The sequence below is a fragment of the Thermodesulfobacteriota bacterium genome (assembly GCA_035559815.1).
Classification (GTDB): Bacteria; Desulfobacterota_D; UBA1144; order Nemesobacterales; family CSP1-2; genus DATMAT01.
Genome location: DATMAT010000052.1, coordinates 1 through 84587, shown reverse-complemented (window position 1 = coordinate 84587; position 84587 = coordinate 1). Strand labels below are relative to the sequence as shown.

At 46.2% G+C, this 84587-nt stretch carries 61 protein-coding genes; 17 read left to right on the top strand and 44 right to left on the bottom strand.

Annotated features, from left to right (window positions below):
- The 24 genes from VNN20_13510 to VNN20_13395 form a co-directional block, all read right to left on the bottom strand.
- Positions 1 to 597: cobalamin-dependent protein (locus VNN20_13510; GenBank protein HWP93205.1), on the bottom strand; the 597-nt coding region annotated here is incomplete at its 3' end.
- 157 nt (positions 598 to 754) lie between these two features.
- Complete coding sequence (locus VNN20_13505; protein ID HWP93204.1) at positions 755 to 1705, bottom strand: LeuA family protein; 951 nt, start codon at positions 1703 to 1705, stop codon at positions 755 to 757.
- Positions 1692 to 2909: a hypothetical protein gene (locus VNN20_13500; GenBank protein HWP93203.1), complete on the bottom strand. Its 1218-nt coding sequence runs from the start codon at positions 2907 to 2909 to the stop codon at positions 1692 to 1694. The genes VNN20_13505 and VNN20_13500 overlap by 14 nt, the downstream gene beginning before the upstream one ends.
- Entirely contained in the window at positions 2896 to 3438 is a 543-nt protein-coding gene (locus VNN20_13495) for a nitroreductase family protein (GenBank protein ID HWP93202.1), read from the bottom strand. The genes VNN20_13500 and VNN20_13495 overlap by 14 nt, the downstream gene beginning before the upstream one ends.
- A gap of 49 nt (positions 3439 to 3487) precedes the next feature.
- Positions 3488 to 4285 (bottom strand): class I SAM-dependent methyltransferase, encoded by a 798-nt coding sequence (locus VNN20_13490; protein HWP93201.1) that lies wholly within the window; start codon positions 4283 to 4285, stop codon positions 3488 to 3490.
- Positions 4286 to 4355: 70 nt separating this feature from the next.
- Entirely contained in the window at positions 4356 to 4682 is a 327-nt protein-coding gene (locus tag VNN20_13485; GenBank protein HWP93200.1) for a hypothetical protein, read from the bottom strand.
- A gap of 156 nt (positions 4683 to 4838) precedes the next feature.
- Entirely contained in the window at positions 4839 to 6710 is a 1872-nt protein-coding gene (locus VNN20_13480) for an FAD-dependent oxidoreductase (protein HWP93199.1), read from the bottom strand.
- 347 nt (positions 6711 to 7057) lie between these two features.
- On the bottom strand, positions 7058 to 8251 hold the full coding sequence (locus tag VNN20_13475; GenBank protein HWP93198.1) for a glycosyltransferase family 4 protein: 1194 nt from the start codon (positions 8249 to 8251) through the stop codon (positions 7058 to 7060).
- A 310-nt stretch (positions 8252 to 8561) separates the two neighbouring features.
- The gene (locus tag VNN20_13470) at positions 8562 to 9563 is read right to left on the bottom strand and encodes a glycosyltransferase family 4 protein (GenBank protein ID HWP93197.1); all 1002 of its coding nucleotides are present in this window, start codon (positions 9561 to 9563) and stop codon (positions 8562 to 8564) included.
- 25 nt (positions 9564 to 9588) lie between these two features.
- A complete protein-coding gene (locus VNN20_13465; protein HWP93196.1) occupies positions 9589 to 10614 on the bottom strand; it encodes a glycosyltransferase family 2 protein in 1026 nt (341 codons plus the stop codon).
- 97 nt (positions 10615 to 10711) lie between these two features.
- Complete coding sequence (locus VNN20_13460) at positions 10712 to 11650, bottom strand: glycosyltransferase (GenBank protein ID HWP93195.1); 939 nt, start codon at positions 11648 to 11650, stop codon at positions 10712 to 10714.
- Positions 11631 to 12665 carry a polysaccharide deacetylase family protein gene (locus tag VNN20_13455; protein ID HWP93194.1) on the bottom strand — a complete coding sequence of 345 codons (1035 nt, stop codon included), beginning with the start codon at positions 12663 to 12665 and terminating at the stop codon, positions 11631 to 11633. The genes VNN20_13460 and VNN20_13455 overlap by 20 nt, the downstream gene beginning before the upstream one ends.
- Positions 12666 to 12895: 230 nt before the next feature.
- Positions 12896 to 13831, bottom strand: coding sequence for a glycosyltransferase family A protein (locus VNN20_13450; protein HWP93193.1), 936 nt, complete (start codon positions 13829 to 13831; stop codon positions 12896 to 12898).
- A 26-nt stretch (positions 13832 to 13857) separates the two neighbouring features.
- Positions 13858 to 14952 carry a hypothetical protein gene (locus tag VNN20_13445; GenBank protein HWP93192.1) on the bottom strand — a complete coding sequence of 365 codons (1095 nt, stop codon included), beginning with the start codon at positions 14950 to 14952 and terminating at the stop codon, positions 13858 to 13860.
- 220 nt (positions 14953 to 15172) lie between these two features.
- Positions 15173 to 17869: a trifunctional glycosyltransferase/class I SAM-dependent methyltransferase/polysaccharide deacetylase gene (locus VNN20_13440; GenBank protein ID HWP93191.1), complete on the bottom strand. Its 2697-nt coding sequence runs from the start codon at positions 17867 to 17869 to the stop codon at positions 15173 to 15175.
- Between the two features lie 209 nt (positions 17870 to 18078).
- The gene (locus VNN20_13435; protein HWP93190.1) at positions 18079 to 19350 is read right to left on the bottom strand and encodes a glycosyltransferase family 4 protein; all 1272 of its coding nucleotides are present in this window, start codon (positions 19348 to 19350) and stop codon (positions 18079 to 18081) included.
- Positions 19351 to 19404: 54 nt separating this feature from the next.
- Entirely contained in the window at positions 19405 to 20406 is a 1002-nt protein-coding gene (locus VNN20_13430; GenBank protein HWP93189.1) for a glycosyltransferase family A protein, read from the bottom strand.
- Positions 20407 to 20437: 31 nt separating this feature from the next.
- On the bottom strand, positions 20438 to 21760 hold the full coding sequence (locus VNN20_13425; GenBank protein HWP93188.1) for an ABC transporter ATP-binding protein: 1323 nt from the start codon (positions 21758 to 21760) through the stop codon (positions 20438 to 20440).
- 3 nt (positions 21761 to 21763) lie between these two features.
- Positions 21764 to 22642, bottom strand: a complete 879-nt coding sequence (locus VNN20_13420) for an ABC transporter permease (GenBank protein HWP93187.1) — start codon at positions 22640 to 22642, stop codon at positions 21764 to 21766.
- A gap of 404 nt (positions 22643 to 23046) precedes the next feature.
- The gene (locus tag VNN20_13415) at positions 23047 to 24873 is read right to left on the bottom strand and encodes a carboxyl transferase domain-containing protein (GenBank protein ID HWP93186.1); all 1827 of its coding nucleotides are present in this window, start codon (positions 24871 to 24873) and stop codon (positions 23047 to 23049) included.
- Positions 24874 to 25099: 226 nt separating this feature from the next.
- Positions 25100 to 26020 carry an aldo/keto reductase gene (locus VNN20_13410; protein ID HWP93185.1) on the bottom strand — a complete coding sequence of 307 codons (921 nt, stop codon included), beginning with the start codon at positions 26018 to 26020 and terminating at the stop codon, positions 25100 to 25102.
- Positions 26021 to 26209: 189 nt separating this feature from the next.
- A complete protein-coding gene (locus tag VNN20_13405) occupies positions 26210 to 27238 on the bottom strand; it encodes an LLM class flavin-dependent oxidoreductase (GenBank protein HWP93184.1) in 1029 nt (342 codons plus the stop codon).
- A gap of 218 nt (positions 27239 to 27456) precedes the next feature.
- The gene (erpA, locus tag VNN20_13400; protein HWP93183.1) at positions 27457 to 27780 is read right to left on the bottom strand and encodes an iron-sulfur cluster insertion protein ErpA; all 324 of its coding nucleotides are present in this window, start codon (positions 27778 to 27780) and stop codon (positions 27457 to 27459) included.
- A 34-nt stretch (positions 27781 to 27814) separates the two neighbouring features.
- A complete protein-coding gene (locus tag VNN20_13395; GenBank protein HWP93182.1) occupies positions 27815 to 28294 on the bottom strand; it encodes a DUF4149 domain-containing protein in 480 nt (159 codons plus the stop codon).
- A 210-nt stretch (positions 28295 to 28504) separates the two neighbouring features.
- Between VNN20_13395 and VNN20_13390 the strand changes: the two genes are divergently transcribed.
- Both VNN20_13390 and VNN20_13385 read left to right on the top strand, forming a co-directional pair.
- Entirely contained in the window at positions 28505 to 29101 is a 597-nt protein-coding gene (locus VNN20_13390) for a DUF1326 domain-containing protein (GenBank protein HWP93181.1), read from the top strand.
- 210 nt (positions 29102 to 29311) lie between these two features.
- Entirely contained in the window at positions 29312 to 30082 is a 771-nt protein-coding gene (locus tag VNN20_13385; protein HWP93180.1) for a DUF2182 domain-containing protein, read from the top strand.
- Positions 30083 to 30135: 53 nt separating this feature from the next.
- Here VNN20_13385 and VNN20_13380 read toward each other — a convergent pair whose 3' ends face one another.
- From VNN20_13380 to VNN20_13355, 6 genes are all read right to left on the bottom strand, one after another.
- Entirely contained in the window at positions 30136 to 30921 is a 786-nt protein-coding gene (locus VNN20_13380; protein HWP93179.1) for a methyltransferase domain-containing protein, read from the bottom strand.
- 93 nt (positions 30922 to 31014) lie between these two features.
- Positions 31015 to 31602 (bottom strand): OsmC family protein, encoded by a 588-nt coding sequence (locus tag VNN20_13375; protein ID HWP93178.1) that lies wholly within the window; start codon positions 31600 to 31602, stop codon positions 31015 to 31017.
- Between the two features lie 605 nt (positions 31603 to 32207).
- Entirely contained in the window at positions 32208 to 32594 is a 387-nt protein-coding gene (locus VNN20_13370; protein ID HWP93177.1) for a hypothetical protein, read from the bottom strand.
- Positions 32595 to 33026: 432 nt separating this feature from the next.
- Positions 33027 to 34967: a sigma 54-interacting transcriptional regulator gene (locus VNN20_13365; GenBank protein ID HWP93176.1), complete on the bottom strand. Its 1941-nt coding sequence runs from the start codon at positions 34965 to 34967 to the stop codon at positions 33027 to 33029.
- Positions 34968 to 35260: 293 nt separating this feature from the next.
- Positions 35261 to 36370, bottom strand: a complete 1110-nt coding sequence (locus VNN20_13360) for a class I SAM-dependent methyltransferase (protein HWP93175.1) — start codon at positions 36368 to 36370, stop codon at positions 35261 to 35263.
- Positions 36371 to 36547: 177 nt separating this feature from the next.
- Positions 36548 to 37606, bottom strand: coding sequence for a class I SAM-dependent methyltransferase (locus VNN20_13355; GenBank protein ID HWP93174.1), 1059 nt, complete (start codon positions 37604 to 37606; stop codon positions 36548 to 36550).
- Between the two features lie 725 nt (positions 37607 to 38331).
- Here VNN20_13355 and VNN20_13350 point away from each other — a divergent pair.
- Entirely contained in the window at positions 38332 to 39273 is a 942-nt protein-coding gene (locus VNN20_13350; GenBank protein ID HWP93173.1) for a sigma 54-interacting transcriptional regulator, read from the top strand.
- Between the two features lie 6 nt (positions 39274 to 39279).
- Here VNN20_13350 and VNN20_13345 read toward each other — a convergent pair whose 3' ends face one another.
- Entirely contained in the window at positions 39280 to 43305 is a 4026-nt protein-coding gene (locus tag VNN20_13345) for a diguanylate cyclase (GenBank protein ID HWP93172.1), read from the bottom strand.
- Between the two features lie 2 nt (positions 43306 to 43307).
- On the bottom strand, positions 43308 to 44069 hold the full coding sequence (locus tag VNN20_13340; GenBank protein ID HWP93171.1) for a hypothetical protein: 762 nt from the start codon (positions 44067 to 44069) through the stop codon (positions 43308 to 43310).
- 683 nt (positions 44070 to 44752) lie between these two features.
- Between VNN20_13340 and VNN20_13335 the strand changes: the two genes are divergently transcribed.
- Positions 44753 to 45472: a carbonic anhydrase gene (locus VNN20_13335; protein HWP93170.1), complete on the top strand. Its 720-nt coding sequence runs from the start codon at positions 44753 to 44755 to the stop codon at positions 45470 to 45472.
- Between the two features lie 26 nt (positions 45473 to 45498).
- Here the strand turns inward: VNN20_13335 and VNN20_13330 are convergent, their stop codons facing one another.
- From VNN20_13330 to VNN20_13300, 7 genes are all read right to left on the bottom strand, one after another.
- On the bottom strand, positions 45499 to 46536 hold the full coding sequence (locus tag VNN20_13330; protein ID HWP93169.1) for a radical SAM protein: 1038 nt from the start codon (positions 46534 to 46536) through the stop codon (positions 45499 to 45501).
- A 147-nt stretch (positions 46537 to 46683) separates the two neighbouring features.
- Entirely contained in the window at positions 46684 to 47658 is a 975-nt protein-coding gene (locus tag VNN20_13325; GenBank protein HWP93168.1) for a hypothetical protein, read from the bottom strand.
- A gap of 13 nt (positions 47659 to 47671) precedes the next feature.
- Positions 47672 to 47875: a hypothetical protein gene (locus VNN20_13320; protein ID HWP93167.1), complete on the bottom strand. Its 204-nt coding sequence runs from the start codon at positions 47873 to 47875 to the stop codon at positions 47672 to 47674.
- Between the two features lie 83 nt (positions 47876 to 47958).
- Positions 47959 to 50079, bottom strand: a complete 2121-nt coding sequence (locus VNN20_13315; GenBank protein HWP93166.1) for a right-handed parallel beta-helix repeat-containing protein — start codon at positions 50077 to 50079, stop codon at positions 47959 to 47961.
- 89 nt (positions 50080 to 50168) lie between these two features.
- Positions 50169 to 52502 carry a hypothetical protein gene (locus VNN20_13310; protein HWP93165.1) on the bottom strand — a complete coding sequence of 778 codons (2334 nt, stop codon included), beginning with the start codon at positions 52500 to 52502 and terminating at the stop codon, positions 50169 to 50171.
- A gap of 98 nt (positions 52503 to 52600) precedes the next feature.
- Entirely contained in the window at positions 52601 to 55885 is a 3285-nt protein-coding gene (locus VNN20_13305) for an Ig-like domain-containing protein (protein HWP93164.1), read from the bottom strand.
- A gap of 93 nt (positions 55886 to 55978) precedes the next feature.
- Entirely contained in the window at positions 55979 to 56368 is a 390-nt protein-coding gene (locus VNN20_13300) for a hypothetical protein (protein ID HWP93163.1), read from the bottom strand.
- Between the two features lie 706 nt (positions 56369 to 57074).
- Here VNN20_13300 and VNN20_13295 point away from each other — a divergent pair.
- The 3 genes from VNN20_13295 (at position 57075) to mazG (ending at position 60143) form a co-directional block, all read left to right on the top strand.
- Positions 57075 to 58220, top strand: a complete 1146-nt coding sequence (locus VNN20_13295) for a Xaa-Pro peptidase family protein (GenBank protein HWP93162.1) — start codon at positions 57075 to 57077, stop codon at positions 58218 to 58220.
- A 159-nt stretch (positions 58221 to 58379) separates the two neighbouring features.
- On the top strand, positions 58380 to 59333 hold the full coding sequence (locus VNN20_13290; GenBank protein HWP93161.1) for a metal-dependent hydrolase: 954 nt from the start codon (positions 58380 to 58382) through the stop codon (positions 59331 to 59333).
- A 39-nt stretch (positions 59334 to 59372) separates the two neighbouring features.
- Positions 59373 to 60143 (top strand): nucleoside triphosphate pyrophosphohydrolase, encoded by a 771-nt coding sequence (gene mazG / locus VNN20_13285; GenBank protein HWP93160.1) that lies wholly within the window; start codon positions 59373 to 59375, stop codon positions 60141 to 60143.
- Positions 60144 to 60275: 132 nt separating this feature from the next.
- Here the strand turns inward: mazG and VNN20_13280 are convergent, their stop codons facing one another.
- Entirely contained in the window at positions 60276 to 61490 is a 1215-nt protein-coding gene (locus tag VNN20_13280) for a cofactor-independent phosphoglycerate mutase (GenBank protein ID HWP93159.1), read from the bottom strand.
- A 678-nt stretch (positions 61491 to 62168) separates the two neighbouring features.
- On the opposite strand from VNN20_13280, the gene VNN20_13275 reads away from it, so the two are divergent.
- The 10 genes from VNN20_13275 to VNN20_13230 all read left to right on the top strand — a co-directional run bounded on the left by VNN20_13275 (position 62169) and on the right by VNN20_13230 (position 79670).
- On the top strand, positions 62169 to 63572 hold the full coding sequence (locus tag VNN20_13275; GenBank protein HWP93158.1) for a TolC family protein: 1404 nt from the start codon (positions 62169 to 62171) through the stop codon (positions 63570 to 63572).
- Positions 63559 to 64743 carry an efflux RND transporter periplasmic adaptor subunit gene (locus VNN20_13270; GenBank protein ID HWP93157.1) on the top strand — a complete coding sequence of 395 codons (1185 nt, stop codon included), beginning with the start codon at positions 63559 to 63561 and terminating at the stop codon, positions 64741 to 64743. Before VNN20_13275 ends, VNN20_13270 begins: the two co-directional genes overlap by 14 nt.
- Before the next feature lie 37 nt (positions 64744 to 64780).
- Positions 64781 to 67915: an efflux RND transporter permease subunit gene (locus VNN20_13265; protein ID HWP93156.1), complete on the top strand. Its 3135-nt coding sequence runs from the start codon at positions 64781 to 64783 to the stop codon at positions 67913 to 67915.
- 892 nt (positions 67916 to 68807) lie between these two features.
- Entirely contained in the window at positions 68808 to 70637 is a 1830-nt protein-coding gene (locus VNN20_13260) for a carbon starvation CstA family protein (protein HWP93155.1), read from the top strand.
- Between the two features lie 75 nt (positions 70638 to 70712).
- Entirely contained in the window at positions 70713 to 71114 is a 402-nt protein-coding gene (locus VNN20_13255; GenBank protein ID HWP93154.1) for a hypothetical protein, read from the top strand.
- A 40-nt stretch (positions 71115 to 71154) separates the two neighbouring features.
- Entirely contained in the window at positions 71155 to 71895 is a 741-nt protein-coding gene (locus VNN20_13250; GenBank protein ID HWP93153.1) for a TIGR04255 family protein, read from the top strand.
- Positions 71896 to 72477, top strand: a complete 582-nt coding sequence (locus VNN20_13245) for a hypothetical protein (GenBank protein ID HWP93152.1) — start codon at positions 71896 to 71898, stop codon at positions 72475 to 72477.
- A gap of 5 nt (positions 72478 to 72482) precedes the next feature.
- On the top strand, positions 72483 to 72845 hold the full coding sequence (locus VNN20_13240) for a DNA-binding protein (GenBank protein ID HWP93151.1): 363 nt from the start codon (positions 72483 to 72485) through the stop codon (positions 72843 to 72845).
- Between the two features lie 466 nt (positions 72846 to 73311).
- Entirely contained in the window at positions 73312 to 76839 is a 3528-nt protein-coding gene (locus VNN20_13235; GenBank protein HWP93150.1) for a PAS domain S-box protein, read from the top strand.
- 5 nt (positions 76840 to 76844) lie between these two features.
- Positions 76845 to 79670: a response regulator gene (locus tag VNN20_13230; GenBank protein ID HWP93149.1), complete on the top strand. Its 2826-nt coding sequence runs from the start codon at positions 76845 to 76847 to the stop codon at positions 79668 to 79670.
- 386 nt (positions 79671 to 80056) lie between these two features.
- Here the strand turns inward: VNN20_13230 and VNN20_13225 are convergent, their stop codons facing one another.
- From VNN20_13225 to VNN20_13210, 4 genes are all read right to left on the bottom strand, one after another.
- The gene (locus VNN20_13225) at positions 80057 to 81082 is read right to left on the bottom strand and encodes an LLM class flavin-dependent oxidoreductase (GenBank protein HWP93148.1); all 1026 of its coding nucleotides are present in this window, start codon (positions 81080 to 81082) and stop codon (positions 80057 to 80059) included.
- 290 nt (positions 81083 to 81372) lie between these two features.
- Positions 81373 to 81882 carry a DUF1648 domain-containing protein gene (locus tag VNN20_13220; protein ID HWP93147.1) on the bottom strand — a complete coding sequence of 170 codons (510 nt, stop codon included), beginning with the start codon at positions 81880 to 81882 and terminating at the stop codon, positions 81373 to 81375.
- 636 nt (positions 81883 to 82518) lie between these two features.
- Positions 82519 to 83829 (bottom strand): nucleoside transporter C-terminal domain-containing protein, encoded by a 1311-nt coding sequence (locus VNN20_13215; GenBank protein ID HWP93146.1) that lies wholly within the window; start codon positions 83827 to 83829, stop codon positions 82519 to 82521.
- Positions 83830 to 83878: 49 nt separating this feature from the next.
- A partial coding sequence (locus VNN20_13210; GenBank protein HWP93145.1) for an MFS transporter occupies positions 83879 to 84587 on the bottom strand: 709 nt, incomplete at its 5' end.

The window sequence follows — 84587 nt, the reverse complement described above, 5'->3', positions numbered from 1 at the left end:
ACCGGTCCAGCGGACTTTATAACCGCCCCTGGAATTTATGGTAACCGGTTCGTTTTTCTCATGAGTTCCCAGAACCCTCAGGTCGGAGGACTGATTATGGGTAAGCGTTTGGCTCTCCTCCGATTTACCGTTGTTCCCGTTTTTATATTCTTTGAAACATATACCTTTTACAAGGTTAAGAGGCGCACCTGACTCCAGGGCCTTGACTAGTTCCTTAAATGTCTCTTCGCCCTCGCCTACCACTACTATATCCACATAAGGATTCTCTAGGGTCTGTTGAGGCAAAAGGCTGGCATGAATTCCACCCCAAACTATGGGGACATCAGGATGGCGTTCCCTGAACTGCTCGCATGCTTCCAATGCACGTAGAATCTGTGGGCCGGTCATGCAGGTCACACCGAAGCAGATCGGTTTTTCTTTAAGTGCATCGGTGAATTCCCTCTTCCAATTGGGGTTTGCGAATTGGTCTATGATCTTGATGCGGTATCCTTGCCTGGCCAGAGGGGTAGCCGTGCAGAGTAAGCTCAGCGGGACTTCTACCCGTCTTTGCGCCTGCCATCCGCTTCTGGGTGCGGGATTAAACAATAAGACGTCCATTATATCCTCTTTTTCTGATTGTACTATTTGCTAGAGACAAAGTCCATGCCCTATTTCATAAAGGTAAAAAAGTATGCGCGGGATTACACATCAGATGCCAGTTTGAAGTATCTTTCACTTAGATTTGAACAGAGCTTAAATTACTTTGCATTAATTTTTACGATTTACTTAATTTCCTGTAAGAATTAACGATTTCCGGGTCGAAGGCTTCGAATAAACCGGGATTTTCCAAATGGCTCGGTGACTTATGACTAAAGATATATTCTCCGACAATAGGGGTGAGCTTGGACAAAGAGACACCGCTTTCCTCTTCAACTGACCTGGATAATAGTCTCAAATCTCCAATTTCTACCCTGGTATTGAAGCCCTTAAGATGAAGGCTCAGGACAACTTGCTCCAGGGAGGCATTTCCTGCTCTATCCCCGAGACCGTTCACTGTTACGTCTAGACCGTCGGCTCCGGCAAAGACGGCGGCCAGAGAATTTGCAGTTGCCAAGCCCAGGTCATTGTGCCCATGAAAAAATATGGAAACCTCCAGCACCTTTTTTAGCTGTTTGATCAATTCATAGACGGTAAATGGGTCAGAGCCGCCGTTAGTGTCATATATCGTGATTCTATTAGCTCCGACGTTAGCCGCTTCTTTGCTTATTTCGAGTAAAAATTCAAATTCCGTTTGCATGGAGTGAGGAAAACCTGCTCCGACCTCCGAATTATAGTTTAAAGAATAAGCGAGCGAATCCAGTAAAAGTTTCATTTTGGCATCCCTATCGTGGGGTTTTCTTCTGAAGGAAACGGGCATTAAGAGGTCGAACCGGTTTAGGTATCTGCTTGCTTCCTCTATTTCTTCTCGGCAACCGGGGTCGTAGGAATATATCAAACCAGATGTTCTTAATTTTAATCCTTCTTCTCTTAAGCTTTTAACAAATTCTAAATCCTCGAGGACTCTGCTCGGAGCTACAACCTCAATTTCAGGCACATTAGCTTTATCCAGCAATTTTGCAATTTTTAGTTTTTGTTCCGGTGAAAAGCTGACATTAGGAACATCCAACCCTTCCCTCAAGGTCGAATCCTTTATTATTATTTCCTTAGAAGAATCAACCATTTCCATCTTGGCCAAATACCATCCTGCCATAGTCATTTATCATAATCTCTAAGCTCGGGATTCTGTATTCAGGTTTAGCCCTGCCGTCGGCTTTGCTTATGCCACTGGTTAAACAGCATAGCACCTTACTTCCTCTCTCTATATTGCCGTTATCTATCTCTTTTACTGTCCCGGCCAACGCCATCAAACCGGTTTTTTCCACCACTTCTCCATCAGTTACCGTAATTTCCACCCCATTATCCTTGAGTAAATCTAAAATATTTCTTCCATCGAAATTTCTTTCCAAAAAATCGGCAAATTCGGAATGGTTAATAGTGGTCAAATCTCCTTTCGTGTTAATTAGTATGTCGGTTAAATCTTTATATGTTCCGTAGGTGTGTGGTTTGACATCATACATGACTTTGCTCAGCAACGGCGCTGTGGAATTTATCTCCGGCGGTTCTATCATTGTCTTTTTCGATTTCCATGCGTTATACATAGGACAGTTGGCCTCTTGCTGAACACCTAAGAACTTGGGCAGGCATCCGATTTCCTCTACAAAATCCATTAATACCAGATAAATCCCAATAGGACCGAAGGCTGCGCTTATGGCTTGAGCTATCCAATCGAACTTTTTTCCCTCAAGCAGGTATTCTAGGATGAAAAAACCCCTAAATTTGGAAGCCTCATACCGCCAAGCGGTCTGAGGAATATGCTTAAGACCATTGGATAGTTCAAATAAATGAGCAGCTCTTTTGACGAGTTTGGGTTCGACAACCGAAATCAGATGCGCTCTTTTAGGTGCAAACACTCTGCTGTCTAGTAAATAGAGGTTCTCCTCTGGAATAAAAAAGAATGTTTCCAGGCCCGCTTTTTGGCCATATTCGGTTAGAGCAGTTCCGGTATTTCCGCCAGACTCGAAAACCACCCGACCATAGCCCTTTAGTTTACATTTGGCAATGGTAATGCATCCGTCGATAGACTTTATAGTTTTAGTATGCATCAAAGAGGTTTCATCTAGGATGTGGATTTCAACCCCTTTGTATACGAGATGAGGAAATATTCTTGCTCCTTCCTTTATACTCGTTTCTTTGAGCAGTTCTTTGTAAAGGAAATCTTCCTCATCAGACCTTTCAAACCGGAGTGCGTTTCTATATCTACACACCATACTAGTTTGGGAATCATATCTTGTATCGATGCATTTATCGAAATTCGGTTTAGAATGTTTCATAGTGGATTATTTCCTCAAGCGGTCGGAGTTCTTTGGTCTCCGGTGTTTCATCCGGATAGCCTAACGGAATGATGGCAATGGGGTCAACGTGTTGAGGTATAGCCAGAATCCGCTTAATTTCTTCGGACATCCTTGGCTCTTCAGTGTTATATGCGGTCATATATACAGACCCTAAGCCTCTGCTGCCTGCTGCCATGAGTATATTAGCTGCGGCTAGAACGCCATTTTCTACTTCCCGGCCATACGATCTTTGCCTATCAACACAGACTACTATGAGTACGGGTGCATTCTGTAGGAAATCTGCTTTGTAAGCCCTTTTTTCCGGCGGGCAGTATTTGTTCTTTAACTCTGACATTCGTTTTTTGGTCTCATCTTTTTTAACGACGATAAAGTGCCACGGCTGGCCGTTAAGAGAAGAGGGCGCATACCTAGCCAAGTCCAGCAACTCTATCACAACCGAATCGGGGATTCCCTTTACCTTGTATTTCCTGATTGCTCGCCTTTCTTTGATGGTTTTGTCTAGTTCCATTTTTTATTATCTTCGGATCGGTCTCAATATAATCTGGTGGCTACGGTACTTAATGGCCCGAAGCAGGTTTTTTGGCCAAGACAACAATCGTTTGTCCGAATGAAGATGTCACAAAAGGCCTAGAAATAAACCACGCTTCACCCTTCGTTACCCAGTACAAAAGGGTATTTAGCCATTGCAGATATGGTGGGTGTCGGTGCGGTAAACTATAACCATAGTGCTCGTAATCTTTCCTTCCGTGCCTCAAGTAACGTCTGACGGTGAGAATGATGGCCCCTAATATGTTAAAGTGACTCAATTTAAGAATATGAAAACCTGCCTCCACAACCTTATCCCGCACTTCATCAAGACTATACCTTCTATAAATCGCGGGCTTATCTTCTTCCCCGGTTTTTTGGCTCGACCTAGTTATTAATAGCAGACACCCACCTGGATTCAATACCCTATAAAATTCTTTTAGTGCTACTTTATCAGATCCCTCTCCCGGAAGGTGTTGAATAACGGCTTTACATACGACTAGGTCGAACAAATCGTCCTTGAACGGCAATTCTAACACAGAGGCCTGGGAAAGGATGCGCTGTCCTCTACTTCGACAGAACTGAAAAGCATCCCATGATATATCTATTCCTACGCCTCTTATGGGAGAGCCGTGCCGTTCCAACCAAGTAAGGGTAAACCCGGTTCCGCATCCAGCATCGAGAATATGCAGTCCCTTAGCTTTTCTGTAATATGTGTTTAGAACCCGACGAGCCGCTTCGTATATACCCCTATACCACCAGTGGACTTCTTCGACCTCATAGAGACGTTCATAATAGTCAGAGGCTCCTATCAGAAGATCTTTGCCCATTTAACTAAATTAAAGCAGGACCTGATATCGGACTGTTCTTCAGGACTTTATTTTTGGCTCAGAAGGTTTCTCAATTCCTCAAGTCAACGATCTTATTATAGACCCAGCCTATTAACGTGCCACTGAACGTGCCTATAGCGAAACCATATAGAAATCCAACGATGCTTCCCAAGAATGAAACCTTATATCCAATAAAGAACTGGTCGAGGAGCTGTAAATGCGGTCCTATTACCTGCTTGCCGTTTGGGTCTATATACGCCCCCTTAATCAAGAGCCAATTAGTGGCGATGAAAATAGCCAGGCCAAAGAGAATTCCCAGAATTAAGCCCAGCATCTTTGAATTTAGTCGAACAACTGCCCTTAAAAGCTTCTCATCGTCCGGCAGGCCGTTGGCCATTTGTGTCTCCAGGATTCATGGTTTATTTTGTTGCCAAGAAAGCAGAAAAGGTCTCTTGCCTCAGGTCTTGTACTTGCTTAAATCCTTATCACAATCACTTCGGCCTAAGCCTTTTGAAACCCAATCAAGTGGACAGATTCTGCGATGAACCTTAGGTCAGATGTAATCTAATAAGTCCTTCAGTGACAAGGATTCCGCTTTTTTTCTGGTTCTAAAGACGAAGAAGCCGAGTAAAAGGTTTCTAAGATAAGCAAACAGCCATCCGAAGATAAATCCCCAAAGGAAGCTATAGCCCATCCCGATGAAAGCTCCCTGAAAGCTTACGGTGTAACCTATAAAATACTGCCCCAGAAGCCTAAGACCGGGGTCTACGACCTCATTTCCTCTGACGATCAAGTAAAAAGTGGCTAAGAAAATGACTAATGCGCAGGCTGTCCCTACGGCAATGGCAAAGGCAAGCTTGTCCATTTTTGCAAATGTTCTAAGTATAACTTCATCAAAGAGAGGCTCTTTTGGCTGAATAGCCGTTTTTACAGGCACTTTGGGCTGGGTGGAAGAGAGGAGGGTGAATTGGCTGTATTGTTCCTCCTTATCGTTATACCTGATCTCTTCATGATATTCCTGGTCTACATTTACCTGCCAGAGGTCGTAATTAGCTCCTAAAATATTCTTGACCGCCAGCATCGCCGTCAGCATGGAGTGGTCTTGGTTATTGTATTTATGCATACCGTTTCTACCCACTAATTGCAAATTCTCTATAGAATCAAGAAAACTACGAATAACTCGGAGTGATTCCTGATAGGTGGAGTCGTAAACCGGATAGGCCTTGGGCATTCTGACCACGGTTCCATCCTCGACTTCTGACGCCCGAACCAATCCCAGGATATCTAATTCGCGTTTCCCAAGCTCAATTAGCTTCTCGTCGGCCATGGACCACATCCCGTCTCCTTTGAAGCAGAAATACTCAAGGCCAAGACAGGTTTTATTGTGGTCTGGGACCATATAGGGACTCCAGTTCTTGAAGTTCTGAATCCGGCCTACTTTTACGTCGGGGTCGTGAATGTAAATCCAGTTATCCGGGAATACGTCGGGCTTATTGATGATTAGCACTACGGTGAGAAAGTCCCTGTAGTTAAGGTTGGTTGCTGCCTTGAGCACATGCTCAGGAACCGCGGGCTCGAATTTCTCGAACAACTCCCTTACGGGCATACTGCTGATGAAATGGCTTCCGGTTATCAGCTCTTTTTGTCCGTTTCTTCTCGCCTCTATTGCGACCACCCTATTCTTTTCCCAGAGAATTTTAGCTACTTCGGTCCCTAATTGAACTTTCCCTCCTTGCTGATTTATCATATCGGATACCCTCTGCCACATCATGCCCGGCCCCAGCTTAGGGTAATGAAAAGAGTCAATCAAGGTTTTAATAACTTCTCCGTTATTGGAGTTCAAAAGTGCATTCCGGAGAGCGGTCAATAGGGAGAGTCCTTTAATCCTCTGGGCCGCCCACTCTGCCCTTATTTCCCTGCAGGGTATTCCCCAGACCTTCTCCGTATAGGTTTTAAAGAATATCTGGTAAAGCCGCCTTCCAAAGCGGTTAGAGACCCACTGTTCGAGCGTTTCCTCGGGTTTGTCTGGAAATAATTGGGCCTTGATGTAGCTAAGAACTATGAGAAAGCTGTTCCACATTCCGAGACCAAATAGGGCGTTAGACGCCCTTAGAGGGTAATAGAAGAACTTCTTGTCGTAATAAATTCGGGAGAGACGATTGCATACTAGAAAGTCTTCTCCCAAGACTTCGTGCCACATGTTCTCGACTGCCTTGACCTTGGTAAAAAAGCGATGCCCGCCGATATCAAAATGGTAGCCCTTGTAGTTGACGGTTCTGGCGATTCCTCCAACGATGTCGTCCTTTTCCAGTACGACGGATTCCATACCGGCTTTACATAGCTCATAAGCGGCAGTGAGGCCAGCCGGGCCAGCGCCTATGATCACCGTTTTTTTAGCTTTTGTTGATTCAAAGGATTCTATCATATCCGTATCTTCTGGCAGGTGCGGTGTAGAAGGAAATTCTCTTAATTTACGTCACAAAATACAGCTCCGCTATGTGAGTTACAGACTTAACATGATTGGGCTAAAAAATCAATTGGACTGTGATAGTTTTTTCGAGGACCTACTGGTATTAACTAGAATAAGATGCATTAAAACTATGGTTTTAGGTGTTTGGAGGTGAAAGACTAAGCAGAACCTTCTTTTGGTGAAGTAATCGCGGCAGGCCTTGCTTTGCCTCTGTCTCTAAAGAAGCTAGGTGTTCAGGGGATGGATAAGGTATTGGTTAACAATATCTTGAGGTTAGTTCATAACTTAGTAAAATACGGGGATCATTTCTTAGTTTCTCTAACATAAAGATAAGCTCGCAGCAATTGGCTAATAGAGTTGCGCCATGAGTAGTTATCGATGTTTATTTCCTTTAATTTCCCAACTATGTTGAGCCTTAATTCTTGGTCATCAAGCAGTTTGCATATACAGCTCTCGAACGAAACTGGGTCTTTTGGCCGGGCATATAATCCCAGGTCGCCGAGGATCTCTCTATTTACTATGTAGTCAAAGGCAACGCTGGGCAAACCTGCAGCCATGTAATTGTAGAGCTTGATGTTAGCCTCTCCGCCCAAATCCAGGAGTTTAGGGGATACGGCTATTGTCCCCAGGGCTAGGTAGTCATATATTTCCCAATAGGGAACTCTCCCGGTAAAGGTTATATATTCTGAAATTTTCAAATCCTGCGCAATTTTTTGGTATTTTTCTTCGGAGGGAAAACCCATTATGAGGAAATGTACGTCGTCTCTCTTTTCGGTCATAGATTTAATAACCTGAAGTAAAAGATCTACTCCTTGATATTCGGTCAGCAATCCCAGATAAACAACTATTTTTTTATTGGTCGGTATCCTTAGTTTGTCGGCTAGATATTGGGTTTTGTTCGAGGAATTTTCGTTTGGTAAGCCTGCGGCATCCAGGACAACAAAAATTTTATCTTTACTGATACCGTTGTCCTTTTTAAGACGATTGGCCATAAAACTGGAGTTCACCAACAACGCATTTGCCACTTTATAAGATCCCCATTCTACGATCAATAAAATCTTGTACATAACTTTTTGTAGAAAAGGATACCGGTGCAAAAACTTATGCGCTCTTATTTCGCTGGTGAATTCTCCTTGTACATCAAACACTAGAGGAATACGGAAAATCAGGCTGCAAATTTTGCCAATCAAAACGCCTTCGTGTAAATGCGCATGTATGATATCGGGTTTTGTTTGATGGATTGCTAATACGGATTTGAGTAAAAGTAAAAGGTCCAAATAAATTTTGTGGATAGAAGGGCCGGCTGAGGTCTTGTTGTACCAAGGAATATTTATAATCCGTCTAATATCCAAACCGGGGATATCATTTCCAATATGATACGTGCAAATAGTGACATTATTCCCCATCGATGCCAGGTGTTTTGCCTCTTCATATATTCTTACGTGGCATCCTCTATCGGAGAAAAAAGGGGTTGGGGCGATCATTAAGATTTTCATTGAACGCTTGCTAATGTTTAATAAATTGTTGTTACCTGTGATCTTTGGTTTTTCTCTCAGAACTGATTGCCTATCATCGAACTTCAATTTTTGGTTTAGAGCGAGACTCAATCCTATTCATCTGTGAAAATTATCTGGATAAAACTGAAGAGAGAATATTGGACTTTTGTCAGTTTTTTAAGGAGAAATGGGTTTATGTTAACGACAAGATAAGCCTTTTGACCTATATATACTATCATAAATCGGATATTCAAACCGGCTTTAGACTCAAAGGACTACCAGAACGGATCGTATTCTGTTACCGGGTGAGTTAGTGCTTATTTTTTACAGCGTTTAGACTCTCCCTGATTTGTTGATAAACCGATTCTATAGATTCCACCATCTTGGCAGGATTAAACATGTCTTCCCAGTTTGGGTGGTTTCTCTGGTCCCGGATTATCTTATTTCGGAGGACTTCGATTATACTCCTGGCAAGTTGTCGATTATCTCCTCTCTCCACCAGTATGCCATTTATACCGTCCTGGATAATCTCCGGAATACCCCCGACTCTGGTGGCGACGATGGGTAGTCCTGCGGCCATAGCCTCAAGCAGCACTATACCGGAGGCTTCGATCTCGGAAGGGAGGACAAGTAAGTTGGCTTGATAAAAATATTTTTTAATCTCCTCCGGAGGAAGACCGTTGATAAACTTTACGGGTAGATTTCCGGTGATGAATTTAGCCGCTAATCTCGAATGAAGATATTCCGGGCCGATTACTACCACTCTGACGTCCGGAATCTCTTTTAGCACCAAGGGCAAAGCCTTTATTAAGGTGGGTAGGCCTTTTCTAAAATAGTCCCGTCCGACGAATAAAATTAAGTTCTTATCCTGCTGATTAGAAGGTCTGGTATAGTTGTTCGGGTCAATGGCTAGTCTGACCACGAATATGTTTGGATGGCAAATTGTGTTCTTCACGTATTCGGAATGAACAATGATTGCCTGAGCCCTGCTTAGAATTTTGGTATAGCGCCACTTTCTTATTTTTTGAAGCACAAATCTGAGCGGAAGATCGGGGCAGGGAAAGTAATGAAACTTAGTCCAATAGTAATCATGTATATCCACAAGAACCGGAAAGCTTACATCTTGCCAGCATTTCGGGTTTGCGTGCTTCAGGTCCAATACGTGGCCAATGTCCCATTCCTCCTTTAAATCCTCAGGTGTTGAATAAATCCCAATGTCATGTCTCTTACCCATCTCATGCAGCAGGATGTCACGGTATGTTCCAGAGCCCGTCAGCAACTGGCCTCTATGGGTAAAATAGAGAATTTTCATGCTTTTTGGTGAATGATATGAGCAATCAGCTATTTTTCCCCTGCAAAATGCGGTTCAATCGGCGGCGGCGCTGATATATAAACCAAGGGGAATAGTAAGGCCCCCAGAGTTTATCCATCTCCACGGAAGAAATCTTCCTGCTACTCTGGATTTTGTCCCGCTCCTTTAAGACCCGCGGCAGTTGTTTTAATGCGCTGACCTTGGCTTTTAGCCTGGATAGGTCGTTCTTTTTTAATATATAGTAGCCATCTGCCAGTAAGTCATAAGTAACGATTAGAGGAGCATAATAAATCATCTGCTTTAGGGGCCAATTCTTTAATATGGTTAGAATTTTGTTCCTTTCAAGAAGAAAGATCTTGCCGCTCGATTCATGGCCTAACGACCAGCCATGTTGGTGAAATAGAATTGCTTTTGGAACGTATAAACATCTCCAGCCGGCCAGTCGCGCCCGAAATGCCAAGTCGACTTCCTCGTAATAGATAAAGAAATCCTCATCGAATAACCCTACTTCTTCGAAGATCTCCCTTTTATAAAAGGCGGCACCGCCAGAAGGACAGAAGACCTCTTCAAATTGCTCAGAATCCCCAGCATCTCTGGTCATGCCCTTTCTGCCGTACACGTTACCATCCTTGCTAATTTCTACCCCCGCGCAATCTATGATGTCTGGGTCAGAGCTGAATAATACTTTGGAAGCCAGCATCCCTATTTTTCCGTCTACCAATACACATCTCATGAGTTCTTCTAGCCAATGCCTATCCGGAACCATGTCATCGTCGAGCGTAACTATGTAATCACCCATAGATTCCTTGATTCCTTGGTTTCTCCCACCGGCACAACCGTTGTTTTTTTCATTTTCTATTATCTTCACCTTCGGGTGTTTGTTCCTAATTTCACTTGTCTGGCTCTTTTTTAGACCGTTGCATACCAAAATAATTTCGAATTCTCTGAAGGTCTGGCCATATAGCCCTTCAAGACATCGGTCTAACACATTTTCTTTTTCTTCCCATCTAGATGTCAAGATGATGACAGATATAAGAGGTTGAGTGGCCAAGTCAATACCCTTTTGCGGAAGTATTATGTTTGGTATTAGAAAATGGATAGAGTTATCATTAAAATTACCTCAGTTCAGACCGATGCTCTACCCGGATTCACAAACTAAACCAATTCTTGGGCAATAATCTTAACGAGTAGTTCAGCAATCTGAATAGATTTGGATAACGATATCTCAGAAATTTTTTTCTCAGCAGAATCGCGATTTCTCGGTCATCTATTCCTTGCTCCGATAGATATTCTTTAAACCAGTTCAGGAAATTTAAATGAGCGACATTGGGCATATCCGGGTGATATAGTCCCGAATTCAATGCCACGGAACAAGAGGAATCAGAATGCTGGCGATACCTGTCCCAACATTCACTGGCCACGAACACAGGGGTCTTAAGAAAAACCTTGAAAAAAAAGGCCTGGTCTTCGTACATGCTATGGAAGCTATCCTCGAAGCCTCCGGTAATATCGAAGAGACGGCGACGTGCCAGGATGGCGCAGGTGGCTGGTGTTCTAGCTTTAGTCCTGAGTAGGAGCTTAAGAAATGCCGGTGGTTTGAATAATACGTTATACTGGGGGCTAATTCCCCTTTTATAATCAAGCTTGGCATCCTGGGGGTCTCCGGTCCAGCTGTACCACCATTCCGTAGGCCCGCAGACCATCTCGGCTTCGGGATGTGAGATGAGGATCTCTAACTGTCGCTCCAGTTTCTGTGGCAGGAATATGTCGTCGGCGTCAAGGAAAGCAATATAATCACCATGAGACTTGCTGACGCCGAGATTGCGGGAAGTGCTCATGCCCTTGTTCTGACGGTCTTGATGCTCCAAGCAATGTACCTTTTCTGGGTAGCTCTCTGCATAGCTCTTGGCAATTTCACTGCTGCTGTCGGACGAGCCGTCGTCTACCAGCAAGAGCTCCCAGTTATCATAGGTCTGGAAAAAAACGCTTTTAATTGCCTGATCGATGAATTTTTCTGCGTTGTAAAATATGGTGATGACAGAAACTAATGGCTTGGTATTCATCATTTCAGCCGTTGAACCATTCATAGAGCTTATTTTCAAATTCTTCGCCGTCGCAGTCCTCTACTTGAACACGAGGCAATTGAAAACGGTCTGTATGCCACCATACCACATCGGCGATTGTGGAACAGGCACAGGCAAACCCGGCCTGACGAACAAGAGCGATTGCCTCTTCCGTGTAATCTCCGTGTGGATATGCAAAACTGGTTACCGGGCGGCCCAATATGTGTTCCAGTTTATCCTTGCCCTTCTTTATTTCATTTTGCTGAGAAGCTAAAGTGTGCAAGGACAGAAACGGGTGGGTTACGGTATGTGAGCCGATTTCGATAAGCTCTCCCTGCGATAAATCAAAAACTTCCTCTAGATTGAGAGGACGATGGGTTGGGCGAACTGTTGGTTCGATAGAAGCCCAATTCAGTATTTCATCCATTGTCCTTCTTTGCTCGTCATGTGGTAAAGACCTTAATAGTTGCCAAATTGAGTAATAGAGATGGTGTCGGGAGCCAGGGTTTCCATCCCAGGGTTTTAGGTTTCGGCTGTTATGATACTCTTCCTCACTGTAGTAGCCTCCGTTGTTTAATTTCCACTCATAGCTTTTTCCATCAATATTTAAACAAAGTACCTCTGGCAATTTGCCGGGTTGCAAAAATAACCCATCTAGTTCGTCCCACCAGAATTCGTATTCGCTTCCAATATAGCCGGTAGTGAGAAAGACCGTTGCGGGGATATTATAGAGCTCCAGCAACGGTTTGGCATTGATTAGGTTATCGGCATAACCGTCGTCAAAGGTTATAACGATAACGTTTCGAGGAGCAATTCCAAATCTATACTTTCGTATAAATTGCCTAAGTTGCATCGGGCGGCCGTACTTTTGTAAAACTTCAAGATGTTCGGCAAAGTGATCAGGGGTCACGGATAGCGACCATGGGTCTGAGCCCCACTCGTTTATACTGTGGTACATCAAAATAAGCCCTTTTACCGTAAACCTATCACTGAACCACTCGATAGCTCGCTGCACCCGTCTGGTTTCAGTCTTTTTCATCCTATCTCCTCTGATTTGTGGCCAGCATGATAATTTTTATCACCTGATGCAAATATTTTCGATTAAGTGGTGTGCAATTGCGGGTTTTAGTGCCTTAACTCGATCTTACAATAATACGGGCGGAAAAGAAAAAACTTACTACTTATTAACTGGACTCTTGTGTGCAATACACAATCTGGACATATTAATTTACTATTTTTTTAAGTGGCAAAAACTTCCAAAATAGAAAACTATAATTTTATGGGTAAGATGTCTTGCCCTCTTAGTTTCAAGTAACGGACTTTCATCTGTCTTATCAGGTTCCTGAGGAGGCCCAGCATTCGATAGAAATGGGGATAGCGATAAGGCCTTTGAACTCTCCGAAGAGCATTCCAGACTCTGATGTCTTTTATTTCTTGTTCTAATAAATACCCTTCTAACCAATTCAATAGAGTCAATCTTGACGGATTTGGCAGAAAAGGGTGCCATTGTCCAGCCTTTATTGCCCGGTAGTAGCTGGAAGAAAAGCGCTCGGATGAGTGCAATCGATACCTACTCCAGCATGCGTCTGCAACAAACACTGGTGCTTTCAGGAAAACCTTGACGAAAAAAACTACGTCATCATATAAATCTCGGAAGGTTTCTTCAAATCCTCCCACATCTTTGAACACATCTTTTCTTATCAAAACGCTACAGGTGCATGGATACTTATGAGGGTCTTCCAAATAACGAATGAGAAGAGTCGGCGGCATAGCTAATGTGTCGGGAGGAACAGCGAGTTTCTGGAGGTAATCAAGCCTTGCATCTCCCGGGTTGTCTGTCCAGCTATACCAATGATGGGTACGCCCATATAGCATAGCCGCTTCGGGCATGGATTCCAATATTTCGACCTGTTGCTCCAGTTTTTGTGGTAAGAATACATCGTCAGCGTCCAGGAGAGCGATATAATCACCCCTGGAATTGCTAATGCCTAGGTTGCGAGATATGCTCTTGCCCCTGTTTTGATGCCCGTCATGTTCCAGATAGCGCACCTTTTTCGGATATTTTTCTGAATACCGCTGAGCAATGGCAGAGCTGCCGTCGGTTGACCCGTCGTCTACTAGCAGCAGCTCCCAGTTGTCATAGGTCTGAGCGAATACGCTTTTTATAGCCTCCTCCATAAACTTCTCGGCGTTTAAAAAAATCATAATAACAGACACAAGCGGTTTATCTTTCATGACCAGGTAGACTTTGGTAAATCTATAGATTCAAGTGGTTTACCTTTAGAAAGTATTTCTAAAGAATATAGTAGAAAACAGACACTGATGGAAAGTTCTTTGTATTCACCTATCCTCCAGGCATTCACGCCAAGTTGAAACGCGAAATTGGAGAATACAAAAGGAGCTAGTAAATAGTATATAACGAGGATAGGCAGCAAAAAAGTCATGTCTACAGAGCGCAGACGCCATGTGTAATAAATAAGAATAAACAGTGTAACTAGGTATGTGAATTGTGGTAACGGATTGGAAAAATAAGCATCGAAATCATAAGCCATGAATAGAGTACCTGTAAATATCAAGAATCGACTGGGTAAAAAGAATGAAAATATCTTTTTTCCTAGTAATGATGTCTCAGCTTTCAAAAAAGGCAGGAAAATAAAAAGGCAGAATGCACCAAAAAAATAGGCCTTATGAGAAAAGCCAGTCGCAAAATTGTGGATATTTAATTCTCCCTGCACATTACCGGAGAATTCTTGAGGGGTTTTAATATTGAAAACCCGTTGAAACCAAGAAACTTCCTCCATTCCATCCAAAAATAGAATTAGTGCCAAAACCAATGTGGTGATGACGAAAATGTTACTAGGTTTATAAAAATGCATCAGCTTGGCCATTATCCGTATAAAAATCCCACAGCTAATGAATAAAAGGGTAGCTGTAACCGTTTCTACGATATAATCCTCTCTACTTAATAGGTCGTAGCGGCGTGGGTAGAAAACAAGAAGGAACAGAGAAAAAAAAGAAGCTAAGAGAAGAAGCCACAGAATTAATTCCTTAACGGTTAAAGATAATATGGTTCGTTTATTGGTCTCTTCAACTGATAAGTCAATTATGCCCCAGTCTGTTGATGTTGTGAATCTGGTGTTTGGCTCTTGTTCTCGGTTTTGTGAGTTGAGTCTTAGTATGGCAATTAAGAATAAAAGGCTACCCAATGCCAAGAAAAGGTTTCGCAAAAAAATCGGATCTGAATATAATGAGCCCAATATTGACGCCAATGCCAATCCAAACAGAGAGTAGCTTGATAATAAGGATTTTTGGAGTAACTTTTCCATTTATTCAAGAAACTGACACGAAAATTTAATTAAATTCTAAAGATACGGTGCATCTTAAAAATTGACAGCGATCTCCATGAATAAATCTTGCTTTTAGCAATGTTTTACAGTGTGTTCCCCATTATAAAAATAAACGGTGAATATTTTGAAATAAGATCACGATATTTGTTCGAAATGACTTTTAGACTTGAATCAACTAAATCTGCTGGTGCTAAAATATCTAAGCTTTTTTATCTGGAGAAATATCCCAGAGCTTTGCCGCAAAATCCTCTATACTATCCGAGCCCTTAACCTCGATGCGGGGTAATGCCAGCAAGGAATGACTCATCGTGCATAGACCTGGTTCCGAGGATAGGCCAAAATCGTAGCCGCTGATTCCGACTAAGTATTCAATCAACCGGTTGAATTTGCCATAGGGATAAGCGAAGTAGGATATATATGTGCCTAATTCCCTCTCAAGTGTGGCTCGGGATCTCCTAATTTCCCAGAGTGCCTTTTTCAGGGATATTGAGGTAAGATCAGGATGGCTGACGGAATAGGAGCCAAAAGTGATACCCTCGGACTGGAGTTGACGGATTTCTTTCCAAGAAAGTGGCGTAACTTCTTTTTGGTGATTTTGATGTTGGCTATTAGATCTTACAATTTGGCCTGTGATGAGGAAGACAACAGCCGAGAAACCATATCTTTTCAACAAAGGCCAGGCATAGGTTAGGAAATCTTGACAACCTTCGTCAAAAGTTATCACTACCTTTCGACCTGTTAGCGGGGTTTTGCTATGCACGGCATAAAGCCATTCATATAAACTGATACTCTCGTGGTCAGTGTCACGTAAGTAACACAGTTGTTCCTCAAACGCCTCGGGCGTGACTGTGGAGTAATTCTGAGTATCTGACTTAATCGGTCCCACGCGTCGATATATGAGAATCGGGAGTTTATCCGTGTTCCACAAAACCTGCGTGGCTACCTTAGACGGCAGTGGTCCGTGCTGGGCGAGTTCAATGGCCTTTGGGGCACAGTTGCGTGAAAAAAAGTTAATGTGGTCCTTACGCTGAAAGAGTTGGATACGATAGAGGGGCGTACGCAGTTCTTTTCTAAATTCCAGATTATGGTGACGGGCGAATGTCTCGCCGATAACCTTTCCTCCGAATGCATGGTCCCAATTAAATCCGGGTTGATTGGGCTCATCCACGATTAGATTTGCATGGGCCATCAGTAGGTATCCTCCAGGATTTAAGCAGTTTGCCAGCTTCTCTGCTGTGGTCCTTAGTTTCTTTTGATCACCGACGAAATATAGGACTTCACTGCAAACTATCAGGTCAAATTGTCCGGGAATTGGGTCCTTTGTGATATCAAGACACTGGAAAGCCACGTTTTTAAGGTTATTACAACGATCGGCGGCACGGCGAAGAGCGATTTGTGATATGTCAGCGGCCAGCAGATGTTTGACGCGGGGTGCAAGCTGTACGGTGAAGTGCCCCTCTGCGCAGGCTAGCTCTAGGGCTTTTTCGATCGGCTCATCCGGGATCAAACTCAATGTTTGTTCATACTTGGTTTGCTCATAAGGATTTGTATAATTCCAGGGGTCGGGACTTTTTGAAAAGAGTTCCTCAAAGTGAGCTTTGGGGTTGCTCTTTTCCCTGGATAGAGCTGGGTTTTCCTTTTTCCTTGGTTTGAGGAGGCCCCTCATATTCTTGGAAATGTGTTTCAGTTCAGGAATCATCAGCAGAGCCACCCGGGAGGAGCGTTTCAAAATTTGTTTGGCTTTATGGAGTCTCCGAGCTGTTTCTTTGATCGAACTTGATATACACAGAATCAAATGTGCTTGTAAGGATCCGAGGCGCCGCCCGAGCCCAGGGTCTTTTGCATATCTCATCACCAGATTTTTGCTAAACCAGAGTGCATGACCAGCCAGCCCCGGAGTACCGGTATGAGCTTCTAACGCGTCTAGAAAATCTTTTACTTTATCTTCAAAGCCCGTCCAAAGCTTGTACCACTCGCTTCTAGGCCTGGATGCAGATACCATGGCATGTCGGAAGATGCAGTTAGCTGCTTCATTGGGGTTAAGCGTTAAACATTTCTCACCTTTTAGCTCTTCGAGTAATGGCCTTGCATCATACCCGCTTCCAATTGCATATCCAGCACAGGCGGAGAGTAAGTCAAACTTGTTTTTTATCAGTTGTTCCTTGGGTAAACCCTCAGGGTAAGGAATATGGAGCTGGGCGAGGCGAGGGTCCGGTGCGTGCCCCTGATTCAAGACCCGTATACCATCTTTGAGTAATTGTAGACTGTTACATGTAGCAGATCCGGGCCGCATTCGGTAAGCTGCTAGGGTTTCTCCAATTCCCCCAAAACGTGCTCCAGTTCGGGCAATTCGCTGGAAGAGATCCCAATCCTCACAAGTGCGGTAAGTGGGGTCAAAGCCTCCAACGGCTATGACTAGAGAGCGTCTAACGATGTAGGTGTGTAATACGGAGACGCAAGAGGCGGTGTAGTCAGCAAACAAGTCTCCGGTTTTACCATAAAACTCTTCAAATACTCGCTCACCATCGGGTGTGAAATAGGCCCAGCCGCAATAGGCAACGTCCAGGGTCGGGTCAGCCTCGATTAGCCCGGTCAAGCGTTCTAAATGACTGGGGAAAATCCAGTCATCGGAATCTAAGAAAACTAGCCAGTCAGAACGGGCCAGTTTGATACCGTTATTTCTGGCTATGCTCACCCCCATCTGCTGTTGTTTTAAAAGCCGAAAGCGAGCATCTCGCTCCACAAAGCCTTTCACAACATTTTCGGTGCCATCACTCGACCCGTCGTCGACCACTATTGCCTCCCAGTGCGGAAAGCTCTGGTTGAGTAGAGACTGAAGGGTCTCTGCTATAGTGTCCTCAGCGTTGTGGGCGGCGATGATAACTGATACGTTCATTCTTGAAACTTCGATTATATGCTGAAACGGAAATTTATAATCAGCGAATTAATTATGGTGTGCAAAGTAAACTCAACAAAGACGGAACAAAAATTTAGAACATAACCCAAGTGGTAAGGTGTAGGCACCAGAGACGATTATTTAATATGATTTTGTTCATTTAATGTGCTTTCTATTTAGTTTCACGATAACCGAACTACAAACCCTCATTAGGAGACTTTCCTAAAGCGGGTTCCCATGCTTCGTCTTCGGATAATAGCACGCGTGTAACTGGCTTCCTGAAGTGTACTTATACGATTAATATTGTACTCGGAAAGCAGGCGTTCACGAGCGGCCTGTCCCAGTGCCATACGCAAGCTCGGGTCTTCTAATAACTCTATTACCGCTTCCGCAATTCTTTCGGGGCTGAGAGGGGGAATAAGTTTGCCTACCCGGCCAGCGTCTAACATATCAACCATACCTCCCGCCTGACTTCCAACAATTCCACGGGCCGCGGCCATTGCTTCTAAGCACACGCAGGGGAAGTTCTCCCAAATGCTGGGAAAAACGCATATATCTGTGTCGGCTAAGATGTCAAGAACACTTTCAGGCGGTACAAAGCCGGTAAACTCGACCGATTTATTGTAACGCTGTAACGCATGTTCCAAGTATTGTTGCATAGGTACATTTGGTTTAGGTGAAGGCTCGGATGAGCCAACAAAACGAAACTTGACCCGAGGGTAACGTTGTAAAATGATTGGAATAGCCTTTGCCAAGTCAAGTACTCCTTTACGTATTTCAAGCCTACCTAAGAAAGTAACAACATTTGTATTTGTATCCACTGGTATATTAAGCAACTTGTCTGTAGGAATATAAGGATAAGGGACGTGGGAGACTTTTGTCTCATCGATACCCCATTCTTTAATCATTATGTTTCCCAATGCTCTGGAGGGCGTAGCAATCTCATCCGCATCAAGCGCATGCGAGCGCTCTATCTCATCAGCCTTCAAGGTGTATAAACGGTAAGCCTCAATGTCTGGATCATACCCCCAAGAATGTTTTACACCTTTAAGTATTGATTTTACGTAGAGCCGAGACTTTCTCAGAAAAGAGGATTCTGGTTTGTAGAAGTTGAGCCTGAATAGCACAATGGAGGGAGTGTGCAGCTTAATCACTAACGGTATCTCAGGAACGAGCCGAACGGCTTCTCTGGCATCGGCAGCGTAGTCCGGCCCTTCAAGCACGTCAAATTGCACAGCGGCGTTACGGTTTGCGAAGATTTGACCGATCGGTGTAGAGAAGTTTTGTTGTTCCTTTTCCAAGACTCGGTGAACTATTACACCATCCTCAGTCTCGCTTCCGGAGCGGTACGGGCTGCTGGTAAATACCTCTACATGATGGCCTCGCTCCTTCAACATTCTGGCTGCTTGGTACACATAAGTTCCAATACCGCCATAGGCGGCGTCTGGAGGATATTCATAGCTAATAAAGGCGATTTTCATCGTGGGAAATAACCTTATGATTAGTAAATCTTAAAGATGTCTACGTAAAGTTTGTTAGTTTTTTATGGTATCTGGCAAAATGATCCCCCGTTTCATCTGAATCCAGCGGTAGGCAGGAGCGGGCAATGTCCATTTAGCTACTCCCAGGGCTATCCATATCAGCTTTCTTTCTGTGTGCCATTTAAGATTCTGAAAGAGGCCTAAAATGCCGTGAGAAGCCTGGTATGGGACCGGCCGCCACGCCTTCTTTAAAGCACTCCATACTCTTCTGTCGGTCACGCCCTGCTCGATTAAGTGGCCTCTTATCCAGTCTAAAAAATTCAACCAGGCGGAATCAGATTCTCCATTTTTCTCGGCAATGGCACAACAGCTATCCGGGTGCTGTCTGTACTTAGCCCAGCATTCATTTGCTACAAATGCAGGAAGCTTCAGGCCAAGTTTTACAAAAAAGACCTGGTCCTCATGCATGCCCCGAAAGTCCTCTATGAATCCCCCTATCTCCTCGAATACTTCTCGTCTTATCATGGCGTTGCAGGTGGTTGGTGTTTGATATTTACCTTGCAGCAAAAGAAGGACCAGTATAGGTGGCTTGACTAAAGTATTTGGCTGCAGCCCTAGGTCAAACATGAAATCACGTTGTTTGTTTGCGGGGTCTTTCATCCAGGTACGCCAAATCAGGGTGCGCCCATAAACCATTGCCGCCCTTCGGTTAGAGTTGAGGATGGCTACTTGCTCTTCTAGTTTTTCAGGGAACCATACATCATCTGCATCCAGGAAAGCTATATACTCACCTCTGGCGTGTCTTATTCCTAGATTGCGGGAAGTACTCATTCCTCGGTTTTGATGCCCTTCATGTTCAAGATAGAACACCTTATCGGGGTGTTGCTCGGCATAATTTAAGGCGATTCTGCTGCTTCCGTCGGTCGAACCGTCATCCACGAGTAACAATTCCCAGTTGTCATAGGTCTGGGCAAAAATGCTCTCTATGGCTTCCTCTAGGAATTTCTCGGCATTGAAAAAGATAATGATGGCAGATACCAGGGGCTGGCTACGCATTTTCTTTTACGGGATCCAGCAATGGCGTTAATTATGATTTTGAGCGCTGTTTAGTATAGGATTCGTCGCCATTGAATTGTGTACTCCACTTAAGCATTGGTCTAAGAACACCGCCCATGTCCCCGGTGAAATCACCCCGAGCGGTGTCTCCTTCAAGATTGTCTATCACATGGAATGCTACTACGTCGTATTCATAAAACTGGAAGATAATAGGGTCAATCGTATCAATCCCTGCTCCTACCGAAAAAGTACCATCTGCTAGGAGATTGCCAGGAATCCATGCCGTGCTTACATATGAGCCAACCGGACGGGGGCGCTTCCGCCAGGCCGGATCGAGGTCATGGGCTGAAAAAGCCAAAACGCCTTCCTCGTTGTAAAAGGCAAAATGGGGCATGATTATATGGTCTGGTTTGAGAACCTCGTATTCCATCTCCACCCTTAAAGGTTGTCTGATGTCGATTTTATCAATCAGATGGCCCTCTACTGACCTTACCCGTACAGCACGGAGGCGAGTGATATCACCCTGGGGAGCCTTTTCCGGGTCAGTCCATATTCTCTCGGCGGTTGTACCAGTTCCTGGTGTTAAGTAAGCACTGATAACTTGATGAGATGGCCCGTCCGCTGAAATTCGTCCTTCTTCGAAGAGAATAGTTCTTTGACAAAGACGGGTAATAGCGCCTAAATTATGTGAGACAAAAAGTATTGTACGACCTTCGTGTCTTATTTCTTCCATTTTAGCAAAGCACTTTTTCTGGAAGGAAGCGTCACCTACGGACAAGACCTCATCGATTAATAAAATCTCCGGTTCAAGATGAGCAGCTACGGAAAATGCCAGGCGCATATACATGCCACTGGAATAGCGCTTCACCGGAGTGTCCAGAAACCTCTCGATCTCCGAAAATGCAACAATCTCGTCAAATTTTCGGTCGATCTCTGTTTTCTTCATGCCCAGGATAGCTCCGTTCAGATATATGTTCTCTCGTCCGGTCAATTCTGAATGGAATCCAGTACCGATCTCCAGTAGTGAGCCCACTCGACCGTAGATGTCGGCATAGCCCTCCGTCGGCTCGGTGATCCGAGTGAGAATCTTTAGTAGCGTGCTCTTACCGGCACCGTTGGGACCAGTGATGCCAACAGCCTCGCCTCGTTTCACCTGGAGAGAGACATCTTTTAGAGCCCAAATAATGTTATCTTCTTTATAAGCTGCCGGTTGTCCATTCACAAATCGCGAAAGGCGGCGGAGACTTGTGTACATAGCGTCGGTGATTTTGTCACGAAGGGCATTATGGCGCTGGCGCTGCCCAATATGGTACTTCTTGCTAAGGTTTTTAACACTGATAGCGACTTCACTCATAATTTACACTACATCGGCGAATGTTCTTTCCATACGCCTAAAATACACCAGACCTCCAAAAAGGAGTATAGCAACCACTAACGCGGAAACGAATATTAGCGATCCTATTCCGTTGGTTTTACCCAGGAGTGCCCAGCGAAACCCTTCTACCACTCCGGCCATTGGATTCAGGCCGTACAATATACGCCATTTCTCTGGTACCAGGCTACTTGGGTAGGCAATGGGAGTTAGGAAGAGCCAAAATTGCATCAAGAAAGGTATTGTATATTGCACATCACGATATTGGACGTTTAGGGCTGATAACCATAATCCTACCGCTAGGGCACTGGCTATAGCTAACATGATTAGCAGGGGCAAGGTTAAAACTGCTACAGTTGGGACAACGCCGAAATAGAACATCATTCCAATCAGTACCAGGAAGGAAACTCCGAAATCGATTAGCCCGGCCAGCACCGCTGACATGGGGATGACCAGGCGTGGAAAATAGACCTTTGTTAAAAGTTGTTGGTTTGCCACCAGGCTGTTACCGGAGGCCGTCAGGGCGTTTGCAAATAGCTGCCAAGGTACTAGTGCGCTATAGGCAAACAGCGGATAAGGTATTCCGTCAGACGGCACTTTAGCCAGTCGTCCAAAGAAGATACTGAATACCACCATAGTCAAAATAGGTTGTAATATGGCCCATGCTACGCCTAGTACGGTTTGCTTATAACGTACTTTGATATCTCGCCAGACTAAAAAGTATAGAAGCTCTCGGTATTCCCAAATGTCTTTGAGCTTGAGAGAAACCCAGCCATGTGAAGGACGAATATTAAAATGCGGAAGCGTCTTCGGTATGCTCAGTCCTGGAATGTCTTTGTTCTCGGGCAGTTCTAATTTATACAAAAGGGGACCTCCGAATCGATAATAACGGTTTAAACGCTTGGTGTATTTCGTTTATTTGAATTTGTTTAGTTGTGCCCCTCAAATGTGTTTTGGATGATTAGCAGAAATTATCATATAGCTCCGCCTCTCGGCTACATCGGTAGGAAGAATAGGATACAATAACCGTGTATTAATACTAATACTTTTGTACCATTTTAATTTACGTCTACGGTATTATTAATCGGACTTTTGTCCTAATTTTTGATTCGGAAAGGTAATACTGTGGTTCTGAGCTTAAAACTTTTGTTAGGTAAGTTTGCAACTATCTGCATAAGTTTGAAATTTGCGTGCGCCTAAGCATCTCATAGAACTATAATTAATAATCTGGTATTCAATCTGACTATAACCTTAGGTTTATTTTTATATTAGTATCCATTATCGGACTCGGCTTGTTTTTTAAACCTCTTATTCCATGGTGGAAATAAGAGCAAACCAGTTATAATTGATTTTAACTGACGCCGTTCTGTGACGAGATGCATACCCCCGTGCTCTGCAAAAAATTCCGCCGTCATCACATTCGGGTCCACCCCCCTCCCCCCGCTGGTCAATTTGACTACGCGGTCTCCGGCAAAAGCAATAGTTGCTTTTTTCTCGGCAATGATGAAATCGCCTAAAACGGTATAGCTGGCCAGTGCTCCCCCGGTGGTGGGGTGCCCGAGGATGGAAATAAAGGGTAGTCCGGCATCTTTCAGTTTTAGGATTGCGGAGATGGTTTTGGCCATCTGGTATAAAGCTACCGTTCCCTCCTGCATCCTGGCTCCCCCGGTTGCGGATATAGAAATCAAAGGGATCTTTTTGCGAATGGCGTAATCTACAACGAGCTTCATTTTCTCGCCAAATATGGCTCCCATCGACCCCCCCATGAAGCGAAAATCGCAGACCGCGACGGCAACGGGCAATTCGGAAATAGTTCCGTATCCAATAACCAATGCTTCCTTGGAGTCGGTACGTCCGGACATCTTGCTTAGACTTTCCGAATAGTCATAAAAACTGAACCGTCCATCAACGTTTCCTGCGCTTAAATCAGGATGTAACTCATGAAACGAGCCGGAATCCAGCAGCAAATCGATATAGTGATCCGACCCTAACGAACCGGGTTTTTGACAATACGGACAGGCATAAAAATTTTCTTGAAACTCTTTCTGCGTAGAATGGTTTCGGCATCCGTACCGGCTTACCTTTCCTTCCAGGTCTTTTTCATCATTGCACACGTAAGGCTCTGCACCATATAATGCTATCTGCATGTGAGAAATTTCCGGAGTAACGGACTTGTTAAAGGTGTGGGAGGGCAAAAGCCATAATTTTAATTTCCTGGCAAAAGCTTGATATTTTCGAGGCCGTTTCTCCAACTGTCCGCACTCTTCTATCCGGTCTCTTAAGCTCTTCTGGAGATAGTTGGTGTCTGCTCGTTCTAGTTCATCGGTGGCTTGAGTCAAGGATTTCTGAATATTTTCGAGCACGGTGGTTAAATAGTCGGAACTGTCTAGTGAGGGCTCTTTGATCACCTTATCGACTATGCCGTATTTAAGCATGTAATCGGAAGTGGGCTGCAAAACCTTGAGTGCTTCCTCTATGTTGTAAGGGCTTCGAAAAAGTATCGCCGAGCATCCCTCTGCAGTAATAACCGAATACTCGGCACGGCTGAGCATGAAGCGTCTATGGGCTAGCTGGATTGCGATTGCCCCTCCGCTCCCCCCGCTCCCGATAATAGTGGAAATGGACTTGGTGTTGAGGGTAATCATTTTAGCCTGGCAATACGATATCAGCCAGGACTGGAGTTTTTCTGCGGAGTATTCGAAAGGATCGCCGCCGATGGTATCGACAAATGTGTGCAGCATCAAGCCTTTCTTCTCCGCATATTGCATCATGTTGTAGGATAGTCCGTATCCGTCTGCTTTTACCAGCCCGTAGTTGAACTTAGCCCGCTCTACATCGTTTGAAGGGGTCTGCTGGGCGATGATTGCTACCTCTTTATTCCTGCTCTTGAGCCTTGCCGTTCCAATAATTACCGTAGGATCATCGACGAATTCTATTATCTTTCCGGCGGGTGATTTTATTTTATTAGAGAAACCAGGAAGCTCGTACCAGGGTGTAAAATCGGAATATAGGGAATCTATTATATGCTTTGACTTTACCCGATTATAGGACCTTGCCTGTTCGTGTATCTCCATCATTTGTGAAATGCGGGCCATTCACTCCTCCGTCTTTCTGCTTTTGTCTTGCCTGATGCGATCAAGATGAATGGTGTCATGATAATCGTATTTTCCTCTGAAAAAAGAAAAGGGTTGTTCGAAATAGGGATTTAGTTCATTAGCGGGTGGATATTATAACATAAAATATATGGGTTACCGTACGGGGGAAAATACCGTGTCCAGATATCAATTTTTGGCGCTTAGCATTCAGGCATGATAAATTACTTTAGATAAGCTCCTCAAGCCTTTTTAGTTCACTCGCCTCAAGCTCAACCTCCCCCGCTTTTACGTTCTCCTCTACCTGTCTTTCCGTTTTTGCCCCGGGAATGACAACCGATACCGCTTCATTGTAAAGGGTAAACCTTATGGCGGCTTGGGTTAATGACCGCCCTTCTTTTTCAAGGAATTTTAACTTACTGACTTTTCTGGCTCTTTCTTCTAAGAAGCTCTTACTCCACCCCCGTCTATGGTCGCTTTTGGGAAACTCTGAATGCTCGTCGTGTTTGCCGGATAAGATCCCGGAGGCAAGAGGCTCCCGGGCGATGATTCCTATATTGTAGTTTAAGGCCAGCGGAAATAATTCTTGCCGCGCCTCCCGGTTGAGGATGTTGTAAACAACCTGGATGGTATCCGGGTTCCCTGTTTTTATCGCTTCGATACCGTCATTTAAGTAAAAAGCGGAAACTCCATAAAACCTGATTTTCCCTTGTTTTTTAAGCTTCTCTAGTGTTTCATAGACATCATGCTCTTTTATTGCATCTGGCCTTGAATTATGTACCTGATAAAGGTCTATCCAATCTCTACCCAGTCTTTTCAAGCTCCCTTCTACGGCGAAGAATATGTAGTCCCTTTTTAAATTGCTATTTATCCCGCCTCTTCCATAGAAATCCCATCCAAATTTGGTGGCAATTATGGTCTCCCTATCACCCCTTTCCTTTAAAACCTTACCGATAAGCTCCTCGCTATGCCCGTCACCGTAAGAATCGGCAGTGTCTATAAAGTTGACTCCTAAGTCTAAGGCTTTATGTAGGGTGCGGATAGATTCCGTGTCATCGGTCTGCCCGTAGCCCCGCCCGCTTATTCCCCAGGAGCCAAAGCCGATTTCAGAGACTAAAAGATGTGTTCTTCCCAGTTTTCGGTATTTCAATTTTAGAAAGGTTAATTAGATCGTATCAATCATCTTTTATTCAAGATTTGATAGCCCTTCTGCCTGTTTGTCATGCCCGAATGTATTAGTCGGGCATCCACGAGTAGCCTAAAAAATGGATTCCCGCTTAAAACATGCGGGAAAGACATAATAATCTTGGCCCGTCAGTATGTGAATAAATAACATTGCTTATTTTATATAGGGCATTACCTGTTCTGTGAAAAGCTTCATGGAAGTCATAACCTGCTCATGGCTTATTCCGGGAAACTCAAAACGGCATATCAGATGATTGAATGTCGGTAGTGCCTTTTGAAAAGCCCTGATCTTATCGACACATTCTTCCGGTGTACCGAATATTCCTTGTTCCTTCACCGCCTCCTCTAATTTAGGGTCATTTGGATCGGTAAGGGCATTTCCATTAGCGTCCACCATAGACCCCCACTCGGCATAGCCTTTATAGATATAGGCAACGTGCTCTTTGACCTCTTCCCAGGCTTTTTCTTCCCCCTTAGTGCTAATATAGACATCGCGTACGAGAGGCTGTTCGATTTTTTGCGGATCGTGTCCGAATTCTCTGAGTGCTTTGTGAAACATGTCCAGTTCTCTTCGAAGAAACGGTATCGTGCCGACGCTGGCTAAGTAAAGTGGAACACCCAGGCGGGCAACACGCCTTATAGCCGGTTCTTGATAAGCCCCTATCCAAATGGGAATCGGGTTTTGAACAGGCTTAGGAGTCACATTTACGTTATTAATCTTAAAGTGTTTCCCTGTGTGGCTAAATCCTCCATCGGCCCAGCTTTTCCTTAGTATCTCGATGCCTTCCTCCATCCGTCCTTTACGATGCTTCAGGGAGATTTCGAATGCATCAAACTCCTCCTGTCTGTATCCCAGTCCTAGGCCGAGAATCAAACGTCCGTTTGATATAATGTCCACTACCGCTGCATCTTCTGCTACTTTAACCGGATTGTACAGGGGCAGAAGCAATACCCCCGTACCAATGCGAATTTTCTTGGTACGGGCGGCAATGGCCGCAGCCGTTACCATGAGGGAAGGGCAATACCCATCGGCGAGGAAATGGTGCTCGGTAAGCCAGGCGGAGTCAAATCCCAGTTCTTCGGCAATACTTATCTCTTCCAACATCTCTGAATACAATTGCCGATGTTCTTTAGGGGCATGCGGCGGTGACTGCAAGCTGTAGTATCCTATTCCGAATTTCATATTCATAACCTCCTTATGCTTTTAGATGGTTGAGTAAATAAAATCGAATAGCGCCAAATAAAGTTATGATTTTAATTGATTTTAGCGGTGTATTGAAGGGCAGAAGAAATAGGTGGAGAACTCTGTTAACGGGGCTAAATAAATGAGATTTATTTTTGATTTTTAAAGGGCTGGCGTTACTCTGTTAGCCAGCCCTTTTGTATTTTGGAGGGTTGTTTTTAAACCGTAAACGATGAGCCGCAGCCGCAGGAACCCTTGGCATTAGGGTTGTCAATTTTAAAACCGGTGCCGCTAAGACCGTCGGAGTAATCAAGCCTGGCTCCCTGGAGGTAAGGAAAACTAAATTCATCTATTGCCACCTTTATACCATCTACTTCGAAAACCTTATCCGTGTCTTCTGTCATATCGTCAAAGCCCATCTCATATGAAAATCCGGAGCATCCACCGGGGACAACCCGAACTCTAAGCACGGCATTGGGTATGTCTTCACCCTGTAATAGCCTCTTGATCTCACCGGCAGCTTTTGTAGTAACCTCAAACATATTTTTGACTACCTCCTTCTCTACGAAAGCTTTTTTATTCCCTATAAGTATATGCGGTAATAAGAACAATAGCAATTCCCATCAAGAATACGGCCGAGTTCATAATGACCGATCGTTTATGGAGCTTTTGAAACCGGTCATGCACTTCCAAGTACCTCGGGGAATCTTCAGCCAAGCTTTTCATCTCCGTGCGGGCTTCCAGTGCCTGTGGTCTTATTACTCCACCGGCATAAACGGCCAGACCGAGCATTATGAGAAGAATAACGATTTTTAACAACGGTGAAACCCCAGGTTTTTCTTTAAACCATAAGATGCACGAGGTGATAAGAGCGATTCCGCCGCATATGTAGGCTATGAGATAGTATTTGGGGAAGATATCCGAAACTAGGTCTCCGGCTAAGTTACGGGGTAGGACTTTGAAAATGCTGGGCGCAGTAATCAGCGAAAAGAAAAATATGCTCCCTATCCAGAAGATTAGGGAGAGAAGGTAGAGAAATTTAAGCGTGACTTGCATTACCTATCACGGTTATTTGGGTTTATGGTCATTATACCAGTTTATAGTGAATAAATTAATTGCCCCCAAGATTTAATCGATACCTTTTAGGTATATTTAACTCTTATTGACAAAAATAGGCAATTTTGCTATAAGGATTATCGGTAGTAAACTCACCCTTTTGCAGTAGAGCCGAAAGTTGACTCAATCTAACTAATGAGGAGGGCTGAAATGGCGTATGAAGTTGAAGGTCGGCTTTTAGAAGTATGTACCTGCAATATCCTCTGCCCATGCTGGGTAGGAGAAGACCCGGACCTAGATTACTGTGACGGTTTGCTGGGATGGCATGTGGATAAAGGAAATGTTGAAGGGGTGGACGTCTCGGGACGTTCCATTGTAATGCTATGCCACATTCCCGGTAACATCCTTAAAGGGAATTGGTCTGTACGTGTCTATATTGACCAGAATGCGACGGATAAACAGAAAGAAGCGCTCTTGAACGTTTGGTCTGGAAAGCTTGGTGGACCTATTGCCGATATGGCTAAGCTCGTGGGAGAAATTGTATCGGTGGAAAAGGTCCCGATAACATTTGATATCAAGGGTGCTAGCGGAACTATTAAAGTTGGGGATGGAATTGAAGCCTCGCTAGCTCCGTTTAAAGGCTTAACGGGAAAAGAGTCGGCGATTCACGATACCATTTTTACCACAATTCCTGGTTCTCCTGCATATGTGGGCAAGGCATCGAATTATAGAGCCAAAGTCCCTGGATTCGATATTGACCTAAAAGGCCACAACGCAGTATCCGGTTCTTTTCGTTTTAAAGCTTAACCGAGCTTACAGTCATCTGGAGATACTCAAATCTTCCTGATGGCTTAGGCGTCTAATCAGGTAATAAACACCATGAAATTGTAGGGAACTCATACTTGTACTGAGCCCTTCGACTTCCCCAGGATAGACTCGGTCGAAGCATATGCGTTCCTAAGCTAGCATGTGTAAATGAAATACACTGCTGATCATATCTTGTGGGGTTAATATTAAATGTCAATGTTCAGAAGCTCGGTCCCTCCTGCTGTCGAGCGCACGGCATTGTTTTTTTCGATTTTAATACTCGTTTTGGGTGCTTGGATAGCTCTTTGGCTCACCGAGGACTCGGTTAACAGCTTATTTCATACCCATAATTTAGGTCATCATATCCACTCATCGAGCTCATTTATCCTGCTGTTCGTATTAGGCTGGACGGTTATGACAGTAGCCATGATGCTGCCCACGAGTCTTCCGGTAATTGCCACATTCCATACACTTGCGGGTAGTAGGCCTGACCGCCTGCTATTAGTGGCACTGGTAATAATTGGCTACTTAATAATCTGGGTTCTCTTTGGCATATTGATCTACCTCGGATATCAGTTATTGCACTGGGTATTGGGTAATATACCATGGCTCGGACATCAAGAACTGGCTGGCGCTCCCTTCCTGCTGATTCTCGCCGGTGCTTTTCAGTTTACGTCACTAAAATATAGATGTCTCGACAAGTGCAGGTCTCCTTTCAGCTTTGTTATAGAGCATTGGCAGGGACGCAACGAAAAATGGAATTCGTTTCGTCTAGGTGTGGATCACGGTGTTTTCTGCGTTGGTTGCTGTTGGGCCCTCATGCTCCTCATGTTTGTCGTAGGTTTCGGCAGTCTCGGCTGGATGTTTATATTGGCTATAGTAATGGCAATAGAGAAGAACACATCATGGGGCCGTCGGTTCAGTAAACCGCTTGGCATTATTTTGATCGGTTTGGGTGTCTTACTATTAGGTCTAACCTAATAATAATTTTGTTAACTGCTTCTAAGCCTTATTTTTTCTTGTGGATTCCCGCTTCACTTCCTGGCAAAGAAGTTAACTGCCTGAACATACAGGTCCTTAGACACCTTAACCTCGGCAGAGGTATTTTTGAAGCAATCAAAACGTTCCAGAATCTTTCCATCAGACAAACCGACAGCCGAGCTTATTTCGAATAGTTCCGGTTCCGGGAGTGAACCCCCAATACATGCTGCCCATAACTCAGGGCTGCTGCGTGCATCGAGCTTTAGCTCCCTCTGCACCACCACGTCTGCCAGGAATAAGCGCCCTCCGGGTTTGAGCACACGGACGATTTCTTTGAACACCTTTTCCTTATCCGGTGAGAGGTTGACGACTCCGTTAGAGATGACTACGTCAACACTTTCATCTTCGACCGGCAATTCCTCCATGAATCCCTCACGTATATCCACAATGTGTGAAAGCCCTGCTTTCTCGGCGGAAGCTTTGGCATAGTCACGCATAGCCTTGGTCATATCTACACCGATAGCCTTGCCATTGGGCCCTACCTTTTTTGCTGCAAGAAGTAGGTCCATACCGGCGCCACAGGCGTGGTCAAGGACGGTCTCTCCGGGCTGGATCCTGCCAATGCGATGCGGGTTGCCAACACCGGCAAAGCGGGCTGTACACTCTACGGGTAACGATTCAAGTTCCTTTCTATCGTAATTAAGGAACTCGACGGCATAATCCAGACCACGGTGAAAGTGAAAGTCGCCCTGGGGCTCGTGGGCTACCCGGTCATATGTTTCATGTACCAACTCACGTAAGCGGATTACATCAAATCCTACAGGACATTTGACTGCCATCTTTCTAATCCTCCTTAATATACAAATTATGGGCTATGATAAAGGCATGCTGTAGGTCGGGTGTTAGCCCTTATATAGCATGCCGTTTTTATTTTACGATGTCTCTAGGCTAATCGAGACGGGGACGGGATTCATCACGCTATTTGCAGCCGGCGATCTCTTCTGGGCCAGGTCGATAAGTTCTTCCAGCTTCTCCCTCGGCGCATCCGATTTAACTTTGAATTTCACCCGGATTCGCTCATAGCCAACCTCTGTCCGACCAGGCAGCCCGAGCATTCCACGGAGGTCGAGGTCGCCTTCATAGGAGGATTCGATCTCGTCTATCTTAACACCATGAACCGCAGCGTAGTACACAAAAGTGGTGGTTATGCAGCCGGCCATAGCATGAAGTATAAACTCCACCGGGTTTGCTCCGTTATTCTCTCCCAGAAGGACGGGAGGCTCATCGTTGTCAAAAACGAATGGTTTCTCTCTTGAGGTATCCTCCTGGCCAGCGCCGTAAAAATCTTTAATGGTCGACCGGTTGTGTCCTCCGATTAGCCATTTATTGGAGGCGCGGAATTTAAACTTGGCCACCTCCGCATTCTCCTTGATTAGCTCTATGGTGTCTACGAGCTTACTGACGTTAACACCATTTAAAACAACTTCTTCCACCTTGCTTGCTGTTGCTTGTTCTGACATTTTACTTTACCTCCTTTTTTGAATTTTTTGTTGTCAAGAACTATTGATATATAAGTGCATGTTGCGTGCCATGTTTACCTTATTCATAAATATTTAATGATTGTAAATGATTACGTCAAATTTAGGGTGCAGGAAAGATTTGTGAGATTTCGCAATTTGCGAGATCTCGCAAATTAAATTATCGAGATTTCATAAATGGGGATAATAAGACACGCGAACAGTCTGAGATGTAATTGAATCCTTCACATGACTTTTTTCTGTTCACCAGTGAATATCTGCCACTGTCATTTGTCATTCTGAGCCGCCCTTCGGCTGGCTCAGGGTGTACTAAGCGGCGAAGAATCTAGATCCTTCACTGCCGCTCAGGATGACAGAAAAACGTGCATTGACTCTTCGCAGAGTCTATTTCTTCGCTCTATTCAGGACAAGCTCTGAATGTAATGAAAGGCTCAGGGTGAACGTTTTTTTATATTTTTTAGCGGTTTTATTATATCGGATGTGAATCCGCTCATTCCTTCGTTGTACTCAGGACAGGCTCTGAGCAGGGTCGAAGGATGAGATAGGTTGTCCTTCGACTGGGCATTTGGAAAAGTGAAATCGTCTTGTTAGAGGTGACCTGCTGATGCCGTGTCCGTTTTGATTAGATTAAACCCTTGCAATTTAAATTTTATATAAGAAACTCGACTGGTTCTTCTTAAATGAGGGAGGGCGAGCGCCTTTCTAATGTCCAGGGAAAAGCCCTGATATCCTTTCTCATAGCGGAGATACCAGAGTAAAATCAATACGCTCGATACGGTATAAAACCCGTGGAGAATCCAAATGGGCCCGAAAGGCATCGCTGATATATAAAGCCAATGTATCAGGTTGGCCAAGTTATTCATGATGATATATGTATAGCTGTAGGACCGCAGATTATGGGTCCTTGCTGCTTTAAGCAACATGGGGATGTTGCTTAAGGTAAAAACGGTCGTCGAGATTGTGCCTGCTATCATTCCCGGTTCCATTGCTCAATCCTGAAAGCCTTCCAACTCTCCTTACAAAACTTCAGTTAAATCGGTTCTCATCAGCTACAACAAGGTAATTGCAGAGATCATGCCAATTCCACCGAGACAGTTTATTTAACGAATATGATGAGTTACGGTACTTATGATAGCTGGATGCAAATTGCGAGATTTCGCAAATCATGGGATTTCGTGAGGGAATTTGCGGGATTTTACAACTCCGTTAGTAATAATAGAATGAGGGGTAAACAGAATGAGTGAAAAGGAAGATATCGGATTTTGAATTACACCCTTCGACGGGCTCAGGGTGATCGGTAATTGTGTGTACCTTGAGTAAACAGCCGTTCGTGCTGAGCCCTTCGATAGACTCAGGACAGGCCTCTCGAAGCACGAGATTTTATATAAGCGATTAAAAGCTTGTGACTATCTAGGCCGTTTTATTCCAAGAGCCTTCATGCGCGAGCTTAGGGTAGATGAATTCATGCCAAGCAATCTGGCTGCACCGTTCTCGCCGGAAACACGCCAATTGGTTGCCTCCAGAGCACGAATCAGGTTCTGCCTTTCCAGTTCTTCGATTTCATGAATAGTACGAATTCGTTCGGTTTGCTCTTCCGCTAGAGCGGTCGTTGTTGTTGAAATAACTTTATCTATTTCCGGCAGGGCACGGTCTAGATTTAGCCGACCGCCTTGGGAAGTTATTACTGCCCGCTCGACTACGTTTTGCAGCTCACGCACATTTCCGGGCCAATTATAGGATTTCAAGCGTTTGATGTCCCGGTCAGAAAGGGGTTCGATGGTGCGTCCCATTCTCCGTGCGAATCTTTGAGCAAAGGTGGAAGCAATCAAGACGATATCGTCTTCGCGCTCCCGAAGAGGAGGCACCTCGACAGGGAATACGTTCAGCCGATAATAAAGGTCCTTCCTAAAATCCCCGTTCTGCACCGCCTTATGTAAATCACGATTGGTTGCTGCTATTACTCTAACATCAACCTTTTTGGTGTGAGAGCTGCCCACCGGTTCGAATTCTCCCTCTTGCAAAACGCGTAGGAGCTTAACTTGGAGGTCAAGCGGAAGCTCACCGACCTCATCGAGGAATATTGTTCCCCCGTCTGCCAGTGAAAAACGTCCTTCTCTTTTCTTGGTGGCCCCGGTGAATGCACCCTGCTCGTGGCCGAAGAATTCACTCTCCATAAGCGTGGCCGGGATGGCGGCACAGTTCACCTTGATGAAGGGTTTATCGCGTCGTCTGCTTGCAAAATGAATTGCCCTAGCGATAAGCTCTTTCCCAGTGCCGGTTTCACCTAGAATTAGCACTGTGGAGCCTGTGTCCGCTACTTGCGCTACATCCTGTAATACTCGGAGCATCGGTTCGCTTTGACCGATAATCTCATCAAGGTTGAGAAGTGCCTTTAGTTCCTCTTTCAGGTATTCGGTTTCCACGGTCAGCGAGCGAATCTTCTCCTCGGCCTGGATACGTTCGTTGACGTTACGGAGTATTAGCGTGTAGTAAATTTTTTTCTGCATCTCAAATTGTGAGATCGTAGCCTCGGCTTGGAATTGTTCGCCCTCCGCACATATGACCTGAAGGCCGCCGGCAATCCACAGATAACGTCGGGCTTCGGGAAGGTCATTAAGTTCCTTGATGAGCTTATCCAGTTTTTCAACGTCTTTATCCCCGAGAAACCGTTTAAAAAACAGGCCAAGGATTTCGTCTTTTGGGCATTTGAATATCTTTTCTGCGGCCGGGTTCACCAGTGTTACTCTGAGGTCCTGGTCGAGTTGAATAATCGCATCCATGGCGCTGTTCACTAACTGTTTCAGTTCCTCTTCTCGCTTTCTTACCTCTGCTTCGGCACGAAGGCGTTGCAATTCCGCAGCGGCACGGGCGGCAAAGATGCGGAATAGGGCCAGGGCCTTTGGGTCCTCCGGCATGGGCTGTGTGTCGATGACCGCTAAATGTCCGAGGACGCGCTCGTCAATGTCCAAAAGCGGAAAACCCATGTAGCTGACCGCTCCGGCTTTGGGAAGGTCCGGGTCTTTGGGATAAAGCTCCACAACCTTCTCCGGTATATGGATTAAGCAGGTGTTTTCGACGACCGGCTCGCAAGGCGTTCCGGATATGTCGTATTCATAATCAGGTACAAATTGCCCATCGAGCCAGAAGGCCAGAGCACGTAATCGGCGAGATTCCTCTAAGTACTCTGTAACCCAGGCTCCGTGCACTCTTAATGCCTTGGCCAGGTTTTCCACTAGGGCGGAAAAAAAGCGTTCTCCTGTCTCGGTAGCCGTACCCTCTAAAATGGAACCAAGGGTCGCCGCATCCTGGTCAAATCCGCTTAGATTGATTTTTTTGCCCCTGACCATACTCTTGAGATAGAACCAAAGAGGATCAAGCGTGGAACGAGGTTTCTTTTATACCCGTCATCACACGCACGTCTTATTCTCGGTTTTTGAGGGAATATAATAAAGTTAATATTTGTATATTACAACGAAGATAATTGAGATATCCGATAGGTTATTATCGGAATCAAGATTGATTACATCGGGTCAGGTTATATTTCCTGGAGTATTTTCAATACCTTCGTTCTAGAATCAGGAAGGAGCGAAGGATCTAGAAATAAATAAGGGCTCGTGGGTTTGCTCCATAAGTATTTTTGCTATTTTATCAGGCGATAAAACCGGAAAAAGAAGTTTTCGATCGGCAAAATCTCCACACCTTTAAACCCGGCCTCTTCCGCATAACGCTTTAAGATGCCCGGCCGCATAACAGCGCCTGTTCCTGCGGAGGGTTGCTCAGCCATTCCAACCGGAAGACAATGAAGGACACTAAAGCCGTAGAAGAACCATTCTACGTCATTGCCTTCGGGCGTGAAGCGTTCCTCGACCCGTTCATCCATGACCAGTACTACACCTTTCTCATTGGTGAGATTTCTCATTCCCCGCAAAGCAGTGACCGGATTGGACATATCGTGAACACACTCAAAAGCAGTAACCAGGTCATAGTTTCCGGCAACCGTCGGGTCTCCAGCGTCGCGTATCTGGAATTTCACGCGGTCCGAAACACCCGCTTCTTCGGCGTTTTTGCGTGCAAGGAGTACCGAGGGCTCGTCGAGGTCGAATCCGTCTACGAGTACTTTGGGATAAGTCTTAGCAATACCTATGCTCGACCAACCGGCGCCGCATCCGATATCTGCGATACGTGCGGGTGGGTCTGACTCCAAACGGGTTTTGAGCCCGGGAATAGCCGGGAGCCACTCCGTTCCCAATTGCTGTAAGAACATGGCCCGGTTCATACCGGCTTGTCCCTCGTAGAGGTTTGCTCCATATTCATTGTAGGGAACGCCACCGCCAGTGCGGTATGCATTCAATAAAGATTCAAGCGGTTTCACCGCTCCTATGGTAATTTGAGCGAGAGGGGCGAGATAGTTGAGGCTGTCCCGCTCGACCAACACCTCTGCATGCCCCGGGTGAATTTTGAATTTGCGATGCTCGGCGTCTGCTTCCGGGTTCTGGACCTGAAGGATTCCTGCCACCGTTTGTTGCTCGAGCCATTCACGTACGTAGCGTTCGTGGGTGTCAGTCTTGGAAGCGAGTTCACTAGATGTCAAGGGGCCATGTTTTGCAAGGGCTTTATAAAAACCCAGCATATCCCCGATGTAAATGGTAAAGATATCAAATACACCCGAGGCTGATTTTAGTAACCTCTCCACAAAGGCGTCTCGTACCTGATTTATTACTTCGGTCGAAGTTTGTTTCTTCTGGTGCATAATTACCTCCTTTGCTAATTGTTTCTATTAGCGAGCCACTAATTAAATTATGATAGAATTAATCCATAAAGTGCGCCCTTCAACACACTCTGGGCGAACGCCTTTTAATTAAGCCGTTCGTTCTGAGTAAGTCGAACCATGAACGGCTTGGTTGGTTAATTATTGCCTATTCGGCATCTATGATCTTGCTTCAAACACTAGATTAAAAGGGGTAGCCGTAGCGCGGCGGAATCTACTGAAGCCTCCTTTCATTACTACTTCGCGTATTCTGGCCTCTCCAGCTTGAGCGCCTAGTGCAAGACCCACGTCCTGGTCCAGTGAGCAAGGGGTACATACAAGTGTAGATGCGGAATAATAGGCCCGTCCGACCGGGTTCAGGTTGTCTTCTACCCGGTCCCCGGCATAGGGCTCCACAATCATCCAGGTACCGTTTTTCTTCAGTGTCTTGAGCACGTACGCCGCAGTGCCTACAGGGTCGCCGAGGTCGTGAAGGCAGTCGAAGAAGGTTACTAAATCGTAATTTCTCCCTAAGTAGGATTTGGATGAAGCTACCTCAAAATTGACTCGGTCTGACACCCCAGCCTCTTCGGCTCGTTTCCGGGCCGCCTTGATCGACTCATCATGAAAGTCAAAGCCAATAAAGGTAGAGTTTGGGTAGGCCTGAGCCATGAGTACAGTGGAAGCACCGTGGCCACAGCCGACATCGGCTACGCGAGCGCCTTCTTTTAGCTTAGCTTCGACTCCGTCCAGTGCCGGGATCCAGGAACTGACCAGATTGGCGGCATACCCGGTCCTGAAAAAACGCTCCGTACCAACAAAGAGCCCCTCGTCGTGCTCATCCCAGCCGATACCCTCTCCGGTGCGAAAAGCCTTGGCTAGCTTGGGCTCGATCCTGGTTCCGGCCAATGCGGACTGAAATGCCCCAATTATAAATGCGGGGCTGTTCTCGTCGGCAAACATTAAGGCTTGTTCTTCCGATAGGCTATAGCGGTCGGTCTCCGGGTGGTAAGTTACATATCCTCCGGCGGCTTGTGCCCGGAGCCACTCGCGTACATAGCGCTCGGAGGTGCCGGTGTGCTCAGCAAGCTCTCCAGAAGTGAGCGGCCCGAAGTTGGCCAGCGCCTTATACAATCCGAGCTTGTCACCGATTACCACCAAAGGAGCATTCCAGGTTGCCCCGAAGTCAACAATAGCCTTACCTAAAAGTTGATGAAGAGTTTCTTCATTGATAGCCATTTTATCAGTTCCTCCTTTAGAATTTTTTTTACTGGAATTACGCTATCGTTTAATCTTTGTCATTTTTTACATAGTTTTTGCTTTTGATCTCTATCGCTACATCGGAAAGACTTTGCAATAAGACGATTCCTTTTTTAGTGATAACAAATTCCTCCCCCGACTTTAGAATGTGGTCATTTGCATCACCCTCTTGTGTAACCCATATAGTTCCGGTCACACGCGAGATCCTTATTTCTTTTCCGTCTACGTCTATTTTAAAAAGTGAATTCGCTTTGAGCTGAATTTCGGTTGTTTCCTCTGCGATTTATTCTCGGTTGAGCGAAAGGAAATAACGTTTGAATCCCTTCGGTAAGCGTTTATTTGTGTCGACCTTCCCACAAAGAACTCAGCCGAGTTTGGCAGGACCAGTAGGTTATTCAAATATTCCGTGTATTTCTTGAAGCTTAAAAGTGCCATTTTGTTTCCCCTTCATGGTTTGAATTTCTTCTTCTTTTTATCTTTTAAACGAATGCAAAGGGTATGCCAAAACGAGAAAACCTGTTTTAACTCTTTCTAACTGATTTTAATCACTCTATTTTTGGCTTATTTCTCTTTTTATTTGTTCGTTATTCTTTCGTGTATAGTCGAGAAATATCACGGCCGTGGTGAAATATCTCGGTTTGGAATGATCGAACCGGGATTGAGAGTTTCCCTGCCCTTAAAATGCTGAAGCGACAAACTGGGTTATACCCGGTAAGCGTGAGGCTGAATCGCTTCAAAAGGTGCTTCGCAAGGTGGAGCAGGTAGCTCCTACCGATGCTACAGTTTTAATAGAAGGGGAGTCCGGCACCGGAAAAGAACTGATTGCGCATGCGATTCATTCTTTGAGCCAGCGTAAGGATCGCCCGCTGGTCAAAATTAACTGTGGGGCAATCTCGGCAGGGCTGGTAGAGAGTGAGTTATTCGGTCATGAGAAGGGGGCGTTTACCGGGGCGGTGCAGCGAAGAGTGGGACGATTCGAGTTGGCCGACGGCGGGACTATCTTTTTAGACGAAGTTGGTGAGCTTCCACTAGAGACTCAGGTCAAGCTTCTGCGAGTGCTTCAGCAGGGAGAATTTGAGCGGGTTGGTTCTTCTCAAACCTTAAAAGCGGATGTGAGGGTTATTGCCGCCACTAATCGGGATATGAAGAAAGCCGTTCAAGAGGGCGGCTTCAGACAAGACCTTTATTACCGGCTCAACGTCTTTCCGATCTTTATACCTCCGCTCAGGGAAAGGGTTGAGGATATTGAGCATTTGGTAAGGTATTTCACGGACAAGTACTCCAAGAAGCTGGGAAGGAGAATAGAAGCAATACCTCAAAAGACAATGGACGTACTTACTTCTTATCATTGGCCCGGGAACATCAGGGAGCTTGAGAACGTAATCGAACGGGCTGTTATTCTCACTCATGGAACAGCACTTAAGATTGACGACAGTCTAGACTTGATGCCTGATGTGAATATGGGTAATTCCAATAGCAAGAAGCTTGAGGATATAGAACGTTTTCATATATTAAAAACACTCGAGGAAACCAAATGGGTAATAGACGGTAAACGCGGGGCGGCATCCATACTGGGGATGAATTCCGGCACCCTGAGGTCCAGGATGAAGAAGCTGGGTATTAAAAGACCACAGCATGATATTTGACTTGTGTCAGGCAATGGCGGAGCGACGGGTTGTTTCCCCGGCAACTTCTTGGCTGACTACCACTCGGTTGCGGCCCTCGTGTTTGGCCCGGTAGAGAGCTAAGTCGGCTGCCCTTAGGACAGTTTCCATTGTTGAGCCGTTTAACGGAAAGACCGCCACCCCTAAAGACAAGGTCACACCGTTCAGGGTTTGGTTGTTATCCTGCACTTTAAGGTACCTTACTCGTTCTCGCAGTTGCTCAGCTCGCTGCCGGGCGTCTTCCACCGAGACGTCCGGAAGAATGAGCGTGAATTCTTCACCGCCATAGCGGCAGGCTATATCTGCTCCGCGTATATGTGCTTTAAGGAACTTTCCTAATTCATGAAGAAGGGCGTCACCCGCGGCATGACCATGGGTATCGTTAAACTTCTTAAAGTGGTCTATATCCAGCATTATTATTCCGAGTGAAGTCCCCTTGCGTTCGGCACGGTATATCTCGCGTTTCAGGGATTCTTCCAGGTAACGCCGATTGAAGAGACCGGTGAGCGGGTCCCGGATGGCCTGGTTATGCAGGGTCTCCCGCAGTTTTAAATTGGCTAGGGCCAGCTCGACTTGTCTGGCGAAAGCTATGGCCAATTGCTGCATAATGGGTTCCTTGGATAGTTGCAATATTTCCTTTGACTGGTGGACGTTGTCAGGGCTTTTCAACAGACACAATGTCCCCAGGGCCTTGCCCTGCGACATCATGGGCACACATAGGTAACCATCGGAAGGAGGATGAGTAATATGCCTGCAGACGGGCTCGGAGCCGGAGTTCCCCACTGCATGTGCTTTCCCACGCCTTAGTGCCCAACAATCCTCTGGTGCGAAGATGGATTCAGTAGGTGAAGATTCACCCCATGCGGCAACGGTTTCTACATTATTTTGCGAGTCATCGAGTATACACAGGGCGCCGGATTCTCCTGGGAATAGCTGTTGGGCAAACTTGGCGATAATATCGTAAGCCTCTTCGACATTAAGGCAGGTTTGGAGCAGGTCCCCCATCTCATTAAGCAGGGTTCTGTTGTGGCTTCGGTGTTCAAGCTCTTTGACCGAAGCCATGAGTTTTTCGTTAGACTGCTGTATTGCTTGCTCCGCCCGTTTACGCTCGGTTATGTCTTCAATCATGGCCAGGTAATAGAGAGGGTTTCCATCACTGTCAAGTATGATAGAGGCGGTCAGAGTAACCCAAATAACCTCTTTGTTTTTCTTGATGTAACGTTTATCCATTTTGTAGCGGGTTATCTCCTTTCGCGCCAACTGCTCGGCGTATCGTATATCTGTATCGATATCCTCTGGGTAGGTAATGTCCGGGAACGTGAGTGCGGTAAGTTCTTCTTCCGTGTATCCGACCATCTGGCAGAGCGTATGGTTAACCCTGGAGAACCGATAATCCAAACCGACAATGGCCATGCCCAAGGGGCCATCTTCAAAGATCTTACGCAGTCTTTCTTCTCTTTCTCTTAACTCCTCTTCTCGTTTTTTCATTTCCTCAAACATCCTGGCCTTGGCTATGGCTGTTCCAATCTGAGTCCCCAGGGCTATGAGGAAATCAAACTCTTGTTTGGTGAAGGAGGTCTTCTCTGAACTGGAAAAATGTATTACTCCTATTACCTCATTGTGTTCTGATTTTATAGGGATGGATAGGAGCGCACGTTGTCCCAAGGCCTTACCAGCGGGCCCGACCGGACTCGATGGGTCTGAGGCATCTTCCAAGTAACTTAACTCTCCGCTTTCAATTACCCTCCAGGTATTACCCTTTGGGTATGCTATTCTTCTAGCCCTTTTTAGGTAATCCTCGGGATAGCCATGATGGAATTGTAATACTGCCTCCCTTCGATCCCCTTCTCCCTCCACCAAATATAAGGCCATTAGGTTGAAGAGTTTCAAATTTTTGGTTGAATCTGTTAAGATTCTGTAGGCATTATTTAGCTCGATGGACTTATGTATTTCCTGGGAAATCTTGCTCAAGATGGATAAATCTCTATTTCTTTCTTCTAGGGTTTGTTGATACTCTCTAAGCTCCCGGGTGGTAGCTTCGAGCTCCTCTTCTCTTTTTTTCATCTCCTTTAACATCTTGGCCTTTACTATGGCCGTCCCAATTTGATTGCCCAGGGATGAAAGGAAATCAAATTCATACTGGGCAAAAGAGGTACTCTCGGAGCTGGAAAAGTGTATTACCCCTACAACCTCGTTCTGTTCTGATTTTATAGGGATGGATAAGAGCGCACGTTGTCCCAAAGCCTTACCAGCGGGCCCGACCGGACTCGATGGGTCTGAGGCGTCTTCGTGGAAAACCAGTTCGCCACCCTCCATCACCTTCCAGGTGTAGCCGGTTGGGTATGGGATTCTACCAACCTTCTTTACGTAGTCCTCGGGATATCCTCTTTGGATCTGTAGCACCGCTTCCCTTTTGTCTCCCTCTCCCTCCACCAGATAAAGGGACATAAGGTCAATAAATCTCAGGTCTGCGGTTCTCTCTAGTACAGTTCGGTAAGTTGTATCTAAATCAACAGACTGCTGTACATCCTGTGAGATCTTGCTTAGGATAGATAAATGTATATTTTTTGCTTCCAGGTTTTTCTGATGTTCTTCTAGCACCCGAGTAGCTGTTTCTAGTATCTCTTCCGACTTCTTGCGCTCGGTCAGGTCAACCATTATTCCGATGAGTTCTCTGGGTTCATCGTTCTCCACCAGGACCCGTATTATGTCTCTCAGCCAGACCACCCGGCCGTCGGCGGCGATCATCCTGTACTCAAAAGCATGGGGTTTCTTCTCTCTCGTGGCCTCTTTGCAGAAGGATAAGGCCCATTCCCGGTCCTCCGGATGTATGTGATCTTGCCAGAAGTGTGGTTCGCTAAGCCACCTCTCGGTGGGATATCCCAAGAGCGCTTCCGCTTCTTTGCTGACGAACGTGAATTGGAACGTTTGTGCGTCCGCCCGCCAGACGATAGCTTGGACGGTTTCAACCAGTTCGCGGTATCGAAGTTCAGCCTTGCTGAGCGCCTCTTCCGTATGCCTGCGTTCGCTGATTTCTTTTATGAGTTCGTCTCTTTGCTCAAAAAATCTGTTTATTAATTGTGCTAACTGGCCGAATTCCGTTCTGTCCTTTTGCAGGTCCTTTATGATTGAGGAGTCTTCCTGGTCTAAACTCCTGAATATAGATTTTAGAGGGATGCTTACCCAGCGCATTATGAAAATAAAGAGAAGGACGAAAAGGACAAACGAAAAGAGGGTGTATAGAAGGGAGTAGCGATCCGATGCACGGTTTAGCTCCTTAATGAACGGATACTCAGTCCTGACATTAATCTGCGCCACTGGTTTGCCATCCCAGCCGGTCAATACTCTTGAAAATGAGATTACACCTTCGGTTCGGCTCCCCCCGGATGTTTTCGTTTCTTCAAAGGGTGTTATGATTATAGTGCTCTCGGTTAATCCGGCGAGCTCATTCATGTAGCCCTCGTTCCATAAACGTCCAACGAATAGATAGCCTTGGGGTGGAGTCTTTCTATCAACGTCGTTAGATGGGTGAATCGTAGCCCCCCGTACTTCCATGAGACCTTCCGGGGTATTCAGAAAGAAATGATTGAAACGCCTTTGCTCAAACACCTTGCCAAGCGATTCATCTGGCAATGGTATCTTCTCACCTTTTATCTGTTGGTCTTTCCATTTGGTGACGGAATAGACAAGCGTGCCGTCAGTCCTGTAAACCCACATTGCATCTACCTTATAACTGGTTAGACTAGTATCCAGTATATCGGCCGCCCAGGTTTTGTCCCGAGTTTTCAGAAAATCAACCATTTCATCCCAGTAAGTGTAATCAAAAGCTAGCGTTTCCAGGGATTCCCCTTTGAGCTCCAGGAATTTATCAAAGGATTCTTTTCTTTCTTGTTTTTCTACCGAGTATAGAGATTCAATCCCTTTTACTTCCCAAAGCCTCAGGAAACTGAGTCCGGCCACAAAAGCGCCTATGACTAGGAATAGTAAGAGTAAGATTTTTGTCTGAATTTTCATGGCTAAAACTCCATTCCTATAGCCAGACCGACATTTAAAATCGTTGGGTCGTCCAGCTCGTCACGTAAGTCGCCGTCAAGAATAGCACTAATCTCAGCGTGAGGCCGAATATAGAGGAATTCCTTCGGATAATAGGTAAGGGATAACCCGCCCCCCAAAACGTTTAAGGCGTTTTTGGATAACCCTATGTTCACCTTATTAAACTCCGCCGAGGCCCATCCCAGGCTGGCGGAAAAGTCTAATAATAGTTCCGGCTTGAATTCGTGCTGGTAAGATAACCCGGCGTCGCCAAAGTAAGAGCCTCCATACTCAACGAAATCAAAAATCTGGTCGGTGAAAACGTTAATAGACCCGATGGGATAAGAAAACGTAAGCGACGCTTCTGCCGTGGCCGGGGCGTCTTCCTGGTTAGGGTAGAGGTAAACTATGACTGACGGTTCTATGGTGATATCCTGCCACTCCCGGCTGTAATATAGAATCAAATTTATCTCGTTAAACTCACCCTGGTTGGGCTCGTCGTTGAGGACGAAGTTGCCCCATGCCTCTAATGTAAGGTCATAAGCCGATACCCAGACGGATGGCTGCATGACCGGTCCATCACTCAGGGCAATTCCCCGCCAAACATAGCGCGAGTTGAAGTCTAACTCTCCGCCATAGGCTAACGCCCAATTTTCTGTCTGGCTATCCGGATTTTCTTCCGCTCGACCGTTGAATGTAATGAACATGATTGTCATCGCCAATAAGCAGGTGTTCAGTCTGATCATTGAGTGATTTTCGTGCGTTCCCTATTTTCAAACGTCCGTTATACCGTATATGGCGGCTCCCCTCTTTAGCCCGTATTTGTATCCGTTAAATTCACTAGAGCTGCCCGTTTCTGCCATAATTGTCGATCTTAAACTGAACAACATGTGCCAACATTTTGCAAGAATTATGCCGTGATAATTTATCATGCTAACCTATCTAAATCATTTGAGTTTTCTTGGGACAGATGATAACTTGAATATGGCTCATCCCAAAACTGGTTAGGAGATAAAAACTAAGTACCAAAATTTGTTAGTAGAGGATACACCTTAAATCAAACGCCTTCAGTGGTTATTAAAGTTAGGAGAGATGAATTCTTCCGTGCTCTATATAGCAAACGTGACCAAAATAAGAGGTTGCCACGCCACCAAAAGACGGCGGCAATTACGAGGAGGGCAGGACATTGCGAGTAGTGGGAGTTGAGAGTAGGAGTGCTTTTGGGTGTCATTGCGAGGAGTGAAACGACGAAGCAATCCCTTGAAAAGGCAAGATTGCTTCGCTGTCGCTCGCAATGACATGGAAAGAAGTCAAGGAACCGCAATGCTCACAGTTGAGGAATAAAAGAAATCTTCTGGAACAAAAGGATTAAGTTTATGATAAAATGGCTAAACTGTGTTTAATCGTAATTAACAGTGGAGGTAACGATATGCCATTTAATTCAAAATTCACACGCCTAGAGTTGTTAAAGTTATCTGGACTAACTGCTATAGGAGTAGCATACATTGATTTGATGCATACTCTAGCGTTTGTTGCTAAAGCCAGCCAAAATAATCCTACTATCAACGGCGATGAAGCTCTCCAAAGATTGATCGAGGGGAATAAACTTTACGCGTCTGGAAGACCTGGCCATCCCCATCAGACGGAAGAGCGGCGGATTGAAGTAGCTTCAGGGCAGAAACCCATCGCCGTGGTTCTGGGGTGCTCGGACTCGCGCGTGCCGCCCGAGGTTATTTTTGACCAGGGGTTGGGTGACCTATTTGTGGTGCGCGTGGCCGGTAATATCGTGGACAGCGCGGTTCAGGGCAGCATAGAGTACGCTGTTGCAGAATTGGGCGTCCCGCTTATCGTGGTGCTAGGTCATCAAAGATGCGGGGCGGTAAAAGCGACAGTTGAAATCGTAGAAAAAGGGGGCCAACTGCCCGGGCAAATCGAGGCCATTGCCGATAGAATAAAGCCGGCGGTCGAAAGCGTTAAACATTTACCCGGGGATATTTTGAATAATTCAATCAAAGCGAATGTGGAGATGGTGGTGGGGCAACTGAAAAACTCCGAACCTATTTTAGCTAAGCGCATAAAAGAGGGCAAGCTGAAGGTTGTAGGAGCAACTTATGGATTGGATAATGGAATAGTGAATTTTCTTGCATGACAAGTCAACACGAATTTACACAAATCTTATTCGTGTTTATCTGTGTCCATTCGCGGCAAAGTTTGCTTTAAATTATTCCAAACCTCTCCAGACCAGGGGCTTTTAGGAAACTTCCGAAGCCAATCTACTTTCTTGAAATAATTCTCGCAGTACCAGCATGGGAAATAATCTAAGTCCTTAAAATCACCACCACCGTGACGCTCTAGCTTCTCCTTGTGGAACTTCCTGTTAGCCTCAACTAAACGTTCATAAGCCTCAGAGAAACTCATTTCGGCTAAACTGCCTATAATATCTTCATTTCCCACGTCACCACCATGGCTGGACAGATGACAGCATTTTGTGACATTACCCCGCCAGTCTATGTTAAATTCCTGCATCTGCAGGGGCGCACAAGGAAAGAGATCAGTAGTATAGTACCCAGGCGCCATAACAATTGGCATGGGAGAGTTTTTCTGGAGTTGCCAAATTGTAGATTCTACCTCCCTTTGCTCCTCGGGAGAGAGACCGAGATTTTGAACTGTGGTTAAAGGAGTAGGCAGAAGATGGCTGAACCTCAGACCCCTGCTTCCTAGCTTTGTAGCAAGCTCTGCCATCTCTTCTACCTCACCACGGTTGTGGGATGTAATTACCATGTTAAAGGTGAATGGAATATTCTTCACCACACAAATACTTATAGCTTTCATTACACGGCGATATGAACCTCTTCCACGAAGCCTATCATGTGTATCTTCTTTGGCGCCATCAAGACTAAACGTAATCCCTGCAAGTTTATTACGATAGGGGAGTATATTTTTATAAATCTTCGTGAAGTTCTGACCGTTAGTGACAAAGCTGAATTTGTATCCGGCTTCATATACCATCTTAAGAATTTCTATAAATCTGGGATGTACTGTCGGGTCTCCGCCGGTGAATGAGAGATGATCAAAGCCGTAAGCCTTAGCATTCAGGAGGATCTTTTCAATAATCTCTATCTTCAGGTCACCGTCGGCGCTGTGCCTTCCATCAAAGCAGTGCGTGCAGCTTAAGTTACAACGATTTGTAAGCTCTATTACTATCCTTGCCATTTTATTACTAGGTAGCCACGAATAAACACGGATTTACAGTATAAATTATGCACAACTCACGATTCATGATACATGATGGATCTTTTTATCCTGCATCATGCATCTTGTATCTTGCATCCTATTTATTTCCATTCGTGCTCATTTGTGTCAATTTGTGGCTAAATCTAAAAGAATTTCAGAAATCCTCTCCGACTCCTCATACAAATCACGCCCTGCGAGGAGTTTATAACTCGAAGTCTGATATGCAAGTCTTTTAAGAACCTCCATTTGTTTAATTACTATCTCCTTATCTACCATTATCCCTCCGCTGTTTTCAGCTAAAAGGACCAGAGCCTTCGTCCTATCAATCGGAATTAATTCACTCTTGTCATTAGATACTATCTCTGGAAATATCAGTGCTTTTGGAAAACAACTATGTCGAAATCTTCCGGGGTATATCTGCTTAATATCCAAAAATCTCTTCTGTTCATTAAAAGATGAAGGTTTATTAAGTTCCGGATAGCAATTGACCAGACTCGAATCAAATGAAAACCCTTTTAAAAATGCTATAGCTTCGATACCATCTAATGTGTGTCTGATGAGGGTGACATCATCCGATAGATACCCCCAGCCCTGCCTTATTAGGCTGAGCGCTGTCGTTGACTTACCCTTTCCAGTGTCTCCGACGATAAGAATCCCGACATCGTTCTTCACTACACCGTTTGCATGTAGCGCATATACGCCGTGTTGGCGAAGGAGCCAGAGCAGGGAAAGCATAAGAAAGTCCTGTTTGGATCTTGGGTGTCTTTCCCAGAAAGCAGAATCTAGTAACCCGATTCCTAGGCTAGTTCCAAGATCGAGTTGGAATAGAGAATCCCCACTTATTAAGTAATAGAAATTCTCGTCCTTAAAAACACGTAGGCAAGAGGAGGCATAAATTTCCTGAGCCGCTTCGGGTGCTTTAATATAAAAATCATTGTTTTTAAACCTCAAGGTTAGATTGTAGGAGTCGAGAACTGAAGCGTTTTTTGTCGTGAAGAAGTAATCATGAAATGCCCTGGTTATCTCCTCAGCAAGCTGCTGATTCTCATATTCGATCTGAACATTTAAATCAACGATGGAATAAAACTCTATGATTGACATTTATGTTAATTTTTCATCCTACAGGAGGTTCTTGATCTTCCGGAGGGGGAGTAAACCCGCCAAAGAAACCAGGTCCAGTAGTGGTCTTAGTAACATTCCCATGCTTTGTAAGCTTCGGCTCGATGAACGTTAATTTCGGCTCTGCAAATGGCTTCTTGTTTTGAGAAATATCTAACTTCTCCTCCTGCTCCTTTTCTTCGTCTACTTTCTCTGACATTTTTACCTCCTTAATCAAATGATTCCTGATACATGATACATGATGAATGCACTATCTTGCATCCTGTATCTTGTATCCTGCATTTACTGCACTATCCCCAATACATCTACAAAAAAACCGAATCTCTTTTTGTTTTTTAAGCATATAATGAATGGAACTCTTACAGATTCCCCAGGGCTAAACACTCCACTTGAAAAAATTGTTAATGTTGTTCCCACTCCCCCAGGCCCTCCATCGGCATTCAGTAGTAGGTTATCATTTGTTAATATTTTGACCTCGACAAGCATAAGGTCAGAGAGTCGTTCACTGCTTGTGTTTGTAAGCATTGCATCAAACATAAACTTCCCGACGAACCCAGGTGGACAATCAGTGGTATCAGAAGTGGTTTTGAATGTTGATTTGATAGGTTCAAATGTAACAAGGTTGTTAACAATCACTAGCTCTGGAAGAACAAACTCATCGGCTCCCATGTCTGGGGCAGGTCCAATAATCCTGGGGTTTCCATCAATGTCTGTGTCAGGAAGAGCTGGTGCAAGGGGGTCTCCTCTGTTTATGGCAAGGGAGCCTGACTTAAGGTGGATGTCTCCATTTGCAGCATCTACAAATAGAGGGTCTGCCATTATATTATTCCCGTTATTTATGTGTGGAAAGTTTGTGCATGGTGTTGCATCAGCAAAGCTGCTAAAGCAAGCAAAGAAATCATTATTAAAGAGATTTACAGGCGAGGCAGTACCATTCCCGTCTCCATCCTCATCTAGAAAGATGTCATTTCTGGCTATGTTACCCCTGATGATGTTGTTAAAGATATTGATAGTGGAGGTATCCTTAAAGGCACCTGCATTCAAACCTCCTCCATCTGTAGCAGAATTCAATGTCAAAGTGTTATTTGTTAATGTTATAGTTCCTGAACCAGTGGAGACATCGGCTCCACCTCCAAAAGCAATAAATGAAGAGGTAGCAGAGTTATTGTGAAATATATTATTTGTTAGTGTTATACCTCCCGAATCGGTGAAAACCTCAGCCCCGCCTGCAAAGGCGTTTACTGAAGAAGAATTAGAAGAATCAACAGTATTAATGCCAAATGTGTTTCCTGCTAGTTTTATAGTTCCTGAACCAGCACCAATCACAGCCCCACCTCCAAAAACGTCTGGAGTAGAAGAATCAGAAGAACGAACGGAGTTACTGACAAATATATTACTCGTTAGTGTTACATTCCCCGAATTTGTGAAAACATCGGTTCCACCTCCTTGAGCGTCTTGAGTGAATCCTTTAGAGGAATTAATAGAGTTGTTAGTAAATATGTTAACTGTTAGTGTTATAGTTCCTTCATCAGTCCTAACAGAAGCTCCGCCTCCAGAAGTGCTTCCTAAAGAAGAAGTAGCACGGTTCCTTGTAAATATGTTATTTGTTAGTGTTATAGTTCCATGACTAGTAAAAACATTAGCCCCGCCTCCGGAAGTAAAGAATTCAAAGGAAGAGTTAGACGAAGCAGAAAAGTTGTCGGTAAATGTGTTATCTTTTAATATTACATCTCCTGACTCAGTGAGAATATCGATCCCACCTCCAAAAGCGCTTTCTGAAGAAGACATCACAGAGTTACTTGAAAATCTGTTTTTTGTTAGTGTTACATCCCCTGAAAGAGTATCAATCTCGGCTCCCCCTCCAAAGGCGCTTCCTGGAAAAGTAGCAGAGTTATTAAAGAAAGTAGAGTTCTCAATAGTAACATTTGCAGAACCGGTGCAGACAAAAAGACCGCCACCAAATCCATCAGTACTCCTGCCATTCGTTATACTCAGATTTTTTATGGTTATGTGGGCATTAGAATCGTCTTCAAGATTACTAAAGGTATCGATCAATAACACCTTTCTAGCTCTCTCTCCATCAAGGGTTTGTCCTACACCTTCTCCCATTATTGTGAGAGCGAAATTTTCTCCTGATGCTGCGGTGTATCTAAAAGGGGTCTTGTTCAACCTATCTCCTGCCCTTATAACTATGGTATCTGCTTCACCGTTATTCCGTGCTTTAAGAAGGGCATCGTGTAGATCGGCATCGGTGATAACATTAAAAACGGCAGCAAAACTACTTGATGACAAGAGAAAACCTGTGGTGAGCCCGCCGAATCCAAAAAAAATCAAAAATAAACCTAAGAAAAACTTTACAATTTCATTTTTGCAAGCTCCCATAACTTCATCCTCCTGTTCCATATACTACATTTGAAAAACTAATGAATTACAACCTGGTGCCCAAGCTCAGCCGCACCGCTTTTTTTGAGGACACGGATAGCGGGCTCATCCTACGGCACCGTCCGAGGGTCTGGACACTTAATATTCGAATTATTCAATGCACCCTGTAGGAACTCCTCGAGAACCTTCGGCGCGAGGATTTCGGGCTGCGTGTCCCTACTCAGCCAGAACCGGTCGAACGTAACCAGGGAGTTCGGCATGTCATAAGCACTACACACATGACCTCGTATTAAGGTCGCATTGACTTTGTCATTAATAGTATTCTGATCCTTAAAGCTTCCTCTTGTGTCGTCCGGGGGAGTGTTGGGATCATTCATGTCGAGGTTTTCGAATCGGTTAAAGTTGAACCGCGGGCGCATAACGACATGGCAGGTTCGGCACGAAGGTTTTACCACGTTCAGATACAGTTCCTTCTCGTCTAATTGCGTGTTGGGATCGTCCCCCCACCCCGGTGGCACAAAGTCACTTTGTTGCTTGCCCGTCCCGCCAGGATACCAGCCGTCGTTGGGATCGTTTATATCGCCGTCTATAAGTTGCCGGACGACCGGTGCAATGTTGGTATCTTTAATCATTTGGTTCAGCCGCCTGAATTTGTCCTCCTGGGCTCCCCTGCTAAATGACGGGCTACTAACCAAATACCTGAAGTTATCGAGATCGAACGGCAGGAAGCGACCGCCTAAGTCTGGGTTACCGGCCTCTGTTGTACTGGCAAATCTCTTACGTGCGTGATCATCATTTGCCCCGTGACAGACCGTACAAACACCCGGCATGAACTTTTCGCCTCTAACGTCAAGGTCGACGGATAGACGCAGATCTCCTCCGGGACCAAATATGTAAAACCTAGTGAAGGGGTTATCCCCATTAACACCCTGGACCACAGAACGATCCATGGCAACGCAGGCTATGCGGTTTCTGTTGCGCCTGGCATCTTTTAACGTTGGATAGTTACAGACGTAATAGGCTACCTTGCCACCACCACTTTTTCCGTGCATAGACCTGCCTAAATTTAGGTCTACCGCGTTTAAATAAAGAGCACTCGCCTCCCCTGTGAAGTTATCATCATCGAACAGGTTGCCGTTTCGGTTGAAATCAGGGTTGACGGCGAGGCCACTCCTGCTTTTCCATTCATTAAAAGTTATACCCTTAGGTTGTGAGATAGAATTCGGATCGCATTTTTTATCACCTTTAGTGATTGCCCCGATCGCTTCGTAATATGCGCATGCGCTACTCCTGAAGTCTATGCCGTTGAAGGTCAGGAAATGGTTTTGCTCAGTACAACAATTGTCGGAGGAGGGCGGAGATGACGAAGCAGATGTGGTACTCAGTGCCAATGCCGTGCGGGACTGCCCTGTACTAGAGAAGACGACACCTCCGTCTGTCGAGACTTCCGCACGGCCCATCTGGTATCCTCCTCTGCCGTCCGAAACCAGAACGTAAAGCGTGTGTAATCCGCGGCTCCTGGGCAGGGTCCACTGAATAGTGGGTGAATCTACGGAAGTCAAGCCGGGCACTGGCGTAGCCCACTTGTAATGAAGCGAGTCGCCGTCAGCGTCCGTAGCACTTACGGTGACCTCGACCGTCGTATTCCTCGGAACCCCTTGGACTGTCTGACCATTTAGAGTCGTAACAACATTTGAAACAATAGGCTTCTGATTCTCGAAGGTCAAATCCTTAACAATAATCGCAGACTCACTCGTCGTAAGCGTTTCTTCGGTCATGGAGGCTTCGCAGGTGGCTCTAAGCCTAAAGGTTCCTGAAGGAACGCTGGTCAGCAAATAATCACCGGACGCATTAGCAAGAACAGGGCCAGCAACCTCCATGCCCATGCCGTCTACGAGCGCTACAGACGCGGAAACGTCTATCTCAAAGAAAGGATCAAAGTAATGGCACGGGGTCCCATCAGCCATGGTGACATGCCCCGAGACTACACCGCCCTCAGGATTAATTTCAATGGGCGATAAAAACACTCTACTGTTATCGATATCGATTAGGTCTGGGCTGCAGTCTTCTACAAAACCAGGTGCCTCCCAGCAGAGTTGGTAGGTCCCTGCTGGTTGCTCAGGCACTATGAACCGTCCATTGAGGTCGGTCTTGACTTTCTTGGACGGAGTCGAGGTAAACACATCCTCAACGAAGACCGTGACTCCAGATAGAGGCATTTGCCGGTTCTCAACCTCGGCAAACACATAACTTTCTACTTGACCGCCTGCCTGTCCGTGCCCAACTGGTGCGATACCTGCCACAAGCAGAATTGCCGTTGCCAGCAGTAAGCTGAACCACAGCGTCCGTCGGGCGATATATGTCCTCAGCACTGTAGATATGCGCTCTTTCTCTGTTCTCCCTTTCCTACTTACTTCCGTTATCTTACTCTCTACTCCCTCCATACCCACCCTCCTTGACTCTACACGCTATACGCGTTAGAACATTTTTTGAATAAAAACTATTAATGTTCAATCTACATTCAATCCACATTACTTCCTCTCTACTGCACTATCCCCAACACATCCACAAAGAACCTGAATGGGTTTTTATTCTTTAAACATATTACAAAAGGAACATCTACAGATTCTTCCGGGCTAAGTATCCCATCTGAATAAGCACTTACACTTGGAACTGTCAATATCGCTCCTACTCCATCCGGCCCTCCATTGGCATTCTGTAACAGGTTTTCATTCGTCAATTCTGCAACCTGAACTGTAAGGTCAGAAAGTGAGCTATCGCTTATGTTTGTAAGTCTTGACTCAAAGCTAAATTTCCCAACAAACCCGGATGGACAACCAGAGGTATCAGAGGTGGTCCTAAAAGTTGATTTAATAGGATTAAATGTAACAAGGTCGTTAACAATCTGTGGTATACAATCTGGACACACGATGGAAACGATTCCAATCGTTAGGCTGACGGTAACGACGTTGGAGTCGGCCGTGCTATCATTCGCTTTGTATGTGAAGCTATCTGTACCGTTGAAGTCAGCACTAGGTGTATAGGTGAAGGAGCCGTCGGCGTTGAGCGTTAGCGTACCTTTGCTCACATCGCTGACCAGTATCGCACTTAGCGGGTCGCCTTCCGCATCAATGTCGTTGCCCAGAACGCCCGGCGCGTCCACCGTCAGTGGAGTATTCTCAGGGGTGCTATAGCTGTCGTTACTGGCGACGGGCATGCCATCCACGATAGTAATTGTCACGCTGGCGACAGCTTTGTTATTATCACTGTCCTCTGCTTCTAGCATGATGTCATAATCACCCGGCGCCAATTCGTCCAAGGCAATTTCCTCACCGATACCTAGCACCTGACCATTCAAGAGCCATTTCAGCGATTCATCGCCAAGTGGACCGTCCTCGGCGTCCCTAGCGCCACCTGTGAAGATGACTTGACTGTTAAACGCGAAGATAGCCTGATTGCTTGGAGTATCAATGTGGACCACCGGTGCATGGGACTGGACGGTGAAAGAATCGGAAGTGGCCGAGCCGGTGTTAACGCCGTCGCTGGCGATTACTTGGATCAAGGCCTGATCGCTGCCCGGTAGACTAAGGGTATCATCTAGGGTCAAGGTTGTTTCCGGAGTCTGAGTGACCAGTGTTTGCCAGCTTGCGCCTGAATCCGGGCTGTACTGGACGGTATAGAACAATGGATCGTTATCCTGATCGCTGGCCTCCCAACGGATAGTCAAGCGATCGGTGATCACCTCGCCACCGATGGGTTGCAGAAGTCTAACCTGTGGTGCATTCGCGCTGACAGTTAACCCTCCCAGCTCTTTGCCGTTCCGGGTGATACGCACCCGTGCCGTCCTAGAATCGAAGGGTACAGTCAGAAAGAAACCTTGCTCAGCATTTTCAGTCGCCGTGTCCTTTATGGGTTCGAAAGGTAGTGAGGAGAGCACAGCACCACTGGTATCCAACAACTCCAGTCCGTAAGTAGTCTCAGGGTCAGAGGTTGTATCCTGGTCGGGCTGCACTTCCTCCAACGTTTCCGCGCTGACCATGTCTTGGGATAGCCGGTAGCCGTAGTCGAAGGTCGCAACATTCGTGGCTGGAGCAATGACTCCGCCCACCACCAGGATTTCGGCATTTTGATGGGGGTCTACCAGCGCATTCCCCGTTTCGTGAGATCGGGCAGCTACGGTGCGCAGATTGATTTCGAAGAATATGTTTTCCCAACTGTAGTCCGAAACCCACTCCTGGGGACAGTAGGACATGAAGTCTTTCCCAAGCTTCGGCGAAATAATCGCCTTGCTAATCGGGTCGAATCCCCAGAAGGCATCGGGACGGTCAGGTCCAATCTGGTCTGTAGGATATGGATAGTCCGGGTTGATGTCGTCTGGTGCGCCCGGTTGACCCGGTGGCGGACAAGGAACATGCCTCCAGCGGTTTTTATCCCCGAAGTTATGGGCTAGTTCATGAGCCATGGTCACCCCACCAGGAGGCGTGTTGAACAACACCCCAAACGGCTCCATCTGCACCCAAGCTACGGTGTGTGTATGGTAGGCGGCACCTGCAACACCTCCCGTAATGGTATCCGGACTGACCATTCCCACAGTGCGGAATGGGGACCCCGATGGACACACAACTCCGCTGCTGAAGAAACGACGCTGAATCAAGGCATTAAGAACCCTCGCACTATTTTTGGGCAGTTCATAGGGAACAAATTTAAAAAAGGGTGGCTCAAGCTTCGAGATCGGGGTGGATTGGTAAAAGACGTTGACTTTGGGTACCGGCCAGAGGCTCTCGAAGCGCTTGATTATACCCCAGAATCCGGGACTATTCACGGTGTAGAGCGACCCATGGGTACGCACTGGGATCATAGTTATGCAGACGGGTGGTTTTGCTATAAACGTTCGGGTGCGCCTAAAAATATTGTTGCTGGTATTTGTCTCAGGGACAGGAATTATCGCCCCGCTAGGGTTAATTTCAGCCTGAAACGTCACGGTGCCAGAGCGCCAGGCTGGAGGCACCCAGAAGTTGAAACTGTCGTTCAACGTGTCGCGCTTGGCGCCAGTTGGATGAACAGTGACAAAGCGGTTAACTGGCCTTAAGGGCTCGGAAATCTCCATACCATCGCGAAACCCACGGAGCTGCGCCTCGACACGCCTTTCGGCTATATCCACTTTGGGGTACACACGCACATAGGTGGTCTTGTCTTGAACGAGGGGCACAACATTATCGAAGTCCTGAATCGCTTGAGTGATTTCTATGTTGGCAATAGTTAAATCCACCGGAGGTGGTAGCTTTTCGCATGTGAATTTTTCAGGGTTACAGAATTCGTCAGGAGCGCAGTTGTCCTTAGTCTCGCACTGTACGCATGTATTTGATGTGTCATTACAAACTAAGCCTGATGGGCACTCGGCATCGGCTGTACACTGTACGCATTGGCCTGACGATTCATTGCAGACTGACGGGCTGCATTGGGCATCCTTTGTGCACGGCACGCAATTGCCCGAATCACAGATTGGGCGGACTGGGTCTACGCAGTCGCTATTACTGCTGCACGTGGGCGGTCGCGTGCATGTATGCGCTTCGACGTTGCACTGGTTACCCTCAGAGCAGTCATCGTCACTTAGGCACTCTACACATTCGGCTACTCCGTCTGGAGAAACAAAGCAGCATGGGGGAAAAGTGCACGCAACCCCCGTTCCGGGACAGGTCGCCGGGCATTCTATTGCAAAGCTTGAGGAAGAACTAGCCACGAATAAAGCGGCGGCTTTGGCAATTACGAAGAGGAATATGGTAATCCTTCTACTTACTCCCTTTGTTTTATTTCTTACTTCGTTCATGACCCCATCCTCCTTCGCTTTGCATAATACGTGCGTTAGAATATTTTATTTTCTCAACCCCTAATCCTTATTCATAAATCTTCAATATTGCTATTACTCCTCCTCAAACTCCGAGGGATCGAACTCGAATTTAAAGGGCTCCGGTTGTGAAGCCTCTTCTTCGCCAACCTTTTCCTCTTCAGCTTCCATTTGCGGAACATCCTCTTCTACGGCTTCTTCTTTCTTAGTACTGACATCAGGCTCAGATACTTCAACTCCTTTGCCCTTAGGAAACACCAGTATTTTTGTAATCTTCCCTTCCTCCCCCTCCGAATCCTTGGGATCTGAGGTAGTGATCTTAGAGGGAGGATTTTTGGGAACTGTTATATAAGCAATATCCGCAAACTCCCTTAGCCTCTCTATGGCGGCTTTTAGGGGAAGCTCGACAAACTTCACAGTAACCTTCTTTTCTTCAGAGATATCGGAAATCACTTCAATTTTCATCCTGCTTCCTATCTCTTCTACAATCTCTACTAACGAAGCATCTTTTGCATCTAAAGATACAAGGTTGTCTTTTATGGTGAGGACAAAATTGGACTTACTCTTTGAGTGCTCTCTTGATTCTTTATCGGCTTCTTCTCCAATTAGGTAGTTCCCTGACTCCCCTCCCTCTCGATCCCCGACTGAATCGGGGATACCCCAGTCCCCGCGGGTAGGAGTTACAAATACGAAGAGAATCAATAAAATTATTAACCAATGAAACAACCCGATCTTTTTCCTGAGATCATTTCTTGTTGAAGGTATTGGCTTTCTCTCTAAAGCTAATAGAGAGATAGGCAGACTATTTATTCTTATTCGGCCTTTATTTTTGGTTATAAGATCCTGTAGAGATTGAAAGGAAATACCCCTAATAGACCAACCCTGAGTGGAGGTTAACATTCCCATCCTTCCTAGCTAAACAGTAGGGCTTAGCTACTGATGGCATATATATATATTTAATTCCTGTTAGCGGGAAGCTATTGGTAGAAAAGAATTAGGATTTTTGAAGAAGTAGAAATAAATATTTCAGGATTTTAATAAACTAACCTCTCCCTTCCAACATCTCCCCTATACCACTGCCCATGAGGGTGATTATAGATCAGGTCAAAATATGAAGTCAAGATATTTTTTCTTATCGTTAATTTTATTTTCTTGGTAGGAAAGCCAACCCTTGGGTATAGTTTTTCCCATGAAAGAGGATACCCTGCTGATAATAGATTCAAGCGAGAATAATGCCGACCTTTATTACAAGACCAGGTTTTTCATCCCCGACCCGGCTATTTATATCGAGCATAAAGGGAAGAAGATACTCATTCTGAGCGACTTAGAGTTGGATAGGGGAAAGAAGGAGGCACGGGCAGATTTGGTTCTCTCGCTATCCGAATACAGAAAGATACTTCCACCGAAGAAGCAAAAAAAGGCAGGCCTCACCGACATCGTGGCCCTGGTGTTTAAAGAGCTTAGAACAAGAAGCGCGGTCGTCCCGGGAAGGTTTCCCATAAAATACGCAGACGGGTTGAGAAAACTCGGTTATAGGATCGATTACCGGAAAGAAGAGCCCTTCTTCAAAGAGAGATTGAAGAAGAAACCGGAAGAAGTGAATTACATAAAGGACTCACTTAAAAAAACCGCCATGGCCATGGGGCTGGCTATCCGAATGATTGCCTCTTCCGAAATAAAGAAAGATAAACTTTTTCTTAACGGCAATGTACTGACTTCGGAGAGGGTAAAGGGAGAAATAAACGCCGGGCTTTCCAGGTTAGGATTTAGTGCTGAACATACGATTGTTGCCCCCGGCATTCAATCCTCGATGCCTCACCATACCGGCGAGGGACCGCTTTTCGCCGGAAAGCCCATCGTCATCGATATATTCCCCCGTTCGCAGAAAAACGGATACTTCGGGGATATGACCAGGACCGTGGTTAAAGGCGAACCGAGCAAAGAACTCAACAGGATGTATCAAACCGTTCTCAAAGGTCAAAAGCTGGCAATTAGCCTTATAAAAGCGGGGGTGAAATCGAGGGAAGTGCATGAGGCAGTGGTTGAGTTTTTTAAAAAGTGTGGGTTTGAGACAGGAACGAATAACGGGAAAAGAGAGGGATTTATTCACTCTACCGGTCACGGACTGGGGCTCGAAATCCACGAGCCTCCGAGGATAGGGCCTGGAGACGATGTGCTTGAAGAAGGAAACGTGGTAACGGTCGAGCCTGGCCTCTACTACGAAAGATTGGGTGGAATCAGGATAGAGGATGTCGTACTCGTAAAAAGGAAAGGATGCCTCAATCTGACGAGGTTTCCTAAGAAGTTTAGAGTTTAATTTGCCACGAGTAGACACGGATGAACACAAATGAAGATTATAATTGTTTCCTGGTTAACGGGTTTACGTATTAACTCGTTAACGCGATAACACGTTAACTCGACACCCGAATATTTATTCGTGTAAATTCGTGTTAATTAGTGGCTAAATAGTTATAAAGTGGATACCATCACTCACGGACTAATTGGGACGCTATCATCTAAGACTGGCTTTTATCAGAAAGCAGGGCGGGTGGCTACGATTGCGTTCACCGTAGGCGCCATATTCCCGGACATAGATATAGTGACTACCTTCCTGGGCCCTGAGTTTTCCCTACGCTATCATAGAGGATTAACCCATTCGTTGATTGCTGCTCCGCTATTCGCTTTTATTCTGGCATTAGTAATTTATCGTTTTTCCTCTTATAAAAAATATTGGTTTATAGTTGCGATGATCGCCCTGGGAATATACTCTCACATATTCTTTGACCTCATAACTTCTTACGGAACAGTTATCTTTGACCCGTTGAGCATGAAGCGGTATAGCTGGAATCTGGTATTTATTCTTGATCCATTCATCACCCTTCCGGTCATTCTGGGCTTGATTCTGTGCCGGAGGAAAAGAGAATTTGCAAATAGGTTTTCTTTCGGCATTTTTGCTTATTTGGCCCTGTATCTAATATTGTGCTTTTACTCCAGGGAGCTGAATTCGGGAAAAGTAGATGAGTTTGCCAAAGATAAATCTCTAAGTGTTGTAAAGTCCTCAGTGTATCCCCGGCCTCTGGCGCCGCTTTTCTGGATGGGAGTCATAGAGACTGAAGATGCCTTCTATAAAGTGAATCTCTCCATGTTTGGAAAAAATCCTGAGGGGTTTGAGCGTATAGCCAAGACCAACCATAATCAATTCGTAGAATTGGCAAAGAATCTTGAGGTGACTAAACTGTATTTCTGGTTTGCCGACTATCCGGTTGCTGAATACAAAGAGGAAGGTGGGAGGCACGTTGTTGAGTTTTATGATTTGAGGTTCGGCGTGATTCCCAATAAAATTCCCTTCCCCTTGAGAATAGTCTTTGACGGAAGCGATTCCATTGTCAGTATTTCTTTGAACGGAAGGACTCTAAGAGGGAGATTATAAACTGATGATATTCACTTTATTCATGAAAGGAAAAGGAAAATGAAGAAGAGGAGTTTTCAAGATGTAGTGGAGTTATCCAAGTACTTAAGAAGCCCGGAGGGCTGTCCCTGGGATAGGGAACAAACGCTCAACACACTTAAGTCCTTTATTATTGAGGAGGCATATGAGGTAATCCAGGCTATTGAAGCAGACGACACCCAAGAGCTTAAGGAAGAGCTTGGAGACCTTCTTTACGAAATTATATTTGCCTCCCAGATATCCAGCGAGGAAGGAAAATTCAACATTGATGATGTAGTAGACCAACTGTACTACAAGCTGGTCAGGCGTCATCCCCACGTATTTGGCGAGGAAAAGGCTAAAGATGCGGAGGAGGCGGTAAAGAGATGGCATGGGGAGAAGATGAAGGAAAAAGAGAGAAAGAGAACGCTTCTTCAGATACCCCGCTCTATGCCAGCCCTTCTTCGCGCACAACGTGTTGGGGAGAAAGCCTCCCAGGTTGGTTTTGATTGGGCAAAGCCGGAGGATGTAATTGAAAAGGTAAAAGAGGAGTTAGCCGAGCTTGAGAGCGCAATCCAATCTGACCTGAAAAATTCGATAGAGAAAGAATGGGGAGATTTGATTTTTTCTTTGGTAAACCTGGCCAGGCATCTAAAGCTGGATTCGGAGAGCACTGCGCATAGGGCAGTGGACCAGTTCATAGAAAGATTCAGCAAGGTTGAAGAGAAGGCGCGAGAAAAGGGAAGAGACTTGTCGGAATTAAATCTAAAAGAAATGGACGAGCTTTGGGAAGAAGTGAAGAAAGATTACTAGATATTAGCCACTAATGTACACAATTCGCACGAATAAACATTCAGTTGTCGAGTTAGCGAGTTATCGTGTTAACGAGTAAACACGTAAACCAGCAAACAATTATAATCTTTATTCGTGTACATCAGTTTTTTGTTAAATTTGATTTTTACCCAAAACCATCCCCACAAGTTTCCATCCCTCATCCACAAATACTCCGGTTTGAGAGGCGGATTTCTCGGAATACACCCGGCTGCTATCCTTTAGGCCCCCGTCTTTTGAACTAAAGAGAGCAAAAGGCACGGGCTCGTTTACGTGAGTTCTTAAATCGATAGGGGTTGGATGGTCGGAGAGCACGAGCACTTTGTAATCGTCGAATCTTTTCATGCCTTGAAGAACAGGCCCCACTACCCGATGGTCAAAGTCCTCTATGGCCCGGATTTTTAAATCTGCTTTTCCCTCATGCCCCGTTTCATCCGTGGATTCGATGTGGATCATCACCAAATCAACTTCTTTGAGTGCACGGAGCGCATACTCAACCTTGCCCTCGTAGTTTGTATCCAGATAACCGGTGGCGCCGGGTACGTCTATGACCCTGAGCCCGGCGTAAATACCAATCCCTTTCACTAAATCCACTGCCGATATGACCGCACCGTCAATTCCGTATAGTTCTTTAAAGCGAGGCATCTTGGGTGCACGTCCCTGTCCCCAGAGCCAGATGCTTGTGGCTGGATTTTTGCCTTGTTCTATTCTTTTGCGGTTTATCGGATGGCTTTTTAAAAGCCCTTTTGATTTATCAATCAGTTTTTTTAACTTGTCTGCCCCTTCACCATTTGGCAGATATGCCGTTATTTCCTGCCCGGAAATATCGTGTGGGGGCGTTGTTTTCATTCGGTCAACCCCACCGTGCCATACCAGGAGATGGCGATAGCTGACGCCCGGATAAAAATTGATTTCACCTTCCTTCTCCAATTCGTCTTTTATATCCAGGATGATACCTCTAGCTTCCTCCGTGGAGATGTGCCCGGCGCTATAATCCTCCATGATCGTTTTTCCGTTTGACTCCTTGAGAGTGACCAGGTTGCATCTGAACGTTACATCCGACTCGTTTACACGCACTCCTATGCTCGCTGCTTCGAGGGGAGACCGGCCGGTGTAGTAGAGTTTAGGGTTATAACCTAATACACTCAGATTCCCCACATCGCTTCCAGGTGGAAGTTCGTCGGGGATAGTTTTTACCAGGCCAAAGATGCTTCTTTTGGCCAGGTCATCCATGTTCGGTGTGTTCGCCGCTTCGAGAGGAGTTTTATTTCCTAGTTCCGGGACGGGATGATCGGGCATTCCATCGCCTTGCAGTATCACTATTTTCATAGGGGTAAAAGATTAAATACTTTTATGGATATATCAAGAAGAATGAGTTCTTCTACATTGCATTTTGTTAAAAAAAATAAAACTTTAGTCTCGCCGGATAGGGTTCAGAATACTTGCATCGGCATCCTTCGACTGGGCTCAGGATGAGCGGATGTACGCATCCGCTGTTAATCAGGAATAAAAGACCCGTTCGCCCTGAGCCAGGTCCCCCGGTTTAACCGGGGGAAGGGCGAACACCTCAAGAAACTCTATCCCTTTCTAATTTCAGCGAAGCAATCTCTTATTTCGCACAAGTTTGAGTTTGCTTATTATTTAATTTTAATTGTGGAGATATTTAGTAACAATATTTTTCGTTGACAAAAATGTGAATCAATGATAATCATAACTTAACTGAAGGATGGGTTCTTTATTTTCTCTCTACAGCTTTGTCAGCATATCCGATAATCGAATCGACGGCGATCCTTCTGTTTAGCATTGAGGAAGGACTTAAATTTGAAGCGTATCAGTTCTGACGAATTTGATTTTGCTTATCTTACCCGCAGTGTGACATCTAATGTTAAGTGTTTATTTCAATCGAGGTCCTTTATGTCGCGACATTCTTTCTGTTTTGCGCCGGCTCTACTGCTATGTATTATCACTTCCACTTCATGCGTACAAAATCTGCCAGAACTAAATCCGATGAAATATGCTGCTCCTGATCCGGGAGAAGAATGGCAACCTCCACCGAATCACCTACCTAGCGTGCAGTCATCAGACAGGCTTCCAACGATACCGCCTGATTTAAAGCCATCTGCAGAGAAGTTAAGCCTATCACAGCTCGTTGACGCGGCACTACGTCAGAGTCCGGCCACTCGCCAAGCATGGGAACAGGCGCGTGCGGCTGCTGCAGCCTGGGCTGTGGCACGTGGTAGCTATTATCCGGATATTAGCGGTGTTCTCTCGGTCGAAGAAGCAAAAGGTGGTCAGAACGAAGGGTCAAGCTCCTTTACCGAGACTATCGGTACAGCAAGCGTAGCGCTTAACTATCTCCTTCTTGACTTCGGCGGCCGCAGCGCCGGCGTGGAAGCGGCTAAGCAGGCGCTGTATAATGCCAACTGGACCCATAACCAGGCTATACAGGATGTACTTCGCAACGTGGCGGAGGCTTATTACACCCTTATCGGAAACAAGGCGCAGTTACAGGCTGACCTGGCTAGTTTGAAAGATGCGGAGACAAGCCTCCAAGCGGCGGAATTAAGACTACAGGTAGGGCTAGGAACGGTTGTCGATGTATTGCAGGCGAAATCAACCGTAGCCCAGGTGCAACTGGATATAGCGACTGACCGAGGTGCTATTGAGATATCCCGTGGAGAGTTAGCAACCGCAGTCGGATGGCCGGCTAATACCCCCTTTGACGTGGAGGATGAACCGAAGGAGTTTCCTCTTGACTCCGTCTCTGAAAACGTCGAAGAGTTGATTGCAGAGGCTCAGAAAAATCGGCCGAACCTTGCTGCTGCCCGGTCGGTTGTGCTTCAAAAAGAGGCTGAAGTAAGGCAGGCTGAATCTGCCCAATGGCCCCAGCTAGTTGCGAGCGCGTTGTTAGAGCCTGAAGTGGTAAGGGGCGGTGTTGACGACAATAGCTTTAGCTATCAGTTCTTAGTCGGTCTCCAGTTCCCGATTTTTCAGGGTTTTTCGCTTATTAATCAGGTTCGTCAGGCCCGTGCGAATCTCGAAGCGGCTCAAGCAGCCCTTTCCATTCAAGAGGAAAGGGTTATATCTGAGGTCTGGAACGGTTATTACAATTTCCGAACTGCGGTAGAGCAACTGGAGGCAAGCGAGGTGCTCCTGGAGAGCGCAACGAAATCATACGAAGCTTCGCTTGCCCGTTACCGTTCCGGGGTGGGAGACATAGTGGAGTTACTCAACGCTCAGAGTACGCTCACCGAGGCCAGAGCAGAACGGGTTCAAGCCAGGACGAGCCTCCATAGGTCTTACGCAGAGTTAATACACGCAATTGGGAAAGAGCTCCCGGTCACTTCTTCTATTAACAACTCTTTTAAAAAAATTGAGGCAGAAGAGAAATATCAGCATGATGAGAACTGAGAGTGAAGTAAATTTGACAACTCGGTTTTTGGCGATTCTGGCTTTCACCCTAGCGCTAATTGGACTCTCCGGTTGCGACCGTAAGAAGGAGGTTACTACTCCTCCGCCCGTCGTGACGGTAGCTGAGGTAGTAAAGGAAACGGTTCCGGTCTATCTGGACTATGTTGGTACCCTTCAAGCTGTAAATACGGTAGATATTGTGGCCAGGGTGGAAGGATTTCTTCAAGAGCGTGCATTTGTTGATGGGGCGGATGTGAAGAAGGGCGATTTGCTCTTTGTTATTGACCCGCGTCCCTTTGAGGCCCAGCTCGAAAATGCCCAGGCCCAGTTGGCAAAGGATGAAGCCGCTCTGGCCTACGCCCGGCAACAGGTAGAGCGATACAAGCCCCTTTTAGACAAAGAGTTTATAGCCCGTAACGCCTTTGACCAGTTTAGCACTCAAGTGAAGGAACTACAGGCGGCGGTAGAAGCTGACCGCGCCGCTATCAAACTAGCCGAGTTGAATCTAAGTTACTGCCGGATGTATGCCCCATTTGACGGGCGTATAGGACGAAGATACGTAGATGTTGGAAACCTGGTTGGAGCTGGCCAGAACACTGAACTTGCCACCCTTGTACAACTTGACCCCATTTATGTCTATTTCAGCCCGAGCTCCCGCTATTTACCGGAGATATTGAAGCAGCAGGAAAAGGAAAAGCTCACCATCAGATTGGTACTTCCGGACGAGAGCATCCACCCTTACCAAGGGGCCGTAGACTTCGTCAACAACGCTGTAGAAAGCACCACAAGCACAATATCTATGCGCGGGGTTGTCCCCAATCCGGATAAAAGCTTGCTGCCCGGGCAATATGTTCAGGTTCGTCTTCTTCTGACCATGAAGCCGGACGCACTCCTGGTTCCGGAGCAAGCGGTGGGCGAGACTCAGGGTGGGGCTTATTTGCTCATAGTGAATAGGGATGACAGGGTTGAGAACCGGGATGTGGTAGCGGGAACAACCTATAAAGGTATGCGGGTAATCGAAAAGGGTGTAAAGCCGGGGGAGCGGGTTATAATCGAGGGCTTGCAGAAGGTGAAACCGGGTATTACTGTCCAGCCGAAGCTCGTTTCCTCAAAAGGTGATTCCAATCTCCCTGCATCGTCTCCGCAACCGAAAAAGGAGACACCCAATTAGTTTTCGCCTTATCCACTTGCCATGAGGAGATATACCTTTGGTTAATTTTTTCATCGAACGGCCCGTGTTGGCCTCGGTCCTGGCTATTCTCATTACGCTGTCCGGTGGCATTACTATCCCCATATTGCCCATCGCTCTTTATCCGGAGATCACGCCTCCTACCGTCAATGTCAGCGCTTCTTACATTGGGGCCAGTGCGGAGGTGGTCGAGGATACAGTCACCATCCCTATAGAGGAGCAGGTAAACGGCGTCGAAGGGATGATCTATATGTCCTCGACCAGCTCGAATGACGGAAGTATGTCCCTAAATGTGACTTTTGACATTGGCTATAACCTGGACATCGCCGCTGTCGATGTCCAGAACCGGGTGGAGCTGGCCAAGCCTCGTCTGCCCCAGGAGGTAAGCCAGTATGGCATCTCCGTCACTAAACAGTCCCCGGACCTGACGCTGGCTGTACACATTGTTTCTCCCGACGGGAGCCGGGACAGTCTCTTCCTCAGTAACTATATTGATATACATATAAGCGATGTGCTCAAGCGTATCCCCGGTGTGGGCAATCTCACTATCTGGGGGGAGCGCCTCTATTCCATGCGGATATGGCTTGACCCGGACAAGCTGGCTAGCTTGGGTTTGACGGCCACGGATGTGGCCAATGCAGTAAGCGACCAGAACCAGCAGGTTGCTGCCGGGGCCATTGGTCAGCGCCCGATCCCTCCCGGACAGCAGTTTCAATACACGATCAATGCCCTTGGCCGCCTCTCGGACATCTCGGATTTTGAGAATATCATCGTGCGAACCCGCCCGGATGGTTCGGTAGTCAGGGTCAAGGATGTGGCTCGCGTTGAACTTGGGGCCGAGGATTATGGGACCGACAGCTTCTTGGATGGGAAGGAAGCCATTGGGATCGGCATATTTCAGCTTCCCGGAGCTAACGCTCTTGACCTGGCTAAAAAGGTCAGGGCGGCGATGGCTAAACTCTCTCAAAATTTCCCGGACGGGGTAGAGTATGAGGTCATCTATGACCCTACCCAGTTCATAACCGAATCCATAAGGGAGGTCCTTAAAACCCTTTTCCAGGCATTCGTCCTGGTATTCATAGTGGTGTTTGTATTTCTCCAGAACTGGCGGGCCACTTTGATCCCGGCAATTACCATCCCGGTCTCATTGATTGGGACCTTTGCTCTGATAGGCGCGCTTGGCTTCTCCATAAATACGCTCACCCTTTTTGGTCTGGTTTTGGCAATAGGTCTAGTAGTAGACGATGCAATAGTAGTGGTCGAAAACGTCTCGCGCTTTATCGAGGAGAAAAACTTAGAACCTAAAGAGGCGGCACGACGGGCGATGCAGGAGGTAACCGGGCCGATTGTGGCTACTTCCCTCGTGCTCATGGCCGTATTCGTCCCGGTCTCCTTCATGCCGGGGATCACCGGTCAGTTGTACAGGCAGTTCGCCCTTACCATTGCCTGTTCTGTGGGGATATCGGCCATAAACGCTCTTACACTTAGCCCTGCCCTCTGCGCTATTTTCCTGCGCCGGGGATCGGAGCGGCATGGCTGGTTTTTCACCAAGTTCAACCAAGGCTTCAACCGGTTTAGAGATAAATACGAGAGTTGGTTGAAGGAGGTTACGAAGAGATGGAAGGTCGTACTTGCCGTGTTCCTAGCGCTTCTCGGCGTGACCTACTATTTGTTCCGTATAGTCCCTGGCGGGTTCATTCCAGACGAGGACCAGGGTTATTTCATAGTAAGCATACAGGGGCCGGAGGGCTCCTCTCTGGAGCGAACGACCAGGGTGGTCAATCAGGTGGAAAAGATTTTAAGCTCTACGCCGGGTATAGACCATGTCGTAGCCGTTAGCGGTTTGAACATACTTACTCAGACAACTGACTCCAATGCAGCGGCCATGTTTCCAGTCCTCTCTCCCTGGTCTAAACGCAAATCCCCAGAGCTTCAGGTGAATGCCATACTGGCCAATGTACTCCGGGAGTTTGCCGGAATATCGGAGGCGGTTGTGGTGGCCTTTAACCCCCCTCCCATTCGCGGGATAAGCGAGACAGGTGGATTTCAATTTGAGCTTCAGGACCTGGGCAACACGGCCGGCCTTCAGGGGCTGGCAGAGCTGGCGCAGGAGATGGTGGTCAAAGGGAATCAGAGGCCGGAGCTACAAACGTTATTCAGCTCGTTTGAGGCTAATATACCGGGACTGTATGTTGACCTCGACCGCACAAAAGCCAAGACCATGGGCATATCCATATCCGACGTATTCGATACCCTGCAGACGTATCTTGGTTCTCTTTACGTCAACGACTTTAACAAGTACGGCCGCGTCTATCGTGTGTTCTTGCAGGCAGAGGATGGTTATCGTACCAAAGCCGACGATATAACCCGTCTTTACGTCCGCACGGAAAGCGGTGAGATGGTGCCTCTCAGCACCCTGGTTAAGGTTACCCCGGTGGTGGGGGCCGAAACCATAACCCATTACAACCTCTATCGCTCGGCGGAGATCGACGGGGCGGCCGCTCCGGGGTTCAGCTCCGGGCAGGCCATCGAGGCAATGGAGGAGTTGGCCAAGGAAATACTTCCGGCAGGTATGGGCTACGATTGGACCGGTATCGCCTATCAGGAGATCCAGGCGGGCAACCTGGCTCCTATCATATTCGGTTTAGCCCTTGTGTTTGTTTTTCTTTTTCTGGCAGCGTTGTATGAGAGCTGGTCGATGCCCTTCATGGTGATGTTGGCCGTGCCGTTAGCCATACTAGGGGCGATGATAGCGCAATGGCTGAGGGGGCTTAACAACGATGTCTACTGCCAGATCGGATTGGTGATGCTCATTGGTCTAGCCAGCAAGAACGCCATTCTCATCGTGGAGTTTGCTAAAAGGCGCCGTGAAGAAGGTCTATCTATTCAGGATTCAGCACTGGAGGCGGCCAGAATCCGGCTACGCCCCATACTTATGACCGCCTTTGCCTTTATCCTTGGTGTCTTTCCACTGGTTGTAGCCAGCGGTGCCGGTTCAAACAGCCGTCATTCCCTGGGAACGGCGGTGTTTGGCGGGATGATCGTCGCCACCTTCTTGAGCCTTATCGTCGTGCCGGTGTTTTACCTGGTTATCGAGCGATTGAGAGAACGATCAGTCAAATATGGTAAAGGTGAATCCACCCCTGGCAAATGACTTATTTTGAGAGTTCATAGGTTGTGTCTCGAGGTGACTTTCAACGCTGTCATTCTGGATACCATGACTTGTCAATAATACACCCTTCGTTCTGAGTGGTGAGCTTGTCGACAATCCCGTTCGTCCTGAGCCAGGTCCTCCGGTTAAACCGGGGGAAAGGACGAATTCCTTACGCTCTAAATTCATACTTCGACCGGGCTCAGTATGATGCTTCGACAAGCATGAGCGGTGGTTTATCCGCTGGTAAAGAGAAATAAAAATGCCCATTCTGAACCCTACGGTTTTGCTCAGGACACGCTCAGGCGAAGAATCTTGATCCTTCGCTATCGCCCAGGATGACGGGAAAAACGTGCATAAACTCCTGGCAGAGTCTAGTCCTACATGGAATTTACACTGAGTGTAATCACAATGTGCTCAGGACATGCCCTGATCAAGGATGCAGATGCGTAATTCCGAATCCTGTCCCAAACTAATGTGAGGGAGCTTGTGAAGAATTCAGTTAAGTTCCAAGGGTTCTCACTTTCTTGTCATTCCGAACGCATGTGAGGAATCTTTCTTTAGATTTCTCCCCTTCGACTGTGCTCAGGGCCGAAATTACAGTGGGGATCGAAATGGCTGTCCAGCCGAGTCGATGGACTCCTCGCAATGACGGAGGAGACCATATGTTTACACGTTGATACCATAATACATGTAATTTGCTGCAGTGTTCTTCACAAATCCGAGCTAAAGAGAAACCCCAATTTTACACTTTCATCTAAGTAATTATCCATTATTATGTTATCGTATAGGCTCAGTTCGCTAGTGTTATATTTATTGGAGTTAGCTACACAGCATTCAAGGCTTAATTGCCGAGAATAGATGACAGAAGGAGAAAATCGGAGGATTTAACCGCATGACCGTGAATGCCATGCCGCTTGTAGTCGGTGCGCTGTGCGTGATGGCCATATTCTATAGATATTATCATGGCTTCATCGCTTCAAAAGTAGCCGTTCTCGATGATTCCAGGAAGACGCCAGCATATACGATGTACGACGGACAGAACTACTATCCCACTAATAAATGGGTTCTTTTTGGCCATCATTTCGCCGCCATAACCGGCGCCGGTCCGTTGATCGGTCCGGTGCTGGCCGCACAATTCGGGGTTCTTCCCGGCTTTCTATGGATATTGATTGGGGTAGTGCTTGCCGGTGCAGTGCATGATTTCATCATATTCTTCGCCTCGGTGAGGCATGGCGGTAAATCCCTGGCCGAGATTGCCCGGCTCCAAATCAGCCCTCTCTCCGGAATCATAGCCTCTATCGCCATTTTATTTATCTTGGTAGCCGCCCTCGCCGGGCTGGGCCTGGCCGTGGTCAACGCCCTGGCCGAAAGCCCTTGGGGGATGTTTACCATAGGCTGCACCATCCCCATCGCCTTCTTCATGGGCCTTTATATGTACAGATTGAGAATAGGGAGAATTGCTGAGGGAACATTAATTGGGGTTATATTTCTTATACTTGCTGTATATTTTGGTAAAGACGTTGCTCAATCATCTTTTGCGCCTTACTTCACACTTCCGAAGGCAAAGATAACCCTATTTATTCTCATCTACGGTTTTGTCGCTTCTATACTCCCGGTTTGGCTGTTGCTGTGCCCTAGGGATTATTTGAGCGCATTCATGAAAATCGGGACGATAGCTTTTCTGGCGGTCGGGATAATAATAGTCCAGCCGGAATTAAAGATGCCCCTTGTTACCGATTTTATCCACGGCGGGGGGCCTATTATTCCGGGAACGCTCTTTCCGTTCACGTTCATAACCATCGCCTGTGGAGCGATCTCCGGGTTTCACGCATTGGTAGCATCTGGCACATCTCCCAAGATGGTCTCCAAGGAGTCGGACATAAAGACAATAGGCTTCGTAGCCATGCTGATCGAAGGCTTCATCGCCATTCTCGCTCTCATTGCCGCCGGCGCACTTTTCCCCGGCGATTACTTTGCCATAAATGTCCCGGCGGGGGTGTTTGAAACGCTAGGAATCAGCACCGTGAATCTTCAGCAGCTTTCGGCGGAGGTCGGAGAGAGCCTTGAGGGAAGAACGGGGGGTGCGGTTTCCCTGGCCGTTGGAATGGCCCAGATTTTTACCTCCATTCCCGGAATGAGGCATCTCATGGACTACTGGTATCACTTTGCCATCATGTTCGAGGCCCTGTTTATCCTGACCACGATCGACACCGGCACCCGGGTGGCCCGGTTTATGATTCAGGAATTCGGCGGGAAGTTCCATAAGACCTTTGAAAGGGTTGACCATCTGCCCTCGGCAATTATTTCCAGCGCCCTTATCTCCTGCGCCTGGGGATATTTTGTTTTTACTGGAAGCATCAGCACGATCTGGCCCATGTTTGGCACGGCCAACCAGCTCCTTGCTGGGATTGCGCTCTGCGTGGGAACGACATATATCATAAAACTGGGGAGGGTGCGATACGCGTGGGTAACGCTAATACCGATGGCCTTTGTCATGGCGACGACACTTACTGCGGGGTGGTTGAACATCACCCAGAATTTTCTTCCCCTGGCCAGGAAGGAAGGGTTTGCGGTCCAGGGATATGTGAACTCCGCTCTTACCGCGGTCATAATGATATGCGCAATAATAATCCTCATCGACTCTTTCAAGACCTGGTATAAGGTTTTATTTGTAGGGAAAAAAGAGGTCAGGATATCAAAAGAAGAAGTGGTATCCGATTAGAAATGTTCACATAGAATAGTAGGGGCACGCTGCAGCGTGCCCCTACATTAGTGTTTTTAGGGGAATTTGAGATTGATGAAAAATAGAAAGTCATCCGTAATAATCGTCAGGGAGAATGATGGAACAGGCGGCTGCATTTGCTGCTCAGGGGGGATGGGAGAGTTCGCCAATAAAGACCCATCCTATGAAGGAATAAGAAAGATAGCCGAGGAGTGCGGGAGGCTTCACCGAGAAATCACCGATAGATTTGATGAGGATGAGGTTGAGATTATCCAGGTCGAGCCCAGGGCCTACTTCTACCTGATGCCCAAGCTGTTAAAAGACGTTCTTAGGTTTAACCCCTCCGTAACCACTGCCGTCCGCACGATGTTCTTCTGGTATCCCGTGCCGGCGGTGATTGTAAACGGCAAGCCTGTTGGCATGGGAAGGGTTCCGACGATTGACGAGGTAGTGGTGGAGTTAATAAGACCTAATTGACAATCGGACTATAGTTATGATATAAAAGGAAAAATTTGTTATGCCTAAAAAGTACCTCAACCCACCGATTATTGAAGCTGTTTGTGAGTTTCGCTTATCGTCTAATTCTAAATGGGACCTTACGATTCCTGGCTTAATTTATGAAAGAGTTCGTAATGAGTTTCCAAACAAAGAGCAGCGTCTAGTACAAGAAGTAGAGATTACACAAGGACCGCAGGGAGTACAGCAACAAATACGCTCAAGTGAGCGGGTCCTATTCCTTACAAATGATAGAAAGACTTTTATCCAAGTCGGCCCTCAACTTTTGGCGATAAACTGTTTAAAACCTTATCCAACTTGGGAGGGATTTAAGCCCTTGATTGAAAAGGCTTTTAACGCATTGATTAAAACCGTAAATGTCGACAAATTACAAAGAATTGGTCTAAGATATATAAATCGAATCGAAATTTCTAGCCCTTCGATTAACTTAGATGATTACTTTGAGTTTAGGCCCTTCCTTGGCAAGAGCCTGCCGCAAGATATGGCGAGTTTTATTGTTCAATGTTCGTTAGTTTTTTTCGATGGACGAGACTCTTGTAAGGTACAATTAACTAATGCATTGCCAGAGAAGCCTGAGAACCTTGGCTTTCTTTTAGACTTGGACTATTTTCTTGCTCATCCGCAGACAGTTTCCGTAGATGAGGCAATAGAATGGGTAGAAGGCGCCCACCAAAAAGTAGAGGAAATTTTCGAAGGGTGCATAACTCAATCCTTGAGAGAGATTTTTCAGGAGGATAAGTAAATGCATACGGTAACTTCTACTTCTTCTACAGAGAACGTTAAATATGTTTTGAACTTGGGACTAAGTCGGCAGGAGAGTGTTATCAAACCGATAGAGGAATATTGTTATTATTTTCTAAAACAGGGTTCTAATGTGTTAATTGAATCAGAAGCCTTTTCTGCAACAACTTTATCTTATATGGACTGGATAGGCTCTATTATGTATGTGTTCACCTCTGAGGGCAGTGCTAATGTAACATCTCAAATTGAAGAGGCTCTAAATCAACTCCATCAAGATTGGATTGAAATTCCAAAACCAGCTGAAGTACGTGATTATTTAATTCGTTATCCTGACTTAGCTAGCATATTACCATTTGTTTGTAAAGTAGCCCGAGAACGATTCGGAGTATATCCTGAGTTATCTCTAGAGGTTTATTGTGATCCTGAAATCGAAGATGAGTATCTAACGCTTTATGTTCGTCAGGAAAATTATGATGAAGATATTTTGAGTGCGATCGAAGATATATCAGCGCAATATGAATCTATACTTATGGGAAAATCTGGATGGTTTCTTGTAACAACCGACTTCCGTTCTCCTAAGTAGGAAAAATGAGCTTTGATTGGAAAGAGTATTTTAATTTAGCTCTCGTACTTCACGGACTTTATCCTAGAGATTTTGTTCAAGAGGCAGCTTTTCGAAGTTCTGTTAGTAGAGCCTATTATGCAGCTTTTTGTTGTGCCAGAAATTACGCTCGTGACAATCATGGTTTTCCCATTACCCGCAGTTCTAGAGAGCATAAAGATATTAGAAATCTTTTACGAAGCTTAGGAATGACTCAATTAGCTCGTAAACTCGATGTCCTGAGACAGTGGCGAAATAGTTGCGATTATGAAGATACAGTTCCTAATATTTCTCATTTAGTTGGTTTAGCAATTCATGAGGCTCGAGGAATTATTGGCAAGCTCACTTAGAGAATTACAATTAAATTGTACTTATCTAAGATCAACATCTTCCAATCGTAGTAACCTGTCCTGCTTCAGTTCTTTAGGTATGTTAAAAATAAAGATAAGGTATTAAAAAGGACCTTTTGAAAAAGGCTTAAAACTTGTGAATCTACTTTTCGGAAGTTACTAAAAGCCTGTTGTTATGTGATTATAGCTCATATGTCAAAAGATAATAAGGACAAATTCCCAGGAAGACTTACTAGAGATTAAAGAGGGGTCGCAAAAAGGCGCTACTTGAGTCCAAAACTAAGAGATAGGAACGACGCTGCAAGCTCCCCGGTAATAAAAGGCAAGTGCTTTCCATCGCTGATCAAAAGTTCAACTCTATTGGGCCATGAGTAACCAAAGACTTCGTCTGATAGTGGAATTCATTTTATTCGCGAAAAGTAATATAATGTAGCAAGTTTATGTGGAAAGAGGAGGATGGGCTACCATGCTGGAATTTTTCAGAAACATATTCGTTTCCGATTTTATGCCCCATGGTTATTGTTTGTTATGGAATAAGGATTTGGTCTGGCTGCATGTGGTGTCTGATTCCCTGATAACGATTGCTTATTACTCTATTCCTATAACCCTGCTATATTTCGTCCGCAAAAGGCAGGACATGGTCTTTCACTGGGTATTCCTCATGTTTGCGGCGTTTATTTTTGCCTGCGGCACCACTCATCTGATGGCGCTCTGGACGCTATGGGACCCTATTTATCGCTTTGAAGGTTTTATAAAACTGATAACGGCTGGAGTATCCATGGCTACTGCCCTTGTGCTCATACCACTGGTTCCCAAGGCATTAGCCCTTCCCAGCTCGGCTGATCTCGAGGCGAAAAATCGGGTTTTAAGAAAAGAGATCCTGGAGCGAGAGAGGGCGGAAGAGGATCTTCGGAAGGCCCACGAGGAGCTGGAGATTCGGGTAGAAGAGCGGACTGCGGAGATCTCCAGGGCGAATGAGCTTCTTAGAAAGGAGATTACCCAGCGTAAGCAGATGGAGAAGGTGCTACAGAGCAGTGAAGAAAGATATCGGGTCTTGTATGAAGATAACCCATCTATGTATTTTACGGTAGACATGGAGGGAAACGTTCTCTCGGTCAACCACTTCGGAGCAGAGCAACTAGGCTACACCCCGGAGGATCTGGTTGGTCATTCCGTACTCGATGTTTTCCATAAGGATGACAAAAAAGCCGTGTCCGAGCAGTTATCTCATTGCATAAAGAACCCCGGCCTGGTCTTCAGGTGGGAGTTTCGTAAGGTGCGGAGAGATGGCACCGTGCTGTGGGTGAGAGAGTCGGCACGTACTCTGAATGGGGCCAACGACAGCACAGTTGTCCTGATTGTTTGTGAAGATATCACCGAGCGCAAACAGATGGAAGAAGCATTGAGGCAAAGCCTCGACCAGTTGGCCAAAAAGAATCGTTATGAGAATATCGTTAGCACCATAACCCGTAGTGTCCACCAGTCCATCAACCTCGAAGAGGTACTGGAGAACGCCGCCGAAGAAGTAAGCAAGAACATCGACGGCGTGCAAAATATTGGCATCTTCCTGGTGGAAGGAGAATCAGCGGTTCTAAAGTCTTATAGGGGATTACCCGATTGGTTTGTGGAGCGTACAAAAAAAATTCCTTATCCTAAAGGCTTTATATGGAAAACAATAATAGAAGGTAAGTCAATATACTGCGCGGATGCTGAGAACGATAAGATTATCGGCCCCGCCGGGATAGAGCTGGGAACAAAAAGCTATTTATCCATACCTCTTTGCCATGCCGGAAAGACCGTGGGGGCTCTCGCGGTAAACTCACTTGAGAAAAAGAATGCCTTCGACGAGGAAGAGCTTAAGTTAATGGAGATAGTGGCACAACAGATAGAGACGGCGATCAACAATGCACGGATAACCGAGGCGCTTCGGGAATCGGAAGAAGCCCTCAGGGAAAACCTCAATCAATTGTCCAAAAAAAATAGGTACGAGACCATCATCAGCACTGTGACACGAAGCGTCCATCAATCAATAGACCTTCAGGAGGTTCTGGAGAACGCGGTCGAAGCGATGAGCAATAACATCGAGAAGGCAGACATTGTCGGAATTTACCTGGTCCAAGGAGAGGAGGCAGAGCTTAAAGCCCATAGGGGGTTAAACGACCTTTATCTCGAACGGGCGTTAAAAATTCCTTATCCAAAAGGGCTGACCTGGAAGGTGATACTGGAGGGGAGGCCGATTCACTGTGGAGATGTGGATAAAGATACGGTCATAGGTCCTGCTGGGAGAGGATTGGGAATAAAGAGTTATTTGTCCGTACCTATACATTTTGAAGGCAAGGCGGTCGGAACGATAGGAATAAATTCCTTCGAGAAAAACGCCTACGATGAGGACGAAATACAGCTACTGGAGATCGTAGTGCGACAAATAGAGGTAGCTATAAACAACGCAAAACGGGTTGAGGCACTCCGTGAGAGCGAGCAAAGGTTTCGAAACATGGCCGATACCGCTCCGGTGATGATATGGATGGCCGACCCGGATAAGCTTTGTAGCTACTTGAATAAAGGCTGGTTAGAATTTACTGGACGCAAGTTGGAAGAGGAATTGGGGGACGGCTGGGCGGAAGGCATCCATCCCGACGATTTCAAACGTTGTATGAGCACTTATCATGATGCATTCGAAGCCAGAGAAGAATTCAAGATGGAGTACCGTCTCAAACATTTCGGCGGAGAGTATCGTTGGATTGTTGACCATGGTACTCCCCGTTTCCTGCCAAATGGCGGCTTTGCCGGTTATATCGGCTCTTGTATTGACATCACCGAACGCAAGATGGCAGAGGAAGTGCTCCGGAGAGCGCATGACCAGTTAGAAATCCGGGTACAAGAACGCACGGCAGAACTGGAGGAGGCTAACGAAATACTGCGGAACGAGATTATAGAGCGCGAGCGGATGGAGAACGCTCTACGGGCTAGCGAGGCGAAATTCCGTGGACTCCTTGAATCCGCCCCGGATGCCATGGTGATCGTCACCATGTACGGAAAGATCGTTTTGGTGAACTCGCAGACGGAGGTATTGTTCAAATACAAGCGGGAGGAGCTGCTCGGGCAGGCCGTAGAAATTTTGATACCAGAACGCTTCCGCAGTAAACATGTACTAAACAGGGCTGGATACCAAGTGGATTCGGGCAGGCGCCCGATGGGTACCGATTTAGAACTATATGCCCGGAGGAGCGACGGGACTGAATTTCCGGTTGAGATCAGCCTTAGCCCTATCCAGACCGCCGAAGGGGTGTTGATTGCTTCTTCTATACGCGATATCACCGAGCGCAAAAGGGCGGAAGAACAGATCCGAGCATCGCTCAGAGAGAAAGAAGTACTCCTTAAGGAAATTCATCATCGGGTCAAAAACAACCTGCAGGTCATCTCCAGCCTGCTCAATCTTCAGGCCAGATATTCTAGAAATAAAGAGGTCATGAATATTCTCAGGGAAAGCCAGGACCGAATCGACTCGATGGCCCTGGTTCACGAAAAATTATACCAATCCAGGGAGATCGCCAGAATAGACTTTGCCGACTATCTTTACAACCTCACCGACTCTCTGTTGGTCTCTTATGGGGTTAACTCGAATGACATAACGCTCAATCTGAATGTCGATAATGTCTTAATAGGCGTGGATACGGCAATACCCTGCGGCTTGATCGTCAGCGAGCTTGTGTCAAACTCCCTCAAGTATGCCTTTCCATCCGGTGGGAAAGGTGAAATTCGGGTGGAGTTACACTGCAATGACGGGGATAATTTTACTCTTATTGTTGGCGATGACGGAATTGGTTTCCCGGAAAATTTAGACTTCAAAAAAACCGAATCCCTGGGTTTACAGCTTGTGTGCACACTGACAGAACAACTGGACGGTGCCATCGAGCTCACTCGGAATAACTCTCGCGGGACGGAATTCAGAATCTTTTTTTCTGAGCTTAAATATAAGACGAGGGTTAATTAAACCAAATGGCGGATGCTCGAATCCTCATCGTCGAAGACGAAAGAATCGTAGCCAAAGACATCCAAAACAGGCTTGAAGCATTCGAATACACGGTCGTTGGAATAGCCTCTTCCGGCGAGGAGGCCATTCAGAGGACGGAGGCTGCCCGGCCGGATTTGGTGTTGATGGACATCGTGATAAAAGGGGATATCTCCGGGGTGGAAGCGGCAAAGCGAATTCGTGATCGCTTTGATATCCCCATCGTCTACCTTACCGCCTATGCCGACGAAAAAACCTTCGCCCAGGCTATCACCTCCGAGCCCTATGGGTACATAGTGAAACCATTCAGGGATATAGAGCTGATCACCACTATCAATACCGCTCTTTACAAGCACAAGACGGAAAGAAGGTTGAGGGAAAACGAAAGATGGCTGGCCATAACGCTCAAGAGTATAGGCGATGCGGTGATCACCACGGATAGTGCGGGATTAATAACGTTCATGAACTCCGCCGCAGAAGCACTCACCGGTTGGAAGCAACAAGAGGCCCTGGGCCTGGGCTTGAATGAAGTGTTTAATATCGTGAATAAAAAAACAGGTACTCAGTCCGAAGACCCGTTGATGAAGGTGATTAACCAGGGCGTCGAAACCGGTCTTGCCGATAATACCGTACTCCTTTCCAAAAATGGCAGGGAATTATTCATCAGCAATAAAACCGCACCTATCCGAGATGAAAAAGGAAATATTACCGGTGCGGTCTTGGTCTTCCGCGATATAACCAAACACAAAAAGACGGAAGAGCTGCTACGACGTACTATTTCGTTTGTAGAGTTGCTCCAAAAGGTATCTGCCGCCGCTAACCAGGCTTCCACTGTCGAAGACGCCATGCAGTTCGCCGTTGTCCAGATTTGTACTTATATAGGCTGGCCGGTGGGTCATGTTTATCTGGCCGATTCCGCGAACGAATTAGCTCCCACGAAAATCTGGTACCTAAAAGATCCGGACCAATTTGATACATTTCGCCTAGTTACTGAGGTTACGCGCTTTTCTAAAGGGGTTGGATTGCCCGGCCGGGTCCTGGCGACCGGGAAAACGGTATGGATTATGGACGCGACTAAAGACTCGAATTTCCCCAGGGCAAGACAGGCCGGGGACATAGGATTGAGAGCGGCTTTCGGGTTCCCGGTGTTGGTGGGAGCGGAGGTTGTCGCAGTGCTCGAGTTCTTCTCCGAAGAGGCTATGGAGCCGGATGAACAGCTTCTTGAGATAATGGCTTATATCGGTACCCAGCTTGGGCGAGTGGTGGAGCGCAGGCAGGCTCAAGAAATTTTGGCTGCTGAAAAGGAGCGCCTCGCCGTAACCTTACGGAGTATTGGAGACGGTGTGATTACCATTGATACCGGAGGCGATGTGGTTTTGATCAATAAGATGGGGGAAGAAATCACCGGCTGGACTCAGGAGGAGGCCCGGGGGAGGCCGCTATCTTCGATTTTCCGAGTCAGGGATGAAAAGACAGGCGAACCTCTGGAGGGCCTGAAGCTGCTATCCGGTGCCGTGCCCGGTGTCCCCAGCCAGGCGATTTTGACATCGAGGTCGGGGATGGAGCGCATAATCGCCAGCAAATCCTCGGCTATAATCGATAAGAACGGCCTGGATATCGGGACGGTTCTGGTATTTCGGGATATCACCGAGCAAAGGAAAATAGAACAGGAGCTTTTAAGGGCACAAAAGCTTGAATCTTTGGGCGTACTGGCAGGCGGCATTGCCCACGATTTCAACAACCTTCTTACCGCCATCCTGGGCAATATCTCGCTGGTAAAGATGCATTTAAACAAAGAGGATGAGGGTTATGAGAGGTTGATAGAGGCGGAAAAGGCCTGTATCAGGACTAGGGATTTGACCCAACAGCTTGTTACATTCTCCAGAGGCGGTTTGCCCGTTAAAAAATTGACTTCTATCGAAGAATTAATAAAAGATTCGGCTATCTTTGCAGTTAGGGGTTCAAATGTAAAATGTGAGTTCTTCATTCAGGACGGCTTATGGCCGGTGGAAGTGGATGAAGGTCAGATAAGCCAGGTTATAAATAATTTGGTTATAAATGCCCAGCAGGCGATGCCAGGAGGAGGGACAGTAAAAGTTAAGGCGGAGAACATAAACACGCACGCACACGGGACTGAGCACAAGCTACCCCTGGAAGATGGCCGGTACTTGAGGATAACCATTGAAGATAGCGGATTGGGAATACCAGAAGAACACTTGTCAAAGATATTCGACCCATATTTTACCACCAAGCAGAATGGAAGCGGGCTGGGGCTGGCCACGACATATTCTATAGTAAAGAATCATAACGGGTACATCGAGCTTGAGTCTAAACTAGGGGTAGGCACGAGATTTTTCATATACCTTCCCGTATCCGACGGGACACCCCAAGACCAAAGGTTTGTCATCGAGGAAATTATACCGGGCAGTGGAAGAATACTGGTCATGGACGATGAAGAAGCGGTGAGGGAAACCATTGGCGAGATCCTGGAACACTTGGGATATACGGTCGATTACGCATGTGACGGCGGCGAGGCGATAGAAAAGTACTGCAAGGCTAAGAAGGTCAAAAAGCCATTCGATGCGGTAATAATGGATTTGACCATACCGGCAGGAATGTCGGGCAAAGAGGCAATCCAACAACTCCTGAGAATAGACTCAAGGGTAAAAGCAATTGCATCCAGCGGCTACTCGGATAACCCGGTAATGTCGGAATTCGATAAGCATGGGTTTAAAGGCGTCATTGCCAAGCCGTATAATATTTCCGAGCTGAGCAGGGTACTCAAAAGGGTGATAGCCGAGGGAAATGGATAGAGAGGGCAGGCTCAGCATGAGCGATTAATATTTGCTGGGGATAAATAAGAAATAAAAAACACCTCTCCTTATTAAACAAAAGACCATGCTTCGACAGGCTCAGCATGAGCGGATGCAACCGCTGGAAAAAAACAATAAAAAGCCGTTCACCCAGCGGAGTCGAAGGGTAAGTACAACTAAGGAATGAGCGCATTGTACCCACCAGGAATGATAATAGTAAGGAAAGAACTCAACCTACCGAAAATCCTGGAATATAATGAGTTGTCATTTCGACCGCAGGGAGAAATCTTAGTTTATTTCAAGTGTTAATTTAATTGCTTCATTAAGCATGACAAGGCTTGTTTGACTGAATCGAGATTAGTAGAGTTATATAGCTGAATTGTCCCTCACCGGATATTGGGTATGACTTCCCTTCCAAAAAGCTTTATACAATTCGATATTGTTTTGTGTGTTGCCGACGGGAATACCATCCGACAGGCTATGTAGTTAATGCCCAGTTCATCTCTATACCTCTTTAACTCGTTTATACAATCCTCGGGGTCGCCTATCACAAAACGATCTTCCGGCAGATAGTCGAACATGGGGTCGTCGAGTCCGGTAAGTTGTTGTCCCCGGACGAACATCTTGACTCCTAGGCTGAAATAGTATTTATACATGCTTATTATGTACTGGTCGGCTTCTTTCTTGGCCTTTTTCTTACTCTTGGCTACATAGGCTTCCCGGAGCAGGATATGCTCGATTCCATCCGGATTTTTACCGGCCTGTCTTGCCGCATCGTTGTAAATATTCACGGTCTCTCTCACCATCTGCATCGTCCTTCCCGGCCCGATGATGAGGGGATAACCGAGCCTTCCGGCGCGCCTTATGGCCGGCTCTTCGAAGGCCCCTATGTAAAACGGGATATGCGGTTTTTGAACGGGCTTCGGTGTTACGCTTACGTTACTAAACTGGTAGCGTTTTCCCGTGTAAGAGAATTTATCCTCGGTCCAAGACTTGATAATCACCTCGATCCCCTCATCCATCCGAGAGGGGCGCTCCCTCATGGAGATTCCAAAGCCGTCGAATTCCTCTTTTCTATAACCCAGCACCACGCCGAGATTGAACCTTCCGTTGGAGATGTTATCAACGAGAGCGGCGTCTTCTGCTACTCTTATCGGGTTTTGTAGCGGGAGGATTATGCCCGCCGAGCCGATTTTAATTCGGCTGGTAACTGCGGCCATGGCCGAGGCTAAAACGGATGGAGAGGGGCAGTATCCATCCTCAAGAAAGTGATGCTCTGAAATCCACGCAGAATCAAAATTGACCTTCTCAGCCAGTTTTACCTGCTCTAGGGTATTTCTGCAGATCTCTGCATAAGAGCTTTGCACTTTCGGATGAGTCTGCAGGCTAAAAAGCCCGATTCCGAATTTCATCCTTGGCCTCCTTTAAAATTAAGTGTCCTATTATAACATCTATTCTATTTTTGAATCCATATTGGATGTTGTCTAGAATAGGGCGATTTAGAAGCCACTCCTACTTGAATATATGCCATGATTGAATTTTCTAACACCACCGGATCTTCATATCCAGTGGTGTCATTCCCACGAAACTTGTCCTCGCGTACGCGGGGAGTGGGAATCTAATTTCTTAAAAATGGATCCCCGATAAAAGAGTTCGGGGATGACATGTGGAATGGATCCCCGACTGATCCCCCGGTTAAACCTCAAATCTCCTCCTTAGGCGGTCTCATGTACAGAAATAACCCAACTAACAAGATTAAGGACAGTAACAAAATAAAATACACCCCGATATCGACGGGAATGTAAAGGAAGGAACTGGAGCTGTTCTCCTGGTGGACAACGTGATATACGAATAGATAAACCAAATTTACAAAAACCAACGTATAAGCCAGGACTGTTTGCATCCTGAAGAGAGCCATTGACCTTCTTTCCTCCGTAGAAAACCAGTATTTCTTCCAGGGAACGTTTATTAGTGAGTCCGGGATTCTAGTTAAAAACTCCTTCAGCAGCCACAAAAAGATGTTTACAGCCGCCAGAACACCGAGATAGAGTTTGATGAAGCCAGATTTGCTTTGCCAACTGGTTGGTTTATTGTTGAAATCAAACTGCACCGCTAATCTGTCCGGCAACGTTTCATAGGTTGAAATCAGATAGAGTAGGCAAATAAGAAATAATGCAATAGAAAGTGAAAATCCGACTCTTCTGCCATTCATTGATTTGGGTTGCTAACTTTATTTCTGCTTTAAAAATACAGCCAAAGCACTGCTGTACAAAATAATTAGTAACAAACTGTTCATACTCGTAAAACAAGGGCTCGAGATAGATAAAAACGTCTTTTCAAGTCTGGTCACTCTCTCTTTTATGTTTGCTGTGTAAGAAGCGTCATAACCCATTTGTTAACTTTGCCCCCGTGACATCCTCTCTACACTGACACACCCCGTCCCTTCCGGACACCCCTCTCTAGAGGGGAATCTCTACATAAAGTCCCCTCTAGAGAGGGGATTAATGTGCGTGAGATGAAGAGACGCACAGTCACCCCATGCAATTCCAAGCAAAAAGAAAAACTTCATAAACTGGCCCGGTGGTTTAGTAGTGCCTATAAAATGAGGTGCATACTTCCTCCTTTCCACTGGACTTAACGGGCTCTTCGACTCCGCTGGGACAGGCCCTTCGACTCCGCTCAGGACAGGCTTACAGAAGGAGAATTAAAGAGGGGGTTTCTTCTTCATCCGTCATAAGTCCTTTGATTACTATCGGGACAACTCCGACAACCAATCTCTCACTTCGGACAGGTTTTCAGACAAAGCCTTTTTAATAAAAACTCTGTGACCTCTGTGGCCAATAGTTCTTCAATTCCCAAGCAGAATCGATTTATCGGTAAAAAATGTCCCTGCTATGCAGGCAGTCATGAAACAAGCCAGAGTAGCCCCCACCAGGGAGCGCAAGGCAACCTCGGCAATATCTCTTTTCCTACCAGGCACGATTGCCGATATGCCGCCTACGAAGATAGCCATAGAGGCAACGTGGGCAAAGCCGCAAAGGGCATAAGTGGTTATCACCGCCGACCGTTGGTGTTTCAGCAAGCCTTTACCCATGATAATAGCTAAATCCTGGTACGACACTACCTCGGTAACAATCACCCGCTCTCCGATAATCTTGGAAATGGTGTAAGCATCAGACGAAGGCACCCCCATGATGAAAGGAAAGGGATAAAAAACATATCCTAAAATTCCCTTTAGAGACCAGTCAACCTGGATGCCGGAAAGGCTGTTCACATAACCTCCAATTCCACCCACTATCAGGTCTAAGAGCGCAACTAAACCCAAAATGGCGATCAGTAGTGCCGCAATGCCCACGATGAGTTTAACACCGGCCTCCGCGCCATTAATAATCGTCTCAAATAGCGTGCCTTCTTTTACGTAGTAGGGAGCGACATTAACCCCCAGGGTCTTAGGGTCCTCACTTTCCGGCAGCAGGATTTTGGATATGAGTAGCGCCGCCGGGGCGGAAAGGATGGATGCGGAGACCAGATGGCCGGCAATCGCCGGAAATTGGCCCTGTAGCGTAAAAACATAAATCGCCAGTACGTTTGATGACACAGTGGCCATGCAGGCGGTTAAAACAGTACACAACTCCGACCGGGTCATTTCATTCAGATAAGGCCTGATTGTAAAGACGGACTCGATGCCCACAAAGATGTTGCTTGCCGCATTGAGAGACTCAGCCCCGGAGATCCTCATTGACCTGGTGAATACGTAGGAGAAGGCCTTAACCACCCGGGGCATGATATTGACAAAATATAGAACGGACATTAGGGTGGAAAAAAAGATTATGGTTGGGAAGGCCTGAAAGGCCAGAAAAAAACCAAGCGAAGTCTCTCCGTGTTCGTCTGTCGTTCCCGGAGGAAGGGCCAGCCTTCCAAATAGAAACCTTCCACCGGCAGAGGCAGAATCAAGAATCTTTACCACGATGTCGTTAACATACAAAAACACCTGAGCCCCAAAAGGCACTACGAAGACAAACAGTGCAAAAGTGATTTGTAGAACCAGTCCCCAGACTATTACCCGATAGTTGATATTTCTTCTGTCTGAAGAGAAGAGCCAGGCGATACCGATTAGAACAAATATCCCTACAAAACTAACCAGGTTATAAATTTCCATCCTCACTTCCAAGTGCTAACAATCAAACGATTCCAGTATTATGCCGAGCCTATCCGTTGATGATTGTGTCCCTTCTCACCAATCTGGGCCTCGCTCTCTTGTCTTCAATCATGAACCAGGCTATGACTGCGCTCCCCAATGCCAAAGCGCTCGTAGCCAGCATTACCAGGCGGAAACTAAAAAGGAATGATTCGGCGATTGACTTTTCCAGGGTACTCTTGAGCTCCGGGTCGAGGCCGGAAGGCAATTCTATCGCCGCCATTTTGATCATCTGTTGATTTAATATTTCCCGAGCCTCTAGAGGTATCTTCAGAGTTGATAGGTGACTATCGAGGGCGTAGTTGAAGAGATGAAGAATGATCACACCAAGCACGGCGATGGATAATAGCCCGGCGATCCGGGCTACGGAGTTATTTATTCCGGAAGCCAAGCCCGAATAATCTTCTTCTACTGCATTCATCACCGTGGTGGTGAGCGGAGCAATGCTGATGGCCATGCCCAAACCCAGTACCGTTACCGCCGGGAAAAAGGTAGACCAGTAACTCCCACCGATACTCGGTATAGCAAAGAGCAAGTATCCGATCGCCACTACCACTGGTCCCAGCACCAGAGGAATCCGGGCGCCGTACCGGCCTACCATTCCGCCCATCCGGCGAGATAAGAGGGAGATAATCAGAATGGAGGGCAGAAATGCGGCACCGGCGGAAGTAGCGGAGTAGCCCTGTACCTGAATAAGGTTAAAGGGAATGAAGAAAAGA

What these genes read in the sequence shown, in the direction of transcription:
- VNN20_13505 (HWP93204.1), bottom strand. Translation starts at nt 1,705, where the DNA reads ATGGAAATGGTTGATTCTTCTAAGGAAATAATAATAAAGGATTCGACC.
- VNN20_13500 (HWP93203.1), bottom strand. Translation starts at nt 2,909, where the DNA reads ATGAAACATTCTAAACCGAATTTCGATAAATGCATCGATACAAGATAT.
- VNN20_13495 (HWP93202.1), bottom strand. Translation starts at nt 3,438, where the DNA reads ATGGAACTAGACAAAACCATCAAAGAAAGGCGAGCAATCAGGAAATAC.
- VNN20_13490 (HWP93201.1), bottom strand. Translation starts at nt 4,285, where the DNA reads ATGGGCAAAGATCTTCTGATAGGAGCCTCTGACTATTATGAACGTCTC.
- VNN20_13485 (HWP93200.1), bottom strand. Translation starts at nt 4,682, where the DNA reads ATGGCCAACGGCCTGCCGGACGATGAGAAGCTTTTAAGGGCAGTTGTT.
- VNN20_13480 (HWP93199.1), bottom strand. Translation starts at nt 6,710, where the DNA reads ATGATAGAATCCTTTGAATCAACAAAAGCTAAAAAAACGGTGATCATA.
- VNN20_13475 (HWP93198.1), bottom strand. Translation starts at nt 8,251, where the DNA reads ATGAAAATCTTAATGATCGCCCCAACCCCTTTTTTCTCCGATAGAGGA.
- VNN20_13470 (HWP93197.1), bottom strand. Translation starts at nt 9,563, where the DNA reads ATGAAAATTCTCTATTTTACCCATAGAGGCCAGTTGCTGACGGGCTCT.
- VNN20_13460 (HWP93195.1), bottom strand. Translation starts at nt 11,650, where the DNA reads ATGAATGGTTCAACGGCTGAAATGATGAATACCAAGCCATTAGTTTCT.
- VNN20_13455 (HWP93194.1), bottom strand. Translation starts at nt 12,665, where the DNA reads ATGAAAAAGACTGAAACCAGACGGGTGCAGCGAGCTATCGAGTGGTTC.
- VNN20_13450 (HWP93193.1), bottom strand. Translation starts at nt 13,831, where the DNA reads ATGATTTTTTTAAACGCCGAGAAGTTTATGGAGGAGGCTATAAAAAGC.
- VNN20_13445 (HWP93192.1), bottom strand. Translation starts at nt 14,952, where the DNA reads ATGGAAAAGTTACTCCAAAAATCCTTATTATCAAGCTACTCTCTGTTT.
- VNN20_13440 (HWP93191.1), bottom strand. Translation starts at nt 17,869, where the DNA reads ATGAACGTATCAGTTATCATCGCCGCCCACAACGCTGAGGACACTATA.
- VNN20_13435 (HWP93190.1), bottom strand. Translation starts at nt 19,350, where the DNA reads ATGAAAATCGCCTTTATTAGCTATGAATATCCTCCAGACGCCGCCTAT.
- VNN20_13430 (HWP93189.1), bottom strand. Translation starts at nt 20,406, where the DNA reads ATGCGTAGCCAGCCCCTGGTATCTGCCATCATTATCTTTTTCAATGCC.
- VNN20_13425 (HWP93188.1), bottom strand. Translation starts at nt 21,760, where the DNA reads ATGAGTGAAGTCGCTATCAGTGTTAAAAACCTTAGCAAGAAGTACCAT.
- VNN20_13415 (HWP93186.1), bottom strand. Translation starts at nt 24,873, where the DNA reads ATGGCCCGCATTTCACAAATGATGGAGATACACGAACAGGCAAGGTCC.
- VNN20_13405 (HWP93184.1), bottom strand. Translation starts at nt 27,238, where the DNA reads ATGAAATTCGGAATAGGATACTACAGCTTGCAGTCACCGCCGCATGCC.
- erpA (HWP93183.1), bottom strand. Translation starts at nt 27,780, where the DNA reads ATGTTTGAGGTTACTACAAAAGCTGCCGGTGAGATCAAGAGGCTATTA.
- VNN20_13395 (HWP93182.1), bottom strand. Translation starts at nt 28,294, where the DNA reads ATGCAAGTCACGCTTAAATTTCTCTACCTTCTCTCCCTAATCTTCTGG.
- VNN20_13390 (HWP93181.1), top strand. Translation starts at nt 28,505, where the DNA reads ATGGCGTATGAAGTTGAAGGTCGGCTTTTAGAAGTATGTACCTGCAAT.
- VNN20_13385 (HWP93180.1), top strand. Translation starts at nt 29,312, where the DNA reads ATGTCAATGTTCAGAAGCTCGGTCCCTCCTGCTGTCGAGCGCACGGCA.
- VNN20_13380 (HWP93179.1), bottom strand. Translation starts at nt 30,921, where the DNA reads ATGGCAGTCAAATGTCCTGTAGGATTTGATGTAATCCGCTTACGTGAG.
- VNN20_13375 (HWP93178.1), bottom strand. Translation starts at nt 31,602, where the DNA reads ATGTCAGAACAAGCAACAGCAAGCAAGGTGGAAGAAGTTGTTTTAAAT.
- VNN20_13370 (HWP93177.1), bottom strand. Translation starts at nt 32,594, where the DNA reads ATGATAGCAGGCACAATCTCGACGACCGTTTTTACCTTAAGCAACATC.
- VNN20_13365 (HWP93176.1), bottom strand. Translation starts at nt 34,967, where the DNA reads ATGGTCAGGGGCAAAAAAATCAATCTAAGCGGATTTGACCAGGATGCG.
- VNN20_13360 (HWP93175.1), bottom strand. Translation starts at nt 36,370, where the DNA reads ATGCACCAGAAGAAACAAACTTCGACCGAAGTAATAAATCAGGTACGA.
- VNN20_13355 (HWP93174.1), bottom strand. Translation starts at nt 37,606, where the DNA reads ATGGCTATCAATGAAGAAACTCTTCATCAACTTTTAGGTAAGGCTATT.
- VNN20_13345 (HWP93172.1), bottom strand. Translation starts at nt 43,305, where the DNA reads ATGAAAATTCAGACAAAAATCTTACTCTTACTATTCCTAGTCATAGGC.
- VNN20_13340 (HWP93171.1), bottom strand. Translation starts at nt 44,069, where the DNA reads ATGATCAGACTGAACACCTGCTTATTGGCGATGACAATCATGTTCATT.
- VNN20_13335 (HWP93170.1), top strand. Translation starts at nt 44,753, where the DNA reads ATGCCATTTAATTCAAAATTCACACGCCTAGAGTTGTTAAAGTTATCT.
- VNN20_13330 (HWP93169.1), bottom strand. Translation starts at nt 46,536, where the DNA reads ATGGCAAGGATAGTAATAGAGCTTACAAATCGTTGTAACTTAAGCTGC.
- VNN20_13325 (HWP93168.1), bottom strand. Translation starts at nt 47,658, where the DNA reads ATGTCAATCATAGAGTTTTATTCCATCGTTGATTTAAATGTTCAGATC.
- VNN20_13320 (HWP93167.1), bottom strand. Translation starts at nt 47,875, where the DNA reads ATGTCAGAGAAAGTAGACGAAGAAAAGGAGCAGGAGGAGAAGTTAGAT.
- VNN20_13315 (HWP93166.1), bottom strand. Translation starts at nt 50,079, where the DNA reads ATGGAACAGGAGGATGAAGTTATGGGAGCTTGCAAAAATGAAATTGTA.
- VNN20_13310 (HWP93165.1), bottom strand. Translation starts at nt 52,502, where the DNA reads ATGGAGGGAGTAGAGAGTAAGATAACGGAAGTAAGTAGGAAAGGGAGA.
- VNN20_13305 (HWP93164.1), bottom strand. Translation starts at nt 55,885, where the DNA reads ATGAACGAAGTAAGAAATAAAACAAAGGGAGTAAGTAGAAGGATTACC.
- VNN20_13300 (HWP93163.1), bottom strand. Translation starts at nt 56,368, where the DNA reads ATGAAAATTGAAGTGATTTCCGATATCTCTGAAGAAAAGAAGGTTACT.
- mazG (HWP93160.1), top strand. Translation starts at nt 59,373, where the DNA reads ATGAAGAAGAGGAGTTTTCAAGATGTAGTGGAGTTATCCAAGTACTTA.
- VNN20_13280 (HWP93159.1), bottom strand. Translation starts at nt 61,490, where the DNA reads ATGAAAATAGTGATACTGCAAGGCGATGGAATGCCCGATCATCCCGTC.
- VNN20_13275 (HWP93158.1), top strand. Translation starts at nt 62,169, where the DNA reads ATGAAATATGCTGCTCCTGATCCGGGAGAAGAATGGCAACCTCCACCG.
- VNN20_13270 (HWP93157.1), top strand. Translation starts at nt 63,559, where the DNA reads ATGATGAGAACTGAGAGTGAAGTAAATTTGACAACTCGGTTTTTGGCG.
- VNN20_13260 (HWP93155.1), top strand. Translation starts at nt 68,808, where the DNA reads ATGACCGTGAATGCCATGCCGCTTGTAGTCGGTGCGCTGTGCGTGATG.
- VNN20_13255 (HWP93154.1), top strand. Translation starts at nt 70,713, where the DNA reads ATGAAAAATAGAAAGTCATCCGTAATAATCGTCAGGGAGAATGATGGA.
- VNN20_13250 (HWP93153.1), top strand. Translation starts at nt 71,155, where the DNA reads ATGCCTAAAAAGTACCTCAACCCACCGATTATTGAAGCTGTTTGTGAG.
- VNN20_13245 (HWP93152.1), top strand. Translation starts at nt 71,896, where the DNA reads ATGCATACGGTAACTTCTACTTCTTCTACAGAGAACGTTAAATATGTT.
- VNN20_13240 (HWP93151.1), top strand. Translation starts at nt 72,483, where the DNA reads ATGAGCTTTGATTGGAAAGAGTATTTTAATTTAGCTCTCGTACTTCAC.
- VNN20_13235 (HWP93150.1), top strand. Translation starts at nt 73,312, where the DNA reads ATGCTGGAATTTTTCAGAAACATATTCGTTTCCGATTTTATGCCCCAT.
- VNN20_13230 (HWP93149.1), top strand. Translation starts at nt 76,845, where the DNA reads ATGGCGGATGCTCGAATCCTCATCGTCGAAGACGAAAGAATCGTAGCC.
- VNN20_13225 (HWP93148.1), bottom strand. Translation starts at nt 81,082, where the DNA reads ATGAAATTCGGAATCGGGCTTTTTAGCCTGCAGACTCATCCGAAAGTG.
- VNN20_13220 (HWP93147.1), bottom strand. Translation starts at nt 81,882, where the DNA reads ATGAATGGCAGAAGAGTCGGATTTTCACTTTCTATTGCATTATTTCTT.
- VNN20_13215 (HWP93146.1), bottom strand. Translation starts at nt 83,829, where the DNA reads ATGGAAATTTATAACCTGGTTAGTTTTGTAGGGATATTTGTTCTAATC.